The 87,756-nt window shown below is 68.7% G+C and carries 83 protein-coding genes, 1 tRNA gene and 1 pseudogene (1 of these 85 cut by a window edge); 49 read left to right on the top strand and 36 right to left on the bottom strand.

Going from position 1 to position 87,756, the window contains the following annotated elements; translation table 11 throughout:
• Positions 1 to 578 precede the first annotated feature (578 nt).
• From EV655_RS13380 to EV655_RS13360, 6 genes are all read left to right on the top strand, one after another.
• Positions 579 to 1,673, top strand: a complete 1,095-nt coding sequence (locus tag EV655_RS13380) for an AAA family ATPase (RefSeq protein WP_132545670.1) — start codon at positions 579 to 581, stop codon at positions 1,671 to 1,673.
• 512 nt (positions 1,674 to 2,185) lie between these two features.
• On the top strand, positions 2,186 to 2,869 hold the full coding sequence (locus EV655_RS13375; RefSeq protein WP_132545668.1) for a hypothetical protein: 684 nt from the start codon (positions 2,186 to 2,188) through the stop codon (positions 2,867 to 2,869).
• Positions 2,866 to 4,035 (top strand): hypothetical protein, encoded by a 1,170-nt coding sequence (locus EV655_RS18710; RefSeq protein ID WP_165905353.1) that lies wholly within the window; start codon positions 2,866 to 2,868, stop codon positions 4,033 to 4,035. Before EV655_RS13375 ends, EV655_RS18710 begins: the two co-directional genes overlap by 4 nt.
• Positions 4,032 to 4,628 carry a hypothetical protein gene (locus EV655_RS18705; protein WP_165905352.1) on the top strand — a complete coding sequence of 199 codons (597 nt, stop codon included), beginning with the start codon at positions 4,032 to 4,034 and terminating at the stop codon, positions 4,626 to 4,628. The genes EV655_RS18710 and EV655_RS18705 overlap by 4 nt, the downstream gene beginning before the upstream one ends.
• Entirely contained in the window at positions 4,625 to 6,634 is a 2,010-nt protein-coding gene (locus EV655_RS13365) for a TniQ family protein (RefSeq protein ID WP_165905351.1), read from the top strand. The genes EV655_RS18705 and EV655_RS13365 overlap by 4 nt, the downstream gene beginning before the upstream one ends.
• A gap of 183 nt (positions 6,635 to 6,817) precedes the next feature.
• The gene (locus EV655_RS13360) at positions 6,818 to 7,783 is read left to right on the top strand and encodes a calcium/sodium antiporter (RefSeq protein WP_132545662.1); all 966 of its coding nucleotides are present in this window, start codon (positions 6,818 to 6,820) and stop codon (positions 7,781 to 7,783) included.
• A gap of 34 nt (positions 7,784 to 7,817) precedes the next feature.
• Here EV655_RS13360 and EV655_RS13355 read toward each other — a convergent pair whose 3' ends face one another.
• A complete protein-coding gene (locus EV655_RS13355; protein ID WP_165905350.1) occupies positions 7,818 to 8,297 on the bottom strand; it encodes a YbjN domain-containing protein in 480 nt (159 codons plus the stop codon).
• 162 nt (positions 8,298 to 8,459) lie between these two features.
• On the opposite strand from EV655_RS13355, the gene zwf reads away from it, so the two are divergent.
• From zwf to EV655_RS13335, 4 genes are all read left to right on the top strand, one after another.
• Positions 8,460 to 9,914, top strand: a complete 1,455-nt coding sequence (gene zwf, locus EV655_RS13350) for a glucose-6-phosphate dehydrogenase (RefSeq protein WP_132545658.1) — start codon at positions 8,460 to 8,462, stop codon at positions 9,912 to 9,914.
• Positions 9,911 to 10,573, top strand: a complete 663-nt coding sequence (gene pgl, locus EV655_RS13345; RefSeq protein WP_132545656.1) for a 6-phosphogluconolactonase — start codon at positions 9,911 to 9,913, stop codon at positions 10,571 to 10,573. The genes zwf and pgl overlap by 4 nt, the downstream gene beginning before the upstream one ends.
• Positions 10,574 to 10,581: 8 nt before the next feature.
• On the top strand, positions 10,582 to 12,189 hold the full coding sequence (pgi, locus tag EV655_RS13340) for a glucose-6-phosphate isomerase (RefSeq protein WP_132545654.1): 1,608 nt from the start codon (positions 10,582 to 10,584) through the stop codon (positions 12,187 to 12,189).
• A 71-nt stretch (positions 12,190 to 12,260) separates the two neighbouring features.
• A complete protein-coding gene (locus tag EV655_RS13335; protein ID WP_132545652.1) occupies positions 12,261 to 12,455 on the top strand; it encodes a hypothetical protein in 195 nt (64 codons plus the stop codon).
• A 105-nt stretch (positions 12,456 to 12,560) separates the two neighbouring features.
• Here EV655_RS13335 and EV655_RS13330 read toward each other — a convergent pair.
• The 6 genes from EV655_RS13330 to EV655_RS13305 all read right to left on the bottom strand — a co-directional run bounded on the left by EV655_RS13330 (position 12,561) and on the right by EV655_RS13305 (position 17,782).
• Positions 12,561 to 12,634: transfer RNA gene (locus tag EV655_RS13330), tRNA-Gly, on the bottom strand.
• 161 nt (positions 12,635 to 12,795) lie between these two features.
• Positions 12,796 to 14,835 carry an ASKHA domain-containing protein gene (locus EV655_RS13325; RefSeq protein ID WP_132545650.1) on the bottom strand — a complete coding sequence of 680 codons (2,040 nt, stop codon included), beginning with the start codon at positions 14,833 to 14,835 and terminating at the stop codon, positions 12,796 to 12,798.
• Between the two features lie 19 nt (positions 14,836 to 14,854).
• Complete coding sequence (locus tag EV655_RS13320) at positions 14,855 to 15,472, bottom strand: DUF6778 family protein (protein ID WP_132545648.1); 618 nt, start codon at positions 15,470 to 15,472, stop codon at positions 14,855 to 14,857.
• Between the two features lie 101 nt (positions 15,473 to 15,573).
• Positions 15,574 to 16,533 carry a methyltetrahydrofolate cobalamin methyltransferase gene (locus EV655_RS13315; protein ID WP_132545646.1) on the bottom strand — a complete coding sequence of 320 codons (960 nt, stop codon included), beginning with the start codon at positions 16,531 to 16,533 and terminating at the stop codon, positions 15,574 to 15,576.
• A gap of 8 nt (positions 16,534 to 16,541) precedes the next feature.
• Entirely contained in the window at positions 16,542 to 17,459 is a 918-nt protein-coding gene (locus EV655_RS13310; protein ID WP_132545680.1) for a methylenetetrahydrofolate reductase, read from the bottom strand.
• A 20-nt stretch (positions 17,460 to 17,479) separates the two neighbouring features.
• Positions 17,480 to 17,782, bottom strand: coding sequence for a virulence factor (locus EV655_RS13305; RefSeq protein ID WP_132545644.1), 303 nt, complete (start codon positions 17,780 to 17,782; stop codon positions 17,480 to 17,482).
• 399 nt (positions 17,783 to 18,181) lie between these two features.
• Between EV655_RS13305 and EV655_RS13300 the strand changes: the two genes are divergently transcribed.
• The 3 genes from EV655_RS13300 to EV655_RS13290 all read left to right on the top strand — a co-directional run bounded on the left by EV655_RS13300 (position 18,182) and on the right by EV655_RS13290 (position 20,816).
• Complete coding sequence (locus EV655_RS13300) at positions 18,182 to 18,841, top strand: PEP-CTERM sorting domain-containing protein (RefSeq protein ID WP_132545642.1); 660 nt, start codon at positions 18,182 to 18,184, stop codon at positions 18,839 to 18,841.
• Between the two features lie 64 nt (positions 18,842 to 18,905).
• Positions 18,906 to 20,018, top strand: coding sequence for a Ppx/GppA phosphatase family protein (locus EV655_RS13295; RefSeq protein ID WP_132545640.1), 1,113 nt, complete (start codon positions 18,906 to 18,908; stop codon positions 20,016 to 20,018).
• Positions 20,019 to 20,108: 90 nt separating this feature from the next.
• Positions 20,109 to 20,816, top strand: coding sequence for an RlmE family RNA methyltransferase (locus EV655_RS13290; protein ID WP_132545638.1), 708 nt, complete (start codon positions 20,109 to 20,111; stop codon positions 20,814 to 20,816).
• A gap of 7 nt (positions 20,817 to 20,823) precedes the next feature.
• Here EV655_RS13290 and EV655_RS13285 read toward each other — a convergent pair whose 3' ends face one another.
• Positions 20,824 to 21,696, bottom strand: coding sequence for a MurR/RpiR family transcriptional regulator (locus EV655_RS13285; protein WP_132545678.1), 873 nt, complete (start codon positions 21,694 to 21,696; stop codon positions 20,824 to 20,826).
• Between the two features lie 124 nt (positions 21,697 to 21,820).
• On the opposite strand from EV655_RS13285, the gene EV655_RS13280 reads away from it, so the two are divergent.
• The 7 genes from EV655_RS13280 (at position 21,821) to EV655_RS13250 (ending at position 29,467) form a co-directional block, all read left to right on the top strand.
• Positions 21,821 to 22,576: an N-formylglutamate amidohydrolase gene (locus EV655_RS13280; RefSeq protein ID WP_132545636.1), complete on the top strand. Its 756-nt coding sequence runs from the start codon at positions 21,821 to 21,823 to the stop codon at positions 22,574 to 22,576.
• On the top strand, positions 22,573 to 23,079 hold the full coding sequence (locus EV655_RS13275; RefSeq protein ID WP_132545634.1) for a TRAP transporter small permease subunit: 507 nt from the start codon (positions 22,573 to 22,575) through the stop codon (positions 23,077 to 23,079). Before EV655_RS13280 ends, EV655_RS13275 begins: the two co-directional genes overlap by 4 nt.
• The gene (locus tag EV655_RS13270) at positions 23,079 to 24,404 is read left to right on the top strand and encodes a TRAP transporter large permease (protein WP_132545632.1); all 1,326 of its coding nucleotides are present in this window, start codon (positions 23,079 to 23,081) and stop codon (positions 24,402 to 24,404) included. Before EV655_RS13275 ends, EV655_RS13270 begins: the two co-directional genes overlap by 1 nt.
• A 58-nt stretch (positions 24,405 to 24,462) precedes the next feature.
• A complete protein-coding gene (locus tag EV655_RS13265; protein WP_132545630.1) occupies positions 24,463 to 25,497 on the top strand; it encodes a TRAP transporter substrate-binding protein in 1,035 nt (344 codons plus the stop codon).
• 72 nt (positions 25,498 to 25,569) lie between these two features.
• Complete coding sequence (locus EV655_RS13260; protein ID WP_132545628.1) at positions 25,570 to 26,934, top strand: glutamine synthetase family protein; 1,365 nt, start codon at positions 25,570 to 25,572, stop codon at positions 26,932 to 26,934.
• A 4-nt stretch (positions 26,935 to 26,938) separates the two neighbouring features.
• On the top strand, positions 26,939 to 28,318 hold the full coding sequence (locus tag EV655_RS13255) for an aldehyde dehydrogenase family protein (RefSeq protein WP_132545626.1): 1,380 nt from the start codon (positions 26,939 to 26,941) through the stop codon (positions 28,316 to 28,318).
• Positions 28,319 to 28,321: 3 nt separating this feature from the next.
• Positions 28,322 to 29,467: an iron-containing alcohol dehydrogenase gene (locus tag EV655_RS13250; RefSeq protein ID WP_132545625.1), complete on the top strand. Its 1,146-nt coding sequence runs from the start codon at positions 28,322 to 28,324 to the stop codon at positions 29,465 to 29,467.
• Between the two features lie 124 nt (positions 29,468 to 29,591).
• On the opposite strand, the gene EV655_RS13245 is transcribed toward EV655_RS13250, so the two are convergent.
• The gene (locus EV655_RS13245) at positions 29,592 to 31,199 is read right to left on the bottom strand and encodes a peptide chain release factor 3 (RefSeq protein WP_132545623.1); all 1,608 of its coding nucleotides are present in this window, start codon (positions 31,197 to 31,199) and stop codon (positions 29,592 to 29,594) included.
• A 43-nt stretch (positions 31,200 to 31,242) separates the two neighbouring features.
• Positions 31,243 to 32,073: a universal stress protein gene (locus EV655_RS13240; protein ID WP_165905348.1), complete on the bottom strand. Its 831-nt coding sequence runs from the start codon at positions 32,071 to 32,073 to the stop codon at positions 31,243 to 31,245.
• A gap of 136 nt (positions 32,074 to 32,209) precedes the next feature.
• Here EV655_RS13240 and EV655_RS13235 point away from each other — a divergent pair, with 136 nt between their 5' ends.
• Positions 32,210 to 32,836 (top strand): ParA family protein, encoded by a 627-nt coding sequence (locus EV655_RS13235; RefSeq protein WP_132545619.1) that lies wholly within the window; start codon positions 32,210 to 32,212, stop codon positions 32,834 to 32,836.
• Positions 32,837 to 32,914: 78 nt separating this feature from the next.
• Complete coding sequence (locus EV655_RS13230; RefSeq protein WP_132545617.1) at positions 32,915 to 33,694, top strand: SDR family oxidoreductase; 780 nt, start codon at positions 32,915 to 32,917, stop codon at positions 33,692 to 33,694.
• Positions 33,695 to 33,723: 29 nt separating this feature from the next.
• Here the strand turns inward: EV655_RS13230 and EV655_RS13225 are convergent, their stop codons facing one another.
• From EV655_RS13225 to EV655_RS13185, 9 genes are all read right to left on the bottom strand, one after another.
• Complete coding sequence (locus EV655_RS13225) at positions 33,724 to 34,365, bottom strand: HAD family hydrolase (protein WP_165905347.1); 642 nt, start codon at positions 34,363 to 34,365, stop codon at positions 33,724 to 33,726.
• Positions 34,366 to 34,377: 12 nt separating this feature from the next.
• Complete coding sequence (locus tag EV655_RS13220; RefSeq protein WP_132545614.1) at positions 34,378 to 35,370, bottom strand: alcohol dehydrogenase catalytic domain-containing protein; 993 nt, start codon at positions 35,368 to 35,370, stop codon at positions 34,378 to 34,380.
• A 4-nt stretch (positions 35,371 to 35,374) separates the two neighbouring features.
• The gene (locus EV655_RS13215) at positions 35,375 to 36,841 is read right to left on the bottom strand and encodes a mannitol dehydrogenase family protein (protein WP_132545612.1); all 1,467 of its coding nucleotides are present in this window, start codon (positions 36,839 to 36,841) and stop codon (positions 35,375 to 35,377) included.
• Positions 36,841 to 37,611, bottom strand: coding sequence for an L-iditol 2-dehydrogenase (locus EV655_RS13210; protein ID WP_132545610.1), 771 nt, complete (start codon positions 37,609 to 37,611; stop codon positions 36,841 to 36,843). The genes EV655_RS13215 and EV655_RS13210 overlap by 1 nt, the downstream gene beginning before the upstream one ends.
• A complete protein-coding gene (locus EV655_RS13205; protein WP_132545608.1) occupies positions 37,608 to 38,615 on the bottom strand; it encodes an ABC transporter ATP-binding protein in 1,008 nt (335 codons plus the stop codon). The genes EV655_RS13210 and EV655_RS13205 overlap by 4 nt, the downstream gene beginning before the upstream one ends.
• Before the next feature lie 10 nt (positions 38,616 to 38,625).
• Positions 38,626 to 39,456 (bottom strand): carbohydrate ABC transporter permease, encoded by an 831-nt coding sequence (locus tag EV655_RS13200; RefSeq protein WP_132545606.1) that lies wholly within the window; start codon positions 39,454 to 39,456, stop codon positions 38,626 to 38,628.
• Between the two features lie 10 nt (positions 39,457 to 39,466).
• Positions 39,467 to 40,339, bottom strand: coding sequence for a carbohydrate ABC transporter permease (locus EV655_RS13195; protein ID WP_132545604.1), 873 nt, complete (start codon positions 40,337 to 40,339; stop codon positions 39,467 to 39,469).
• A 133-nt stretch (positions 40,340 to 40,472) separates the two neighbouring features.
• Positions 40,473 to 41,786: an ABC transporter substrate-binding protein gene (locus EV655_RS13190; RefSeq protein ID WP_132545602.1), complete on the bottom strand. Its 1,314-nt coding sequence runs from the start codon at positions 41,784 to 41,786 to the stop codon at positions 40,473 to 40,475.
• A gap of 127 nt (positions 41,787 to 41,913) precedes the next feature.
• Positions 41,914 to 42,942 (bottom strand): LacI family DNA-binding transcriptional regulator, encoded by a 1,029-nt coding sequence (locus EV655_RS13185; protein ID WP_132545600.1) that lies wholly within the window; start codon positions 42,940 to 42,942, stop codon positions 41,914 to 41,916.
• Positions 42,943 to 43,108: 166 nt separating this feature from the next.
• Between EV655_RS13185 and EV655_RS13180 the strand changes: the two genes are divergently transcribed.
• Both EV655_RS13180 and EV655_RS13175 read left to right on the top strand, forming a co-directional pair.
• A complete protein-coding gene (locus tag EV655_RS13180) occupies positions 43,109 to 44,056 on the top strand; it encodes a sugar kinase (RefSeq protein WP_132545598.1) in 948 nt (315 codons plus the stop codon).
• Positions 44,056 to 45,327 carry a D-tagatose-bisphosphate aldolase, class II, non-catalytic subunit gene (locus tag EV655_RS13175; RefSeq protein ID WP_132545596.1) on the top strand — a complete coding sequence of 424 codons (1,272 nt, stop codon included), beginning with the start codon at positions 44,056 to 44,058 and terminating at the stop codon, positions 45,325 to 45,327. The genes EV655_RS13180 and EV655_RS13175 overlap by 1 nt, the downstream gene beginning before the upstream one ends.
• Positions 45,328 to 45,336: 9 nt before the next feature.
• Here the strand turns inward: EV655_RS13175 and EV655_RS13170 are convergent, their stop codons facing one another.
• Positions 45,337 to 46,212, bottom strand: coding sequence for a 1-acyl-sn-glycerol-3-phosphate acyltransferase (locus EV655_RS13170; protein WP_132545594.1), 876 nt, complete (start codon positions 46,210 to 46,212; stop codon positions 45,337 to 45,339).
• 91 nt (positions 46,213 to 46,303) lie between these two features.
• Complete coding sequence (gene pepN / locus EV655_RS13165) at positions 46,304 to 48,862, bottom strand: aminopeptidase N (RefSeq protein ID WP_132545592.1); 2,559 nt, start codon at positions 48,860 to 48,862, stop codon at positions 46,304 to 46,306.
• 97 nt (positions 48,863 to 48,959) lie between these two features.
• Here pepN and EV655_RS13160 point away from each other — a divergent pair, with 97 nt between their 5' ends.
• The 3 genes and pseudogenes from EV655_RS13160 (at position 48,960) to EV655_RS13150 (ending at position 51,475) form a co-directional block, all read left to right on the top strand.
• Positions 48,960 to 50,489: a cryptochrome/deoxyribodipyrimidine photo-lyase family protein gene (locus EV655_RS13160; protein ID WP_132545590.1), complete on the top strand. Its 1,530-nt coding sequence runs from the start codon at positions 48,960 to 48,962 to the stop codon at positions 50,487 to 50,489.
• A gap of 8 nt (positions 50,490 to 50,497) precedes the next feature.
• Positions 50,498 to 50,632 (top strand): annotated as a pseudogene (locus EV655_RS13155) (DUF2256 domain-containing protein); the annotation flags it as partial.
• A gap of 66 nt (positions 50,633 to 50,698) precedes the next feature.
• Positions 50,699 to 51,475 carry a gamma-glutamyl-gamma-aminobutyrate hydrolase family protein gene (locus EV655_RS13150; RefSeq protein ID WP_132545586.1) on the top strand — a complete coding sequence of 259 codons (777 nt, stop codon included), beginning with the start codon at positions 50,699 to 50,701 and terminating at the stop codon, positions 51,473 to 51,475.
• Positions 51,476 to 51,499: 24 nt separating this feature from the next.
• Here the strand turns inward: EV655_RS13150 and EV655_RS13145 are convergent, their stop codons facing one another.
• Positions 51,500 to 52,030 carry a GNAT family N-acetyltransferase gene (locus tag EV655_RS13145; protein WP_132545584.1) on the bottom strand — a complete coding sequence of 177 codons (531 nt, stop codon included), beginning with the start codon at positions 52,028 to 52,030 and terminating at the stop codon, positions 51,500 to 51,502.
• A complete protein-coding gene (kynU, locus tag EV655_RS13140; RefSeq protein WP_132545582.1) occupies positions 51,988 to 53,181 on the bottom strand; it encodes a kynureninase in 1,194 nt (397 codons plus the stop codon). The genes EV655_RS13145 and kynU overlap by 43 nt, the downstream gene beginning before the upstream one ends.
• A gap of 177 nt (positions 53,182 to 53,358) precedes the next feature.
• Between kynU and EV655_RS13135 the strand changes: the two genes are divergently transcribed.
• The 4 genes from EV655_RS13135 (at position 53,359) to EV655_RS13120 (ending at position 58,529) form a co-directional block, all read left to right on the top strand.
• The gene (locus EV655_RS13135; protein WP_132545580.1) at positions 53,359 to 53,814 is read left to right on the top strand and encodes a methyltransferase family protein; all 456 of its coding nucleotides are present in this window, start codon (positions 53,359 to 53,361) and stop codon (positions 53,812 to 53,814) included.
• A gap of 127 nt (positions 53,815 to 53,941) precedes the next feature.
• Positions 53,942 to 55,516 carry a Re/Si-specific NAD(P)(+) transhydrogenase subunit alpha gene (locus EV655_RS13130; RefSeq protein ID WP_132545578.1) on the top strand — a complete coding sequence of 525 codons (1,575 nt, stop codon included), beginning with the start codon at positions 53,942 to 53,944 and terminating at the stop codon, positions 55,514 to 55,516.
• 16 nt (positions 55,517 to 55,532) lie between these two features.
• Positions 55,533 to 56,966: an NAD(P)(+) transhydrogenase (Re/Si-specific) subunit beta gene (locus tag EV655_RS13125; RefSeq protein ID WP_132545576.1), complete on the top strand. Its 1,434-nt coding sequence runs from the start codon at positions 55,533 to 55,535 to the stop codon at positions 56,964 to 56,966.
• Between the two features lie 276 nt (positions 56,967 to 57,242).
• Positions 57,243 to 58,529, top strand: coding sequence for a DUF3422 family protein (locus EV655_RS13120; RefSeq protein WP_132545574.1), 1,287 nt, complete (start codon positions 57,243 to 57,245; stop codon positions 58,527 to 58,529).
• On the opposite strand, the gene EV655_RS13115 is transcribed toward EV655_RS13120, so the two are convergent.
• Positions 58,462 to 59,541, bottom strand: coding sequence for a YeeE/YedE family protein (locus tag EV655_RS13115; RefSeq protein ID WP_132545572.1), 1,080 nt, complete (start codon positions 59,539 to 59,541; stop codon positions 58,462 to 58,464). The genes EV655_RS13120 and EV655_RS13115 overlap by 68 nt on opposite strands.
• A 337-nt stretch (positions 59,542 to 59,878) precedes the next feature.
• On the opposite strand from EV655_RS13115, the gene EV655_RS13110 reads away from it, so the two are divergent.
• Together EV655_RS13110 and EV655_RS13105 are read left to right on the top strand one after the other, a co-directional pair.
• Positions 59,879 to 61,045, top strand: a complete 1,167-nt coding sequence (locus EV655_RS13110) for a M20 aminoacylase family protein (protein ID WP_132545570.1) — start codon at positions 59,879 to 59,881, stop codon at positions 61,043 to 61,045.
• A 100-nt stretch (positions 61,046 to 61,145) separates the two neighbouring features.
• On the top strand, positions 61,146 to 61,418 hold the full coding sequence (locus EV655_RS13105; RefSeq protein WP_132545568.1) for a hypothetical protein: 273 nt from the start codon (positions 61,146 to 61,148) through the stop codon (positions 61,416 to 61,418).
• 19 nt (positions 61,419 to 61,437) lie between these two features.
• Here EV655_RS13105 and EV655_RS13100 read toward each other — a convergent pair whose 3' ends face one another.
• From EV655_RS13100 to EV655_RS13085, 4 genes are read right to left on the bottom strand one after another with little or no spacing between them, the layout of a single operon-like run.
• The gene (locus EV655_RS13100) at positions 61,438 to 62,142 is read right to left on the bottom strand and encodes an HAD-IA family hydrolase (RefSeq protein ID WP_132545566.1); all 705 of its coding nucleotides are present in this window, start codon (positions 62,140 to 62,142) and stop codon (positions 61,438 to 61,440) included.
• Entirely contained in the window at positions 62,139 to 62,801 is a 663-nt protein-coding gene (gene gph, locus EV655_RS13095) for a phosphoglycolate phosphatase (protein WP_243645078.1), read from the bottom strand. The genes EV655_RS13100 and gph overlap by 4 nt, the downstream gene beginning before the upstream one ends.
• Positions 62,798 to 63,355 carry a thioredoxin family protein gene (locus EV655_RS13090; protein WP_132545562.1) on the bottom strand — a complete coding sequence of 186 codons (558 nt, stop codon included), beginning with the start codon at positions 63,353 to 63,355 and terminating at the stop codon, positions 62,798 to 62,800. The genes gph and EV655_RS13090 overlap by 4 nt, the downstream gene beginning before the upstream one ends.
• Complete coding sequence (locus tag EV655_RS13085) at positions 63,355 to 64,299, bottom strand: MBL fold metallo-hydrolase (RefSeq protein ID WP_132545560.1); 945 nt, start codon at positions 64,297 to 64,299, stop codon at positions 63,355 to 63,357. Before EV655_RS13085 ends, EV655_RS13090 begins: the two co-directional genes overlap by 1 nt.
• A gap of 120 nt (positions 64,300 to 64,419) precedes the next feature.
• On the opposite strand from EV655_RS13085, the gene EV655_RS13080 reads away from it, so the two are divergent.
• Positions 64,420 to 64,878: a DNA polymerase III subunit chi gene (locus tag EV655_RS13080; protein WP_132545558.1), complete on the top strand. Its 459-nt coding sequence runs from the start codon at positions 64,420 to 64,422 to the stop codon at positions 64,876 to 64,878.
• A 40-nt stretch (positions 64,879 to 64,918) separates the two neighbouring features.
• Here EV655_RS13080 and EV655_RS13075 read toward each other — a convergent pair whose 3' ends face one another.
• The 3 genes from EV655_RS13075 to EV655_RS13065 all read right to left on the bottom strand — a co-directional run bounded on the left by EV655_RS13075 (position 64,919) and on the right by EV655_RS13065 (position 68,033).
• Positions 64,919 to 65,500 carry a retropepsin-like aspartic protease family protein gene (locus tag EV655_RS13075; RefSeq protein WP_132545556.1) on the bottom strand — a complete coding sequence of 194 codons (582 nt, stop codon included), beginning with the start codon at positions 65,498 to 65,500 and terminating at the stop codon, positions 64,919 to 64,921.
• Between the two features lie 61 nt (positions 65,501 to 65,561).
• Positions 65,562 to 66,182, bottom strand: coding sequence for a MarC family protein (locus tag EV655_RS13070; protein ID WP_132545554.1), 621 nt, complete (start codon positions 66,180 to 66,182; stop codon positions 65,562 to 65,564).
• A gap of 3 nt (positions 66,183 to 66,185) precedes the next feature.
• Positions 66,186 to 68,033, bottom strand: a complete 1,848-nt coding sequence (locus tag EV655_RS13065) for an ABC-F family ATP-binding cassette domain-containing protein (RefSeq protein WP_132545552.1) — start codon at positions 68,031 to 68,033, stop codon at positions 66,186 to 66,188.
• Positions 68,034 to 68,165: 132 nt separating this feature from the next.
• Here EV655_RS13065 and ndk point away from each other — a divergent pair, with 132 nt between their 5' ends.
• A complete protein-coding gene (gene ndk / locus EV655_RS13060) occupies positions 68,166 to 68,588 on the top strand; it encodes a nucleoside-diphosphate kinase (RefSeq protein WP_132545550.1) in 423 nt (140 codons plus the stop codon).
• Between the two features lie 130 nt (positions 68,589 to 68,718).
• Here ndk and EV655_RS19025 read toward each other — a convergent pair whose 3' ends face one another.
• Positions 68,719 to 68,841 (bottom strand): hypothetical protein, encoded by a 123-nt coding sequence (locus EV655_RS19025; protein WP_279389338.1) that lies wholly within the window; start codon positions 68,839 to 68,841, stop codon positions 68,719 to 68,721.
• Between the two features lie 274 nt (positions 68,842 to 69,115).
• Entirely contained in the window at positions 69,116 to 69,469 is a 354-nt protein-coding gene (locus tag EV655_RS13055; RefSeq protein WP_132545548.1) for a hypothetical protein, read from the bottom strand.
• 385 nt (positions 69,470 to 69,854) lie between these two features.
• On the opposite strand from EV655_RS13055, the gene EV655_RS13050 reads away from it, so the two are divergent.
• From EV655_RS13050 to EV655_RS18890, 11 genes are all read left to right on the top strand, one after another.
• Positions 69,855 to 70,010, top strand: a complete 156-nt coding sequence (locus EV655_RS13050; RefSeq protein ID WP_132545546.1) for a light-harvesting protein — start codon at positions 69,855 to 69,857, stop codon at positions 70,008 to 70,010.
• Positions 70,011 to 70,026: 16 nt separating this feature from the next.
• A complete protein-coding gene (locus EV655_RS13045; RefSeq protein ID WP_132545544.1) occupies positions 70,027 to 70,185 on the top strand; it encodes a light-harvesting protein in 159 nt (52 codons plus the stop codon).
• Between the two features lie 191 nt (positions 70,186 to 70,376).
• Positions 70,377 to 71,789 (top strand): PucC family protein, encoded by a 1,413-nt coding sequence (locus tag EV655_RS13040; RefSeq protein WP_132545542.1) that lies wholly within the window; start codon positions 70,377 to 70,379, stop codon positions 71,787 to 71,789.
• 90 nt (positions 71,790 to 71,879) lie between these two features.
• Positions 71,880 to 73,673, top strand: a complete 1,794-nt coding sequence (locus EV655_RS13035) for an autotransporter assembly complex protein TamA (RefSeq protein WP_243645077.1) — start codon at positions 71,880 to 71,882, stop codon at positions 73,671 to 73,673.
• The gene (locus tag EV655_RS13030; protein ID WP_132545538.1) at positions 73,673 to 77,368 is read left to right on the top strand and encodes a translocation/assembly module TamB domain-containing protein; all 3,696 of its coding nucleotides are present in this window, start codon (positions 73,673 to 73,675) and stop codon (positions 77,366 to 77,368) included. Before EV655_RS13035 ends, EV655_RS13030 begins: the two co-directional genes overlap by 1 nt.
• Before the next feature lie 199 nt (positions 77,369 to 77,567).
• Entirely contained in the window at positions 77,568 to 78,005 is a 438-nt protein-coding gene (locus EV655_RS13025) for a DsrE family protein (RefSeq protein WP_132545536.1), read from the top strand.
• A 63-nt stretch (positions 78,006 to 78,068) separates the two neighbouring features.
• Positions 78,069 to 79,112 carry an aldo/keto reductase gene (locus EV655_RS13020; RefSeq protein WP_132545534.1) on the top strand — a complete coding sequence of 348 codons (1,044 nt, stop codon included), beginning with the start codon at positions 78,069 to 78,071 and terminating at the stop codon, positions 79,110 to 79,112.
• Between the two features lie 235 nt (positions 79,113 to 79,347).
• Positions 79,348 to 80,811, top strand: coding sequence for a 3-hydroxyacyl-CoA dehydrogenase NAD-binding domain-containing protein (locus EV655_RS13015; protein WP_132545532.1), 1,464 nt, complete (start codon positions 79,348 to 79,350; stop codon positions 80,809 to 80,811).
• A 73-nt stretch (positions 80,812 to 80,884) separates the two neighbouring features.
• Positions 80,885 to 81,268, top strand: coding sequence for an NADH:ubiquinone oxidoreductase subunit NDUFA12 (locus EV655_RS13010; RefSeq protein WP_132545530.1), 384 nt, complete (start codon positions 80,885 to 80,887; stop codon positions 81,266 to 81,268).
• Between the two features lie 4 nt (positions 81,269 to 81,272).
• Positions 81,273 to 81,734 (top strand): outer membrane lipid asymmetry maintenance protein MlaD, encoded by a 462-nt coding sequence (gene mlaD / locus EV655_RS13005; protein ID WP_132545528.1) that lies wholly within the window; start codon positions 81,273 to 81,275, stop codon positions 81,732 to 81,734.
• Positions 81,731 to 82,282: a DUF2155 domain-containing protein gene (locus tag EV655_RS18890; protein WP_243645076.1), complete on the top strand. Its 552-nt coding sequence runs from the start codon at positions 81,731 to 81,733 to the stop codon at positions 82,280 to 82,282. The genes mlaD and EV655_RS18890 overlap by 4 nt, the downstream gene beginning before the upstream one ends.
• Here EV655_RS18890 and aat read toward each other — a convergent pair.
• From aat to accB, 3 genes are read right to left on the bottom strand one after another with little or no spacing between them, the layout of a single operon-like run.
• Positions 82,246 to 82,890: a leucyl/phenylalanyl-tRNA--protein transferase gene (gene aat, locus EV655_RS12995; RefSeq protein WP_132545526.1), complete on the bottom strand. Its 645-nt coding sequence runs from the start codon at positions 82,888 to 82,890 to the stop codon at positions 82,246 to 82,248. The two genes, EV655_RS18890 and aat, sit on opposite strands and share 37 nt — an antisense overlap.
• Before the next feature lie 35 nt (positions 82,891 to 82,925).
• Entirely contained in the window at positions 82,926 to 84,275 is a 1,350-nt protein-coding gene (gene accC / locus EV655_RS12990) for an acetyl-CoA carboxylase biotin carboxylase subunit (RefSeq protein ID WP_132545524.1), read from the bottom strand.
• A gap of 9 nt (positions 84,276 to 84,284) precedes the next feature.
• Positions 84,285 to 84,770 (bottom strand): acetyl-CoA carboxylase biotin carboxyl carrier protein, encoded by a 486-nt coding sequence (gene accB, locus EV655_RS12985; protein ID WP_132545522.1) that lies wholly within the window; start codon positions 84,768 to 84,770, stop codon positions 84,285 to 84,287.
• A gap of 273 nt (positions 84,771 to 85,043) precedes the next feature.
• Here accB and EV655_RS12980 point away from each other — a divergent pair, with 273 nt between their 5' ends.
• The 3 genes in view from EV655_RS12980 to preA are tightly spaced (at most 3 nt apart) and all read left to right on the top strand, a layout consistent with a single transcriptional unit that may run on beyond the window.
• Positions 85,044 to 86,384 (top strand): NAD(P)-dependent oxidoreductase, encoded by a 1,341-nt coding sequence (locus tag EV655_RS12980; RefSeq protein WP_132545520.1) that lies wholly within the window; start codon positions 85,044 to 85,046, stop codon positions 86,382 to 86,384.
• A 3-nt stretch (positions 86,385 to 86,387) separates the two neighbouring features.
• Complete coding sequence (locus EV655_RS12975) at positions 86,388 to 86,876, top strand: hypothetical protein (RefSeq protein WP_132545519.1); 489 nt, start codon at positions 86,388 to 86,390, stop codon at positions 86,874 to 86,876.
• Positions 86,877 to 86,879: 3 nt separating this feature from the next.
• On the top strand, positions 86,880 to 87,756 hold the 5' portion of the coding sequence (preA, locus tag EV655_RS12970; protein WP_132545517.1) for an NAD-dependent dihydropyrimidine dehydrogenase subunit PreA. Its footprint extends 428 nt past the window's final position; only the first 877 of its 1,305 coding nucleotides appear in the window; its start codon is at positions 86,880 to 86,882; its stop codon lies beyond the right edge, outside the window.

Here is an 87,756-nt window from a genome sequence, read left to right as displayed (position 1 = left end):
CGGTAACGGGCGGGCTTGGGCTTGCTCATGCCACCCGTCTAACCGCATGGATTCGTGATGTGAATCCTTCACGGCGAGAGTTCTGCAACAATGCCATCTCATAGGGCCGACAGCAATGGGCTGTGAGCGCCTCTTTCTACGGCGCGCCCGGATGGCCGCTTTGGAGGATTGCGCCTCGAGGGTCGACCGACGGTCCGGGGCCGGCGAACATTGGTTTCCATGCGCGCTGCCAATGGTCACGCCCCACCGTGTTGGTGAACGTCCATTAGCCGACGAGAGCAGCGCTGGTATGGTTGCGGACCACGGGTCGGCGCCATGTACCGCAGTTTCGGGAATACTGGGCCACTTCTCCGATTTTCGGATTTACGAGGAAAATCAGTGCCTTGACTCGAATCGTCCGTTCGGATTGCAGTCAATTCCGAAGGGATCACCGCCGCCCGCCGACCTGCAGGAAAGCGCCATGACCGTCCTGAACACCCCGCACGCCCCGACCGCCTGACCGTCACATCACCATTTTCGCGCATCTCCCGGACGGCCCCGCAGCCGCCCGACGGCCCCCTCATGCCCAACGGAACCCCATGCCCCGCATCCCGATCACCGAGCCGATCTTCCCCGATCCCGCCCTGAGCGAGTCCGCCATCCAGGAGCGGCTGTCGCTCCATGCCCGGCGCCTGGAGGTGCGGAAGAGGGGGCTCGTAGTTCCCGACCATCTCGCCGCGGAGGGCAAGCTTGATGAGTGGCAGCAGCGTATCGCCCTGTCGCGCGCTGTGCGGGAGCGCATTGCCCGGCGGGCGGCACGTATCGCGGCGCGCGTTGATCGTCAGTCGCCTCTCTCCCGCCTGAAACGGGAAGAGCGCGATCGCTTTGAAGGGCTGCGTAACGGCGTGGATCTGGTCGCCCTCCCGTCCGAACACCGCGCCGACGAGATCGCGGCAGAGTTGCATGCCGAGTTCCCGTGGATGGGACCGGCGACCGAAGCGATCTGGCACGGACTGCGGCGGTCCGTGCAATCCGGCGACGCGGGCCTGCGATTGCCACCGATGCTGCTGGACGGGCCGCCCGGGATCGGCAAGAGCCGCTGGGCGAGGCGGCTTGCCGGATTGATCGGCGTGCCCGACCTGATCTTCGAGGCGACGACCGAAAACGCGAGCTTCGGTCTCGTCGGCTGCCAGCGCGGCTGGGCCAATGCCGTTCCCGGACGGTTGGTGAACCTGATCCTCACCCGGGTGGTCGCCACCCCGGTGGTCGTCGTCGATGAGGTTGAAAAGGCCGGTGAGGCGCGGTCCCACCAGGGGCGAACATTCGCGCTGACGGATGCGCTGCTCCCGCTCCTCGAACCGCTGTCCGCACGGCGCTGGAGTTGCCCCTATTTCGAGGTGGCCTTCGACATGGGTTGGGTCATCTGGGTGCTGTCCTGCAACGAGCGGCGGTGTCTGCCGGAACCGTTGCTCAGCCGGTGCCCCGCGATCCGGCTGGAGTCGCCGTCGCGGGACCACCTGGAGACCTTCGCCCGCCGCGAGGGCGCGCGGCGGGACCTGTCCGAAGCTGCCATCGACGCGGTCTGCACCGCGATCCACTGGGCGGCGGTGCAGGGGCACCGGCCCGATCTGCGCGGGGTCATCCGGATGCTGGACCGTGCTGAAATGATGGAACGGCGGCCCGTTCTGCAATGAAGGGACGCGTCACCCCCAGTGCGGCGAGCACCCGCGGTAGCCGTGTCGGACGAAGAATCGGCTCTCGGCCAACGGTGGTTCCTGCGAAATTTCTCGTTGAAAACGCGCCGAAACATTTTCGAGTTCCGGCGCGAAGGAGCGCATGACTTTGCGCAACGCGTTGAAGTTTCGTTCGTTTTCTGCAGATCGAAGCCCATCACGACCCCCCGAATTTTCCGCTGCGGATTTTCGTGCCCCCCGATGAATGTGCCCGGACAGAACCCCGCGCCCGAGGGCGCCGATCGAGGAGACCGCCAGAACCGCGCCTTGAGCCTCAGACCGAGCCGGCGCCAGACCCGAATTCCCCCAACGCCCCCGAGAGACCGCTGACGATCCCGAAGGGCATCCCCAACCCACAGCATCCAACCTCACCCCCCCGGAATCAGCGTTTCCGGGACCGGAGATCCCATGTCCGAACATCACGACCACCCTCACCATGCCTCTCACGCCGCAGATCAGGGCCGGAGGATACCATGAGCTCGACCTATGTCTGGGACGACCCGCGCCCGTCGCGGGCGTCGAAGCCGATCCCCAAGTCCAGCCACGGCCATTTCGTGGTGCAGATGGTGATCCACGACAGCGACGAGGATCCGGGTCAGATCTCTCTGTGCGGCAGCCTCGGCGAATATCGCACGCGGCTGATCGCGCTGGCCGAACCCGACACCGTCGACGTGATCGAGCAGGTGGGTCCCGTTCCCTGGACCGACGACAAGGGCAAGATCCACGGCCATTACATCGACCAGGTCGTGGTCAAGACCGGCGACCGCCGCCTCGGGTTGACCGACAAGCCCTACCGCAGGGTCACGCCGGCCTTTCAGGCGGAAATTGCCCAGGTGGATGCGGCCGGGCGCAACATGGGCGCGATCGACGGGCTCTATCTCGTCACCGAGTATGCCCGCGATCCGGTCGCGCTCTATAATGCCGACCTCTTCCGCGGCTGCCGGGACGCCGACCCCGAGGTGGACACGCTCGCGGCCGAGGTCGTGGCGGGGCTCGACGGCGAGGCGACGCTGCAGAGGCTGGTCGGAGAGATCAATCGCGGCCCGCGCGGCTTCCGGGCTCTCGTGCGCCTGATCCGGTCGGGTCGGCTGCGGATGGTGTCCGCGGAAAAGATCGCGCACACGACCCTCGTCACGCGCGGGGAGGGGGCGCCGTGACGGCGATCGGAACCGGCCCGGTCTTCCGGTTCGAGCCTGGCACCACCGGCCGGCTCGGCAGGCGCCGGATCACCTTCCTGCGGGCGGCCTCGACCGGCTATCTGGTCGAGGTCCTGCCGCATCCCGAGGCGGAAAACATCCCCGAGGTGATGCGCGGCACCCGGCCGGATATCGAGTTCACCGGCCGGCGGATGATCCCGCATGCCGAACTGACCGCGGCGCTGGTCGACGGCACGCTCGACATCGACGAGGGCGATCATGTCTTCATCGACCACAGCCAGACCTTCAAGCCTGAGTTCGTGGCCTCGCTCACCGACCGGCCGGCGAACAACCTGATCCTGCGCTACGCCACCGTCATCCTGATGCGGGAGCTCGCGAAGGAACGGAACCTTGGCCGGCCGTCGCGGCGCCAGGTGCGGGCGCTCGAGCCCGAGATCCTCCGCTTGCTGCCGGGCCGCATCGACCAGTTGACCGGCAAGGTCGACCGGCTGCGGCGCCACCCGTTCCGGCGCCGGGAGAAACCGCTGCATGTGGCGACCGCACAGATCATCCTCGACTGGGACGAGAGACTGACGGCGCGCGGGTTCACCGGCCTTGTCGACATGCTGCACGTGTCCGGCAATGACACCTGCAAGCTTGCGCCCGAGGTCGCGGAGATCCTCAAGGATGAGATCGACCGGCTGTGCAGCCTGGAAACCGCTCCCAACACGGCGATCCACGAGGCGGTCGAGCGCCGTGTGGTGCGCCTGCGGGAGGAGCGCGAGGCGGAGCTTCGGCGCCGGGAAGCCGCCGGCGAAGGGATCGAGGAGACGGAGCGCAAGGCGGTGGCGGCCCTCAAGCCGCCTTCGCTGAAAACCGTCGGCATCCGCGTGAAACGCTTCGGCCCGCTGGAACAGGCGTTCCGCGGCAAGGGGCCGGACTGGCTTCTGGGCAACCAGCTCGTCACCGGCCTGGGGCTTCAGGTCGAGCGGGCCGGGCAGATCGTCGTGATCGACGAATACGACGCCGACCTGATGTCGGTCGTTCCCTTCGACTTCCTCGTCCACTGGCTTGGCCCGGAGCGGGTGGCGGCGCTCGGGATCACGGGCGACAAGCCGTTCCGGGTCGTCTTCTCGGTCATGATCGAGGCCTTCACCGGCTGCGCCTGGCCGGCATTCGCATCGTGATCCTCGACGAGGTCCACAACCTGCTCGGCTATGACAACCGGGCGGTGAACCTCTTCCTCAAGACCTTCCTGCAGGACGGGGGCGGGTTCTGCCTCATCGTTATCGGCACCGAAGTCTTGCGCAAGTTCATCTACGAGCGCGAAGAGAACCAGGAGCTTGCGGGGCGGCTTCTCGACCTGTCGCTGAAGCGGTTTCCCCACGACACCTCGCTGGCGCTGATCAACAGCGCGCTGGACGGGCTCAGCACCGAAGCCGGGCTGCGCCTTGCGCCCAGCATCCGCCGTGACCCCTACTTTGCGGAGCGGATCCTCGAAGGGTGCCGGGGCAGCTACGGCCGATCGATGCGGCTGATCTCGACCTCGATCGTTCTTGCCCTCGAGGAGGGCGCCTCCGCGCTCGACATCGAGGACTTCCGGAGGGTCTTCGACCTCGATCTGCTGTACTTCAACCCCGAGAACCCGTTCCTGCTGAGCGACTGGGCCACGCGGGCCACGGCCGCCGTCGGCGATGCCGGCGGGCTGAGCGACAGCGACTTCGGCGCCGCGAGCAAGACGCGGCGGCGCCGGAAGGCCGGGAAGGGGGTGCCGGCGTGACCCTCGGTCCCCTGCTTCCGGCGCTGCCCTTCCACGACGACGAGGTGACGCAAGGCTACTTCGCCCGGATCGGCCGCTTCCACTCGGGCGTCGATGTCGGCCGGTTCTGTCGCTACACCTCCGTGCCACCCGCCGACTTCCGCGATGGCACCGAGACGTTCCTGGTCCAGGCGGCCGCCCTCGCGGGTCTCGACCCGGAACGTCTCGGGCACAACCTGCTGCGCCGATTGCCCGGCGATGACTATCTCCTCCGCGGCGAAACCCTGGCCGTGCAGCTCCTGCGCCGGACGACGGTGCGGTTCTGCCCCGAATGCCTGGCGGCGGATCAGGCCCGCGATCCGGATCTGGCTCAGGGGGCGGGCCGCCTGCGCTGGTCCTGGCTCCTGCGCCCGGTGATCATTTGCCCCGTCCATCGGACGGTCCTGGTCGAATGTCCTGAACCGGAGGCGGTCAAGGCCTTCGATCTGACCTTGCTTCGGGCCAAAAACGCGGCCCTCCTTCGGACCCTGCCGCCCGCGGCGCACCACCTGCCGGGGGAGTTGCAATCCTATGTCGTGGCGCGGATGGAAGGCCGGCGCGACGCCGCGCCCTGGCTCGATGCACAACCCCTCGCGCAGGCGGTCAAGGCCTGCGAGATGCTGGGCAGCCTCGTCGTCGACGGCCCGACGGCGGAGATCTTCAACTACAGCGATCTCGATTGGGCACGGGCCGGCGATGTCGGCTTCGGCATCTGCGCCCGCGGAGCCGACGCCATCGCCGAGGCGCTGGCCACGATCCGGCAGACCTCCGGTCGACGCAGCGGGCGGGCCGGGCCGCAGGCGGTCTTCGGCAAGCTCTTTCGTTGGCTCGAATACACGGAAAGGGCAGAAGACGCCAAACCGATCCGCGATCTGCTGCGCGAGGCCATTGTCACGTCCTTCGCCATCGGACCGGGCGAGACGGTGCTGGGCGAAGTCGTCGACCGCCGCCGGGTCCACAGCGTCAATTCGCTGAGGGCGGCCACCGGGCTCAATCCGAAGCGGCTTTACCGCCTGATGCAGAAGGCCGGCATGATCCCGGCGAACTGCGACGCCGAGGCGCTGAACCAGTGGGTGTTCCCCGCCGAAGAGGGCGAACGCCTGATCGGTCGGATCATGAATTCCGTTCCGCAGAACCAGATTTGCAACGTGCTTGGCTGCAGCAACACCCAGGCCGAGCAGATGGCGGCGGCCGGGATCGTCACCTCGGTGGTCCCGGTGGCCGAAGGCAGCGTCGGCCTGTCGGTTGGCGCCTACAATCTCGACGAGCTTGCGGAGTTCCAGGCGAGCCTTTGCGCGCAGGTGCCGGTGGTGCAGGAGGTTCCCGAGGGGTTTCTGGACCTCGCCCGTGCCGCCCGGGGCCGATCCTCGACCATCGAGATCCTGCGCTGGCAGCTGGAGGGTCAGCTGCGGCACACCCGGCGGATCGGCTCGTCCCACCGGATCGACAGCTTGCGGTTCAGTCTCGACGAAATCCGCACCCTGCTGCGGGCGCGGTCCCGGACGGACCTGCACCGGCTGTCCGACGTCGCAATCCGGCTCGGCGTCGGTTCCAAAGTGGTGAAGCGGCTGGTGTCGGCTGAGGATGGCCCGCCGCTGCTGACCTTGGTGCCGCCGCAGGAGTGTCAGGGTCTTCTGGGCAGGGGCTATGTCTCCTCGGCCGAGCTCGACCGGTTCAAGGCGGACTACCTGACGCTTGCTCGGGTGGCCGAGGCGATCGGGATGCACGCGTCCTCGGCCAGGGTCTTCCTCGATGGTCGCCTTGCCCCCGTCCGTGACCCCGCCGCGCTCGGCGTCCGGCTCTACCGTCGCGCGGATGTCGAGGCGTTCCTCGCGCGAAAGGGTGTACGCTTTGGGGTGCCGACCAACCTGAGCGAAAGCATTTTCAAAGTGCGCAAACGGCGGCAAATCATGCCGAACCCACCAAAATGGGCGCATCCGGTGAAAACGATGGTTCCCGGCCCGAAAGGGCCAGACCCGAGGGCTTAGGATTTCAACATGTTGCGGACCGAAAATGTGAAAACGATGGTTCCCGCTTCAGCAACGCCCGCGCCGCGGACAGGCCGACGGCCGGGGCAAGCCGACATGTCGCTGCCGGCCGGATGGTATTCTCAGGGCGTCTCTCATATATGCGATCGAGCCGTCGTGGCTGGACCTTAATCCGGACGAAAAATGCTCCATGATCTCATGCTTGTGGCCGCTGGCCTCGTTCTTCTGTTCGTCGGCGGCGAGGGGCTGGTGCGTGGCTCGGTTGCGATGGCCGAGCGGTTGGGCATCTCCAAGCTTCTGATCGGCCTCGTGATCGTGGGCTTCGGCACCTCGACGCCCGAACTGCTGGTGTCGGTCAATGCCGCGCTCGATGGCGCACCGGAGATCGCGCTGGGCAATGTCGTGGGCTCGAACATCGCCAACATCCTGCTGATCACCGGGCTTGCGATCGTCATCATGCCGATCGCGGGTTGGCCGCGGACCGCGGTGCGCGAGGCGGTCGTGGCGACGCTTGTCGCGCTGGTGCTGCTGGTCCTGGTCCAGGGCGCGGTGATCGGCCGGGCCGAGGGGGGGGGCATGCTGGTCGTTCTCGCGGGCTATCTGGTCACGAGCTACATGCTGGAGCGGCGCGACCGCGCGGCGCGGATGTTCCAGCGCGAGGCCGAGGAATTCGAGGACATCCCGATCGTGCGGGCCTGGCTTGCGCCGGTCCTGGCGATCGCGGGCATCGCGGCGCTGGTGTTCGGCGCCGACATGCTGGTCGAGGGATCGGTGTCGATCGCGCGGGCCTATGGCGTGCCCGACGCGGTGATCGGCCTGTCGCTGGTGGCGGTCGGAACGTCCCTGCCGGAACTGGCCACCGCCATCGTCGCCGCGATCCGGCGCCATACAGATGTGGTTCTTGGCAATGTGATCGGTTCGAACATCTTCAACATCCTTGCCATCCTGGGTGTGACGGTGGTGCTCCAGCCGATCGAGGTCAGCGCGCGGTTCCGCCAGGTCGACACGCCGGTGATGATGGCGGCGACACTCGCCCTTCTGGCGCTTCTGTTCGCGACGCGGCGGATCGGGCGGCTGTGGGGGGGGCTGATGCTGGCGGCCTATGCCGCCTATATGGTGGTGCTGTTCTCGAACGGGATGGCCGGTTGAGCCCGCCGCGGCGGGCTTGCCGGATATGCCCGTGCTACCAGTCGATGTAGTCCAGGAACTGGCCCAGCGCGACTTCCCACCAGTCGAGGATATCGGCGAAGGTGTCGTGGTTCAGGCCGCCATCGGTGGTGAAGAAATAGGACAGCCGGGGATCGCCCTCGTCGTCGACCGTCATCTCGCCGAACAGGTTGTCGAAGTTCCACTTGTTGGCGTCCGAGGCCGTCATCGGCGTGGGCTGGTCGAAACCCGCGGACAGTTGCAGCCCGGTGCAGCCCAGATGGGCGTCGTCGCAGCCGTAGAAATAGAGGTGGAACGTGACGCCGCCTGTGGCGCTTTCGATCTTGGGATCGCCCTCGCCGTCGGTGGTCAACGTGGCGCGGTACCCCAGCGACTGAAGGGCCGCGACCAGACCCTCGGGATCGGCGGCGGAAAGCGATTGCGCCGCGACGGAGGACGCGATCAGCGCGGCCGGAAGTGCTGCGCCTGCGGCAAGGATCCGTCCGAAAAACCGCATGGCGATGCACTCCCGCTGAATTTGCGGCGAGCGTATCAGCGCCGCCCCCCCTGTCAAGCCGGGGCAAGGGGGCTGCGACCGCCCGTTGCGCCTTGGGCAGGGCATGGTAGACAGGGCAGGGGCCGCGCGGGCGTCCCCGTCACCGATCCGGCGAGGTGTCCCATGGTCTCACGCGTCATCCCGGTCGATCCCTTCGACCTCGTGATTTTCGGTGCAACCGGGGATCTCTCCACGCGCAAGATCCTGCCCGGGCTCTACCGGCGCGACCTTGCGGGCCAGTTGCCCGAGGCGGCGCGGATCGTCGGGGCGGCACGGTCGGCGTTCGACGACGAGGCCTGGCGCGCCGAGGTGGCGCAAGCGATCGCGGACCATGTGCCCGCCGAGCGGATCGAGCCCGAGGCGCGCGACCGATTCCTCGCGCGGCTGTCCTATGTCCGGCTGGATGCGACCGGCGCCGATGGCTGGGACATTCTGGCGGCCCGGATGCGGCCGGACGTCGTGCAGGCCTATTACTTCTCGGTCGGCCCCGGCCTGTTCGGCGCGCTGGCCGAGCGGCTGCACCGCCACGGCATGAACCGCGAGGGCTGCCGGATCGTGGTCGAGAAACCCTTCGGCCATGACCTCGCCTCGGCGCGCGCGCTGAACGCCACGCTGGCCGCCCATTTTGACGAGCACCAGATCTACCGGATCGACCACTACCTGGGCAAGGAAACGGTGCAGAACCTGATGGCGGTCCGCTTCGGCAACATGCTGTTCGAACCGCTGTGGAACGCGCAATACGTGGACCACATCCAGATCACCGTGGCCGAAACCGTGGGCGTCGCGGGGCGCGGCGGCTATTACGACAAGTCGGGCGCGATGCGCGACATGGTGCAGAACCACATGATGCAGCTTCTGTGCCTGATCGCGATGGAGCCGCCCTATGCCTTTGAACCCGACGCGGTCCGGGACGAAAAGGTCAAGGTGATCCGCGCGCTGGACCCCGTGGAACCCGCCGACATCGTGCGCGGGCAGTATTCGGCGGGCAACGGCCATGTCAGCTATCTCGACGATGCCGAGAAATCCGAAAGCCTCACCGAAAGCTTCATCGCGCTCAAGGCGCATGTCTCGAACTGGCGCTGGAAGGGCACGCCGTTCTACCTGCGTACCGGCAAGCGGCTGCGGGCGCGGACCTCGGAAATCGCGATCACCTTCAAGGATCCGCCCCATTCCATCTTTGGCGAGCAGGAGGGGCAGAAATCGAACGTGCTGGTGATCCGGCTGCAGCCGAACGAGGGGATCAAGCTGAAGGTGACGATCAAGGAACCCGGGCCCGGCGGCATGCGGCTGATCGAGGTGCCGCTCGACATGTCCTTTGCCGAGGCGCTGGGGCCCGGTGCGGCGGATATCGCGGATGCCTATGAACGGCTCATCATGGACGTGATCCGCGGCAACCAGACCCTGTTCATGCGCGGCGATGAGGTCGAGGCCGCCTGGGCCTGGACCGATCCGATCGTCGCCGCCGCAGAGGCCCGGGGCGACCGGCCGCGGCGCTATGATCCGGGCAGTTCCGGGCCCGAGGATGCGCTGATGCTGATGCACCGCGACGGGCGGCGCTGGCGGGAGATCCGGGCATGAAGCTGATCACCTATCCCGATGTCGAGATGATGATCATCGACCTGGCCAATGTTCTGGCGGGCGAGTTGAACAACGTGCTCTTCCATGCCGACCGGGTGACGCTGGCGCTGCCCGGCGGCACCACGCCCGGCCCGCTTTACGACGATCTCTGCGCCACGCCGCTGCCCTGGGACCGGGTGCGTGTGCTGCCGACCGACGAACGGCTGGTGGCGCCCGACCATCCGCGATCGAACGAGGGAATGATCCGGTCACGGCTTCTGACCGGCGCGGCGGCCGCGGCGCAAGTCGTCGGGCTGTGTCCCGGGGCGGACGGGATAGAGGGCGTTTCCAACCGGATCGGTGCCGCGCTGCCGATCGACATCCTGGTGCTGGGGATGGGGGCGGACATGCATATCGCCTCGCTTTTCCCCGGCGCGCCGGAACTCGAGGCGGCGCTTGGCCCCGACGCGCCGCCGGTGATGCAGGTCACTGCGCCGGGCCAGCCCGAGCCGCGCATCACGCTGACCGCGCCCGTCCTGAGGGGTGCGATGTCGACACACATCCTGATCACCGGCGCCGACAAGCGCGCGGCGCTGGACCGCGCGGTCGAACTGGACGACCCGCGCCTCGCGCCGGTCTGTGCGGTACTGAAGACGGCCACGGTCCATTGGGCGGAGTAGGGCAGCATATGGAAGAGATCTGGCAAAAGCTCGACATCCGGGCGCGCCTGGCCGTGGACCGACCGATCGCGGCGCTGTTCGACGACCCCGGCCGCGCCCGAGTGTTTTCGGCCCGGGCCTGCGACATGCTGTTCGATTTCTCCAAGACGAATATCGACGCCGAGACCCTGGACCTGCTGGTGGCGCTTGCCGGGGCCGCGGCGGTGGCCACGCGCCGCGAGGCGATGTTCGCGGGCGCCAGGATCAACGAGACCGAGGGCCGTGCCGTCCTGCATACCGCGCTGAGAAACCCCCGTGGCGCGGTCGAGGTCGACGGGATCGACGTCATGCCGGGCGTCCGCGAGACGCTGGCCCGGATGCGGGCCTTTGCCGAAACGGTGCGCGGTGGGCAATTCGCAGGGCAGGGCGGGGCGATCACCGACGTGGTGAACATCGGCATCGGCGGCTCGGATCTGGGCCCCGCGATGGCCTGCCTGGCGCTGGCCCCCTTCCACGACGGGCCACGCTGCCATTTCGTCTCGAACGTGGACGGGGCGCATGTCGCCGACACGCTGAAGGGGCTGAGTCCCGAAACGACGCTGGTGATCGTCGCCTCCAAGACCTTTACCACCATCGAGACGATGACCAATGCCGAGACCGCGCGCACCTGGATGGCGGCGCGGGTGGCGGACCCGGCGGCGCAGTTCGTCGCGCTTTCGTCGGCGCTTGACCGCACGGCGGCGTTCGGCATCCCGCCCGGGCGCGTGTTCGGTTTCGAGGACTGGGTTGGCGGGCGGTATTCGGTCTGGGGGCCGATCGGGCTGTCGCTGATGCTTGCCATCGGACCGGATCGGTTCGACGATTTCCTTGCCGGCGGTGCTGCGATGGACGCGCATTTCCGCACCGCACCGCTCGGGCAGAACCTGCCCGTGCTGCTGGCGCTGGTGGGTCTGTGGCACGCGCAGGTGCTGGGCCATGCCACGCGAGCGGTGTTGCCCTATGACCAGCGGCTGGCCCGGCTGCCCGCCTATCTGCAACAGCTCGAGATGGAATCGAACGGCAAGGGCGTGACGATGGCGGGCGAGGCGCCGCTGCGTCCCACCGGCCCCGTGGTCTGGGGCGAGCCCGGCACCAACGGCCAGCACGCCTTCTTCCAGCTCATCCACCAGGGGCCGCGCGTTGTGCCGTGCGAATTCCTGGTGGCGGCAAAGGGGCACGAGCCCGAGTTGGTACATCACCACCGGCTGCTGCTGGCCAATGCCTTTGCGCAATCCAAGGCGCTGATGCGCGGGCGCAGCCTGGACGAGGCACGCGCGCTTGCCGCCCGTGCGGGCTTTGCGGGGGCAGAACTGGACCGGCAGGCCCGCCACCGCGTGTTTCCCGGCAACCGGCCCTCGACCACGCTGATCTACCCGCAGCTCACCCCCCGGATGCTGGGCCAGATCGTGGCGCTGTACGAGCATCGCGTGTTCGTCGAGGGGGTGATCCTCGGGATCAACTCCTTTGACCAGTGGGGGGTCGAGCTTGGCAAGGAACTGGCCACGTCGCTGGCGCCGATCCTGTCCGGCGCGGCACCGCCCGACGGGCTGGACGGGTCCACCCGCGCCCTGGTCGCCTTCGTCGCCGAGCAGGGCTGAGCCTCGGCGCCGGGAAGGCTTCGTTAAGGATTCACGTCTAGGCTCCCAGTTGATCCGGGAGAATGGAAGACATGGCAACCTGTCGAGAATGTGGAAAGGTGCTGGGGCTGTTCGGCTCGAACGCCAACGCCCTGTGCGAGAACTGTGCGCTGATCCTTGAGGCGGAACAGATGTTCCACGAGATCAAGGCGCTCGAGGACCAGGGGCTGAGCCGCGAAGAGATCACCGCCGCCGTGTGGAAACGCGACAAGCGCGCCGAGGGGTAGCGGCGCGAGGCCCGTCCACGGCACCGCGATCCTGCACCGGAAAACCCCGGTCCCGACCTTGCCGGAGTGCGGGGCCAAACGCCGTCATCCATGGATCATCGGAAGTGGAGCGGGTGAAGGGAATCGAACCCTCGTCGTAAGCTTGGGAAGCTTCTGCTCTGCCATTGAGCTACACCCGCGCGCGTGTCGACTGAGGTAGCCAAAGAGCCGTCCGCCGTCAAGACCGCAGCCAGGGGCCATCTTGCGGTTCGACTCGCCATCGTAGGGGGGCGTATTGCGCGTCCCGGTTCGGGCTTAAATCGCCGTCGTCGTCAGGCCGGGGCGGGGCAAGCCGTCCCCGTCAGCTCCGCCGCCGGCGCCGCCGCGTGCCATCGGCAGCCCCCGCCCCGAAATCGACCACGGGCAGCGGTGCGACCCTGGCGAGTTCCGCGAACGGATCGACCGCATGGGGCAGGGCGTTCGCCGCCACGAAATGCTCCTGGAACCGGGGCTCGATCGCGGTCTCGACCTTCTCGATCCGGCGCACGTTCATCTCGATCAGCCGCCGTGCCGCCCGCGAACAGAGCGCGATTCGCGCCCCCGTCCCGGCCGCGTTCCCCGCCGAGCGCACGTGGTCCAGCGGTACGTCGGGGATCATCCCCAGCACCATCGCGTGCAGGGGGCTGACATGCGCGCCGAACGCGCCGGCCAGCACCACCCGGTCGACCCGGTCCACCCCGATCCGGTCCATCAACAGCCGCGCGCCCGCGTAAAGCGCCGATTTTGCCAGCTGGATCGCGCGGATATCGCCCTGCGTGACCGCGATCAGCGGCCCGCCCGAGGCGCGCGCATCATGCAGCACGTAGGAATGGGTCCGCCCCTCGGGGACCACGCGCGCGCTGCCCGTCGCCGCGGCCGACCCGACCAGCCCCGAGGCATCGATCAGCCCCGCCATCCGCATCTCGGCCACCGCCTCGATGATGCCCGAGCCGCAGATGCCGGTGACCCCGCCCGCGCCCACCGCCTCGGCAAAGCCCGGCTCGTCGGACCACAGATCGCAGCCGATCACCCGGAAGCGGGGCTCCTTCGTCGCTGGGTCGATCCGCACCCGCTCGATCGCGCCGGGCGCGGCGCGCTGGCCCGCGCTGATCTGCGCCCCCTCGAAGGCGGGCCCGGTGGGCGAGGAACAGGCCAGCACGCGGGCGCGGTTGCCCAGGATGATCTCTGCATTGGTGCCGACATCGACGATCAGCACCAGGTCGTCGGATTGCTCGGGCGCCTCGGATAGTGCCACCGCGGCGGCATCCGCGCCGACATGGCCCGCGATCATCGGCAGCACATAGGCCCGGGCGGCAGGGTTGATCGAGACAAGTCCCAGATCGGCCGCCGCGATCTCGACCGCGTCCGAGGTCGCCAGCGCAAAGGGCGCCTGGCCCAGTTCCACCGGGTCGATCCCGAGCGCGAGGTGGTGCATCACCGGGTTACAGACCAGAACCGCCTCGACGATGGCGCGCGGCTCCACCCCGGCCTCGGCGGCGAGGCCGTGTGCCAGATCGTTCAGCGCGGCGCGCACCGCGGCGGTCATGTCGGCCGCTCCGCCCGGGTTCATCATCGCATAGGAGACCCGGCTCATCAGGTCCTCGCCAAAGCGGATCTGCGGGTTCATCACCCCCGCCGAGGCGCGCACCTCGCCGGTGGTCAGGTCCGTCAGGTGCGCGGCGATGGTGGTCGAACCAAGGTCGATCGCCAGCCCGAAAAGCGGCCCCTCGAAGAAGCCGGGCCAGACATCGACAAGGCACGGCGCGGCATCGCTGTGGCCCTGGTGCAGCGCCACCGTCACCTGCCAGCCGCCCTTGCGCAGCGCCTGTTGCAACCCGGCCAGCACCGCCAGCGGCGCGGTTGCGGGCGCCACGTCCCATTGCGCGCCAAGCGCGGCGTTCAGCCGTTCCAGATCGCCCGAAGGAGCGTGCATGTCGGGTTCGGCCACCTCGACCATGACCAGCCGCGTCGCGGGATCCATTTCCACCGCGCGCGCCTCGGCGGCCTTGCGCACCACCTGCCGGTGAAGCTGGCTTTCGGGCGGCACGTCGATCACCACGTCGGCGAGGATCTGTGCCTGACACCCCAGCCGCCGGCCCGGTTTCAGTCCGCGCTTTTCGTCATAGCGCCGCTCGACCGCGTTCATCGGTGACAGCGCGCCTTCGGCCACCGTGACCCCGTGTTTGGGAAAGCTGCCATAGGCGGGCGTGCACTGGCATTTCGAGCAGATGCCCCGCCCGCCGCACACGCTGTCGAGATCGACGCCGAGGCGGCGCGCCGCGTCCAGCACCGGCGTTCCCACCGGAACAAGGCCGCGCTTGCCCGACGGCGTGAAAATGACCAGTGCCTCGCCTTGCGCCATGCCCCCTCCGTCTGCGCGGCTAGCGGCCAAGCCGCTGGAACGCGCCGCGCACGTCGTCCGGCCCCGCGCCCAGCCAGCCCGCGAAGACCCGCGCCAGGTGGTCGGTGATCCGCTTCTTCTGGGTCTCGCCCCGCCGCTCGGCCCGGATGGCATCCATGCCGGTATAGGCGGGCAGGTCGGCGCGGATCTCCTCCGGCCCGGCCAGAACCGCGCCGGTGCGCGCATCGCTGACCTGTGCGGTGAACTTGATGTTGTGCACCCCCGCATGCGAAAGCCGCAGCCGCGAGATGTCCGACAACGCATGGAACTCGGCCATGGTGACCGACAGGCGGACCGGCCGGCTGCCGCGCAAGCCCGCGGTGCCGCGCCGCGCCGCCGTCTCGACGATGGCCTTTACCTGCGCGTGGCGGTCGCCGGGCGGGTCGTCACGCCAGACGATGTCGGCGTTCGGCCGGTAGACGTCCTCTTCCGAGACGGTCAGCGTTCCGGGCACAACGATATCGAGCGCGACGACGCGCCAGTTGCGCGAGGTCGCGGGCGCGATGGCATCGCTGTAATCGGTGGCCCAGGTCCCGGAACAGCCCGCGACAAGGACGCCAAGCAGTCCGCCGAGGACAAGCCGCTTGCTCAAGGTCATTCTATCACTCCTTTGCGCGGCTTTGCCGTTCTTCGGGCCGCCGACGGCCCCTGATAAACCCTCTATGGAAAACAGGGAATTAACAGGGCAAAGGATCGGTTTCATCCGCGCCGCCGACGCCGTCCGCCGCGACCTGCGCCCGCCTCGGCCGCGGCGCGCGAGGCCTCGGCAAAGGGCGTGCCCTCGGCCACCTGGTCGAGCACGCGCGAGAACGCGATCCAGGCACTGCCGTTCGCATCGTGGTTCATCAGGAAGTTCGCCGCGCGCACCGCCTCCATCTCGACGGGGCGGATCGGGTTCATGATCGCGGACGTCATCCCCGCGCCGATCGCCATCGGCAGGAAGGCCGCGTTGATCCCGTGCCGGTGCGGCAGCCCGAACGAGATGTTGGACGCGCCGCAGGTGGTGTTCACGCCCAGTTCGTCGCGCAGCCGGCGGACCAGCGCGAACACCTGCTGGCCGGCACTCGCCATGGCGCCGACCGGCATCACCAGCGGATCGACCACGATGTCATGGGCGGGGATGCCGTAATCGGCGGCGCGCTCCACGATCTTTTTCGCCACCGCGAAACGCACGTCCGGATCCTCGGAGATGCCGGTGTCGTCGTTCGAGATCGCCACCACGGGGACGTTGTATTTCCTGACCAGCGGCAGCACGCGCTCCAGCCGCTCTTCCTCGCCGGTGACGGAGTTGAGCAAGGGCCGCCCCTCGGCCGCCGCAAGGCCGGCCTCAAGTGCGGCGGGAACCGAGCTGTCGATGCAGAGCGGCACGTCGACCAGCCCCTGCACCAGCTCGATCATCGCCTTCATCAGGGGCGGCTCGGTCTCGTTGGGGTTGGGGTTCGAGTTGTAGACGACGCCCGCGTTGACATCGAGCACCATCGCCCCGCAGGCGACCTGTTCCAGCGCGTCCCGCTCGACGGTCGAGAAGTCGCCCGCCTCCAGTTCCGCGGCCAGTTTCTTGCGGCCGGTGGGGTTGATGCGTTCGCCGATCACGCAGAACGGCTCGTCAAAGCCGATGACGACGGTTCGGGATTTCGACTCGATGACGGTGCGGGTCATGGGATTCCTCAGCTTTCCTGGGCAGGGGCGAGGCCGCGCTCGGCAAGCCAGGCGGCGTTGGTCCGGATCCCGCCCAGCGGGAAGAAATGCACGCCCGCGATCGGGAAATCGTCGGGGCGCCGGGCGGCGGCGGTGGCAAGTTCGGTGAGGAACGCGTCGGGCGTGAAGGGCAGCACCAGCTTGGACACGTCGCGGGCGCGGCGTTGCAGCACCTTCAGCGAGGGGCCGACGCCACAGGCGATCGCGAACTTCACCAGCGTCTGAAGCTTTGCGGGGCCTGCGACGCCGACATGGATCGGCAGGGCGATCTCCGCGGCCCGCAGCCGGTCGGCCCATGCGATGACCGGCGCGGCCTCGAAGGCGAATTGCGTGACGATGGCCATGTCGGCATCGGTGCGTGCGGCGAAGGCCTGTTTCCAGCGCAGCGCCTCCATCACCATGCGGTCGGATCCGTCCGGGTCGATGTCGCGCGAGCCCTCGGGGTGGCCTGCGACATGCAGCCGGTCAAAACCTTGGCGGTCGAAGAGCCCGGTTTCGAGAAGTTGCATCGAGCAGTGGAAATCGCCCGCCGGGCTTGACCGGCCGCCCGCCAGCACCAGCGCCTCGCGCACGCCGGCCTCGCCGCGATAGCGCGCCAGCCAGTCGGCCAGGGTGGCGCGCTCGGGGATCGAGCGGGCGGGGATGTGCGGCATCGGCTCGAACCCCCAGGCCCGCAGCCGTGCGGCCGCGCCGATCATGTCGGCGATCTCGGTGCCGTCCAGATGCGCGATGTAGACCCGGGTGCCCCGGGGCAGCAGGTGGCGGAACTCCTCGACGCCCGCCAGCGTCCGTGGCATTACCTCGATTGAATAGCCGCGCGCGAACTCGGCCAGTGTGCCGGCCGCGGGGGCGGACACGTCGCGTTTCCTGAAGCTCAAAAGGCCCATCGCCGTCTCCAAAAGCCTGTTCACGCCGGGTCCCATCCAGACGCGTCGATCAATGCCGCAAGCCGTGCGGCGTCGTATTCGGCGTCCAGCCGTGCCGCCTCGGCCCCGGCCAGCACAGCAGGGTCGCCCTCGCGCGTGACCGGCGCCGCGCGGCGCCACTCGGCCAGATAGGCGTCGCTGTCGCGGGCGCCGACCTTCATCGCGCAGCGGTCGATGGCCTGTTCGAAACGTTCGGGCAGCACCCGCTTTTCAGCCGCCCGGCCCTTGCCCACGATCACCTGTGCGGGGATGTCGCGCCAGTAGACGATCGTGACTTCTGGCATCCGATTCCCCCTTCTTCCGACACCCGCTTGTAATCCGGCAGATTGTCGCGGCGGCGGCGGTTTTCGACATGATGGGTCCGGCTTGCGACCTCGGCCCCGGGCAAGCCGCACGGCGCCAGCGCCCTTTGGCACGAGTCGCGGGCGGGGCACCGATGCGGCGTCACGAGAACGGCCCGATCGGAAACGATCATGCGTGCCGCGGGGAATGGTTGCGTATCCGGGGCCGGAGTAACCTTGTTCCCGGGAAATCTTGGCGGTTTCAAGGCATTTGCGGCAAACCCGTGACGGCGCGGCGGGCTTGGGGGTCCTGACGCGCAGGCTGGATCGTGGGGGCACGGCCGACTGTCAGGCCGGCCCGGCATCAGGGGGATGCCGGGCCGGCCATCTGGGGGTGGAAAGATGCGTGCAAAGACGATAACGGCCGCGACCGCGGCGGCGCTGCTGGTGCTGACGGCGGGCGCGACGCTCTCGACCGGTTGGCCGGGCGACGATCCGGCGGCTACGGGGGCGACCGGGCGCTGGCCGGGGGCGGCCGCGTTCCCCGTGGCAGGCGCGCTCTACCGCGAGACCTTTGGCGTCTGGGGGCTGGGCCTGTGCCCGCGGCCCGAGGGGGGCCAGTGCCTGCCTTCCGCGCGCGGGATCTGCGAGGCGGAGCCCGGGCAATGCAGGCTGGCGCCCTGGCCCGCGGCCGGGTCCGAAGACGTGCCTCTGCCCGGCCCGGCCGCGCCCGCGAAGACCGCCCTTTTGCCGCTTTCCGACATCGTGCCGCTGACGCTCGGCGGGCCGATCTTCGGGGTGGGTCCCGTTCTGGTGGCTGGTCCGCGTGGCACTGGCGGCGGGGGGGGGCCGCAAGCGCCGTTCCTGCCGCCGGTCGGCCCGCAACCCGGTACGGGCGGCGGCCCCGTCTTCGTGCCGGTCGCCAGTCCGCCGGCGGCGCCCCCGGTCGGGGGCGGCCTGCCGGATGCGGCGGGCCCCGCCGTGGTGCCGCTGCCCACCAGCCTGCCGTTCCTGCTGGCGGCGCTCGGGCTTCTGGGACTGACCGGGCGTAACCGCCGCTGATCCGCGTTGCATGAACGGTCCGGGCGGGATAGCTTGGGGATAACTCGATCTGGAGGGCGATCCTATGGCGCCCAGGCGTCCCAAAGGTGCGGGCGCGTTCCCCAAGGCGGTGGCGACCCCCGCGCCTGCTCCGCCGGATCCGGCCTCGCTGTATGCGGCGCTCGATCTCGGCACCAACAGTTGCCGCATGCTGATTGCCCAGCCCAAGGGCAGCCAGTTCCATGTGGTCGACAGCTTTTCGAAGTCGGTGCAGCTTGGCACCGGCCTGGAAGCGTCGGGCCGCCTGGGCCGGGCGTCGATGGCGCGCACGGTGCAGGCGCTGCGGATCTGCAAGGGCAAGCTGGAAAAGCACCAGGTCGCACGGATGCGGCTGGTCGCGACCGAGGCCTGCCGGCGGGCCAGCAATGCGCGCGAATTCATCGGTTTCGTCCGCCGCGAGACCGGGCTCGACCTGGAAATCATCGAGCCCGAGGAAGAGGCGCGGCTGGCCGTCGTCTCCTGCGCGCCGCTGGTTTCGACGCGGACCGAGCAGTTGCTGGTGGTCGATATCGGCGGCGGGTCGACGGAACTGGTGTGGATCGACCTTTCGGCGGTGCCGCGCCACGACCGGCCGCGGGCGATCATGCGGCTGCATGGCGGGTTCCACGCCCCCGACAACCCGTTTCCGGCGGCGCGCGTGGTCGACTGGATCTCGGTGCCTCTGGGGGTGGCAACGCTGAAGGAACAGTTCGACGATGTCGAGGACGACCACGCCCGGTTCGCGCTGATGAGCTGGTTCTTCGAGGAGAACCTGGCCGATTTTTCGCCCTATGCGGCCCAGCAGGCGAAGGAGGGGTTCCAGATCATCGGCACGAGTGGAACGGTGACGACGGTGGCGGCCAGCCATCTGGGTCTCAAGCGCTATGACCGGACCAAGGTGGATGGGCTGCGCATGACCTCGACGCAGATCGACCAGGTGATCCGGACCTACCTGTATCTCGGCCCCGAGGGGCGGCGGAACGATCCGCGGATCGGGCGCGACCGGCATGCGCTGATCATGTCGGGGGCGGCGATCCTGCAGGCGCTGATGCGGCTCTGGCCGACCGACCGGCTGTCGGTGGCCGACCGGGGCTTGCGCGAGGGGCTGCTCTACGCGCAGATGTCGGCCGATGGCGTGCTGGAGGACGGCCCGTTCTGAGGCGGGTCCCCCGGCCGGGACGGCGGGCGGCCGTTGGCGGAATTGAGTATTTGAACCAGGAAGAAGACAGGGGGCGCGCGGGCGGCGGGCATGACGGAGAAACGGGGATCGAGCGGGCGCGGGCAGCGCGACCTGAAGGTGCGGGTGAAGTCGGCCAAGGGGCGGCGGCTGTCCTCGACGCTGTGGCTCGAACGGCAGTTGAACGACCCTTATGTCAAGCGCGCGAAGGCCGAAGGTTACAGGGGCCGCGCGGCGTTCAAGATCCTCGAACTGGACGACCGTTTCCGGTTTCTCGTGCCGGGGGCCCGGGTGGTGGACCTGGGCTGTGCGCCGGGGGGCTGGTGCCAGGTTGCGGTCGCGCGGGTGAACGCGCTCGGCGAGAAGAAGGGCAAGGCGGTGGGCCGCGTGCTGGGGGTCGACCTGCAGGAGGTCGAGCCGGTTCCGGGCGCCGAGATCCACCAGCTCGATTTCCTCGATGATGGTGCCGACGACAAGGTCAAGGACTGGCTCGGCGGCAAGGCCGACGTGGTGATGAGCGACATGGCCGCGGCGAGTTCCGGCCACAAGCAGACCGATCACCTGCGGATCGTGGCGCTGTGCGAGGCGGCCGCCGAACTGGCCTTCGACGTGCTGGAGGTGGGCGGCACCTTCGTCGCCAAGGTTCTTGCGGGCGGGGCCGAGGGCGCGTTGCAGACGATCCTCAAGCAGCGCTTCGACAAGGTCGCCAACGTCAAGCCGCCGGCCAGCCGGTCGGACAGTTCCGAGAAGTTCGTGGTGGCGACCGGGTTCCGCGGCTGAAGCCCCTTCAGGTGAACTTGCGGAAGAAGCCCGTGCGGTTGAACATCTCGTCCAGCGCCTCCATCCGGGCGCGGGTGTCGGGCCAGCGCCGCTCCTGCACCGCCGCGATCACGGTTTCCACCAGCAGAAGCGTCGTGACCGAGGAATCCCAGGCGGACGGCACCACGGTCCGGCTGACCAGCACCGCGCGCGCCAGCCGGTGCACCGGCGAGCGCCACTGGTCGGTGAACAGCACGATCTCGGCGCCCCGCTCGGCGGCGATCTCGGCCAGCCGCAGCGTCGCGTTCTCGTAGCGGCGGACGTCGAAGACCACCAGCACGTCGCCCGGCGCGAGGTCCAGCAGCGGATGGGCCCAGGCGTTCTGTTCCCCCTGGAAGGGGACGACGCCGGGGCGGACCATCTGGAGATGCAGCGCGAGGTATTCCGCCAACGTCCGGGTGATCCGCCCGCCCGCGACATGGACGCGGCGGGTCGGGTCGGCGATCAGGTCGCAGACCGCGTCGAACTGGGCGGGGTCGATCTGGCCGAGGCTGTGGCGGATATTGCCGATCACGGCTTCGGTGAAGCGGTTCAGGATATGCGCGCCGGGCGCACCTTCGGCCCAGGTCTCGCGCCGGGCGACGGGGCCCGAGATCTTGGCCTCGAGCTCGGCGCGGAGCGCGGCCTGGAACTCGGCATAGCCCTTGAACCCCAGCTTCTGGACCATGCGCGCGACCGTGGGCGTCGAGACCTCGGCAGCCTGCGCGACCTGGGTGATCGAGCCGAGCCCCGAAACCGGGTAGGCCTCCAGGATCGAATCCGCAAGCTGCCGCTCGGCTCGGGTCAACTGGTCAAGCCGGGCGTGCAGCCGGTCGGCGATGGTCTGCTGCGGATCGTGCATGGGGCGGGTCTCCATCTGCACAATATAGCGTCAGGCCGCTCGCCTCTGAAGAGAAAGTTTCAGGAAAGGAATTGACAGCCGTGGGGGTGGTGAAGAAACCTGTTCAGGCGAACGGGGAGTCACCATGACCGACAGCGTGGGCGAAGGGCCGGAGATCGTGAATGCCGCGGGGCAGGGGGCCGTGGTGCTGGTCTGCGAACATGCCTCGAACGCCATTCCGGCGGCGTTCGCGGGACTTGGCCTGGCCCCGGGCGACGAGGCCAGCCATGCGGCCTGGGATCCCGGCGCGCTGGGCGTGGCGCGGGCGATGGCGGCGGCGCTGGACGCGCCCCTGGTCGCGGCGACCGTCTCGCGGCTGGTGCATGACTGCAACCGGCCCGGCGGATCACCCGGGGCGATGCCCCCCCTGACCGAGACAATTGCCATTCCCGGCAACCGCGACCTGACCCGGGCCGACCGCGCCGACCGCGCCCGGCGCTACTACGCGCCCTTCCGCGACGCGCTCGAGGCGGTGCTGGCCGCCCGGCCCGGCGCGGCGCTGGTCACGGTGCACAGCTTCACGCCCATCTGGCACGGGGTGCCGCGCGCGGTCGAGATCGGCATCCTGCACGATGCCGACGCCCGCCTGGCCGATGCGATGCTGGTGGCCGCGCCATTCCGGACCGGCCATGTGGTGGCCCGGAACGAACCCTATGGACCGCAGGACGGGGTGACCCATACACTGAGGGAACACGGGGTCGGGAAGGGGCGCCTGAACGTGATGCTGGAAATCCGCAACGACCTGATCGCCGGGGACGCGGCGCAGGCCCGGATGGGCGTCATGCTGGCCGGGCTGGTGACGGCGGCGCTGGCCGGGCTGGGGCAGGGGGCGGCGCCATGACCGCCTTCATGCGCCGCTATGTCCGCATCGTCGACGGCGTGAACTATCACATCGGCCGGGTGATGATGTACGGCATCTTCGTGATGATGGGGATCCTCTTGTGGTCCTCGATCTCGAAGACGTTCTTCCTGCCCTCGCTCTGGACGCTGGAAATGGCCCAGTTCGCGATGGTGGCCTATTACATCATGGGCGGGCCCTACTCGATCCAGCTGGGGTCGAACGTGCGGATGGACCTGTTCTATGGCCGCTGGTCGGTGACCGAACGGGCCTGGGTCGACAGTTTCACCGTGCTGTTCCTGATCTTCTTTCTGGGCGTGCTGCTTTATGGCGGGATCGACAGCCTGCTTTACAGCCTGCAATACAACGAACGCAGCCCGACCGCCTGGCGGCCCGTGCTCTGGCCGATCAAGTCGATCATGTGCGCCGGGCTGCTCCTGATGCTGTTGCAGGCGATTTCCGAGCTTTTCAAGGACATCGCGCATATCAGGGACATCGAGATCTGATGTCCTACGAGATGATCGCGCTTCTGATGTTCGCGTCCATGATGCTGATGCTGTTCACCGGCCAGCGGGTCTTTGGCGCCATCGGGGCGGTGGCCGGAATCGCGGCGCTGGCGCTGTGGGGCACGGGCGGGTCGGTGATCCCGTTTTCGGCGGCGATGAAGCTGATGAAATGGTATCCGCTGCTGACGCTGCCGATGTTCATCTTCATGGGCTACGTGCTGTCCGAAAGCCGGATCGCGGACGATCTTTACCGGATGTTCCATGTCTGGATGGGGCCGGTGCCGGGGGGGCTCGCCATCGGGACGATCGGGCTGATGGTGCTGATCTCGGCCATGAACGGGCTGTCGGTCGCGGGCATGGCCATCGGGGCGACCATCGCGCTGCCCGAGTTGCTGAAACGCGGCTACGACAAGAAGATGGTGACGGGCGTGATCCAGGCGGGATCGAGCCTTGGCATCCTCGTGCCGCCCTCGGTGGTGCTGGTGCTTTACGCCATGATCGCGCGCCAGCCGGTGGGGCAGTTGTGGCTGGCGGGCATCCTGCCCGGCCTGATGATGGCCGCGATGTTCATCGCCTATATCTACATTCGCTGCCGGATCACGCCGGCACTCGGCCCCGCGCTGGGCCCCGAAGAGCGCGAGGAGATCGCCTTCGCCGAGAAGATGCGGCTGCTGCGCGCGGGGCTTCTGCCCGTTGGCATCTTCGCGGCGATGATGGTGCCCTTCATCAACGGCTGGACCTCGCTGGTGGAAAGCTCGGCCATCGGGGCGTTGACCGCGCTGGCTGCCGCGATCCTCAAGGGCCGCATGACGCGCGAGGTGTTCGAGACCTCGGTGCGCCAGACGCTGGCGATTTCCTGCATGTTCATGTGGATCATCCTGGCCGCCATGGCCTTCGGCGCGGTGTTCGACGGGCTGGGGGCGGTGCGCGCCATCGACAATCTCTTCACCGAACAGATGCACCTGTCGCCCTGGACGATCCTGATCCTGATGCAGCTGTCGTTCCTGATCATGGGCACGTTTCTCGACGACACCGCGATGCTGGTGATCGTGGCGCCGCTTTACGTGCCGCTGGTCAAGGCGCTGGGGTTCGACCTGATCTGGTATGGCGTGCTTTACACCATCACCACCCAGATCGCCTACATGACGCCGCCCTTCGGCTACAACCTGTTCCTGATGAAGGCGATGGCGCCCAAGGAGATCGGGCTAACGGACATCTATGCCTCCATCGTGCCCTTCGTCGGCGTGATGCTTCTGGCGCTGGCCACCGTCATGGCCTTCCCCGGCATCGCGCTGTGGCTGCCCCATTATGTCTACGGATTGTAACCAGAGCCCCGGCAAGGGGCCCAAGCCCGGGGGAGACCCCGCCAACAAGGAGAGAGAGATGACCACCAGACGCAAGTTCCTGACCACCGCCGGTGTCGGCGCCGCCGCCAGCCTGGCCGCGCCCGCCGTTCATGCCCAGTCGACGATCCGCTGGCGGATGCAGACCTATGCGGGCCCCGCGCTGGCCGAGCATGTGGTGAAGCCCGCCATCGACAGCTTCAACAAGATCGCCGGCGACGAGATGCAGATCGAGCTGTTCTACGCCGACCAGCTGGTGCCGACCGGCGAGCTGTTCCGCGCGATGCAGCAGGGCACCATCGACGCAGTGCAGTCCGACGACGATTCCATGGCCTCGCCGACCGAAGTCACCGTGTTCGGCGGCTATTTTCCCTTCGCGTCCCGCTATTCGCTGGACGTGCCGGTGCTGTTCAACCAGTACGGGCTGAACGAGATCTGGGCCGAGGAATACGCCAAGGTCGGCGTCAAGCACATCAGCGCGGGCGCCTGGGATCCCTGCCATTTCGCCACCAAGGACCCGATCCGCAGCCTCGCTGACCTCAAGGGCAAGCGCGTCTTCACCTTCCCCACCGCAGGCCGGTTCCTGTCGCAGTTCGGCGTGGTCCCCGTGACCCTGCCCTGGGAGGATATCGAGGTGGCCGTCCAGACCGGCGAGCTTGACGGCATCGCCTGGTCGGGCATCACCGAGGATTACACGGTCGGCTGGGCCGACGTGACCAACTATTTCCTGACCAACAACATCTCGGGCGCCTGGATCGGCCATTTCTTCGCCAACCAGGACCGCTGGAACGAGGTGCCGGAACGGCTGCAGGAACTGCTGAAGGTCTGCATGGAACAGTCGCACTACTACCGCCAATGGTGGTACTGGGGCGGCGAGGCGGCGCTTCGGGTCAACGGCACCAAGATGGAACTGACCTCGATCCCGGATGCCGAATGGGACCAGGTCGAGGCCGCCGCCCAGAAATTCTGGGACGAGATCGCCGCCGAGTCCGAGACCAAGGCGAAGGTGGTCCAGATCTTCAAGCAGTACAATGCCGACATGCAGAAGGCGGGCCGGCCTTACCGCTACGGCTGATCCAAGGCCTGACCGCAAGGGCGTCCCGCCCGGGGCGCCCGCTTTCCCATCTTGCAACCGACAGAGGCCCGAATGCCCGGCACCCTGACCCTCGACGCCCTGACCAAGCTGGTGGATGCGGGCGAGATCGACACCGTCACCCTGGCCCAGATCGACATGCAGGGCCGGCTGATGGGCAAACGCTTTCACGCCCGCCATTTCCTGGATGCGGGCCACGAGACCCATTCCTGCAACTACCTCCTGGCCGTCGATCAGGAGATGGAGCCTGTGCCGGGCTTCAAGTCGGCAAGCTGGGCGCAGGGCTATGGCGACTACATGATGAAGCCCGACCTGGCCACGCTGCGCCTCGCCCCCTGGGCGCCCGGTGCCGCGCTGGTGATCTGCGACACGCTGGACCACCACGGCCACCACCCGATCGCGGTCGCGCCCCGGTCGATCCTCAGGGCGCAACTGGCCCGGCTGGCGGAACGCGGCATGGTCGCCAAGACCGCGTCCGAACTGGAGTTCTACGTCTTCCGCGAAAGCTTCGATCAGGTCCATGACAGCGGCTACCGTGCGCTGACGCCGACCAGCCCCTACAACGAGGATTACCACATCCTGACCACCGCCCGCGAGGAGGCGTTGATGCGGGCCGTAAGGGACGACCTCTATGGCGCTGGAATACCTGTGGAAAACTCCAAGGGCGAGGCCTGGGCCGGGCAGCACGAGATCAACGTGAAATATTCCGACGCGCTGGACAGCGCCGATATCCACACGATCACCAAGCACGCGGTCAAGGAGATCGCGCTGGCGCAGGGCCACGCGGTGACCTTCATGGCGAAATATGCCGACGCCCCCGCGGGCTCGTCCTGCCACGTGCACCAGTCGCTGTGGTCGGCGGATGGCCAGCCGCTGTTCTTCGACCCGGACGAACCGTTCGGCATGTCCGCCACGATGCGCGCCTACGTGGCGGGGCTGCTCAAATACGCCAGTGACTTCACCCTGTTCCTGGCCCCCAACATCAACAGCTACAAGCGCTACGTCGCGGGCACCTTCGCGCCGACCAAGGCGGTCTGGTCGCGCGACAACCGCACGGCCGGTTACCGCCTCGTGGGCGAGGGAAGCAAGGCGATCCGGATCGAGAACCGGGTGGGCGGCGCGGATCTGAACCCCTATCTCGCCTATGCCGTCCAGATCGCGGCGGGGATGGCGGGCATCGACGAGGGGCTGGAACTGGAACCCGAGTTCCGGGGCGACGCCTATACCACCGAGGGCGTGCGCCAGATCCCCAGGACGCTGCGGGATGCTCTTGCGGCCGCCGACGAATCCGCCATGCTCCGCGCGGCTCTGGGCGACGAGGTGGTGGACCACTATGTCCACGCCGCCCGCTGGGAGCAGACGCAATACGACCGCCGCGTGACCGACTGGGAAGTCGCCCGCGGTTTCGAGAGGGCCTGATCCCATGACCGAGACGTTGAAATGTATCTCTCCCGTCGACGGGAGAGTCTATGCCGAGCGTGCGCTGATGCCGCTGGATGAGGCGCGGGCCGCCGTCGCCCGCGCCCGCGCCGCGCAACCGGCCTGGGCCGCGCGGCCCATCGCCGAACGCGCCGAGATCGTGCGCCGCGCCGTCGCGCTGATCGGCGAGGCGAATGACGAGATCGTGCCGGAACTGGCCTGGCAGATGGGCCGCCCGGTCCGCTACGGCGGCGAGTTCCGCGGGTTCCAGGAACGCGCCCACTACATGGCCGATATCGCGGCGGACGCGCTGGCCGATATCCGCATCGAGGACAGCGCGGCGTTTTCCCGCTATATCCGGCGGGTGCCGCATGGGCTGGTGCTGGTCGTGGCGCCCTGGAACTACCCCTACATGACCGCGATCAACACCGTCGCGCCCGCGCTGATCGCGGGCAATGCGGTGATGCTGAAGCACGCCAGCCAGACGCCTCTGGTGGGCGAACGCATCATCTGCGCGCTGCGCGATGCGGGCGTGCCCGACGACGTGGCGCAGAACGTGTTCCTGTCCCACGACACGACCTCGGCGCTGATCGCCTCGGGCGCGTTCCAGTTCGTCAACTTCACCGGCTCGGTCGGCGGCGGCAAGGCGATCGAGCGCGCCGCGGCGGGCACCTTCACCGGGCTGGGGCTGGAACTGGGCGGCAAGGATCCGGGCTATGTCATGGAGGACGCCGATCTGGACGCTGCCGCCGACGGGCTGATGGACGGGGCGATGTTCAACTCGGGCCAGTGCTGCTGCGGGATCGAGCGGATCTATGTCCACGCCTCGGTCTACGAGCCCTTCGTCGAGAAATGCGTCGAGATCGTCAGCAAGGCCCGGCTCGGCAACCCGCTCGACCCCGAGACGACGATGGGGCCGATGGCGCAGGTGCGGTTCGCCGATCTGGTCCGCGCCCAGACCGACGAGGCCATTGCCGCGGGCGCGCGGCCGCTGATCGACCGGGCGCTGTTCCCGAACGACGGCGGGGCCTACCTGATGCCGCAGATCCTGGTGGACGTGGACCATTCCATGCGCGTGATGCGCGAGGAGAGCTTTGGCCCGGTGGTCGGTATCATGCCCGTGAAGGACGACGCGGAAGCCATTGCGATGATGAACGATTCCGAGTTCGGCCTGACCGCCTCGCTCTGGACCCGTGACGCGGATCGCGCGGCCCGCGTGGGCGACGCGATCGAGACCGGCACGGTGTTCATGAACCGCTGCGACTACCTCGATCCGGCGCTCTGCTGGACCGGCTGCAAGAACACCGGCCGCGGCGCGGGGCTGTCGGTGCTGGGCTACCACGCGCTGACCCGTCCGAAATCCTACCACCTGAAAAAGAGTTGAGACATGAGCCTGACCGCCAACTGGTCCTACCCCACGGCCATCCGCTTCGGGGCGGGGCGCATCGCCGAACTGCCCGAGGCCTGCATCGCGGCGGGCATCCGCAAGCCGCTGCTGGTGACCGACCGGGGCCTTGCGCAACTGCCGATCACGGCGCAGGCGCTCGATATTCTCGACAAGGCGGGGCTGGGCCGCGCGCTGTTCGCCGACGTCGACCCCAACCCGACCGAGATCAACATGGAGGCCGGCATCGCCGTCTTCTGCGCGGGCGGCCATGACGGGGTGATCGCCTTCGGCGGCGGCTCGGGGCTGGACCTCGGCAAATGCGTGGCCTTCATGGCCGGGCAGTCGCGGCCGGTCTGGGATTTCGAGGATGTCGGCGACTGGTGGACGCGCGCCGATCCGGCGGGGATCGCGCCCGTGGTCGCGGTGCCGACGACCGCCGGGACGGGGTCCGAGGTCGGGCGCGCGGGCGTGCTGACGAACAGCGAGACGCATGAGAAGAAGATCATCTTCCACCCCAAGATGCTGCCCGCCGTCACGATCTGCGACCCGGACCTGACCGTGGGCATGCCGCCCGCGATCACCGCAGGCACCGGCATGGACGCGCTGGCCCATTGCCTTGAGGCCTATTGCTCGCCGTTCTTCCACCCGATGAGCCAGGGCATCGCGCTGGAAGGCATGCGGCTGGTTAAGGAGAACCTGCTGCGCGCCCATCGCGACGGCACCGACATCGAGGCCCGCGCGCAGATGATGGCCGCCGCCGCGATGGGGGCGGTCGCCTTCCAGAAGGGGCTGGGCGCGATCCATGCGCTGTCCCACCCGGTCGGGGCGCATTACGGCACCCATCACGGCACGACGAACGCGGTGGTGATGCCCGCGGTGCTGCGCTTCAACCGACCGGCCATCGAGAACCGCATCGCGCGGGCCGCGGCTTATCTGGGCATCGACGGCGGGTTCGACGGGTTCCTGGATTTCGTGGTTGGGCTGAACGCCGACCTCGGCATCCCCGAAAGCCTGACCGCGCTCGGGGTCCGTGATCCCGATCTCGACGTGCTGGTGGCGTCGGCCTTGACGGATCCGACCGCGGGGGGCAACCCGGTGGAACTGACCGCGGCGGCGACCCGGGCGCTGTACGAGGCGTGCCTCTAAGGGGCGTCTGGCCGGGCCCGCGTGCCGAGGCACGCGGGCTGGCGGGGGAGGACAATCGTCAGGGTGTGGCTGTCCCGAAGCGGGGGCGCATCGGACCCGCATCCCGGCGGCAGCGCGTTCCGCGTCAGACCTGCATTTCCTTGGTCGCCGAGAGGCGCAGTTCGGGATGGTCGCGCGCCACGCGGTCGATATCCCATTGCAGCCGGGTCATGTAGACCACGTCGCCATCGTTGTCTGTGGCCATGTGCTGCTTGTTCTTCTGGGTGAAGGCCTCGACCGCCGCCTTGTCGCCATGGACCCAGCGGGCCGAGGTGAACTGGCTGGGTTCGAACCGCACCGGCAGGCCGTATTCCAGCTCGATCCGGCTGGCCAGAACCTCGAATTGCAGCGCGCCCACCACGCCCACGATGAAGCCCGAGCCCATCATCGGCTTGAAGACCTTCGCGGCGCCTTCTTCCGCGAACTGCATCAAGGCCTTGTCCAGATGCTTGGCCTTCATCGGGTCGCCCGCGCGGCAGACCTTGAGAAGTTCCGGCGCGAAGGACGGGATACCCGTGACCTTCAGCATCTCGCCTTCGGTCAGCGTGTCGCCGATGCGCAACTGGCCGTGGTTCGGGATGCCGATGATGTCGCCCGCCCAGGCCTCTTCGGCCAGTTCGCGGTCGGCGGCCAGGAACAGCACCGGGCTCGAAACCGTGATCGGCTTCTTCGACCGGACATGGGTCAGCTTCATGCCGCGCAGGAAATGGCCCGAGGCCAGCCGCACGAAGGCCACCCGGTCGCGGTGCTTGGGGTCCATGTTGGCCTGCACCTTGAAGACGAAGCCCGCCACGGTCGGTTCCTCGGGCGCGATCTCGCGCGGCTCGGCATGCTGGACCTGCGGTTCGGGGGCATAGGTGCCGATCCCCTCCATCAATTCCTTCACCCCGAAGGAGTTGATCGCGGAGCCGAACCAGATCGGCGTCATGTGGCCGTCCAGCACCGCCCTTGGGTCGAGCGCGGGCAGCAATTCGCGCGCCATGCCCACCTCTTCGATCAGCTTCTCGCGCAACTCGGCGGGGACATGTTCTGCCAGTTTCGGATCGTCCAGCCCCTCGATCCGGATCGTGGCGGCCACCCGGTTGCGGTCGGCGCGGTCCATCAGTTCCAGCCGCTCGTTCAGCATGTCGTAGCAGCCGAGGAAGTCGCGCCCCACGCCGATCGGCCAGCTTGCGGGCGTCACGTGGATCGCCAGCATCTCCTGGATCTCGTCGATGATCTCGAACGTGTCGCGGCTTTCGCGGTCCATCTTGTTGCAGAAGGTCAGGATCGGCAGGTCGCGCAGGCGGCAGACCTCGAACAGCTTCTGCGTCTGGCTTTCCACGCCCTTGGCGCCGTCGATCACCATGATCGCGGCATCCACGGCGGTCAGCGTCCGATAGGTATCCTCGCTGAAATCGCTGTGGCCGGGGGTATCGACCAGGTTGAAGCGGAACTGGCCATAGTCGAACGACATCGCCGAGGCCGACACGGAAATCCCCCGGTCCTTCTCCATCTGCATGAAGTCCGACCGCGTGCGCCGCGCCTCGCCCTTGGCGCGCACCTGGCCGGCCATCTGGATCGCGCCGCCGTAAAGCAGGAACTTTTCGGTCAGCGTGGTCTTGCCCGCATCGGGGTGCGAGATGATGGCGAAGGTGCGCCGCCTTGCGATCTCGGGCGGCAACTCGGGGCGGTTCTTGGGGGCGTCCAGCATGGCCGCGGATATAGCGGTGGGCGCGGGGCGGCGCAATCGCGCGTTACCGTGCGATCAGCAGGTCGCAGGGCGGCGCACGCATCAGGTCGTTGGCGAGGCTGCCCAGCAGCGAGGGGGCCGCCCCCGCGCGACCATGGGCGCCGAGGGCCAGCAGGTCGGGGGACAGCGTCTCGATCCGGTCGGCGAGCACGCGGTGCGCGGGCCCCTCGGCGATCTCGATGTCCGTCAGCCGCGCGGGCAGGGGGTGGATGTCGCGCCAGGCGGACAGCGCGGCCTCGGCATCCAGGCGAAAGGGTTCGGCCGCCCCCGCGCGCACCTGGGGGGTGACGAAGCCGCGATAGGGGATGTGCAGCGCATGCACCCCGTGGATATCGGCCTCGGGCGCGATCTCGGCCGCCAGCATCAGCGCCGCGGTCGAGGCAGGCCCGAAGTCGATTGCGGCCAGCACACTGGCATAGGCGTGGTCGACGGGATCGCGCACCAGCAGCACCGGGCGCGGCGAATGACGCACGATCCGTTCCATCGTGGTCTCGCGCAGGATATCCAGAAAGGCGCGCGGACGGTGCAGCCCCAGGATCACGAGACCCGCGTCAAGTTCGGCGGCAAGCGCCGGGATCGCCTCGCAGGGGTCACCGCTCAGCACGCGGGTATCATGGCGCACCTCGCCCGAATGGGGGATCGAGGCGGCGAACTGGGCAAGCCGCAACTCGGCCGCGGCGGTCATCTGGCCCGCGATCTCGGCGGGCAGATCCGCGTCGATCACCGAGACCAGGACCAGATCCGCACCGCACCACCCCGCCAGCCGAAAGGCGCGTTGCACCGCGCGGTCGGCGCGCGGGCTGAGATCGGTGGCGACGAGAAAGGTCCTTGGCATCGGTGGACTCCGTGGGATCGACGACAAAGGATCGGGCGGCGCGGGCGGGCCTGTCAAGCGCAGCGGCGGCGCGGCGATTGCGGTGCGAGGCGCAGACGTTATGCTGGCGGGTGCGCGCGGGGTGGAGGGGAAACCCATGAAGACGGTTCTGATCGCCAATCGCAAGGGCGGCTGCGGCAAGACCACCATCGCGGTGACCTTGGCCGCGGCGCTGGCCGACGGGGGATGGCAGGTCGCGCTGGCCGATGCCGATCCGCAGAAATCGGCCTCGCGCTGGCTCAAGCGGCGGCCCGCGGACGTGGCGCCGATCCGGGCGCTGGACTGGACCGGGCCGGGGGCGCTGGGCAAGGGCGCCAAGGGGCTGGACTGGGTGATCGTGGACGCGCCCGGGTCGATCTACGAGGCGGACGCCGCCGCGCTGGTGGCCGAGGCGCATGCGGTGGTGGTGCCGGTGTTGCCGTCCTTCTTCGACGCCGACGCGACGCGGCGGTTCCTCAAGGAAATCGCCGGGATCAAGCGCATCCGCAAGGGCAAGGCGGGGGTCGAACTGGTGGCGAACCGGGTGCGGCCCCGGGGGCGCGACGCGGCCCGGCTTGCCGCCTTTGCCGAACGGATCGGGCAGGCCCCGGTCGCCGCGATTTCCGAGCGCGTCGCCTATGGCGATCTTGCCGAGGCGGGGCTGACGGTGTTCGACAAGCCGCAAAAGGCCTTTGCGCCGACCCGGGCCCAGTGGACGCCGTTGCTGGCGGCGCTGACGTCCTAGGCCCCACGCGGGCCGGGCTTTCCGGCGGGGCGGCTGGCTGCTATGCCGCGTCCGACATGTGCGAATGGGAGGCTTTCGATGGATCTTGGGATTTCCGGCAAGCGGGCGCTGGTCTGCGCTTCGTCCAGGGGGCTGGGGCGGGGTTGCGCCGAGGCGCTGGCCGCGGCGGGTTGCGACCTGGTGATGAACGCCCGCGGCGCCGAGGCGCTGGAGGCGGCCGCCGCGGCGATCCGCACGGCGCATGGCGTGACGGTGACGGCGGTCGCGGCGGACATCACCACCGAAGACGGCCGTGCCAGAGTGCTGGCGGCGGCGGGCGAGATCGACATCCTGGTGACCAATGCCGGCGGTCCGCCGCCAGGAATGTGGACCGACTGGGAGCGTGCGGATTTCATCGCCGCACTCGATGCCAACATGCTGACGCCCATCGCGCTGATGAAGGCCCTGATGCCGGGCATGATGGCGCGCGGCTGGGGCCGGGTCGTCAACATCACCAGCCAGTCGGTCAAGGCGCCGATCCCGGTGCTGGGGCTGTCGAATTCTGCCCGCGCCGGGCTGACCGGCTATGTCGCGGGGACCGCGCGGCAGGTGGCGCCCCATGGCGTGACGATCAACAACCTGCTGCCCGGCATCCACGCGACCGACCGGGCCGACGCGCTGGACCGGGGCGTGGCCGAGGCCGAAGGGATCACGCTGGACGAGGCGCGGACGCGGCGCGAAGCCACCATCCCCGCGCGGCGCTACGGCACGGCGCAGGAGTTCGGCGCGGCCTGCGCGTTTCTCTGTTCGCAGCATGCGGGTTTCATCGTCGGCCAGAACATCCTGCTGGATGGCGGTGCGGTGAACGCGACGCTGTAGCCGGCCGCCCGCGCGGTTCCCTGGCGGGCTCAGCCGTCCTCGGCAACTTCGGCTAGGGCGGCAAGGGGCTGCCAGTCCCCATGCCCCGCGCCAGTGAATCCCGGCATCATATAGACCCGCATCCCCGCCGCCTGTGCCGCGCGCAGGCCGGTCGCGCTGTCCTCGACCACGGCGATTTCGTCGGGGTCGAGGCCCAGAAGATGCGCGCCCCTGAGATAGGGTTCGGGGTCTGGCTTGGCCGCGCGCACATCGTTGCGGCTGATGCTGACAAGGCCGGGACGGTCGAGACCGAGGCGGGCGAGATTGGCGTTCACGATCAGCCGGTCGGAATTCGACACCGTGCCCTGCGGCAGGCCCAGCGCCTCGAACCGGTGCCAGAGACCGATCGCGACGGGATGGGGCGTCACATCCTCCAGACCGGCGAAATAGGCGGCAAGGCGGCGTTCGGTCCAGGCCGCAAGCGAGAGCTCCAGCCCGCAGCGGTCGACCAGCCAGGCATGTGCCTCTGTCTCGGTCCGCCCGAGCAGCGCGGCGTGGAAATCGGCGGGCAACGCAAGGCCGAGCGCCCGCGTGGCCTCGACGAACGCGCGTTCATGCAGTGGTTCGCTGTCGGCAAGGGTGCCGTCGATGTCCCACAGCACCGCGCGGAACGGCAGGGACCGCCTGCGCAAGCCGGACGCCATTCAGCAAACCGCCTGGATCTTGAGGCTGCCCGGCGGGGGATGGTCGGACAGGATCCGGGCGATCTCGTCCAGAGGCACCTGGTGTGAGACGAGGCGCCCGATATCCGGGCCACAGGCGCGGATCGCCGCCAGCGCCTCGGGGATGTTGTGGTTCAGCGAATGTGACCCGGCAAGGCGCAGCTGGCGGCGGAACAGCTCGAAGGGGGCGATCTCGATCCGGGCGTCGGACGGGCAGACGCCGAAGAAAAGCCCGGTGCCGCCATTGGCGATATAGCGGGTCAGTCGCCCGGCCACGGCGGGCACGCCGGTCGCGTCGACGGCCAGATCGACCCCGTGGTGCAGCCGCTCCAGCGCGGCGCTGCCCGCGGCGACGGGCGTGAAGCCGAAGCTTTCGGCCAGCGCAAGCCGCGTCTCGTCAAGGTCGGTCAGCGCGATATCGGCGACGCCCCGGGTCCGCAGCGCGATCGCCATCAGAAGGCCGATGGGCCCCGCCCCGAATACCAGCGCATTGGCCGCCGAGGCGCCATCCGCCGCCGCCACCCCGTTCAGCACGCAGCCCATCGGCTCGGCCAGCGCGGCGATGGGGAAGGGCAGATCGCCGATCGGGTGCACCGCGCCGGCGCGGACCGCGCCGAACTCGGCGAAGCCGCCATTCGCGGTCACGCCATAGGCGCCGAGGCTCTCGCACAGATGGGCCCAGCCGCGGCGGCAGGCCCGGCAGGTGCCGCACTCGATGTTGGGGTCCACCACCACCCGGTCACCGACCGCAAGGCCGGTGACGCCGGGGCCCAGCTCGGCGATGACGCCCGCGTATTCGTGGCCCGGCACCAGCGGAAAGGCCGACCTGCCGTAATTGCCGCGCAGCACCTCGATATCGGTGTGGCAGATGCCGCTGGCGCGCATGGCGACAACAACCTCGCCTTCGGCGGGGCGGGGGGCGGGCAGGTCGGTGACCTCGACCCGGTCGCGGGCGGGGTAGAGGATGGCGCGCACCGCCTCAGCCCTCGACGTAACGGCGGATCGCCGCCGCCATCCCCTCGGCCCGGATCAGCGCCAGCCAGCGTTCGAACGCCTCGGCAAAGCGCGGGGCGTCCTTGAGGTCGCCGTAGATCTGCGCCTGCTCCAGCCAGGCGCGGGGGCGGGTGCGCGCCGCCCGCGCCGCCTGTACCCGATCGTCCCAGAACGGATCGTTGGGCGCGATGGCGCTGCCATCCTCGCGGGTGCCCTCGCACATCCGCGCCCAGGTGGCCTCGGCCAGCGCCAGCCCCTCGACCGGCGTGCCCGCGGCCAGCGCGTCGCGCAGGATCGGCAACAGGAACCCGGTGTGCCGGGACGAGCCGTCGAAGGCCACGCGGCGGGTGGTGTCGACGATGGCGGGGTTGGAAAACCGCCGCGCGATCAGGTCGACATAGGCCCCCGGTGTCATGCCGGGCACCGGCTGGACATGGGGCGCGATCTCCTCGCGCTCGACCTTGTCGAACAGCGCGCGGATCAGGGGATGCGCCATGCAGCCCGAGATGGTCTCGACCGACAGCACCTCGCCCGGGTTCGCGATCACCTGGTGGCCCGCGTTCAGGATGCGGATTTTCATCACCTCGAAATCATGCACCCGGTCCGAGAAGGTGGCGCCCACGCGGTCCCAGTCCGGGCGGCCGGCGCAGAAATCGTCCTCGATCACCCATTGGCGGAAGTTCTCGTGGGTGACCGGCACCTCGTCCTCGATACCAAGGTCGCGGACCAGCGCCAGTTCCTTGGGTCCCGTGGCGGGCACGATGCAGTCGACCATTGAGTTCGGGAAGGTGCAGTTGGCGTCGATCCAATCGGCCAGGTCCGGGTCCGAGAGCCGCGCAAGCGACACCACCGTCTGGCGCAGGATCGCGCCGTTGCCCTGAAGGTTGTCGCAGCATTGCCCGGTGAAGGGGCCGATGCCGCGCTCGCGTCTCAGCCGCAGCGCCGCGACCATGGCGCCGAAGGCGGTGCGCGGGCGGTCGGGGTTCGCGGCATCGTGGCGGATGTCGGGATGCGCGGCGTCGAAGCCCTTGGTCACCGGGTCGAGGAAATAGCCGCCCTCGGTCACGGTCAGCGAAACGATGCGGATCGCGGGGTCGGCCATTTGCGCGATCAGGGGGGCGTTGCCCTCCTCGATCGGGACATAGCCGATCATCGAGCCCACGACTTCGGCCGACTTGCCCGACGGGTCAAGCTCGATCAGCGTGGTCAGGCAATCCTGCGCCAGCAGCTTTTCGCGCTGGGCGCGGTCGTGGGGCCGCACACCCGCGCCAAGGATCGCCCAGTCCTGCGCCAGCCCCTGCTGCATCAGCCGGTGCAGGTACCACGACTGGTGCGCGCGGTGGAAATTGCCCAGCCCGATATGGACGATGCCCGGCGTGAGCGCCGAGCGGTCATAGGTGGGCCGCGTGATGCCCTCGGGCAGGTCGCCCAGCGTGGCGTTTGACAGGCGCATCAGCTCATCCAGTTCCCGCCGTCCACGTTCAGCGTCTGCGCGGTGATGTAGCGCGCGTCGTCCGAGGCGAGGAACACCGCCGGATCTGCGATTTCCTCGGGCGTCCCCATGTGGCCCAGCGGCACCGCCTCGCCCACCAGCCGCTTCTTCTCGCCCTTTTCGCGGTTCTCGTATTTCGCGAAGAGCCCGTCGACCACGTCCCACATCGGCGTGTCGATGACGCCCGGCGCGATGGCGTTCACGCGGATGCCGTCCTTGGCCAGTTCCAGCGCCAGCGACTGGGTGACCGAGATCACCGCGGCCTTGGTGGAACAGTAGATGGTGATGTTGGGCTCGCCCCGCCGCCCGGCCTGCGAACTGAAATTGATGATGCAGCCGCCGCCCCGGCGGCGCATCCCCGGCACCACGGCCTGCGCAGCGAAGATGGTGCCGCCCACGTTGACGTCGAACTGGCGGCGGTAATCCTCGGGGGTGATTTCCCCAAGCGGGGCCATGTTGAAGATGCCGGCATTGTTCACCAGGATGTCGATGCCCCCCCAGGCGTCCTCGACCGCCCTGACCCCGGTGGCAATGGACCCGAGATCGGTCACGTCCATGCCGACGGCCATCGCGTTCCCGCCTAGCGCCGCCGCGGTTTCCCGCGCATCGGCCTCCAGCCGGTCGGCCACCGCGACCCGGGCGCCCTCGCGCACATAGGCGGCGCAGATCGCCCGGCCGATGCCGCGCGCGCCGCCGGTGACCAGCGCCACCTTTCCCTCAAGCCGTGTCATTCGATGCGATGTCCCTTTTCGTCGAAGCGGTGGATATGGGCCTCGTCCGGCTTGAGGCAGATCGTGTCGCCGTGGTAGAGGTCGACATCGCCCCCCGCCCGCACGGTCAGCGGTTCGTCCCGCCCGGCCATGTGAATGTGGAAGTAGGTGTCCGAGCCCAGGTGTTCCGACACGCCCACCTCGCCCTTCCAGATGCAGGTCTCGTCGTCCGAGACACGGATATGCTCGGGGCGGATGCCGATGGTATGCGCGCCGTGCCGCGCAGCCTCGGGGCCGGTGATCAGGTTCATCCTGGGGCTGCCGATGAAGCCCGCGACGAACACGTTCCGCGGCCTGCGGTAGAGGTCCAGCGGGCTGCCGACCTGCTCGATCCGGCCGGCGTTCAGCACGACGATCTTGTCGGCCATGGTCATCGCCTCGACCTGGTCATGGGTGACGTAGACCATCGTCGTCTTCAGCCGCTCGTGCAGTTCGCTGATTTCCAGACGCATGCCGACGCGCAGCGCCGCGTCGAGGTTCGACAAGGGCTCGTCGAACAGGAAGGCGGCGGGCTCGCGCACGATGGCGCGCCCGATGGCCACGCGCTGGCGCTGGCCGCCCGAAAGCTGGCCGGGCCGGCGGTCGAGGTAGTCGGTCAGGTTCAGCACGCGGGCGGCCTCGGCCACCCGGCGGTCCTGTTCGGCCTTGTCCATCCCGGCCATGCGCAGCGGAAAGGCGATGTTCTTGCGCACGCTCATGTGCGGGTAAAGCGCGTAGGACTGGAATACCATCGCAAGCCCGCGCCGGGCCGGCGGCAGGCCGGTCGCGTCGGCGCCGTCGATCCGGATCTGGCCGCCGCTGACGTCCTCGAGCCCCGCGATCAGCCGCAGGAGCGTGGATTTCCCGCAGCCCGAGGGGCCCACGAAGACCACGAACTCCCCGTCCTCGATGGTCAGGTCCAGCGGCGGGATCACCTCGACCGCGCCGAAGGACTTGCCGACATTGTTCAGCGTGATCCGGCCCATCTCTCCCCCCTTATTTCACCGCGCCGAAGGTCAGGCCGCGGACCAGTTGCTTCTGGCTGAACCATCCCATGATCAGGATCGGCGCGATCGCCATGACGCTGGCCGCGCTGAGCTTGGCGTAGAAAAGCCCCTCCGGGCTGGAATAACTGGCGATGAAGGCGGTCAGCGGTGCGGCCCGGGACGCGGTCAGGTTCAGCGTCCAGAACGCCTCGTTCCAGGCAAGGATGACGTTCAACAGGATCGTCGAGGCGATGCCGGGCAACGCCATCGGCGTCAGCACGTAGAGCACCTCTTCGCGCAGGGACGCGCCGTCCATCCGCGCGGCTTCCAGGATCTCGCCCGGGATCTCGCGGAAATAGGTGTAGAGCATCCAGATGATGATCGGCAGGTTGATCAGCATCAGCACGACGACCAGGCCGATGCGGGTGTCCAGAAGGCCGAAATTGATGAACAGCAGGTAGATCGGCACCAGCACGCCCACCGGCGGCAGCATCTTGGTGGACAGCATCCACATCAGCACGTTCCTGGTCTGCTTGCCGGGCACGAAGGCCATTGCCCATGCCGCCGGGATTGCGACCAGAAGGCCCAGAAACGTGGAGCCGAGAGAGATGATCACCGAGTTCCAGAAATGCTTGAAATAGTCCGACCGCTCCTGCACCGCGCCATAGCTGTCCAGCGTCCAGCCCGAGGACAGCACCTGCAGGGGCGCGCGGATCGCGTCGACCTCGGACTTGAAGGACAAGACCACGATCCAGAGGATCGGAAAGAACATCACGAAGGCCAGCGTGCCCGCGATCGCGGTGGTCAGGGCCTTGCGGGCGGGGGCGGTGGCGCGGGCCATGGGTGCCTCCTCACGCGTCCAGGTTCTTGCCGATCATCCGCATCAGGAAGATCGCAACGATATTGGCCAGGATGATCGCGATCACGCCGCCCGCGCTGCCCATGCCCACGTCGTATTGCAGCAGCGACGAGACGTAGATCAGATAGGTCAGGTTGGTGGTCGCGGTGCCCGGCCCGCCATTCGTCGTCACCAGGATCTCGGCAAAGACCGACAACAGGAAGATCGTCTGGATCAGGATCACCACGGTGATCGCCCGCGCCAGATGCGGCAGCATGATGAACCAGAACCGCGCGGGCCAGCTTGCCCCGTCCATCTCGGCGGCCTCCAGTTGTTCCTGGTCCAGCGATTGCAGCGCGGTCAGCAGGATCAGCGTGGCGAAGGGCAGCCATTGCCAGCTGACGATACCGATGATCGACAACAGCGGGACCTGGCTGAAGAAGTCGATGGGCGCCATGCCCAGCCCCTGGGCGATATGTCCGAAGATGCCGTTCACCGGGTTCATGAACATGTTCTTCCACACCAGCCCCGATACCGTCGGCATCACGAAGAAGGGCGCGATCACCATGATCCGGATCACCCCCTGTCCCCACATCGGCTGATCCAGCAGCAGCGCGAACAGGATGCCGCCCAGCACCGTGATCAGCAGGACGCCCCCCACCAGCAGAAGCGTGTTGACCATCGCCGCGGTGAAACTGGTGTCGGTGACGAACCACTGGTAGTTCTCCCAGCCGACGAAGGGATTGTCGCCCGGCATCAGCAGGTTGTAGCGCAGGAACGAGAAATAGACCGTCAGGCTGAGCGGCACGATCATCCAGCCCAGCAGCAGCAATACGGCCGGAGAGATCATCAGCCGGGCGGCGGCGCGGGAGGCTTTGGTCGCCATGCGTTTCCTCCGGAAAGTCCCTGCGGACTTACTGACGGCGGGGCCCTGAAAAAGGCCCTTGGGGCAAGACTATCACGAAAATCCGGGAAATGGGCGGGCCCGCGCACCGCGCAGGCCCGCCCCCGGGAGGAGGTTACTTGATGTAACCGGCCTTCGTCATCTCGCGCACGGCGAAGGTCTGGCTGTTGGCCAGTGCCTGATCGACACTCTGCTGACCGGCCAGCGCCGCGGCGATCTGCTGGCCGACATAGTTGCCGATACCCTGAAACTCGGGGATCGCGACGAACTGGATGCCGGTATAGGGCACCGGGTCCTTGGTCGGATCGGCCGGGTTGGCGGCGAGGATCGAGGTCTCGACGGTCTTGGCGAAAGGCGCGGCCTCGACATAGGCGGCGTTCTCGTAGGTCGATTTCCGCGTGCCCGGAGGCGCGGCGACCCAGCCTTCGCTTTCGCCGACAAGGGTCACGTAGTCCTTGGAGGTCGCCCAGGCCAGGAACTCCTTGGCCGCGTCCACCTTGGTCGAAGAGGACGGCACCGCCAGCGCCCAGGCCCAGAACCAGCCGGTTCCCTTGTCGGTCACCTGCTTGGGCGCCTGGAAGAAGTCGGTCTTGTCCGCCACCGAGCTTTCGTTCGGATTGAAGATGTAGCCCGCCGCCGAGGTCGCATCGACCCAGGTCGCGCACTTGCCGTCCGCAAACAGCGCCCGGTTCTCGTTGTGCCCGTTCGAGGACGCACCCGGCGGGCCGTAGTTGTTCATCAGGTCGACGTAATAGGTGATGGCCGCCTTCCATTCGGGGCTGTCGATGGTCGGGTTCCACTCCATGTCGAACCAGCGCCCGCCGAAGGCGTTCACCATCGGGCCGACGAAGGCCATGTTCTCGCCCCAGCCCGCCTTGCCGCGCTGGCAGGTGCCATAGACGCCGTTCTCGGGATCGTGCAGTTGCGCGACCATCTCGGCGAACTGGTCATAGGTGATCTGCTCGGCGGGCTTTTCCAGGCCCGCCTTCTCGAACAGGTCGGTGCGGTAGAAGGTGAACGAGCTTTCGGCATAGAACGGCACGGCGTAAAGCGTGCCGTCGGCCGACAGGCCGTTGCGCACCGGCTCGAAGATGTCGGCGTAGTCGTAGGCATCGCCCAGGTCGTCGAGTGCGTTCAGCCAGCCCTGCTTGCCCCAGATAGGGGCCTCGTAGGCGCCGATGGTGACGATGTCGAACGATCCGCCCTTGGTGGCGATGTCGGTGGTCACGCGCTGGCGCAGGACGTTTTCCTCAAGCACGACCCAGTTCAGCGTGTGGCCGGTGGCTTCCTCCCACTGCGGCGACAGCTTCTGCATGATGATCATGTCAGAGTTGTTCACCGTGGCGATGGTCAGGTCCTCGGCCACGGCGCTGCCGCCGGTGACCAGGGCGATCGCGGTTGCCGCGACCGTGGCATTTCTCAGGCGCATCCGACTCCTCCCTCTCGTGTTCTGGATGGTCCTCGGGCAGCTAAGGTCCAATTCCCGCGTGAGTCAATTAATTATTTACGCGCGTCAAATTCAGATAAGCCGATTTTTTGGGCGGGACGCCTGCGCCTCAGGCGGACAAGCGCATCACCAGCCTGCCCTCGAACAGCGTCGTCTCGCGCGCCTTGGCCTTGCCACCCGCCTCGATCAGCCGGAACAGCGTCTCGACGCTGTGCCCGGCGATGGCATCGTAGTTCTGCGAAACCGTGGTCAGCGGCGGGCAGGTGTAGCGCGAGAAGGGGTGGTCGTCATGGCCTGCGATCCGCAGCGCGCAGCCCGGGCCGTGCCCGACCCGCAGCCCCTTTTCATAGGCCGCCGCCAGCAGCCCGATCGCCAGCCGGTCGTTGCTGCAAAGCAGAGTGTCGGACGGCAGGCCGCCCGCTTCGATCACCCGCTTGCCTTCGGAATGGCCCACTTCCTCGAAATTCCAGCCCGAGCCGTTCACGTGGATCACGTGGGGCGTGTGGCCCAGCCGCTCCATCGCCTGGACATAGGCCCGCCGCCGCTTGTTGGCATTGGGGTTCACCGGTGGCATCTCGAAGAAGCAGGGCGGCTCTCCGGTCCGGCAGAGATACTCGACGATCATGCCGATGCTCTGGGAATTGTCCGATCCGACAAAGGCTTCGCCGATGCCTTCGATCTCGCTGTCGAACAGGACTGTCGGCACGTCACGGCAGAAGAGTTCTACCGCCTTGCGGTCCGACGCGCGGCCGAGCGGCGCCAGCAGCACGCCCGCCGGCCGCAGCGAGCGCAGGCTGTCGAGAATGTTGTTCTCGACCCCCTGGTCGCCATGGGCGCTGAACAGGATCGGCCAGAACCCCGCGTCGAGGCAGCGCCGCTCGATCGTGCGGGCGATCTCGGCGAAGAACGGGTCGGCGAGATAGGGCACCACGATGCCGATATTCTTGGTCAGGCGCCGGTTCTGGTTCACCGCGTAGATGTTCGGGCGGTAGTCATAGCGTTCCAGCGCCGTCTCGATCCGCTTGCGGGTCGAGGGCCGCACGCTGTTCGGGTCGTTGAAGTATTTCGACACGGTCGGCCGGGAAATCCCGCTGAGCGCGGCGAACTCCTCCATGTTCCTGATCTTGTGTCCGTCCATGTCCCGGTCTCCGGCCCGCCTGCGGCCCAAGCCTCCGTCGTCCACGCGGTTTCTGGCCCGGGACTCATCAGAGAAATTGGCGCGCGTAAAATAATTCCTTGACACTATGGGGGGCGGGTGGCACCGGTCAAGGGATTGCCGCGGCCGCCATGCGACGGGGGAAAAGATGAAGAAGATCGTCGTCATCGGCGAGATCCTCGTCGAGATCATGGCCGACACGCCCGGCGACGGGTTCCGCGAACCGATCCCGCTGACAGGGCCTTTCCCCTCGGGCGCGCCCGCGATCTTTGCCGGGCAGGCGGCGCGGCTGGGCCAGCCCGTGGCCATCGTCTCGGCCGTGGGCGACGATGATTTCGGGCGGGTGAACACCGACAGGCTGGCCCGTGACGGCGTCGACATCTCGGCCATCGCCGTCGATCCCGACCGGCCCACCGGCACGGCCTTCGTGCGCTATCGCCCGGATGGCGGGCGCGATTTCGTCTTCAACATCCGCCACGCCGCCTGCGGCCGGATCCCGATGTCCGATGCGGTCCGCAAGGTTCTGGACGCCGCCGAACACCTGCACGTGATGGGCTCGTCGCTGTCGAGCCCGGAACTCATCGCCCTCAACCTGGAAACGGCGGCGGCGGTCCGGGGGCGGGGCGGCACGGTCTCGTTCGACCCGAACCTGCGGCCCGAGATCCTGGATGCCCCCGGCCTGCGCGACGCGATGGAGCGGGTGCTGGCGCTGACCGACCTCTACCTGCCCAGCGGCGACGAACTGACCCTGCTGACCCGCGCGCAGCACCCCGAGGATGCGGTGCGCGAGCTGCTGGCCGACGGCATCCGCACCGTCGTTCACAAGCAGGGCGCCGCGGGGGCCCGCCATCACGACACCGGGGGCAGTCTCTGGTGCCCGGCCTTCCCGGTGGACGAGATCGACCCGACCGGGGCAGGGGATTGCTTTGGCGCCACCTTTGCCGCGCTCTGGCTGCGCGGGGCGGCGCCTGCCGAGGCGCTGGCGCTTGCCGCCGCGGCCGGGGCGATGGCGGTCACACGGCGCGGGCCGATGGAGGGCGTGTCCGACCTGGCCAGCCTGCACGCGCTGGCCGGCCCGCATCGGGGGGCGTCCTGATGCGGCACCCCCTTCTCGACATCGCCCGGGCGTTTCACGCGGGCCGCCCTTGCGGCATCCCCTCGGTCTGCTCGGCCCATCCGCTGGTGATCGAGGCCGCGCTGCGGCTGGCGCGTGACCTGGATCGGCCCGCGCTGATCGAGGCCACCTGCAACCAGGTGAATCAGGAGGGCGGCTATACCGGCATGACGCCCGCCGATTTCCGCCGCTTCGTCGAGGCCATCGCCGGGGCCGCCGGGTTCGACGGCACGCGGCTGATCCTCGGCGGCGACCACCTTGGCCCGAACCCGTGGAAGCACCTGCCCGCCGATGATGCGATGGCCCGGGCCGAGGCGATGGTAGCGGCCTATGCGGCGGCGGGCTTCAGCAAGCTGCATCTCGACACCTCGATGGGCTGCAAGGGCGAGCCGCCGGCGCTGTCCGACGCGCTGACGGCCGAGCGCGCGGCGCGGCTGGCCGCGCGGGCCGAGGCGCATCGGGCGGGTACGCTCGCGCCGGTCTATGTCATCGGCACCGAGGTGCCCGTCCCGGGCGGTGCGGTCGACGCGCTGGACCATCTGCAGGTCACCGAACCCGCCGCGGTCCTGCGCACCCACGAGGTGCACCGCCACGCCTTTGCCGCGCGGGGGCTCGATGACGCCTTTGGCCGGGTGATCGCGCTGGTCGTGCAGCCCGGGGTCGAGTTCGGCCATGCCGACGTGGTGCATTACGACCGTGCCGGGGCGCAGGCCCTGTCGCAGACCCTGCACCGGTTGCCCGGCCTTGTCTTCGAGGCACATTCCACCGACTACCAGTCCGAGGCGGCGCTCGCCGCGCTGGTCGAGGACGGGTTCGCCATCCTCAAGGTCGGGCCGTGGCTGACCTTTGCGCTGCGCGAGGCGCTCTACGGGCTTGATGCCGTGGCCGACGTGCTGGACGGGCACCCGCCGCAGGGACGGCTGATGGCGACGATGGATGCGGTGATGCGGGCCGCCCCCGGCCACTGGTCGGCCTACTATCCCGGACCGCCGGCCGAGCAATGGCTTCAGCGCCATTTCAGCCTGTCCGACCGTATCCGGTACTACTGGCCTGCGCCCGCGGCGCAGGCGGCGGTCGGGGCGCTGATGGACCGCCTTGCCGGGCGCAGGATTCCCGCGCCGGTGCTGCGCCAGTTCCTGCCGCGCTTGCCCGAGGCGGCAGAGGATGCCGAAACCGTGCTGATCGAGGCGGTCCAGGACGTGTTGCGCCGCTATGCGCGGGCGGCTGCCGCGGGCGGCGCGGCCCCTGCCTGAGGGGGTGGGTCAGCCCAGCGCCGTCGACTTGACCCAGCTTGGGCGGCGGGTGACCTGCAACAGGCTGACCCGCGGCGCGTGACGGCCCCCCAGGGCCAGCGTGGCGGCGCGCAGCAACTCGATTCCGTCCTCGGACCGCACCGGCAGGGCCGCGGGCGAAATCGGTGCGCCCACCGTCATCCGGTAGGGCTGGCGGTCCTTGTTCAGCGTTTCGTGGAACAGCGTGATATCCCGCAGCGTCGGGTGGATCAGGTCGAACAGGTAGAACAGCACCGAGTTGCGCGAGCGGATGTTGATCGGGATCACCGGAAGGTCAAACTTGCGCGCGATCGTCGCCGCCGACGCCATCCAGGGGCGTTCATGCAGCGAAAGCCCCCGCCGCTTGGCCAGCCGCCCCGAGGGGAAGATGACGCCCAGCCGGCCGGCCTCGATCGCCTCGCGCGTATAGGCCATGGTCTCGCGCATCTTCGCATGGCTGCGCTTTTCCTCGCGCCATTCCACGGGCGCGATGATCTCTTCCATCTGCGGAAGTACGCGCAGGATGTCGCGGTTGGCGTAGAAGAACAGGTCGGGCCGCCGTTCGCGCAAGAGGCTCCATAGCATCACGCCGTCGGCGATGCCGGTGGGGTGGTTCGCCACGATCAGCGCGGGCCCCGCGGCGGGGATGTGGTCCAGCCCGGTGACCCGGACGTCGCGCGCCAGCAGGCGGGCCATCTCGTCCATGATGACCGGGGCGGGATGGTGTTGCAGCAATTCACCCAGCGCCACGGTACGGGGATAGCCCAGCAGGCCGGTCAGCACGCGGCGCGCGGGGGCGCTCCACGGGTGGTCTGCAAAGAGCCACGGAGCGCGTTCCTCGATCAGGGGGTCGATTCGGTCCTGCATGATCCTTCCCACCATATCCCGGTGACGCCACGGTGACAGCAGAGCCGATTCCCCCCCGCCGGGTCAAAACGATTCGCACCTTTGCGGCGGGTTATCGCCCGGCGGCCAGCAGCCGGCCCACCATCTCGGCCATGTCGCGGCTGAGCCCGTCGCGCGCGGCGATCCGTTCCATCGCGGCGCGCATCCGCGCCTGCCGGTCCGCGTCGTAGCGGGTCCAGGTCTCGAACGCGGTGGACATGCGCGCCGCCGTCTGCGGGTTGACCGCGTCCAGCCGGATCAACCAGTCCGCCACCAGGTCGTAGCCCGCGCCCGAGGCATCGTGGAAGCCTGCCGCATTCATCGTGAACCCGCCGATCACGGCGCGGAAGCGGTTGGGATTCTTCCACGTGAAATCAGGATGTTCCGTCAGCATCTTCGTGCGGTCGACGGCGCGGTCGGGCGCGGCCAGCGAGGCCTGCAGCGCGAACCACTTGTCCATCACCAGCCGGTCATGGGCCCAGCGCCGGGCAAAGCGGGCCAGTTCGTCCTCGCCGGTCCCGATCTCCAGCAGGATCGCCAGCGCGCCGATCTCGTCGGTCATGTTGTTGGCCTGCGCGAAGTGGCCGCGCGCCTTCGCCCCGCCATCGAGCCGCGCCATGTGGCCCAGCGCAGCGAGGCGCAGCGCCCGCCGCCCGGCATCGGCCGCGCCGGGGCTGTAGGGGCCGGGGCAGGTCATCTGGTCGTAAAGCGGGCCCCAGAGCGGGCGCAGATGGGCGGCTACCGCCGCTTTCAGCCGCTCGCGCGCGGCGTGGATTGCCAGCGGGTCGGGGGTGATTCCCCTGGAATGCAGGTCCTCGGCCAGCTGGTCCTCGCCCGGCAGGCCGAGCGCCAGTGCGCGGAAGGCAGGGTCCAGCGCCTCGTCCCGCGCCATGGCGGCCAGCGCGTCCAGGTAGGCGGGCGCGGGGGCGGCGCCCTCGGTCACCATCGCCACCAGCACATCGCGGGCCAGCGCCCGGCCCGCCTCCCACTTGTTGAAGGGGTCGGTGTCGTGCGCCAGCAGGAAGGCGCGTTCTTCGGCCGTAGTCTCGCGGTCGAGGATCACCGGCGCCGAGAACCCGCGCAGCAGCGAGGGGACCGGCCGCGTGGCTAGCCCCTCGAAGGTGAAGGACTGCTGCGCTTCGGTCACCTCCAGCACGGTCGTCGGCACCACCTCGTCGCCGTTGGGCGACAGCAGGCCCACCGCCAGCGGGATCACCTGCGGGTGCTTGTCGGGCTGGCCGGGCGTGGGCGGGGTTTTCTGTTCGACGTGAAGGGTATAGGTGCCGTCCTTGAAGTCGTCCGTCACCTTGAGGCGCGGCGTGCCCGCCTGCGAATACCACCGCTTGAACTGCGACAGATCCCGCCCCGTCGCCTCCTCGAACACCTTCAGCCAGTCCTCGATGGTGGCGGCCTGCCCGTCATGGCGGTCGAAATAGAGCGCCAGCGCCTTGTCGTAGCCCCCGGGGCCGACCAGTCGGCGCAGCATCCCGATCACCTCGGCGCCCTTCTCGTAGACGGTTGCGGTGTAGAAGTTGTTGATCTCGGTATAGCTTTCAGGCCGGACCGGGTGTGCCAGCGGCCCGCCATCCTCGCGGAACTGGCGGGCGCGCAGCGTGATGACATCCTCGATCCGCTTGACCGCATGGGACCGCGCGTCGCCCGCGAATTGCTGGTCGCGGAACACCGTCAGCCCCTCCTTCAGGCACAGCTGGAACCAGTCGCGGCAGGTGATGCGGTTGCCCGTCCAATTGTGGAAGTATTCGTGCGCGATGATGCGCTCGATGTTCTCGTAGTCGCGGTCGGTGGCGGTTTCGGGGCTGGCGAGAACATAGCGCGAGTTGAAGATGTTCAGCCCCTTGTTCTCCATCGCGCCCATGTTGAAATCGTCCACCGCGACGATGTTGAACACGTCGAGGTCATAGGCGCGGCCATAGACCTGTTCGTCCCAGCGCATGCTGCGGATCAGGCTGTCCAGCGCGTAATCGGCCTTGCCCTGGTCGGCGGGGCGGACCCAGATGTTCAGGTCCACCTTGCGCCCCTCGCAGGTGGTGAAGCTGTCCGAGGTCGCCACCAGATCGCCCGCGACCAGCGCGAAGAGATAGGCGGGCTTGGGCCAGGGATCGTCCCACTCGGCCCAGCCCGGCCCCTGCGCTACCGGGTTGCCGTTCGACAGCAGCACGGGCAGGTCGCTTTCGATCCGCACGCGGAACGGCGCCATCACGTCGGGGCGGTCGGGATACCAGGTGATCTTGCGGAAGCCCTCGGCCTCGCATTGCGTGCAATACATGCCGTTCGACATGTAAAGACCTTCGAGGGCTGTGTTTTCCTGCGGTGCGATCTCGACCTCGGCCGCCCAGGTGAAGGGAGCGTCGGGCACGTCGCAGGTCAGCCCCTCTTGGGTGATCGCGGGGGTCACAGGGCTGCCGTCGATCGCCGCCGAGATCAGTGTCAGCCCCTCGCCATGCAGGAAGAACCGCCGGTCGGTCGTCACCGGGTTCGGGCGGAAGGCGATGCGCGAGACGACCCGCGTTGCGGTCGGATGCAGGCGGAAGGTCAGCTCCACCCGGTCGACCAGATAGGCGGGGGGCGTGTAGTCGGCGAGGTACAGCGCCTGGGGGCTTGCGTCTTTCATCACTCTCTCCACTTGGGCTGCCCAAGACCTATCCTTTGGCGCGGCGGGTGCAAGATGCCCGCATTGCGGCCCCGGATGTTCGATTTATGTTCTCGCCATGGACGTGACGATTCTCTGGTTCAAGCGCGATCTCAGGCTTGCCGATCACGCCGCCCTGGCGCTGGCCGCGTCGGGCGAGGGCGCGGTGCTGCCGCTTTACATCGTCGAGCCCGACTATTGGCGCCAGCCCGACGTCTCGGCCCGGCAATGGCGTTTCACGGCGGAATCGCTCCGCGACCTGTCGGCGGCGCTGGCGGGGCTTGGCGCGCCCCTGCAGGTGGTGGTGGGCGACGCGGTCGAGGTGTTCGACGCGCTGGCCGGCAGCCTGCCCGTGGCGCGGCTGGTCAGCCACGAGGAAACCGGCAACGGCTGGACCTATGCCCGCGACCGGCGCGTGGCGGCCTGGGTACGGGGCTGCGGCCTGCGCTGGGAGGAAGTTCCGCAATCGGGCGTGGTGCGGCGGTTGCAGGGGCGCGACGGCTGGGCCGCGGCGCGCGACCGCAGGATGCGCGCACCGCCGGTCCCGCCCCCGGCCGCGCTGCGCGGTCTGCCCGGCATGCTGCCCGGCGCCATCCCCGAGGCGCGGGATTTGGGCCTTGGCTTCGATCCCTGCCCGGGGCGGCAAAAGGGCGGGCGGGCCGAGGGGCTGGGCCTTCTGGAAACCTTTCTGGATGTTCGCGGACAGGACTATCGCCGCGCCATGGCCTCGCCCCTGTCGGCTACCACCGCCTGTTCGCGGCTGTCGCCCCATCTGGCGCTGGGCACGCTGTCGGCGCGCGAGGTCGAGCAGGCGGCGGCGCGGCGCCGGACCGAGGCGCGGGGCACCCGGGACGGCTGGGCGGGCAGCCTCGGGAGCTTTGCGTCGCGGCTGGCCTGGCGGGATCATTTCATGCAGAAACTCGAGGACGAGCCCCGATTGGAAAACCTTTGCCTGCACCCGGCCTACGAGGGGCTGCGCCCCCGCGATCCCGACCCCGCGCGGCTGGCGGCGTGGGCGCGGGGCGAAACCGGGCTGCCTTTCGTCGATGCCTGCATGCGGTCGCTGATCGCGACGGGATGGCTCAACTTCCGGATGCGGGCGATGCTGGTCTCTGTCGCGTCCCATCACCTGTGGCTGGACTGGCGGGCGACGGGGGCGCATCTGGCGCGGATGTTCACCGATTACGAACCCGGCATCCACTGGCCGCAGATGCAGATGCAGGCGGGCACCACGGGGATCAACACGATCCGCATCTACAACCCTGTGAAGCAGGGGCAAGAGCAGGATCCGGAAGGCGTGTTCACCCGGGAATGGCTGCCGGAACTTGCCGCGGTGCCGGATGCGTTCCTGCAGGACCCCTGGCGCTGGGAGGGGGCGGGGCGGCTTCTGGGCCGCCGCTATCCGGCCCCGGTCGTGGACCTGGCCGCGGCGGGCCGGGCGGCGCGGGGCGCTGTCTGGGCGGTGCGGGCGCGGGCAGGCTTTCGCGACGAGGCCGCGCGGATCGTTGCGCGGCACGCCTCGCGCGCCGACCGCACGGGTCGCTTCGTCAACGACCGCGACCCCGTGCGGCGCCGGGGCGATGCGCGGCAGTTGAGCCTCGATCTGTGAGGGGGAGAATGCGGCGCAAGGGGGATCTGCCCCATAAGACCTGCGCCACCTGTGGCAGACCGTTCACATGGCGCAGGAAATGGGCGAAGGACTGGGAAAACGTGCGGTATTGCTCGGACCGCTGCCGAAAGGGCCGCGCGGCGGGGGCGGGCCTTCACCCCGACCGCGATGCCCTGTATCGTGACCGAAACCCTTGAGACGAGGATCACATGGCGCGCCCCCGGGTCGGCATCATCGGCAACAGCTACCTGATCAACGATCAGTATCCCGCGCATGCCGGCGGCACGATGAATTCCGAGGCCGTGGCCGAGGTGGCGGGTGCGCTGCCGCTGCTGATCCCGGCCGATCCGCGCTTTGTGACGGTGCCCGAACTGCTGGAAAGCTTCGACGGCTTCCTGTTCACCGGCGGGCGGCCCAACGTCCACCCCGAGGAATATGGCGAGCCCGAGACCGAGGCGCATGGGGCCTTCGACCGGGCGCGCGACGCGATCGCGCTGCCACTGATCCGCGAACTGGTCGAGCGCGGGCAGCCCCTCTTCGGCATCTGCCGCGGCTTTCAGGAGGTCAACGTGGCGCTTGGCGGCACGCTGCATCCGGAAATCCGCGACCTGCCGGGGCGGATGAACCACCGGATGCCGCCCGACGGAACGCTGGAAGAGAAATTCGCCCTGCGCCACAAGGTGACGCTGGTCGAGGGCGGGCTGTTCCACAGACTGCTGGGCGCGACCGAGGTGATGACCAACACACTGCACGGGCAGGGGATCAAGACACCCGCATCCCGGATCGTGATCGAGGGCTGGGCGCCCGACGGAACGCCCGAGGCGTTGCACGTGGCGGACGCGCCGGGTTTCGCGCTCGCGGTGCAGTGGCACCCCGAATACAAGGCCGCCTGCGACCCGGTTTCGCGCCCGCTGTTCGAGGCGTTCGGCCGGGCGGTCGCGGCCTGGGCGGCGGGCGAGCGTCCGGCGGTGCTGCGCTCGGCCTGAGGGCAGGCGGCGGAGAACCGCAGCCTATGGCCTGGCGAGAGCTGCCTGGAGATCGAGTTCCATGCGGAAATTGGTCAGCGGGACGCCGTTGCGGATGACGCTTTGCCGGGCGGTCTGGCGCCACCCGTGCCGGGTAAAGAACGGCTGGGCGATCAGGCTTGCCTCGGTGGCAAGCAGGCCAAGCCCCGCGCCCCGCGCCACATCGAGGATCGCGTCGTGCAGCGCCCCGCCGACGCCACGGCCGATCCAGTCCGGGGCGACATAGGCAAGGTCGAGATGGCCATCCCCGGCCAGCGCCATGAAACCGACGATCCCCCACCGCATCTCTGCAAGGATTGTGGTACAGTCCAGCAGGCGCGCCTCCCAGTCCGGGGCGGGGTCGGGCGAGGGGGCCCAGGCGGCGCGTTCCTCGGGACCGTAGGCCGCCGCGGTCCCGCCATGGACCGCGGCATACAGCACCGCATGGGCGGCGGGGCCGTCTCCGGGCCGTGCGGCGCGCAGCCGAAGCCCGCTCAGGTCACGGCCGCGCGGGTGCGGCAGGCGGGATCGTCCCACAGCCGGTCCTCCATCACCTGTCCGAGGATTTCGGCGGCCCGGCGCACGTCGTACTCGCCGACATAGAGCGGCGCAAAGCCGAAGCGCATGATGTCGGGCGCGCGGAAATCGCCGATCACGCCGCGCGCGATCAGCGCCTGAATCGCCGCGTAACCTTCTGGAAATCTGAACGAAACCTGGCTGCCGCGCTGGTCCGGGTCGCGCGGTGAGGTCAGCGTCAGGTTGGGGCAGCGCGCCTCGACCTGCGCGATGAACAGCTCGGTCAGTTCCACCGAGCGGGCGCGCAGCGCGGCCATGTCGACGTCCTCCCAGATGTCGAGCGCGGCCTCGAGCGCGGCCATCTGCAACACCGGCGGCGTTCCGACGCGCATGCGCTCCACGCCCGCGCCGGGCCGGTAGGCCGGGTCGAAGTCGAACGGCGCCGCATGTCCCAGCCAGCCCGACAGCGCAGGGCGCACGGCGTCCTGGTGGCGGGGGGCGACATAGACGAAGGCCGGCGCGCCGGGCCCGGCGTTGAGGTACTTGTAGGTGCAGCCCGCCGCGAAATCGGCCCCCGCGCCTGCCAGATCGACCGGCAGCGCGCCTGCCGAATGGGCCAGATCCCACAGCGTCAGCGCGCCCGCGTCATGGGCGGCCCGGGTCAGCGCCGCCATGTCATGCCGCCGTCCGGTGCGGTAATCGACCTCGGTCAGCATCAGCACCGCGACATCCGGGCCGATCCGGGCCGCCACGTCCTCGGGCGCCACGGTGACCAGTTCGTGGCCTTGGCCAAGGGTCGCGATCAGCCCTTCGGCCATGTAAAGATCGGTTGGGAAGTTGCCGGTATCACTCAGGATTACCCGTCTGTCAGGCCGCATCTCCAGCGCACTGGCCAGCGCCTGGTAGACCTTGATCGACAGCGTGTCGCCGATCACCACGCTGCCCGGTTCCGCCCCGATCAGGCGGCCGATCCGGTCGCCCAGACGCGCAGGCTGCGCCATCCAGCCCGCGCGGTTCCAGCCGCCGATCAGCATCTCGCCCCATTCGTCACGAACCGTCCGCGCGACGCGCCCGGCCGCCTCCACGGGCATCGGGCCCAGCGAATTGCCGTCGAGATAGATCACCCCGTCGGGGATATGGAACAACCCGCGCTTGGCGGCGAAATCGGTCATCGGCGGCTCCTGACACGCGTCCCGGAGCTTGCCCGCGCAGGGCCGGTCCCGCAAGGGGACGATCTGTCCTTGATCGCCCGGGCGCGGCGCGCTTAGTGAGGGGGGCGTGGCGTCCAGCCCGCGGAGGCGGAAAACCGCGGCACTGTTGCAGGGCTGCCGCATGGGCGGAAAGGTGCGATGAAACGGCTCTTTCATTATGTCGAACTGCCGCCCGCATGGCTGGCGCTTTTCGCCGGTGTCGCCTGGCTTCAAGCCCGCCTTCTGCCGCTGGACCTGACCGGGCGGGCGGGCGATATGGCGGGCATGGCGCTGGTGGCTGCGGGGCTTGCCGTGTCGGGCTGGGCGGCGCTGCACTTCGTGCTGGAACGGACCTCGCTGATCCCGCGCGAGACGCCGAACACGCTTGTGACGACAGGGCTTTACCGGTTTTCGCGCAACCCGATCTACCTGGCCGATGCCGCGATCCTGCTGGGCCTGATCCTGATCTGGGACGCGCTGCCCAGCCTGATCCTTGTGCCGGTCTTCATCAAGGTGATCGAGTGGCGGTTCATCCGCAAGGAAGAGGCGGCCATCCGCGCCCGCTTTGGCGCCGCGTTCGAGGCCTATTGCGCCCGCGTGCGGCGCTGGATCTGAGCCGTGACGCCGCAATTGCCCAAAACCTTGGCGATCGGCTTGTGAAACTTAATTACGCGATGGTAATAGACGGCGACCTGACGCAGGGCCCGCCGGGCCCGTCGCCTGAGAGAGGGGGACAGACAACGTGAAGATCGGCGCACCGAAGGAGATTTTCGAGGGCGAGGCCCGCGTGGCCATGACCCCGGACAGCGCGGCCCAGCTGCAGAAACTTGGCCATACCTGCCTGATCGAGACCGGCGCGGGTGCACGGGCCGGGTTTTCCGATGCCGCCTATGAAAAGGCCGGGGTCGAGGTGGTCCATTCGGCCGCCGCGCTGTGGCAGGCGTCCGACATCGTGGCCAAGGTGCGCGAGCCGTCCGAGGCCGAGGTGGATCACCTGCGCAAGGGCCAGACGCTGATCAGCTTCTTCTGGCCGGCGCAGAACGAGGCGCTGTTGCAGCGGTGCAAGGATCGCGGCGCGACCGTCATCGCCATGGACATGGTGCCGCGGATTTCCCGCGCGCAGAAGATGGACGCGCTGTCCTCGATGGCGAATATCGCCGGCTACCGCGCGGTGATCGAGGCGGGCAACAATTTCGGCCGCTTCTTCACCGGCCAGGTGACCGCCGCCGGCAAGGTGCCGCCCGCGAAGGTGCTGATCGTCGGCGCCGGTGTGGCCGGCCTTGCCGCGATCGGCACGGCGACCTCGCTGGGCGCCATCGTCTACGCCTTCGACGTGCGCCCCGAGGTGGCCGAGCAGATCGAATCGATGGGCGCCGAGTTCGTCTATCTCGATTTCGAGGACACGACCCAGGACGGCGCCGCCACGGGCGGCTATGCCGCGCCCTCGTCGCCGGAGTTCCGCGAAAAGCAGCTTGAAAAGTTCCGCGAGCTGGCGCCCGACATGGACATCGTCATCACCACAGCGCTGATCCCCGGCCGCCCTGCGCCCAAGCTCTGGACCGAGGACATGGTCGCGGCGATGAAGTCCGGCTCGGTCGTGATCGACCTTGCCGCCGAAAAGGGCGGCAACTGCGACCTGACGGTGCCGAACCAGAAGATCGTGTCCGGGAACGGGGTGACCATCGTCGGCTATACCGACTTCCCCAGCCGGATGGCGACGCAGTCCTCGACGCTGTATTCCACGAACATCCGACACATGATGACCGACCTGACCCCCGGCAAGGACGGGCAGGTCGTGCACAACATGGAGGACGACGTGATCCGCGGCGCGACCGTCACCCATCAGGGCGAGATCACCTTCCCGCCGCCGCCGCCCAAGGTGAAGGCGATCGCGGCCGCACCGCGCAAGGAAAAGCCCAAGGAACTGACCCCCGCCGAGAAGAAGGCGCAGGAGGCGGCCGCGTTCCGGAAGCAGACGATCACCCAGATCGGCCTGCTGGGCGCGGGCGGCGCGGCCCTGCTGGCGGTGGGCCTGGTGGCGCCCGCCAGCTTCATGCAGCATTTCATCGTGTTCGTGCTGGCGGTGTTCGTCGGCTTCCAGGTGATCTGGAACGTCAGCCACAGCCTGCATACGCCGCTGATGGCGATCACCAACGCGATCTCGTCGATCATCATCCTGGGCGCCCTGATGCAGATCGGGTCCGGATCGGTGCTGGTGATCCTGCTGGCCGCGCTCGCGGTCCTGATGGCCGCGGTCAACATCTTCGGCGGCTTCCTCGTGACCCGGCGCATGCTCGCCATGTTCCAGAAATCGTGAGATAGGGGTGGAGACAATGGAATTCGGCTTCACGACAGCGGCCTATGTGGTCGCGGCTGTTCTCTTCATCCTCGCGCTCGGCGGGCTTTCGGGACAGGAAAGCGCCAAGCGCGCGATCTGGTACGGTATCGTCGGCATGGCGATCGCCGTTCTGGCAACGCTGATCGGGCCGGGGCAGGGGCTGTGGCCGCTGTCGCTGATCCTGATCGGCGGCGGCGCGGCGGTGGGCTATCAGCTGGCCACCCGGGTGCAGATGACCCAGATGCCCGAACTGGTGGCGATCATGCATTCGCTGGTCGGTCTCGCGGCAGTGTTCGTCGGCTTCAACGCCGATATCGAGCTGGGCCGCGTGCTGGCGATGGACGACGCGGCGCGCGAAGGGCTGCAAGGCTTTGCCGCGCTTCTTGCCAAGAAGACGCCGGTCGAGATCGGCATCCTGCGCGTCGAGCTGGTGCTGGGCGTCTGGATCGGGGCGGTGACCTTCACCGGGTCGGTAATCGCCTATGGCAAGCTGGCGGGCCGGGTGAACAGCGCGGCGAAGAAGCTGCCGGGCGGGCACATGCTGAATGCCACCGCGGCGATCCTGTCGGTGGTTCTGGCGGTCTGGTACTTCAATGGCGGCGGCTTCCTGGCGCTGTTCCTGATGACGCTGCTGGCTCTGTTCATCGGCTATCACCTGATCATGGGGATCGGCGGCGCGGACATGCCGGTCGTGGTCTCGATGCTGAACAGCTATTCGGGCTGGGCGGCGGCGGCGATCGGCTTCAGCCTCGGCAATGACCTGCTGATCGTGGTCGGCGCGCTGGTGGGTTCGTCCGGTGCGATCCTCAGCTACATCATGTGCCGCGCGATGAACCGGCATTTCGTCAGCGTGATCCTGGGCGGCTTTGGCGGCACGGGCGGGCCGGCGGCCGCGGTCGAGGGCGAGATGATCGCCATCGAGGCCGAGGGCGTGGCCGCGGCGCTGGACGATGCCGACAGCGTCATCATCGTGCCGGGCTATGGCATGGCGGTAGCGCAGGCGCAGAACGCGGTGTCGGTGCTGACCGAGCACCTGCGCAAGCAGGGCAAGACCGTGCGCTTTGCCATCCACCCCGTCGCGGGCCGTCTGCCCGGGCACATGAATGTGCTGCTGGCCGAGGCCAAGGTGCCCTATGACATCGTTCTGGAAATGGACGAGATCAACGACGACTTCCCCTCGACGGACGTCGCCATCGTGATCGGGTCGAACGACATCGTGAACCCGGCCGCACAGGACGATCCGAACTCGCCCATCGCGGGGATGCCGGTTCTGGAAGTGTGGAAGGCCAAGCAGGTCTTCGTGTCCAAGCGCGGCCAGGGCACGGGCTATTCCGGTATCGAGAACCCGCTGTTCTACAAGGAGAACACGCGGATGTTCTATGGCGATGCCAAGGACAGCCTCGACAAGCTGCTGGCGCATCTGCGCTGAGCACGCGTCGCGCGGCACCCGGAGCGTCCTGCCCACAGGCGGGGCGTTTCCGTTTTCCGCGCGTCATCATATCGAGCGCCTTCGGCGCAAGCCTTCTGGCACTTCGTGCGGTTTCGAGTATTTCCGCCAAGAAGAAGCCGGAAGGATCAAGGGTCCAACCGCATGTCCCGGTGTCCCGGTCGGCTGCATACGCCGTGGGGGCGCCCCCCTGCCGCGTTTACATTCGGGTGTCATGCGCTAGAGCTAGACCAGACGCGCGAGACAGAGACCCCATCCATGGCCCCGATCGAAGACCATCCGCTGCGCTACATGCTTACCAACGAGCTGCATGCGCGCCCGTTCCCCTCGCTGCAGACGCCCTGTCACGCGGCGTTCCTGGCGATCAAGACGCCCAGGGACGCGGTGAACCGCGACCGCGACGCGGACCGGACGCATATCATCGACCTGCTCGACCGCTACGGCGCCCAGCATCCCAAGCCCGACGACACGCATTTCTTCGGACAGATGGGCCGCTACAAGATCAAGTGGGAGAGCCACGCGGAATTCGTGACCTACACGATCTTCGCCCCGGGCGTCGCCGAGCGGCCCTTCGATCCCGCCGCATGGGAGGTGTTTCCCGATGACTGGCTGGAAAAGGCGCCGGGCGCGCGGCTGACCTCGGCGCTGATCCGGGTCGAGCAACTGCGCGAGGGGCGCGAGGACATCGAGGACCGGCTCAACGAGTGGTTCGTGGCCGACAGCCTGTGCGCCTCGTCGATCCTGGAGGACGCGGGCATCATGGCGACCGATTTCCGGATCGATCCGGGCGGTCACATGCGGTTCGCCGTCTTCGCGCGGCCCGGCACGGGTCAGCGCCGCGTCGGCCGGATCGTGCAGCGGCTGACCGAGATCGAGACCTACAAGGCGATGTCGATGCTGGGCCTGCCGCGCGCGCGGCAATTGTCGGCGCGGCTCGCCGAGCTGGATCCGCAACTGACCGAACTTGTGGGCGAGATGCGGGTGGGCCATCGCCAGCCCGAAGAGACCCTGCGCAACCTGCTGGCGGTGTCGGCGGAACTGGAAAGCCTGCTGGCCCAGACGGCCTTCCGCTTTTCGGCGACCTCGGCCTACGAGGCGCTGGTGAACCAGCGGATCGAGGTCCTGCGCGAAGAGCGGTTCGGCTATCGCCAGACCTTCCGCGAATTCATGATGCGGCGCTACGAGCCCTCGATGCGCACCGTCAAGTCGACCGAGGCGCAGCTGGACAGCATGACACGGCGTGCGGTCCGGGCGGCGAACCTGCTGCGCACGCAGGTCGACGTGGAGCGCTCGGCCCAGAACCAGAAGCTGCTGGAAAGCATGGACAGGCGGGCCGACCTTCAGTTGCGGCTGCAACGCACGGTCGAGGGGCTGTCGGTGGTGGCGATCAGCTATTACGCGGTCAGCCTGGTGTCCTACATGGTCTATCCGCTGGCCGATGCGCTGGCGGTCTCGAAAGGGTTGCTGACCGCGCTGCTTACGCCCTTTGTCGTGTTGGGCGTGTGGGCAATGGTCCGGCGGATCCGGCGCGGGGTAGAGCACTGAGGGCGGCATCCATCGCCCGCGCGCCCGCCGCGATTGCGGCCAGGGCGAGCAACGCCGGGAGGCCGAGCGTCGGGATGCCTGCCAGCCCCGCACCCACGGTGCAACCGCCCGCCAGGACCCCGCCCACGCCCATCAGCGCGGCGCCCGCAAGGTAGCGGCCGGTCTGCGCCGGGCTCTCGAAGCTTTGCCAGCGGAAGCGGCCCGAGACCCGCGCGGCGACAAGCGCGCCCGCCAGAACGCCGCCGATCAGCCCGACGCCGAAACCGGGTGCGATCGCGGTGGCCGCGACCGACCAGAACAGCGTGTCGGCGGCGGACGCGGTAAAGGACAGGCTCTCCAGCGGGATCGGGTCGAATTCGTCGAACAGGACGAAGCCGGTGCCGATCCAGCCCGCGGGCACCAGCAGGCCCAGGGCCGCGGCCAGCGCCAGCATCCGCCGTGGCGCCCCCGAGCAGCAGGCCAGCGCCGCCGCCCCCGCGGCAAGGATCAGCGCCCAGGGCAGCGCGCCGCCCGGCAATGCGGCCAGACCCCAGTTGCCCACCGGCAGCGTCGCCTGCCCCGCGGCCAGCCGAACCGGCGCCAGGATGCCCTTGAGCGTCGCGTGCGCCACGATCGCGAAAACCACCAGCACCAGCGCCGCGCGCAGGTTGCCCGCGCCCGTCAGCACCGTCAGCCGCCCGACGCAGCCCCGCGTCAGCACCATGCCCGCCCCGAACATCAGCCCACCGGCGAGGATCGCCACCACGGGCAGGTCGGGGGCAAGGAAGCGGTGCCCCTGAAACGAGATCAGCCCCGCCGCGACCGCCGTCTGCGTGCCCAGGATCGCGGTGGCGAGCGCCGCCATCCAGACCCCCAGCGCGGGCCTGCGCGCGTCGGCCGGGCCCGCCACCGCACGGCGAAAGCAGAAGCCGGTGATTTCCGCCAGCACGCCGAACAACAGGCCGAGACCCAGCCCGAAGAACGGGGCGATGTCGCGGGCGGTGAGGGTTTCAAAGCCGAGGGTCTCGAACATGTCCGGGCGCTCCTGCTGGGGTCAGAAGGGCCAGATGCCCCGGTGCCGCGCGCCGATCAAGGGGCGGGCGGGCTCGGGTCCTGGCTGGGGCGGGAACGGCGTTCCTGGGCACCGGGGCCGCAGGGGATAGCCGTCCCGGGGCGCGATCCGGGCTGGACCGCGGTCCGGCGCGCGGCGCGGCGCGGGAACGGGCGTTCTTATTTCGCGCCGCGGTCTGGCCGCCGGCGCGGCTTGACCTTGGGCGGGGTGCGGCTCACCTTGTGCGCCAGGGGCCGCTCGCCCATCGTGAAACCGGGGCCGCCGCCATCGCGTGCGGCCGCCCCAAGGAGGATCCCGGATGCCCGTAAAGAACCGCCTCGCCGAATTGCAGGACGAGATCGCCGAATGGCGCCGCGACATCCACGAACATCCCGAACTGATGTACGATCTGCCGCGCACCTCGGCGCTGGTGGCGGCGAAGCTGCGCGAATTCGGCTGCGACGAGGTGGTCGAGGGCATCGGGCGGACCGGCGTGGTGGGCGTGATCCGCGGCCGGACCGACAGCCGGGGGCGGGCGATCGGCCTTCGGGCCGACATGGATGCGCTGCCCATCGTCGAGGCGACGGGGCTGGACTATGCGTCGAAGCATCCGGGCAAGATGCATGCCTGCGGCCATGACGGGCATACCGCGATGCTGCTGGGGGCCGCGAAATACCTGGCCGAGACGCGCAGTTTCGACGGCACCGCGGTGGTGATCTTCCAGCCCGCCGAAGAGGGCGGCGCGGGCGGCCGCGCCATGGTCGAGGACGGGCTGATGGAGCGCTTCGGCATCGAAGAGGTCTATGGCATGCACAACATGCCGGGCCTGCCGGTGGGCGATTTCGCGATCCGCACCGGACCGATCATGGCCGCGACCGACGATTTCGAGATCACGGTGACCGGCAAGGGCGGGCACGCCGCGAAACCGCATGACTGCATCGACACGACGCTGGTGGCCAGCCACATCGTCGTGGCGCTGCAAGCCATCGCCGCGCGCAGCATCGACCCGCTGAAACAGGTCGTCGTCTCGGTCTGCACCTTCCATACCGACAACGAGGCGAGCAACGTGATCCCGCAGGTCGTGCGGCTCAAGGGGACGGTGCGCAGCCTGGAAGAGGGGGTGCGCACGCTGGCCGAGACGCGGCTGAAGGAAATCGTCGCGCATACCGCCCGGGCCTATGGCGCGCAGGCCGAGATCGACTATCGCCGCGGTTACCCGGTGACCGAGAACGCCCCGGACCAGACGCTCTTTGCCGCCGAGGTGGCCGAGGCCGTGTCGGGCAAGGTGCGGCTGGACACCCCGCCGATGATGGGGGGCGAGGATTTCAGCTACATGCTGAACGCGCGCCCCGGCGCCTATATCTTCGTCGGCAACGGCGATACCGCGATGGTGCATCACCCGGAATACAACTTCTCGGACGAAGCGATTCCCTTTGGCTGCTCGTGGTTCGCCGGCATCGTCGAGGCCCGGATGCCGACCGCCTGAGCCCGGGCCGGGCCTGCGCGAATCGCGCACCTTCCGGGACGGCGCGCGCTGGGGTAACCTGCGTTTCAGTCGAGCAGGGTTCAGGCGAAAGGAAACCCCCATGGCAGGCAATCACGATTCCCGCTTCATCCAGAGCGTCGCACCGTTCAACTACGTGATGACCGATTACGACTGGGATCTCTCCCGGAACGGCGCCACCCCGTTTTCGAGTTTCTTCGGAATGCCGATGGTATCCCGCAGGAATTCGAAGACGCAGTTGAACACCGACTGGCCGACGCCGCTCTCGTCGTTCTTCTACATTCCGATGGTTTCGCGGCGCGAGTCCAAGGTGCGGCTGGTCACCGGGCGGCGGATCCTGTCGCTGGGCGGCTGATCGGGCCGGTTCTGCGGCCTCAGCCGCCCGCCAGCGCCGTGGCAAGCGGCGCGGGCCAGTGCGCGCGGTCGAGCGTGGGCAGGACATGCGCCGCGCCGGTGAAATCCTCGTGGTCGGTATAGGCGCTGGGGGTGACGATCACCGAAAGCCCCGCGCCCATTGCCGACATCAGGCCGTTGCGGCTGTCCTCGAAGGCAAGGCAGGCATCCGCGGGCAGGCCGAGCCGCCTCAGCGCAAGCGCGAAGACGTCGGGCGCGGGCTTTTTCGCCGCCACCTCGTCGCCCGCGGCGATCACGTCGAAGACCCCGGTCGCGGGCTTGCCCCAGCAGCAGCGGGCCAGCGCCTCGACATTGGGCAGGTTCGTGGTGGTGGCCACCGCCAGCCGCAGCCCCGCCGCCCGCGCGGCGGCGACCAGATCCGCCACGCCGGGGCGCAACTCCAGATCGCCCGCGGCCAGGATATCGCCGTAGCGGGCGGTCTTGTCCCTGTGCAATGCCGCGATCTCGTCGCCGGTCAGATGCCGCGCACCGGGGGGCAGGCCGGCCTGAAAGGCACCCATCCGCTCCTTGCCGCCGGTGGTCTTCAGCAGCTGCCGGTACTCCTCGCGGCCCCAGGCCCAATCAAGGCCGTGGGCCGCGAAGGTGTCGTTGAAGGCGCGCCGGTGGGCCTCTTCGGTTTCCGCCAGCGTGCCGTCGACGTCAAAGATCAGCGCCTTCAGCGTCATCGCAACTCGTCGGCCAGCCGCGCAACGACAGCCACCAGAACGTCGAAATCCGAGAATCGCGCGTCCTGCGGAATGTCGTCCACATCCTCGGCACGGTGATAGCCCTCGGTGAAAAGGGCAAAGCGCATCCCCGCCTTCCAGGCACATTCGGCGTCGATCTCGCTGTCGCCGACATAGACCGCCGCATCGGCGCCGAGGCGTTCCTTGACCGCCAGCGCCGTGGCCGGGTCGGGTTTCCTGACGTCCAGCGTGTCACCGCCGACCACCGCGCCGAAGAAATGCCCGATCCCGAAGGCATCCAGGATCGCGCGGGACGCCGCCTCGGGCTTGTTGGTGCACACGCCCATGACCCAACCCTCGTCGCGGAACTGTTCGAGCGCGTCCTCGACGCCGGGATACAGCGTGGTCAGCGTCGCCGGATCGGCCTCGTAATGCTTCAGGAAGGTCGCTGTCATCGCCGCGTGCCGGGCCGGGTCCAGACCGCGGGCTGCGATCACGCGTTCCATCAGCACGGGCACACCGTTCCCGATGAAGGTGGCGACGGTGGCAAGGTCCAGTTCGCCATCGCCGGTTTCGGCCAGGGTCTTGTTCACGGCGGCATGGATGTCGGGCGCGCTGTGGATCAGCGTTCCGTCGAGATCGAAGATGATGGCCTTCACGCGGCGTCCTTCCATTTGATCGAGCAGCCCATCGACGGGATCTGCTCGGCGGGTCCATGGCCGGTCTCGGCCACCTGTTTCATCGCCTCGTACAGATCGCGGCGCAGGTCCGGGGGACCAGCCTGCTTGCGCGAGGCATCCAGCCGGCCCCGGTACTGCAACCCCAGCCCGGCGTCGAAGCCGAAGAAATCGGGGGTGCAGACGGCGTCATAGGCGCGCGCGACCGACTGGTCCTCGTCATAGAGATAGGGGAAGGGAAGCGCCAGATCCCCGGCCAGCTTCCGCATGTTCTCGAAGCTGTCCTCGGGATAGGCCGCGGCGTCGTTCGAACTGATCGCGGCCACCCCGATTCCCAGCGCCTGCAGGTCGGCCGCATCCCGGATGATCCGGTCGCGCACCGCGATCACGTAGGGGCAATGGTTGCAGATGAACATGATCAGTGTGCCCCTGGGGCCGCGCACATCCTCCAGCGTCCAGGTCCGCCCGTCGGTGCCCGGCAACGAGAAACCGGGGGCCGGCCAGCCGAAATCGCAGATGGGGGTCGAGACGGCCATCATTCGAACTCCATTTCCGTGAAGACAATGCCCGCGTTCTTGGTCGCCAGTTCCTCGAAGGTATCGAGGCGCGCATAGGGGCTCTGGTCGACATAATAGGCGTCGTCCAGCGTGCCGCCAGCGTCCAGGTGCGCGCCGATCTTGCCGCGCAGATAGACAAGGTAGTCGTGGGTAAAGCGGCGCACCTGCGCCATGTTGGTCGGGTGGCCATGCCCCGGGATGACGTAGAGCGCGCCGAGCGGCTCGAACGCGGTTTCCCAGGTCTCGATCCAGCAGCTTGTACAGGTTTCCGAAAAGATCGGGGGCATGCGTTCGTGAAACGCGATGTCGCCCGCGATCACCAGCTTCTGTTCGGGCAGCCAGACGGAAACGTCGCCTTCGGAATGGGCGGGGCCGAGATACAGCACCTCGATCTTCATGCCGCCCATCTCGATGTCGTGGCGGTCCTCGAAGGTCAGGTTGGGGCCGACCGCCTCGGTTCCTTCGGCGTTCTCCTTCGCGTAGCGTTTCATGCCTTCCAGGATCTGGAAGGCGTTGTCCTCGAACACCTTCTTCGCCTCGACATGGCCGAGGATATCCACCCCCTGCGCCGCCCAGTAGCTGTTGCCCAGCATGGCGTGGCCCTGGCCGTTCTCGTTGATGACAAGACGCACCGGCTGGTCGGTGACGGCCTTGATCTCGGCATGCAGCGCCTCGGCGAGTTTCGCGTTCGCGCCGCCATTGACCACGATCACCCCGTCGCCGGTGACGATGAAGCTGAGATTGTTGTTGTGGCCCGCGTTCTCGTAGGTGGGGGGCGCGGTGGCGCCGATCGCCGAGAAGACGTTCGGGATCACCTCGACGGGTTTCGAATAGAGCACCGACTGGGGATACTGGTCGGGGATGTCCTCGCTGGCCAGCGCGGGGGCGGCCAGCAGGGCAAGGATCGTTGCCGTGCGGATCATGGTTGGGTCCTCCCTTTTCGCGGAAAGCATAGACGAATTTGAATGTGTGTGGCCAGTGCGGGATGCATCCCCGCGATTCCCGCTTGCAATCGGTGTGCCGCGCCGGTCTTTCATCGGGCCATGGGTATCGCGATGTTCTATCACCTCACCCGCCGACCGCTCGAGGCGACGCTGCCCGCGCTGCTGGACAAGGCGCTGGCGCAGGGCTGGCGCGTGGTGGTGCGGGGCAGCGCGGCTGCGAATCTCGACTGGCTGGACGAAAGGTTGTGGATGGGCGAGGGCTTTCTGCCCCATGGCCGCGCGGGCGGCGAATTCGACGCCGACCAGCCGGTGCTGCTGACAACCGGGCGCGACACTCCCAACGGCGCGACCTGCCTGATGGCGGTCGACGGCGCGCCGGTCTCGCCCGAGGAGGCGGCGGCGCTGGAGCGGGTCTGCATCCTGTTCGACGGCAACGATCCGGCCGCCCTTGATGCCGCCCGCAGCCAGTGGCGCGTGCTGACCGGGGCCGGGGTGGCCGCGCAATACTGGTCGGAGGAATCGGGCCGGTGGGAAATGAAACGGGCCAGCGGCGCCTGAGGCCCGCCCGCCGATCTGCAAGGTCCGCAGCCGCGGGCGGTCAGCGGCTGAGGATCATCCGGTCGCCGACGAACTCGATCCGTTCGAAGCGGTTCAGATAGCCCATGCCCAGCAGCGATTCGCGCATCTCGCCCGAATTGACGAAGGCGCGCACGCCGCGGTCCTCGAAGGGGCCGAGCACCATCGCCTCAAGCCGCACCGGCGCCGTGCGCACCACGCCGTTCGCCGTGTGCGCCTCGCCGTAATAGCTCAGGGACTTGGGGTCGAGCCCGGCCCGCAGCGCATCCTTCCGCGTCAGCACAACCTCGGTCGCGCCGGTATCCACCACGAACCGCACCGGCGTCCCGTTGACCCCGACGGTCAGGTAGTAATGCCCGTCGGGTGCGCGCGGCACCTCGACGCGCGCGTCATCGGCAAAGACCGTCTGGCGCGGAATCACGTCCCGGCGGATGTCGGACCACAGCCCCACGCCCGCGATCGCGCCGACGAAGATCAGCCCCCAGATCGCCGCCTGCTGCGCGACCTGGCCCAGGCGGTGGCGGTTCGCGACGAAGAAATACCCGACGATCACCGCGCCGAGCAGCACCAGATAGATCAGCCGTGCAATGTCGTCGCCGGGCATGGGCGTCCTTTCCGGGATGCGGTGAGATGAATATAGGCCCGCGCGCAAGAATCGCGAGGGCTCAGACCGGCGCGAGGCCGAAGTCGCGCAGCCCGTCTAGGACGAACTGCACCGACAACGCGGCCAGCAGCATTCCCAGAAGCCGGGTGACCACGTTGATTCCCGTCCGCCCCAGCGCCCGCTCGATCAGCCCCGCGGCCAGGAACATCAGCAGCACCAGCCCGATCACCCCGATCATCACCAGGTGAACCCCCAGCATCGCCAGCGGCTCGCGCCCGACCTCGCCGTTCAAGAGGATCATCGTGGCCATCGCGCCCGGCCCCGCGATCAGCGGCGTGCCCAGCGGAAAGACCGAGGGGTCGGGCCGGTCGTCATGGGCCTGGTCCTCGCGCCGCTTGCTGCGGCGCTCGAACAGCATGTCGAGCGCGGTCAAAAACAGCAGGATCCCGCCCGAGATGCGGAAGGCGGACATCGAGATGCCGACGAATCCCAGCACCTGTTCGCCGAAGATGCCGAAGAGCGTCAGCAACCCCACCGCGATCGCCGCCGCGCGCAGGCCGATCGCGCGCCGCTCGCGCGTGCCCGAACCCTGGGTCAGCGCGACGAACAGGGGGGCCAGCCCGATCGGGTCGATCACCACGAACAACGTGACGAAGGCGCTGATGTAGAAGGTCAGATCCAACCCTCAGCCCCCTGTTTTTTCAAGCGCTTCCAGCGCCGCCATCCACATCGCCTCGGCCCGGTCCAGCGCCTCTTCGACCTCGGCGAACTTGCGCTGCCACATCAGCCGCTCGTCCTGCCGCGCGGTGTCGTAGAGGTCGGGATCGGCCAGCTTGTCGGCCAGCTTCTCGCGCATCTCGGTCAGCTTCTCGACGCGCGATTCGCATTTGCGCGCCTCGGCGCGCGCGGCCAGCACCGTCTCGCGCGGGGGCTTTTGCGGCGCGGATTTCGCCTGTTTCGGCGTCTCGGGCGTGTCCGAGACCAGCAGCATCCGGCGATAGGCATCCAGATCGTCGTCATAGGGGCTGACGCGGCCGTCCCTGACCAGCCACAGCCGGTCGGCCACCAGCGACAGCAGGTGCATGTCGTGGCTGACCAGGATCACCGCGCCGGTATAGGCGTTCAGCGCCTCGACCAGCGCCTCGCGGGATTCGATGTCGAGATGGTTGGTCGGCTCGTCGAGAATCAGCAGTTGCGGCGCGTCGAGCGTGGCCAGCAGCAGCGACAGCCGCGCCTTCTGCCCGCCCGAAAGCCGCGCGACCGCCGTCTCGGCCTGATCGGCGCCCAGGCCGAATCCGGCGAGCCGCGCGCGCAGTTTCGCCGGTGCCTCGTCGGGCCGTTCCCGGCGGAGATGGTCGAGCGGCGTCTCGTCGAGGTGGAGTTCATCCACCTGGTGCTGGGCGAAATAGCCGGCCTTGAGCTTCGCGGCCCGCGTGATCCGCCCCGAAAGCGGCGCCAGTTTCCCGGCCAGCAGCTTGGAAAAGGTCGATTTCCCCTCGCCGTTGCGGCCCAGCAGCGCGATCCGGTCGTCCTGGTCGATTCTCAGCGTCAGGCGTGACAGCACGGGGCGCCCGTCATAGCCGACCGATGCGCCTTCCATCGCCACGATGGGCGGCGAAAGCTCCTCGGGCTCGGGAAAGGTAAAGACGGTGCGCGCGGCATCCTCGGGGGCGGCGATCGGCTCCATCTTCTCCAGCATCTTGATCCGCGCCTGGGCCTGCCGTGCCTTCGAGGCCTTGTAGCGGAACCGGTCGACAAAGCTTTGCAGATGCTCGCGTCGCGCCGTCTGCTTGCGCGCCTCGGCGGCCTGTACGGCGCGCTGGTCGGCACGCGCCCGGGCAAAGGCATCATACCCGCCCGCGTAAAGCGTGAGGCGGCGATTCTCGAGATGCAGGATATGGCCGACCGCGCGGTTCAACAGGCCCCTGTCATGCGAGATCAGGATCACCGTGTGGGGATAGCGCGCGAGATAGGATTCAAGCCACAGCGCCCCTTCGAGGTCGAGATAGTTGGTGGGTTCGTCCAGCAGCAGCAGGTCGGGGCGCGCGAACAGCACGCCCGCCAGCGCGACCCGCATCCGCCAGCCGCCCGAAAACGCCGAGCAGGGCATCGCCTGTTCGGCCTCGGTGAATCCCAGACCCTTGAGAATCGCCGCGGCACGTCCTTCGGCCGACCAGGCGTCGATATCGGCCAGCCGGGTCTGGATCTCGGCGATGCGGTGGGGGTCGGTCGCGGTCCCGGACTCGGCCATGAGCGCCGCGCGCTCGGTATCGGCGGCCAGCACCGTGTCGAGCAGCGACACCGCGTTGCCCGGCACCTCCTGCGCGACCGATCCGATGCGGGCGCGGGGGGGCAGGGCGATCTCGCCCGATTCCAGCGCCAGCTCGCCCCGGATCAGACGGAACAGCGTGGTCTTGCCCGCGCCGTTCCGGCCGACCAGCCCGACCTTGTGACCATCGGGAATCACGGCCGAGGCGCGCTCGAACAGGGGGCGCCCCTCGATGGCGAAGGAGATGTCGTCGATCCGCAGCATGCAGGGCATGTGCCAGCGCCGCCGCCTTGCGTCAATCGCGGCTTTTCACCGGAAAGGGCCCATGCTAGCAGGGCCGCGATCTTTCCCGCGCCCCCGGTCCGGGCGGCGCCGCAGCAGACAAGGACAACCCAGATGGCCATCCAGCGCACCTTTTCGATCATCAAGCCCGACGCGACCCGCCGCAACCTGACCGGCGCGATCAACGCGAAACTCGAAGCCGCGGGCCTGCGCATCGTCGCGCAGAAGCGGATTCACCTGAGCAAGGCGCAGGCCGGCGTCTTCTATGCCGTGCACAAGGAGCGTCCGTTCTACGACGAGCTGTGCGAGTTCATGGCCTCGGAACCGATCGTCGTGCAGGTGCTGGAAGGCGAGGACGCGATCGCGAAGAATCGCGAGGTGATGGGCGCGACGAACCCGGCCGAGGCGGCCGAGGGCACGATCCGCAAGGAATTCGCGCTGTCGATCGGCGAGAACTCGGTCCACGGCTCGGACGGCGCGGACACGGCCAAGGAAGAGATCGCCTATTTCTTCTCGGGGCTCGAACTCGTCGGCTGACGGATCCGGAGGTTTCCGGGAAAACCCCGGGCAAGAACCTTCGGAAGGGTTCTGCATCGCGTAGTTCCAAGGGCCGGTCCGGATGGGCCGGCCCTTCTTGCATGACCCGTGCGTGGGTCCGCGGGGCGGCTCAGATGCTGGCCCAGTCGGGAAAGACGGGCTCGCGGATGGGCTCTGGCGTGGGCCGGGTGCCGCCGGTCTGCGCCTGTTTCGGCGGTGCGGGGGGCGGGTCGTTCGGGCGCGAGGCTGCCATGGCGGTCTCCTTTCGCGGCGTTATCTGTGGCGCGGCCCCGCGCGGGGCTGCCGCCGATCAGAAGGGCGCCTCGATTGTGGCCCCGTTCAGGCGGAAACGTTCCCGAAACACTATGTTTCCAGTTGATTTCAGGGAATACGCGAAACAATCCCTGCCTGGGCATCCGGGTTGTCCGCCGAGTCGGGACAAGATGCGCCGCGCGCGCCGGCCCCTGAAACGCAAGGCGCCCGCGCGGGCCTGTCGGCCGGCGCGGGCGCCCTGTCGTCGGCCCGGTTTACTGGGCGGTTTCGGCGACGCCGAAATACTTGCGGTCCGACAGAAGCTTCCAGCCCATCCTGGAGGACAGCGGGTAGGGGTCCACCGCCTTCAGATCGACATGGCCTTCGCCCATGCCGCCAAGCAGCGACCAGCCCATCCTGGAGGACAGCGGCGTCGGATTGGCGGTCGAAAGCTCGACATCCTTTGCATCGTAGGCCTGCGTCGAGAACGACGTGCGCTCGGACAGGCAGGGAAAGCCCAGAATGTCCGAGAACGGCGTCGATTTCGATGCGCCGAGATCCACGTCGGTCAGCAGACGGTCCTTGCTGGACAGCTTGGGCAGCCAGGCGTCCCAGATGTAGTTTGTCATGGTTCCTCCAGGGTATAGGGTCCGCGTCGTGGCGGGGAGCATGTGCTCGGCCCGGGCCCGACGAGAACGACAAATTGCAATCAGGCCGCGTCATTACCCCACCCCACGGGGGGAAGATCAATGGTCCGCGCGGTCGCAGGGTGAACCGGAAGTTAAGCCTGCGACAGGCTGTCAGCGCTGTCCAATATGCCGCACGATTTGGGGGGGGTGTAAGCCTACGTTGACATTGCCAACGTCAATTCCTTGTGACATCGTTTCTAAGTGACGAGGCCGGACCGGAAGCGTCGCTGACTGAAAACGGAAGCAGCTGACCGGTCTGGTGTTGTCGAAGAAAGTGCAGGTTCTGCACGCAACGCAGTCGAAACCATATTGGGGAGACGACAATATGTCTGACGATCCTAACAAAGTCTGGCCGACCGGCCTGACGCTCGCCGAAGCCGAAGAGATCCAAAAGCAAGTGATCGACGGCACCCGCGTGTTCGGCGCCATCGCGCTCGTCGCGCACTTCCTGGCTGCCGCTGGCACGCCGTGGCTCGGCTAAGAGGAGGTAACAACTCATGAACAACGCGAAACTCTGGCTCGTCGTTAAGCCGACCGTCGGTATCCCGCTCTTCCTGAGCGCCGTGGCGATCAGCTCGTTCCTCGTGCACGTTGGCATCGTTGCCAACACCACCTGGATGGCCGACTACCACAACGGTTCGGCCTCGGCCGAATAAGTCGCGCTTGCGGCGGATGGCAAGGTCTTCACCGTGGTGGGTGCCTTGTCAGACCTATACAGCGGAGGCCGGGGCGATGTCCTCGGCCTTCGCATCTCGGTCCGGCGAGCGGACCGTCGACCTGGAAACGCGCCCAAGCGGGCAATCGGGACATGGGCGGTGAATAACCGGGCCGTGTGGAGTGCCGCGCCATGAAACGCCTGAGCAAGATTGCGATCGAGAGCATCGCAGGCATCGGTGTGCGCTTCATGCCCTTTGCCGAGGCCGCCAGCGACCAGCTACCCCTGTCCCGCCTGTTGCGCCTGGCCTTCTTCCAGATCTCGGTCGGCATGGCGATGGTGCTGCTTGTCGGCACGCTGAACCGGGTGATGATCGTCGAGCTCGAGGTGCCCGCCACGGTCGTCGGCGTGATGATCTCGCTGCCGCTCCTGTTCGCGCCGTTCCGGGCGCTGATCGGGTTCAAGTCCGACACCCACAAATCCGCCCTCGGCTGGCGCCGGGTGCCCTACATCTGGAAGGGCACACTGCTGCAATGGGGCGGCTTCGCGATCATGCCGCTGGCGCTGATCGTGCTGTCGCAACAGCAATTCGCCGCCGAGGCGCCGCTTTGGCTGGGGCTGACCAGCGCGGCGCTTGCCTTCCTGCTGGTCGGCGCGGGCGTCCATGTCGTGCAGACCGTGGGGCTGGCGCTGGCCACCGACCTTGCGCCGCGCGAGGATCAGCCCAATGTCGTCGGGCTGATGTACGTGATGATGCTGGTCGGCATGATCCTCAGCGCGCTGGTCTTCGGCAAGCTGCTGGAAGATTTCAGCCACCCGCGGCTGATCCAGGTGATCCAGGGCGCGGCGGTGATGACGCTGGTCTTCAACGTGATGGCGATCTGGAAGATGGAGGCGCGCGACCGTGACCGCGCCTATCGCCAGCGCGTCAATCCCGAACCCGATCCCAGCTTTTCCGAGGCCTGGGCGCTGTTCATGCGCGGGGCCAACTCGCGGCGTCTGTTGTGGATCATCGGGCTGGGCACGATGGGCTTCGGCCTGGCCGAGGTTCTGCTCGAACCCTATGGCGGGCAGGTGCTGGGGATGTCGGTGGCGTCCACGACCAAGCTGACGGCGACGCTGGCCGGGGGCAGCCTGATCGGGTTTGCGCTGGCCTCGCGCGTGCTCAGCCGCGGCGGCGACCCGATGGTGATGGCCGGCGGCGGGGCGCTGGTGGGCCTGCCGGCCTTTGCGCTGATCACCTTCTCGGCCACGCTGCAATCGCAGGGCATCTTCATCGCGGGCACCGCGCTTGCGGGGTTCGGCGCGGGGCTTTTCGGCCACGGCACGCTGACCGCCACGATGCGCGCCGCCCCGAAAGAGCAGGTGGGCCTTGCGCTCGGGGCCTGGGGCGCGGTGCAGGCCACCGCCGCGGGCCTTGCGATCGCGCTGGGGGGCGTGGCGCGCGACCTGATCGTCGTCTCGCCGTTCTCGACGCTGTTCGGCGCGGCAACGCCCTATTTCTTCGTCTACGGGGCCGAGTTCCTGTTCCTGTTGGCGGCGGTGGTGGTGGTCTATCCGCTGATCGTCCACAAGGTGTTCGGCGCCGAGGGGCGGCCGACCTGAGCGCCGACCTGATCCGGATCACGTTTCCGAGGATCGCCCTTCAATCCCCCGCCTGCTTCGCCCAGTATGGGCCGGGACTGGGGGAGTGTCTTGGCCGAATCGAACCACATCGTCCGTTGTGCGGCCTGCGCCGTATCCCTTCTGGCCGCATTGCCCGCGGCCGCGGCTGACACGCGTCTGTCCGCCCCCGGCGCCCCCGATGGCCTGCGCGAGGCGCTGCTGGCCTCGGCTCTCAGCCTCGAGGCAGCGCGCGCCCCCGACAGCACCGCGCAGGACATCCTTGCCGCCGCCCGTGCCGACTATGCCCGGCTGATCGGGGCGCTTTATGCGCAGGGCTATTACGCGCCGGTGATCCATATCCGGGTGGACGGGCGCGAGGCGGCCGACATCTCTGCGCTGTCCGCGCCGGACCGGATCGGCCGGGTCGAGATCGTGGTCGAGCCCGGCCGCCCCTATGCGTTTTCCGAGGCGCGGATCGGCCCCGTCGCGCCGGACACCGATCTGCCAGGCGGGTTCGTTCCGGGCGCACCCGCGCGCAGCACCACGATCAGCCGGGCTGCCAAGGCGGGCATCGACGGCTGGCGCGCGGCGGGCCATGCCAAGGCGCGTGTCACGGACCAGCGGATCACCGCCCATCACCCCAGCGCCACGCTGGCCGCGCGGCTGGACCTGGCGCCCGGGCCGCCGGTCGTCTTTGGCGATCTGGTGATCGAGGGGCCCTCCGCGGTGCGCCCCGGCCGGCTGCGCGCCATCGCCGGGCTGCCCACCGGAGACCGCTTCGACCCCGAGGCGCTGGAACGCAGCGCCGAGCGGCTGCGCCGCAGCGGCGCCTTCCGGTCGGTCAGCCTGGCCGAGGCCGAGACGCTGGGGCCGGGCGGCGGCATGGACATCGCGTTGACGGTTTCGGACGACCAGCCGCGCCGGATCGGCTTTGGCGCCGAACTGTCCTCGCTCGAAGGCGTGGCGCTTTCGGCCTTCTGGATGCACCGCAACCTGCTGGGAGGCGCCGAGCGGTTGCGATTCGACGCCGAGATCGGCGGCATCGGCGGCACAGAGAGCGGCGGCCAGGATTACACCCTGTCGGTCCGCTTCGACCGGCCCGCGGTCATCGGACCCGATACCGGGTTCTACGCGCTTGCCGCCATCGAGCGCCTGGACGAGCCTGATTTCCGCGAGGATACCGGCCGGTTCGGCGTCGGGCTGACCCATGTCTTCTCGGACCGGCTGTCTGGGGCGGCGGCGCTCACCTTCAGCTATTCCGATGTGCGCGACGATCTGGGCAGCCGGAGTATGAGCCACGCGATGCTGCCCGTATCGCTGACCTGGGACGACCGCGACAGTGCACTGAACAGCCGTTCGGGCAGCTATCTCGACCTTGGGGTGACGCCGTTGTTCGCCGCGGGGGGCGATGCCGAGAGCGGGGCACATGTCACCGCCGACGCCCGGCTTTATCGCGAGTTCGGCGATCGGGTGGTGCTGGCCGGGCGGATGCAGTTCGGCTCGGTTCTCGGGGCGGGCGCCGATGGGGTTCCTCCGGCGATGCTGTTCTTCTCGGGCGGCGGCGGCTCGGTGCGCGGGCAGCCCTACGAATCGCTGGCGGTCGAGTTGCCGGGCGGCGCGCGGATCGGCGGGCGGTCCTTCGTCGGGCTGTCGGCCGAGGCGCGGATCGCCCTGCGCGGCAAGTTCGGCCTGGTGGCCTTTGCCGATGCTGGCTTCGTCGGGCCGGATTCGTGGGTGGGGGACGGCGACTGGCATTCCGGCGCGGGGCTGGGGCTGCGCTATGATACCGGGATCGGGCCGATCCGGGTGGACATCGCCGCGCCGGTTTCGGGCAATACCGGGGACGGCGTGCAGATCTATATCGGCATCGGGCAGGCGTTCTGATGCGGATCGTGCGCGCCTTCGTCCTGGTGATCCTCGCCGCCCTGCCGGCCGCCGCGCAGCAGGACGATCGCGGCATCCTCGAGGCGTTTCTCGAGGATCGGCTGTCGAATGCCGGGCGTGAGGTGAACATCATCGGTTTCAGGGGCGCGTTGTCCTCGCAGGCGACGCTGGAGGAACTGTCGATCGCCGATGCCGAGGGCGTCTGGCTGATGATCCGCGGTGCCCAGCTGGACTGGTCACGGGCGGCCTTGCTGCGCGGCCGGGTCGAGGTCCGGACGCTGAGCGCCGACGAGATCGTGCTGGTCCGGCTGCCCGAGGGCGGCGGCGGCCCCGAAGTCAAGGATTCCGAGGCGCAGCCCTTCCGCCTGCCGGACCTGCCCGTTTCCATCGAGATCGGCGAGGTGGCGACGCCGCGCCTGGCGCTTGGCGCGGCGGTGCTGGGCCAGGAGGCGGTGCTGGAAATCGCCGCCGCCCTGCGGCTGGCGGGCGGCGCGGGCGCGGCCGACATCACCGCCGCCCGCACCGATGCCGAGGGCCGCTTTGCGGTGAAGGCCGCCTATGCGAACGACACCCGCGACCTGACGCTCGACATCGCGCTGACCGAGGGGGCGGGGGGGCTGGTCTCGACGCGGCTGGGCCTGCCGGGGGGGGCGCCGCTTGCGCTGGCGCTGACCGGGGCGGGACCGCTGTCGGATTTCGGTGCGGATCTTGCGCTGGCGACCGACGGGATCGACCGGGTCACGGGCCGGTTCACCCTGGACGAGCCCGCCGAGACCCCCGGCATGGCGCGCTTCGGGCTCGACATCGCGGGGGACGTGGCGCCGCTGGTGGCCGAACGTTTCCGGCCGTTCTTTGGCGACGCGGCGCGCGTGCAGGTCGCGGGCACGCGCCGGGCCGATGGCGGCACCGACCTGTCGCGGCTGGAGGTGGCGACCGGGGCGCTGAACGTGTCGGGTACGCTGGCGCTGGCCCCCTCAGGCCTGCCGGAACGTGTGGCGATCGACGGCAGGCTGGCGGGCCCGGTGGCGCTGCCCGTTGCAGGGCCCGAGACGCGGGTCGAGGGCGTGCGGCTGAGCGCACGATTCGACGCCGCGCAAGGCGAGCGGTGGCAGGCCGAGGCGGTGCTGGACGGGCTGTCCCGGGCGGGGCTGGCGCTTGGCCGCGCGCAGATCGCGGGCACCGGCACGATCCGGCCCGAAAGTCCCGCGGCGTTGACCGCCGATCTGACCATCGCCGCCACGGGCCTGGGCCATGACGACCCGGCGCTTGCCCGTGCATTGGGCGAGGCGCTGCGCGCCACCGCGCGGCTGGCCTATGCCGAGGGATCGGACCCCCGGCTGGACGATCTGGCGATCACGTCGGGCGGGGCGCGCGGCACCGCGCAAGGCACGCTGGGCGATCTTGCCCGGGGCCTGCCGCTTGACGGGCGCGCGACGTTGTCGCTCGACGATCTCGCCCGGTTCGCGCCGCTTGCGGGCCGGCCGTTGAGCGGGGCGGCCGAGGCGCGGGTCGAGGGGCGCTATGGCCTGCTTGACGGGGTCTTCGACCTGACGCTGACGGCCGAAACCCGCGATCTAGCAACCGGCACCGCGCCGCTCGACCCGCTGCTGGCGGGGCCTGGAACGCTGTCGCTTGGGGCCGCGCGCGGGCCAGAGGGCACGACGCTGCGCGCCCTTTCCATCGACACGCCCGCGCTGGCGCTGGAGGCGGGCGGCGATCTGTCCACCACCGCCGCCGGGTTCCGCGTGACCGGCCAGGTCCGCGACCTGTCGCTGGTCGACGCGCGGCTGTCGGGCCCCGGCAGCGTCGATGCCAGCCTCGGCTGGGAGGAGGGCGGGCGCATCCGCGTCGACCGGCTGGAGGCCGCGGGCGCGGGGGCGCGGCTGTCGGCCACCGGCGCGCTGACGCCCGACGACCCGGCGCTGCCCGCCGAGGGGCGCGTGACGCTGACGGCGGGTGACCTCGGCCCGTTCTCGGGGCTTGCCGGGCGGCCGCTGCGGGGCGCGGTCGAGGCGACGCTGACCGGCGAGGGCGCGATCCGCGGCGATGTCCGTGCCGCCCTTGATGCGCGGGGGCAGGGGCTGTCGCTGGGGCTTGGCCAGGCGGACCGGCTGATCGGCGGCGCGACGCGGATCAGCGCGCGCGGCGCGCGCCTCGGCGGCGCGTTCGACATCGAGGCGCTGGATCTTGCGACCCCGGTCCTGAGCCTGACGGCCAAGGGTGCGGGGGACGGGGCGCTTGACCTGTCGGGGCGGCTTTCGGACCTTGCGCTGCTCGCTCCGGCTTTCCCGGGGGCGCTGTCGGTCAAGGGGCGGGCCGAGCCCACGAATGGCGACCTGAGGCTCGACCTCGACGCAACGGGGCCTGGCGGCACGACGGCGCGCCTGCAGGGCACGCTTGCCCGTGACGGGTCGCGTGCCGATCTGAAGGCGTCGGGCACCGCGCCGCTTGCGCTTGCGAACGGGATCATCGCGCCGCGAAGCCTGGACGGTCAGGCGCGCTATGACCTTGCGCTGAGGGGCGCGCTGGGGCTTGCCGCGCTGTCGGGTCAGGTGACGACGGCGGGCGCGCGGCTTGCGCTGCCGACGCTGGGGCTTGCGGTCGCCGATCTGGGCGGCACGGTCGCGCTGTCCGGCGGCCAGGCGCTCGACCTGGCCGGCGCGCTTGGCGGCGGCCAGGTCAGCGTCGCGGGCCCCGTGCGCCTGTCATCTCCCTTCCAGGGTGACCTTGCGATCGCGCTCGACCGCGCCCGGATTGCCGCCCCTCTCTACGAGACGACGCTTGACGGACGGCTGTCTGTTCGCGGGCCGCTTGCGGGGGGCGCTGCGATCTCGGGCCGGGTCGACCTGGGTCGCACGGAGGTTTCCCTGCCCTCGACCGGCGCCACCGCCGGGGGCCCGATCCCCGAGATCACCCATGTCGGCGAGACCGCGGCCGAACGTGCGACCCGCGCCCGCGCGGGGCTTCTGGCACGGACCGGGGGCGGCGGCACCGGGCGGCCCTATCCGCTGGACCTGACGATCTCGGCGCCCGGGCAGGTCTTCGTCCGCGGGCGCGGGCTGGATGCCGAGGTGGGCGGGCTGCTGCGCGTGCGCGGCACCACGGCGGCGGTGGTTCCCGAAGGCCGGCTTGACCTGATCCGCGGCCGGCTCGACATCCTGTCGCAACGGTTCGAACTGACCGAGGGGCAGGTGTCGTTGCAGGGCGCGCTTGATCCCTATCTGCGCTTCGCCGCCGAAACCCGGGCCGACGACATCACCGCCCGGATCGTGATCGACGGCCGCGCCAGCGCGCCCCAGATCCGCTTTCTCTCGGACCCGGACCTGCCCGAGGACCAGGTTCTGTCCCGCCTGCTGTTCGGCCGCAGCATCGAGGATCTGTCGGCCTTCCAGGCGGTGCAGCTTGCCACGGCGGTTGCCGGGCTGGCGGGGGGCAATGGCGGCGGGCTTCTCGGCAAGGTGCGCGAAGGCACCGGCCTCGACGAGATCGACGTGCGCCAGAATGACGAGGGGCAGACCGAGGTCAGCGTCGGCAAGTACCTGTCCGAAAACATCTATTCCGAGGTCACGGTGGATGGAGACGGCAACAGCCGGATCGACCTCAACCTTGACCTGACGCCCAGCGTGACGGTCCGGGGCGGCGTGGATGCCAAGGGCGATACCGGGATCGGCATCTTCTACGAACGCGATTACTGACGCGGCCGGGACGCCGGAGCGACGCGGTTCGCGGACAGACCCGGTATCGGTGTGCTGGCGTGTGTCGGCGCCGCGGCACCACGGGCCAGGGGGGCAGGCCGCAAAGCGCGTGACGGTCTTCATGTGCTCTCGACATTTTCCCCGCTTGTGCCCCCGGAAACCCTGATATCATCGCGCGACGAACAGGGAGGAGACATCCATGAAACATCTCGCTTTGGCGGGGCTGCTGGCCTTGGCCGCGGCCCCGGCCGCCTGGGCCGAGGGCAAGACACATCGCATCGCGGTCCACGTCAACCAGAACGAGCCGCAGGTGATCGCGATGGCGCTGAACAACGTCCAGAACCTCGCCGCCCATTACCAGGGGCAGGGGGACGAGGTGCTGATCGAGGTGGTCGCCTACGGCCCCGGCCTCGACATGCTGATCCCGGGCAAGAGCCCCGCCGAGGACCGCATCGCGGCGATGTCGCTGGAGATGGGCGAGCGGCTGGTCTTCTCGGCCTGCGGCAACACCCACCGCAAGCTGAGCGCCGCGGCCGGGCATGAGGTCGCGCTTGTGGACGAGGCGCGGATCGTGCCGTCGGGCGTGGTCCGGCTGGTCGAATTGCAGGAGGACGGATTCAGCTACGTCCGCCCCTGAGGGGTTGCTCTTCCCGGCCCAGCCGATAACTCTGGCACCTGACCGAAAGAACAGGGGATAACCATGAGGAAAGTCGCGCTGGGCCGGACCGGGCTGAGGGTGTCCTGCCTTTGCCTGGGCAGCATGACCTGGGGCAGCCAGAACACCCAGGACGAGGGCCATGCCCAGATCGACCTGGCGCTGGAGCGGGGGGTGAACTTCATCGACACCGCCGAGATGTACCCGGTGGCCCCGGTCCGTGAAGAGACCGTCGGCCGCACGGAGCGGATCATCGGCAACTGGTTGCAGACCAGCCGCCGCCGGCACGAGGTGATCCTGGCCACCAAGGCCACCGGCGAGGGCCAGATGGCGGTGCGCGAGGGCGCGCCCCTCTCGCCCGCGACGATCCGCGAGGCGGTCGAGGGCTCGCTGCGGCGGCTTCGGACCGACTATATCGACCTTTACCAGATCCACTGGCCGAACCGGGGATCCTATCATTTCCGCAAGAACTGGGCCTATGATCCCTCGGGGCAGGACCGCGATGCGACGCTGGCCGACATGCAGAACTGCCTCGAGACGCTGGCCGATCTGGTGCAGGAGGGCAAGATCCGCCATTTCGGCCTTTCGAACGAAACCGCCTGGGGCACCTGCCAGTGGCTGGGCCTGGCCGAGATGCATGGCCTGCCGCGGGTGCAGTCGATCCAGAACGAGTATTCGCTGCTCTGCCGCCACTACGACACCGACCTTGCCGAACTGGGCGTCAACGAAGAGGTGACGCTGCTGGCCTACACGCCGCTGGCCGCAGGGCTGCTGACGGGCAAGTACGCCGGCGACGTCACGCCCGAGGGCACCCGGCGCGAGCGTCAGCCCGACCTGAACGGCCGGATCACGCCGCGCGTGTGGGAGGCCGTCTCGGCCTATCTGGGGATCGCGAATGTCCATGGGCTGGACCCGGCGCAGATGGCGATCGCCTTCGTCGCCCAGCGGCCGTTCCCGGTGATCCCCATCGTCGGCGCGACGTCGACCGCGCAGCTTGAAACCGCGCTCGGGGCCGCGGATCTGACGCTGTCCGACGCGGTGCTGGCCGACATCGCGCTGGCCCACAAGGCGCATCCTATGCCCTTCTGACCGGGGCTCCCGGCGGCGTGGGGGCGTTGCATCTCTGGCACGCTTGCGCCCCGGTGCGCGTCCGATCCCCGGCCGGGCCTTGCCGCGGCCCCCGTGCTGGCCATTATCCTGGGGTGCGGACAGGGGGGACAAGCATGCCGCGCAACATGAACCGCGAAGGGGGCCGCCGCATGGCCGGGGCAGTCTTGCGCCGCGCCCGGTGCAGGGGCGCCCACGGTATCGGGGGATGTGCCGAATGAGCAGGGTCGCGGCGATCCTCGGGGCCGGGTGGATCGGCGCGGGCTGGGCCGCGCGATTTGCGTTGATGGGCTGGGAGGTGCGGGTCTTCGATACCGATCCGGCGGCCGCCGCGCGGGTCGACGCGGTTCTCGGGCATGCGCGCCGCGCGCTGCCGGGGCTGTTCGATACCGCGCTGCCGCCCGAGGGCGCGGTGATCCTCGCCGACAAGATCTCGCAGGCGGTGCGGGGTGCGGACTGGATCCAGGAAAGCGTGCCCGAAAGGCTGGACCTCAAGCGGACGCTTTTCCAGAAGGTGCAGGAACATTGCGCCGACGAGGTGATCCTGGCTTCGTCCACCGCGGGGTTCCTGCCTTCGGCGTTGCAGGGCCCGGCCGCGCGGCGCTGTCCGATCCTGGTGGCCCGTCCCGCCGACCCCGTCTACCTGTTGCCGCTGGTCGAACTGGCGGCAGCGCCCGACGCACCCGCCGAAACGCTTGCCCGCGCCCGGGGCCTGCTGGCCGAGATCGGCATGGCGCCGCTCGAGATCGGGCACGAGATCGAGGGCCACGTCGCGGGGCGCCTGATCGAGGCGGCCTGGCGCGAGGCGCTGTGGCTGGTCGAGGACGGCATCGCGACCACCGGCGAGATCGACCGGGCGATCCGGCTGGGCCCCGGCCTGTCGCTGGCGCAGGGGGGGCTGTTCGGTGCGCGGCGGCTGGCGGGTGGCGAAGAGGGGCTGTCGCAGGCACTGGCGCGGCTCGGTTCGGGGCTGGGCGCGCCGCTGTCGCATCTGACCGACGTGCCCGAAGCCACCGAGACATTGGCACGCACCCTTGCCGAACAGACTGGTGCGGCGGTGGGCGATCTGCCCGCGGACGCGCAGCTGCGGCAGCGCGATACTGATCTCGTGGCGCTGCTGCGTGCGCTGAAGGGAACGGATTCGGGGGCGGGGGCGCCGCTGAACGCCTTCGATGCCGCACGGCGGCCGGAGCTGGGCGACATCACCCGGCCGATCGTCACCCAGCACCGCGCCGTGCCGGCCGACTGGACCGATTATAACGGCCACATGACCGAGTCGCGCTATCTGAACGCCTTCGCCGACGCCACCGACCGGTTCATGGCGATGATCGGCTGTGATGCCGACTACATTGCTGCGGGCGCAAGCTTTTTCACCGCCGAAACCCATATCCGCCACCTTGCCGAACTGCGTGCGGGCCAGCGGTTCCGGATCGAAACGACGCTGCTGGAGGGGACGGGCCGCAAGATGCACCTGTTCCACCGCATGCTGGCGGACGACACCCTGGCCGCCACAGGCGAGCATCTGCTGATCCATGTCAGCCTGGCGACGCGCCGTGCCGCGCCGCCCGGTCCCGAGCTTGCCCGGCGGCTGGCCGAGATCGCCGCGGCGCATGCGGCGCAGCCGCGGCCCGACGGGGTGGGCCGGGCGGTCGGCCAGAGGCCGGACCAGAAGCCGGGCTAGGGCGCGGGTGGCAGGTACTGGACCTTGGCCCGCGCATGCGTCATATGTCGGGCAGAGACACGCGGAGGGTCCGATGGGCGTGATCGACAGCCTGCTGAAATACGTCACCTGGTGGAACGCCGAGACCGTGGGGACACGGCTCTTCACCGCCCGACACGGCGAAAGGGTGGGCGAGGACGGCCAGGGCAACGTGTTCTACCAGTCGAAGGACGGCGCGCGCCGCTGGGTGATCTACAACGGCGAGGTCGAGGCAAGCCGGATCACACCCGACTGGCACGGCTGGCTGCACCACACCTATGCCGAGCCCCCGACCGAGCGGCCGCTGGCACGGAAGCCCTGGGAAAAACCCCACCAGGAGAATCTGACCGGCACGCCGCTGGCCTATGCCCCTCCGGGATCGATCCGCCGGCCCGAGCCTGCCCGCCGGCAGGACTACGAGGCCTGGCAACCCGAATAGAACGATGGCCGATAATACCACGACCGAGGTGATCACGGGGGGCGCGGTTCTGGCACTGGCGCTGGGCTTCTTTGCCTATGCGACGCAGACGGCCGGGCTGGGCGGTACTGCGGGCGCCTATGAACTGACGGCAAGCTTCCGCTCGGTCGAGGGCGTCACCGTCGGCACCGATGTCCGGCTTGCGGGCGTCAAGGTCGGCACCGTCACCGCGCTGGATCTGAACCCCCAGACCTTCCGTGCCGACGCCCGCTTTACCGTGGACGAAGGGATCGAGTTGCCCGACGACAGCGCGGTTCTGGTCTCGTCCGAGGGATTGTTGGGCGGCACCTTCGTCGAGATCCTTCCCGGCGGCTCGCCGTTCAACCTGTCCCCCGGCGACGAGGTTCTGGATACCCAGGGCGCGGTCAGCCTGATCTCGCTGCTGATGAAGGTCTTCACCGCGACCGGCGAGGAGGGCGCGGAATGATCGCCGGGCGTCTTGCGCTGGCGCTGATCCTCGCCGCGGCGCCGCTGGCCGCCCAGCAGCAGCCCACTTGGGATCCGGACAGCTGGACCGCCGAGGGTTGGTCGGTGGCGCCGCTCGACGGCCTGCCCTCGGGCGAAAGCATGCTCGACGACCAGTTGCGTGGCGAGCCGCTGCCGCAGATCGAGCGCGAGGATCCGCTGGTGATGCGCCCCGCCGCGCCCGAGCCGGTGGCCGATCCGGTGATCCGGACCGGCACCGCCGAGGCGGGCGCGGTCTTGCGGGGGCTGGACAAGGTCTCGGGCGCAACGGCCGATCTGGACCTTGCCCCCGGGCAAAGCGCGCGGTTCGGACGGGTGCTGGTGACGCTCAGGGAATGTCGCTACCCGGAGGACAACCCGGCCTCGGATGCCTTCGCGCTGATCGAGATCGTCGACGTGGCGGGGGCTTCGCGGCTTTTCTCGGGCTGGATGCTGGCCTCGAGCCCGGCGCTGAACCCGCTGGATCACGCGCGCTATGACGTCTGGGTCCTGCGCTGCAAGAGCGCCTGACCCGAGGCGGGCGTCTCGGGGCAGGTGAAATCCGCCTGCTGTGCCAGCGCCGCTTCTAGCCGACGCATGTAGTCGTCGCGGCAGATCTCGATCGCGCCCAGGCTTTGCAGATGCGGCGTGATGAATTGCGTGTCGAACAGCCGGAACCCGCCCGCGCGCAACCTGTCCACCAGATAGGCCAGCGCGATCTTCGAGGCGTCGGTCCGGCGCGAGAACATGCTTTCGCCGAAGAAGCCCGCCCCCAGCGTTACGCCGTAGACCCCGCCGACCAGGGCTTCGCCTTCCCAGACCTCCAGCGAATGGGCGTGGCCCATCGCGTGCAACTCCTGGTAAAGGGCGAAGATCGTGTCGTTGATCCAGGTTTCGTCCCGCTCCGCGCAGCCCGCCACGACGCCCGCGAAATCGGTGTCGATGCGGATCGTGAAGGGATTGCGCCGGATGTGACGGGCAAGGCTGTTCGAGATGTGAAAGCCGTTCAGCGGGAAGATGCCCCGCCGCCGCGGCTGGACCCAGAAGATTTCCGGATCCTCGCGCGATTCAGCCATCGGGAAGATGCCCGAGGCATAGGCATTCAGCAGCATCCGGGGCGTCAGTCGGTCGGCCGCCATGCACTCGCTCCCGGCGGGCCGGAGCGTGGGGCCGGTCAGAGTTCGGGCCCGGCCTCCAGCCAGCGTTCCAGCCAATGGATGTTGTAGTCGCCCTTCTGGATGTCGGGCTCCAGCAGCAGCGCGCGGAACAGCGGCGCCGTGGTCTCGACCCCGTCGACGATCAACTCGCCCAACGCGCGGTCAAGCCGGGCCAGCGCCTCGGCCCGGTCGCGGCCATGGACGATCAGCTTGCCGATCAGGCTGTCGTAATAGGGCGGGATCGAATAGCCGTCATAGAGCGCCGAATCCATCCGAACGCCCAGGCCACCCGGTGCGTGATAGGCGGTGATCCGGCCGGGGCGGGGCGCGAAATCGGGCAGGCGTTCGGCGTTGATGCGCACCTCGATCGCGTGGCCGTTCAGCACGAGGTCATCCTGGTCGAAGGACAGCGGATGGCCCTCGGCCACGCGGATCTGCTCGCGCACCAGATCGACGCCGAAGATCGCCTCGGTCACGGGATGTTCCACCTGCAGGCGGGTGTTCATCTCGATGAAGTAGAATTCGCCATCCTCGAACAGGAATTCGATCGTGCCCGCGCCGCGATAGTTGATCCGCGCCACCGCGTCGGCGCAGACCTTGCCGATGCGCGCCCGCGTTTCGGCGTCGATCACCGGGCCCGGCGCCTCTTCCAGGACCTTCTGGTGGCGGCGTTGCAGCGAACAGTCGCGCTCGCCCAGATGTACCGCGCGGCCCTGGCCGTCGCCGAAGACCTGGATCTCGATATGCCGGGGCTTCGTCAGGTATTTCTCGATATAGACCTCGTCATTGCCGAAGGCAGCCTTGGCCTCGGAGCGCGCGGTCTGGAACGCGCGTTCCAGGTCGTCGGCGGTCCGGGCCAGCTTCATGCCGCGCCCGCCGCCGCCCGCGGTCGCCTTGACGATCACCGGATAGCCCATCTCGCCGGCAAGTTTCCGGGCGGTCTCGACATCCGGCACCCCGCCATCCGAGCCCGGCACGCAGGGCACGCCCAAGGCCTTCATCGTCTCCTTTGCGGTGATCTTGTCGCCCATCATGCGGATATGTTCCGCCGACGGGCCGATGAAGGTCAGGCCATGATCCTCGACGATCTGAACGAACCGGGCGTTTTCCGACAGGAAGCCGTAGCCGGGGTGGATCGCCTGTGCCCCGGTGATCTCGCAGGCCGAGATGATCGACGGGATCGACAGATAGCTTTCGGTGCCCGGCGGGGGGCCGATGCAGACGCTTTCGTCGGCCATGCGCACATGCATCGCGTCGGCATCCGCGGTGGAATGGACCGCGACGGACCGGATGCCCATCTCGCGGCAGGCCCGGATCACGCGAAGGGCGATCTCGCCGCGGTTCGCGATGAGGATCTTGTCGAACATGCGCGCGCCTTACTCGATGATCATCAGCGGCGCGCCGTACTCGACCGGGGCGCCGTCCTCGATGAGGATGCGCCTGACGGTTCCGGCCCGCGGCGCGGGGATGTGGTTCATCGTCTTCATGGCCTCGATGATCAGAAGCGTCTGGCCCTCGGTCACCGTGTCGCCCACCTTGACGAACGAGTCAGACCCGGGCTCGGGTTGCAGATAGGCGGTGCCCACCATCGGCGAGGTCACGGCGCCGGGATGCTGGGCGGGATCCTCGGCCGGTGCCGCGGCCGGCGCGGCGGCTTGCATCGCGGGCATGGCAAGGGGCGCGGGCGCGTGCATCACGGGGGCGGCCACGGGCGCGGGCAGCGACCGCGACACCCGCACGTCCAGCGAGTCGTCCTCGCCGTATTCCCGTTTCACCTGCAGTTCGGTCAGGTCGTGTTCGCGCAGAAGTTCGGCCAGTGCCTGGATGAAGGCCACGTCCGCCTCGTGGGAAGTCTTGGTCATGCCTGTCCTCGATCGGTCCCGGACCGGCCCGCCCCGGGGCCATCCGCTTCGTGAATTGGGCCGCTTATACGCGAGGGATCCCCCCATGGAAAGCGGGTGCGGCGGTTTTTGCCGACGCGCGCCCGGAGGCGTCCGCTGCACAATCCTTGTGCCGGATATGCCCCGTTTTTCGCGGAGGAACGGTGTTTGCTGCGTGCTTGGAATTTACCGTTTGATAAAATCCTTTGCTGTGGCAGGCTTCGCCGAAACGGGAAGGCAGCAGGGAGGGCCGGCATGGCCAACACGCAACTTACCCCCGGGGTCGTGTCCGGGCGTCTCGCGCCCGAGGCGTATCGCGACAATTTCGCCGACAAGGCGCCGCCCCTGACCGCGCACGAGGCCGCCATTGCCGCGGATCGTTGCTATTTTTGCCATGACGCGCCCTGCGTCACGGCCTGTCCGACGTCGATCGACATCCCGCTCTTCATCCGCGAGATCGCGACCGGGGCGCCGCGGGCGGCCGCACGCACGATCCTTGACCAGAACATCCTGGGCGGCATGTGCGCCCGCGTCTGCCCGACCGAGCAGCTTTGCGAAGTGGTCTGCGTGCGCGAGGTGGCCGAGGGCAGGCCGGTCGAGATCGGGCGGCTGCAGCGTTATGCCACGGACACGCTGATGGCCGAGGGCGCCCATCCCTTCACGCGCGCCGAACCGACCGGCAGGCGCGTCGCCGTGGTGGGGGCGGGGCCCGCGGGGCTGGCCTGCGCGCACAGGCTGGCGATGAAGGGGCACGCGGTCGACCTGTTCGATGCGAAACCCAAGGCCGGGGGGCTGAACGAATACGGCATCGCCGCCTACAAGACGGTGAACGATTTCGCCCAGGCCGAGGTCGAGTGGCTGCTGGGCATCGGCGGCATCGCGGTCCACAACGGCAAGGCGCTGGGCCGCGACATCTCGCTGGACGGGTTGCGGTCGGACTATGATGCGGTCTTCCTTGCGATCGGGCTGGGCGGCGTGAACGCGCTGCGGGCCGAGGGCGAGGAAAAATCCCATGTCCGCGACGCGGTCGACTTCATCGCCGAACTGCGGCAGGCCGAGGATCTGTCCAGCATCGCGGTCGGCCGCAACGTCGTGGTGATCGGCGGCGGCATGACGGCGGTGGATGCGGCGGTGCAGTCGAAACTGCTGGGCGCCGAGACGGTGACCATCGTCTACCGCCGCGGCCGCGAGGCGATGGGCGCGTCCGAAGAGGAACAGCACCTCGCCAGTTCCAAGGGCGTGCGCATCGTCACCGGCGCCGCACCCCTGCGCATCCTCGGCGAGGGGGCGGTCGAGGCGGTGGAATTCGCCTATACGAAGGAAACCGAAGCGGGTCTGGACCTGACCGGCGAGACCTTCCGGCTGAAGGCCGACCAGGTGTTCAAGGCCATCGGCCAGAGCCTTGAAGGCGCGCCCGAGGGGCTGGCGCTGTCGGGCCGCAAGATCGCCGTGACGGGGCCCGGGCGCACCAGCCTCGCGGGCGTCTGGGCGGGGGGCGACTGTGCCCAGGGCGGCGACGATCTGACCGTGACGGCGGTGGCCGAGGGCCGCGACGCCGCCGAGGACATTCATGCGACCCTGATGGGGGAGGGCTGAGCCATGGCCGATACTTCTGTCAGGGAAAAGGCTGCTCTGGAGAGAATTGCAATTCTTGAAGAACCTGAGAAGCTCAGGAAATTCATCGACAATGCTAGGCGGTTGGGGGCTGTTGCAGTTGAGCAGGCCGCGTTTCGAAGGCTTTGCGAGATACTGCCATCTGCGCGTCGCGGGACGGTTGAGCATGATGTCTGGTGCTCCATTCATGCGCTTGAAGAGATGCTCAAAACCGAGAGGGGGACGACCGTCCGTCTTTCCAGGACGAGGCAGAAGATTTCTAAGGACGGAGAAATCAAGACGGTTCTGGATCTGGTCTTGAGAGCGTCCCCATCGGAGGGATTCCAAATGTTGATTGATCGAGGTCACCCGGAACTACTGTTCGAAGCGGTTGTGCTTCGTCATCCCGACGCCTTCGGAGATGATGTTCGACAGGCTGCGAAGGAGCGGCTGACCAACGCTGGTGACGCAGCCGCAGCTTTGGTGGAGGGCTGAGCCATGGCCGATCTGAGAAACGATTTCGTGGGGATCAAGTCCCCGAACCCGTTCTGGCTGGCCTCGGCGCCGCCGACCGACAAGGAATACAACGTCGTGCGCGCCTTCAGGGCGGGCTGGGGCGGTGTGGTGTGGAAGACGCTGGGCGAGGACGGCCCGCCGGTGGTGAACGTCAACGGCCCCCGCTATGGCGCGATCTATGGCGCGGATCGGCGGTTGCTGGGGCTCAACAACATCGAACTGATCACCGACCGCCCGCTTCAGGTCAATCTCGACGAGATCAAGTCGGTGAAACGCGCCTGGCCGGACCGCGCGCTGGTGGTCAGCCTGATGGTGCCCTGCACCGAGGAGGCATGGAAGGCGATCCTGGCCCGCGTCGAGGACACCGGCGCCGACGGGGTGGAGCTGAACTTCGGCTGCCCCCACGGGATGAGCGAGCGCGGCATGGGCTCGGCCGTGGGGCAGGTGCCCGAATACATCGAGATGGTCACCCGCTGGTGCAAGGCGAACACAAGGATGCCGGTGATCGTGAAGCTCACCCCCAACATCACCGATATCCGGCTGGCCTCCCGCGCGGCGCACAAGGGGGGCGCGGATGCCGTGTCGCTGATCAACACGGTCAATTCCATCACCTCTGTCGATCTCGATCTGATGTGTCCGGAGCCCACGATCGACGGCAAGGGCACCCATGGCGGCTATTGCGGCCCGGCGGTGAAACCGATCGCGTTGAACATGGTGGCCGAGATCGCCCGCGACCCCGAAACCCGCGGCCTGCCGATCTCGGGCATCGGCGGCGTGACCACCTGGAAGGACGCGGCCGAGTTCATGGCGCTGGGGGCGGGCAACGTGCAGGTCTGCACTGCGGCGATGACCTACGGCT

This window comes from Rhodovulum euryhalinum (assembly GCF_004342445.1).
Lineage (GTDB): Bacteria > Pseudomonadota > Alphaproteobacteria > Rhodobacterales > Rhodobacteraceae > Rhodovulum > Rhodovulum euryhalinum.
The sequence above is the reverse complement of the archived record's forward strand: the minus strand, read 5'-3'. Positions and strand labels throughout refer to the sequence as shown.

What these genes read in the sequence shown, in the direction of transcription:
- EV655_RS13295 (WP_132545640.1), top strand. Translation starts at nt 18,906, where the DNA reads ATGGCGCCCAGGCGTCCCAAAGGTGCGGGCGCGTTCCCCAAGGCGGTG.
- EV655_RS13045 (WP_132545544.1), top strand. Translation starts at nt 70,027, where the DNA reads ATGAACAACGCGAAACTCTGGCTCGTCGTTAAGCCGACCGTCGGTATC.
- accC (WP_132545524.1), bottom strand. Translation starts at nt 84,275, where the DNA reads ATGTTCGACAAGATCCTCATCGCGAACCGCGGCGAGATCGCCCTTCGC.
- EV655_RS13025 (WP_132545536.1), top strand. Translation starts at nt 77,568, where the DNA reads ATGAAACATCTCGCTTTGGCGGGGCTGCTGGCCTTGGCCGCGGCCCCG.
- EV655_RS13085 (WP_132545560.1), bottom strand. Translation starts at nt 64,299, where the DNA reads ATGATCCGCACGGCAACGATCCTTGCCCTGCTGGCCGCCCCCGCGCTG.
- ndk (WP_132545550.1), top strand. Translation starts at nt 68,166, where the DNA reads ATGGCCATCCAGCGCACCTTTTCGATCATCAAGCCCGACGCGACCCGC.
- EV655_RS13245 (WP_132545623.1), bottom strand. Translation starts at nt 31,199, where the DNA reads ATGCTGGACGCCCCCAAGAACCGCCCCGAGTTGCCGCCCGAGATCGCA.
- EV655_RS13075 (WP_132545556.1), bottom strand. Translation starts at nt 65,500, where the DNA reads ATGCCCGGCGACGACATTGCACGGCTGATCTATCTGGTGCTGCTCGGC.
- EV655_RS13180 (WP_132545598.1), top strand. Translation starts at nt 43,109, where the DNA reads ATGAAGAAGATCGTCGTCATCGGCGAGATCCTCGTCGAGATCATGGCC.
- EV655_RS13230 (WP_132545617.1), top strand. Translation starts at nt 32,915, where the DNA reads ATGGATCTTGGGATTTCCGGCAAGCGGGCGCTGGTCTGCGCTTCGTCC.
- EV655_RS13055 (WP_132545548.1), bottom strand. Translation starts at nt 69,469, where the DNA reads ATGACAAACTACATCTGGGACGCCTGGCTGCCCAAGCTGTCCAGCAAG.
- pepN (WP_132545592.1), bottom strand. Translation starts at nt 48,862, where the DNA reads ATGAAAGACGCAAGCCCCCAGGCGCTGTACCTCGCCGACTACACGCCC.
- accB (WP_132545522.1), bottom strand. Translation starts at nt 84,770, where the DNA reads ATGACCAAGACTTCCCACGAGGCGGACGTGGCCTTCATCCAGGCACTG.
- EV655_RS13240 (WP_165905348.1), bottom strand. Translation starts at nt 32,073, where the DNA reads ATGCCAAGGACCTTTCTCGTCGCCACCGATCTCAGCCCGCGCGCCGAC.
- EV655_RS13100 (WP_132545566.1), bottom strand. Translation starts at nt 62,142, where the DNA reads ATGACGCTGAAGGCGCTGATCTTTGACGTCGACGGCACGCTGGCGGAA.
- EV655_RS19025 (WP_279389338.1), bottom strand. Translation starts at nt 68,841, where the DNA reads ATGGCAGCCTCGCGCCCGAACGACCCGCCCCCCGCACCGCCGAAACAG.
- EV655_RS13115 (WP_132545572.1), bottom strand. Translation starts at nt 59,541, where the DNA reads ATGTTCGAGACCCTCGGCTTTGAAACCCTCACCGCCCGCGACATCGCC.
- EV655_RS13335 (WP_132545652.1), top strand. Translation starts at nt 12,261, where the DNA reads ATGGCAACCTGTCGAGAATGTGGAAAGGTGCTGGGGCTGTTCGGCTCG.
- EV655_RS13105 (WP_132545568.1), top strand. Translation starts at nt 61,146, where the DNA reads ATGGCAGGCAATCACGATTCCCGCTTCATCCAGAGCGTCGCACCGTTC.
- EV655_RS13305 (WP_132545644.1), bottom strand. Translation starts at nt 17,782, where the DNA reads ATGCCAGAAGTCACGATCGTCTACTGGCGCGACATCCCCGCACAGGTG.
- EV655_RS13110 (WP_132545570.1), top strand. Translation starts at nt 59,879, where the DNA reads ATGCCCGTAAAGAACCGCCTCGCCGAATTGCAGGACGAGATCGCCGAA.
- EV655_RS13080 (WP_132545558.1), top strand. Translation starts at nt 64,420, where the DNA reads ATGGGTATCGCGATGTTCTATCACCTCACCCGCCGACCGCTCGAGGCG.
- EV655_RS13300 (WP_132545642.1), top strand. Translation starts at nt 18,182, where the DNA reads ATGCGTGCAAAGACGATAACGGCCGCGACCGCGGCGGCGCTGCTGGTG.
- mlaD (WP_132545528.1), top strand. Translation starts at nt 81,273, where the DNA reads ATGGCCGATAATACCACGACCGAGGTGATCACGGGGGGCGCGGTTCTG.
- EV655_RS13320 (WP_132545648.1), bottom strand. Translation starts at nt 15,472, where the DNA reads ATGACCTTGAGCAAGCGGCTTGTCCTCGGCGGACTGCTTGGCGTCCTT.
- EV655_RS13210 (WP_132545610.1), bottom strand. Translation starts at nt 37,611, where the DNA reads ATGACACGGCTTGAGGGAAAGGTGGCGCTGGTCACCGGCGGCGCGCGC.
- EV655_RS13280 (WP_132545636.1), top strand. Translation starts at nt 21,821, where the DNA reads ATGACCGACAGCGTGGGCGAAGGGCCGGAGATCGTGAATGCCGCGGGG.
- EV655_RS13355 (WP_165905350.1), bottom strand. Translation starts at nt 8,297, where the DNA reads ATGCGGTTTTTCGGACGGATCCTTGCCGCAGGCGCAGCACTTCCGGCC.
- EV655_RS13290 (WP_132545638.1), top strand. Translation starts at nt 20,109, where the DNA reads ATGACGGAGAAACGGGGATCGAGCGGGCGCGGGCAGCGCGACCTGAAG.
- EV655_RS13260 (WP_132545628.1), top strand. Translation starts at nt 25,570, where the DNA reads ATGCCCGGCACCCTGACCCTCGACGCCCTGACCAAGCTGGTGGATGCG.
- pgi (WP_132545654.1), top strand. Translation starts at nt 10,582, where the DNA reads ATGGAAGAGATCTGGCAAAAGCTCGACATCCGGGCGCGCCTGGCCGTG.
- EV655_RS13375 (WP_132545668.1), top strand. Translation starts at nt 2,186, where the DNA reads ATGAGCTCGACCTATGTCTGGGACGACCCGCGCCCGTCGCGGGCGTCG.
- EV655_RS13010 (WP_132545530.1), top strand. Translation starts at nt 80,885, where the DNA reads ATGGGCGTGATCGACAGCCTGCTGAAATACGTCACCTGGTGGAACGCC.
- EV655_RS18890 (WP_243645076.1), top strand. Translation starts at nt 81,731, where the DNA reads ATGATCGCCGGGCGTCTTGCGCTGGCGCTGATCCTCGCCGCGGCGCCG.
- EV655_RS13185 (WP_132545600.1), bottom strand. Translation starts at nt 42,942, where the DNA reads ATGGACGGACACAAGATCAGGAACATGGAGGAGTTCGCCGCGCTCAGC.
- EV655_RS13190 (WP_132545602.1), bottom strand. Translation starts at nt 41,786, where the DNA reads ATGCGCCTGAGAAATGCCACGGTCGCGGCAACCGCGATCGCCCTGGTC.
- EV655_RS13040 (WP_132545542.1), top strand. Translation starts at nt 70,377, where the DNA reads ATGAAACGCCTGAGCAAGATTGCGATCGAGAGCATCGCAGGCATCGGT.
- EV655_RS13135 (WP_132545580.1), top strand. Translation starts at nt 53,359, where the DNA reads ATGAAACGGCTCTTTCATTATGTCGAACTGCCGCCCGCATGGCTGGCG.
- EV655_RS13205 (WP_132545608.1), bottom strand. Translation starts at nt 38,615, where the DNA reads ATGGGCCGGATCACGCTGAACAATGTCGGCAAGTCCTTCGGCGCGGTC.
- EV655_RS12975 (WP_132545519.1), top strand. Translation starts at nt 86,388, where the DNA reads ATGGCCGATACTTCTGTCAGGGAAAAGGCTGCTCTGGAGAGAATTGCA.
- EV655_RS13310 (WP_132545680.1), bottom strand. Translation starts at nt 17,459, where the DNA reads ATGGGCCTTTTGAGCTTCAGGAAACGCGACGTGTCCGCCCCCGCGGCC.
- EV655_RS13285 (WP_132545678.1), bottom strand. Translation starts at nt 21,696, where the DNA reads ATGCACGATCCGCAGCAGACCATCGCCGACCGGCTGCACGCCCGGCTT.
- EV655_RS13255 (WP_132545626.1), top strand. Translation starts at nt 26,939, where the DNA reads ATGACCGAGACGTTGAAATGTATCTCTCCCGTCGACGGGAGAGTCTAT.
- EV655_RS13265 (WP_132545630.1), top strand. Translation starts at nt 24,463, where the DNA reads ATGACCACCAGACGCAAGTTCCTGACCACCGCCGGTGTCGGCGCCGCC.
- EV655_RS13065 (WP_132545552.1), bottom strand. Translation starts at nt 68,033, where the DNA reads ATGCTGCGGATCGACGACATCTCCTTCGCCATCGAGGGGCGCCCCCTG.
- EV655_RS13250 (WP_132545625.1), top strand. Translation starts at nt 28,322, where the DNA reads ATGAGCCTGACCGCCAACTGGTCCTACCCCACGGCCATCCGCTTCGGG.
- EV655_RS13315 (WP_132545646.1), bottom strand. Translation starts at nt 16,533, where the DNA reads ATGACCCGCACCGTCATCGAGTCGAAATCCCGAACCGTCGTCATCGGC.
- aat (WP_132545526.1), bottom strand. Translation starts at nt 82,890, where the DNA reads ATGGCGGCCGACCGACTGACGCCCCGGATGCTGCTGAATGCCTATGCC.
- EV655_RS13030 (WP_132545538.1), top strand. Translation starts at nt 73,673, where the DNA reads ATGCGGATCGTGCGCGCCTTCGTCCTGGTGATCCTCGCCGCCCTGCCG.
- EV655_RS13195 (WP_132545604.1), bottom strand. Translation starts at nt 40,339, where the DNA reads ATGGCGACCAAAGCCTCCCGCGCCGCCGCCCGGCTGATGATCTCTCCG.
- EV655_RS13175 (WP_132545596.1), top strand. Translation starts at nt 44,056, where the DNA reads ATGCGGCACCCCCTTCTCGACATCGCCCGGGCGTTTCACGCGGGCCGC.
- EV655_RS13090 (WP_132545562.1), bottom strand. Translation starts at nt 63,355, where the DNA reads ATGGCCGTCTCGACCCCCATCTGCGATTTCGGCTGGCCGGCCCCCGGT.
- EV655_RS12980 (WP_132545520.1), top strand. Translation starts at nt 85,044, where the DNA reads ATGGCCAACACGCAACTTACCCCCGGGGTCGTGTCCGGGCGTCTCGCG.
- EV655_RS13020 (WP_132545534.1), top strand. Translation starts at nt 78,069, where the DNA reads ATGAGGAAAGTCGCGCTGGGCCGGACCGGGCTGAGGGTGTCCTGCCTT.
- EV655_RS13325 (WP_132545650.1), bottom strand. Translation starts at nt 14,835, where the DNA reads ATGGCGCAAGGCGAGGCACTGGTCATTTTCACGCCGTCGGGCAAGCGC.
- EV655_RS13125 (WP_132545576.1), top strand. Translation starts at nt 55,533, where the DNA reads ATGGAATTCGGCTTCACGACAGCGGCCTATGTGGTCGCGGCTGTTCTC.
- EV655_RS13235 (WP_132545619.1), top strand. Translation starts at nt 32,210, where the DNA reads ATGAAGACGGTTCTGATCGCCAATCGCAAGGGCGGCTGCGGCAAGACC.
- EV655_RS13275 (WP_132545634.1), top strand. Translation starts at nt 22,573, where the DNA reads ATGACCGCCTTCATGCGCCGCTATGTCCGCATCGTCGACGGCGTGAAC.
- EV655_RS13150 (WP_132545586.1), top strand. Translation starts at nt 50,699, where the DNA reads ATGGCGCGCCCCCGGGTCGGCATCATCGGCAACAGCTACCTGATCAAC.
- pgl (WP_132545656.1), top strand. Translation starts at nt 9,911, where the DNA reads ATGAAGCTGATCACCTATCCCGATGTCGAGATGATGATCATCGACCTG.
- zwf (WP_132545658.1), top strand. Translation starts at nt 8,460, where the DNA reads ATGGTCTCACGCGTCATCCCGGTCGATCCCTTCGACCTCGTGATTTTC.
- EV655_RS13120 (WP_132545574.1), top strand. Translation starts at nt 57,243, where the DNA reads ATGGCCCCGATCGAAGACCATCCGCTGCGCTACATGCTTACCAACGAG.
- EV655_RS13215 (WP_132545612.1), bottom strand. Translation starts at nt 36,841, where the DNA reads ATGCGCCTGTCAAACGCCACGCTGGGCGACCTGCCCGAGGGCATCACG.
- EV655_RS13360 (WP_132545662.1), top strand. Translation starts at nt 6,818, where the DNA reads ATGCTCCATGATCTCATGCTTGTGGCCGCTGGCCTCGTTCTTCTGTTC.
- EV655_RS13200 (WP_132545606.1), bottom strand. Translation starts at nt 39,456, where the DNA reads ATGGCCCGCGCCACCGCCCCCGCCCGCAAGGCCCTGACCACCGCGATC.
- EV655_RS13050 (WP_132545546.1), top strand. Translation starts at nt 69,855, where the DNA reads ATGTCTGACGATCCTAACAAAGTCTGGCCGACCGGCCTGACGCTCGCC.
- EV655_RS13170 (WP_132545594.1), bottom strand. Translation starts at nt 46,212, where the DNA reads ATGCAGGACCGAATCGACCCCCTGATCGAGGAACGCGCTCCGTGGCTC.
- EV655_RS13380 (WP_132545670.1), top strand. Translation starts at nt 579, where the DNA reads ATGCCCCGCATCCCGATCACCGAGCCGATCTTCCCCGATCCCGCCCTG.
- EV655_RS13015 (WP_132545532.1), top strand. Translation starts at nt 79,348, where the DNA reads ATGAGCAGGGTCGCGGCGATCCTCGGGGCCGGGTGGATCGGCGCGGGC.
- EV655_RS13270 (WP_132545632.1), top strand. Translation starts at nt 23,079, where the DNA reads ATGTCCTACGAGATGATCGCGCTTCTGATGTTCGCGTCCATGATGCTG.
- EV655_RS13160 (WP_132545590.1), top strand. Translation starts at nt 48,960, where the DNA reads ATGGACGTGACGATTCTCTGGTTCAAGCGCGATCTCAGGCTTGCCGAT.
- kynU (WP_132545582.1), bottom strand. Translation starts at nt 53,181, where the DNA reads ATGACCGATTTCGCCGCCAAGCGCGGGTTGTTCCATATCCCCGACGGG.